Raw genomic sequence first — 114,850 nt, 5'->3', positions numbered from 1 at the left:
TGGTGGTGGCGGTGCCCGCGGCAGCGGTGACACCGATCGCGGACAGCAGGGTACGTCTACGCAGCTCCGGCATGCCTTCGCTTCCCGATCGTACGGGGCCCACAACTCGTGTAATGGGCACAAGAATTGAAGCGAAGTTACGTTCCGGTTACCCGAGGGTCAAGAGGTGTGACCTGGGGTGTCGCATCTGTATCGCGGAACGCTTGACCTCAAGATTGGTTGAGGTTCTACTCTCATCGGCATGAGCATGGAGACGACAGCCTGGACGCAGCTGCACAGCGTCATGAATGCCCAGAACGGCGGCCCGAACGGCCGCCCCTTCGCCCGCGCGACCCTCCGCAGGATCGCCGCGTTCGCCCGCCCGCACCGGCGGCGCATCGCCCAGTTCGTATTCCTCAGCATCCTGACCGCGCTGCTCGCCGTCGCGACGCCGATGCTCGCGGGCAAGGTCGTCGACGCGATCGTGGGCGGCGACGACCAGGGCCACATCATCCGCCTCGCCCTCCTCATCGCGGCGATCGCGCTCGCCGAGGCCGGATTCGGGCTCCTGGCCCGCTGGCTGTCGTCGAACCTCGGCGAGGGGCTCATCCTCGACCTGCGCACCGCCGTCTTCGACCACGTACAACGCATGCCCGTCGCCTTCTTCACCAGGACCCGGACGGGAGCCCTGGTCAGCCGCCTCAACAACGACGTGATCGGCGCGCAGCGCGCGTTCAGCAACACGCTGTCGGGGGTGGTCGGGAACGTGGTGACTCTCGTCCTCACCCTCGCGGTGATGCTCACCCTCTCCTGGCAGATCACCCTCCTCGCCCTGCTGCTCCTGCCGGTCTTCGTGCTCCCCGCCCGCCGCATGGGCTCCCGCATGGCCCGCCTCCAGCGCGAGGCCGCCGCGCACAACGCGGCGATGGGCACCCGGATGACCGAGCGGTTCTCGGCGCCCGGCGCCACGCTGATCAAGCTGTTCGGGCGGCCCGGCGACGAGTCGGCGGAGTTCGCGGAGCGCGCGAACCGGGTGCGGGACATCGGCGTACGCACCGCCATGGCGCAGTCGGCGTTCATCACGGCGCTGACACTCGTATCGGCGCTCGCCCTCGCGCTGGTCTACGGCCTCGGCGGCTACTTCGCGCTGGAAGGCACGCTGGAAGCGGGCGCGGTGGTGTCGCTCGCCCTTCTCCTCACCCGCCTGTACGCGCCGCTGACCTCGCTCGCCGGGGCCCGGGTCGAGGTCATGAGCGCGCTCGTCAGCTTCGAGCGGGTCTTCGAGGTACTCGACCTCAAGCCCCTGATCGACGAGAAGCCGGACGCGACCGAGATCCCGAACGGTCCGGTGGCGGTCGAGTTCGACGACGTCCGCTTCGGCTACCCGGCAGCGGACAAGGTGTCCCTCGCCTCCCTGGAAGAGGTCGCATCGCTGGACACACGGGGCGGCTCCGAGGTCCTGCACGGTGTCTCCTTCCGCGCGGAACCCGGCCAGACGGTGGCCCTCGTCGGCTCCTCAGGCGCCGGCAAATCAACCATCGCGTCGCTGCTTCCGCGCCTGTACGACACCGATGGCGGGGCCGTCCGCATCGGCGGCGTCGACGTGCGCGACGCGGGTGCGGCATCGCTGCGCGCCACGCTCGGCATGGTCACCCAGGACGGCCACCTCTTCCACGACACGGTCCGCGCGAACCTGCTGCTGGCGCGGCCCGAGGCGGAGGAGGCGGAGCTCTGGGACGTACTCCGCCGGGCCCGCCTCGACACACTCGTCCGCGAGCTGCCGGACGGGTTGGACACGGTCGTCGGCGAACGCGGCTACCGCCTCTCCGGCGGGGAACGTCAACGCATGACCATCGCCCGCCTGTTGCTGGCCCGGCAACGCGTCGTCATCCTCGACGAGGCCACCGCCCACCTCGACAACACCTCCGAGGTGGCGGTCCAGGAAGCGCTCGCGGAGGCCCTGGAGGGACGCACGGCGGTGGTCATCGCCCACCGCCTCTCCACGATCCGCTCCGCGGACCAGATCCTGGTCATCGAGGACGGCCGCGTGGCCGAACACGGCACCCACACCTCCCTCCTCGCCCTCGGCGGCCGCTACGCGGAGCTCTACCGCACCCAGTTCTCCGAACCGTCCCCGGTGCCGGAGGCGGCGTAACCCCCGGGGCTCCGCCCCGGACCCCGCTGCGGGGTCGCCGCAGGGGCTTGATCGGGCCAACCAAATCCAGCCCCACCGGCGGATGACCACAATCAAGCCCCGCCGGCGGATGACCACAATCAAGCCCCGCCGGCGTTTGAGGCGCGGGGTCCGGGGCGGAGCCCCGATCTTTCCAGCCTCGCCGGCGTTTGAGGCGCGGGGTCCGGGGCGGAGCCCCGAGGCGTGGGAGGAAGGTAGCCGCAACGTTCAACCCGTAAGCCCCAACGGCCAGTTGACGGCTCCCGGTGCCACGTACCCCGGGTTACCCTGACCCCATGCTGCTGGGCCGTACAGCGGAATGCGCACGACTGACCGACCTCATCGACGCCGCCCGCACCGCAGGACACAGCTCCGCCCTGGTCGTCCGCGGAGAGGCCGGCATCGGCAAGACCAGCCTGCTCGCCTACGCCGAATCCCTCGCCCGCGACCTCACCCGCCTCCGCACCCAGGGCATCGAAACGGAATCCCAACTCCCGTACGTAGGACTCGCCGACCTCTTCCGCCCCGTCACCGACCACCTCACCCGCATCCCCGACCGCCAGGCCGCCGCCCTCACCGGCGCCCTCGCCCTCGGCCCCGCCATCGCCCAGGACCGCTTCGCGGTCGCCGCGGGCACGCTCAGCCTGCTGGGCGCGATCAGCGAATCCGGCCCGGTGCTCGTCGTCGTCGACGACGCGCAGTGGCTCGACCCGTACTCCCTCGACGCCCTCGCCTTCGCCACCCGCCGCCTCGGCCGCGAAGGCATCGTCGCCCTCTTCGCCACCCGCGACACCGACGCCGCCGCCTCCCGCCTCGCCCCCGTCGAATCCCTCAGCCTGCGCGGCCTGGACGCAGGCGCGGCCCGTGAACTCGTCGCCGAGGAAGCCGACGAGCCCCTGTCGACGCACGACATCCAGTGGCTGCTCTCCGAGGCCCGCGGCAACCCCCTCGCCCTCGTCGAACTCCCCGCCCTCCTCGCCCACGGCGACCACCGCCCCGACACCGGCGCCCCGCTCCCCATCGGGGACATCCTCGCCCACACCTTCCACAGCGCCATCACCCGGCTGCCCGACCCGACCCGCGAGGCCATGCTGCTCCTCGCCGTCCTCGGCCCCCGCCCCCTCGCCGGCACCGAACGCGTCCTGCGCGCCCACCAGTTGACGTACGCCGACCTCGAACCGGCCGAGCGGGCAGGCCTGATGACCGTGGAAGAAGGCGCGTACGTCTTCCGGCATCCACTCGTCCGCTCCGGCGTCTACCACGGGGCCAGCGCCGTCCGCCGCTGGCGCGCCCACCGCACCGTCGCCCAGGCCCTCCAGGGCGCGCAGGCCCCCACCGCGCTGGAACGGTACGCCTGGCACCTCTCCGAATCCGGCGCCGACCCCGACGAACAGGTCGCGACGGCCCTGGAGAACGCGGCGTCCGGCGGCCCCGCCAGCCTCGCCTTCCCGCTCGCCGCCCGCCTGTACGCGCACGCCGCCCGCTTCACCCCCGACGACGAGGGCAAGGCCCGCCGCCTGCTCGCCGCAGCCCGCGCCGCGCAGGCCGCGGGCTCCCTCGACGAGGCCGCCGACCTCCTCGACCGCGCCCTCGGCCACGCCGCCCACGCCCGCACCCGCCTCGACCTGCGGCAACTGCGCTGCTACGTCGACATCCAGCGCGGCCGCCCGGCCCGCGCCCGCGAGCAGCTCCGCTCCGCCGTCGACGAGGCCCGCCGCGTCGACCCGGGGCTCGCAGCCGTCATGCTCGGCGGTATCACCCTCACCGAACTCGCCATCGGCGACCTCACGGCGGCCCGCGCCACCTCCGCCGAGTCCATGCAGATCGCCGACGCCTTCGGCGACGCGGCGGCGGCCCTCCCCGTACGCCTGCTGCACGCCCTCGTCGAACTCCTCGGCGGCGACGCGGAGGACGGCCGCGCCCTGCTCCGCGACCTCGAAAAACCCCTGGCGGCACCGGACTTGTCGTTCCCCTACCCGGTCTCCGGCGTCGGCGGCCTGTGCTACCTGGCCACCGAGGAACTGGACGAGGGGCACGCCCTCCTCGACCGCGCCGTGCACGCCGCCCGCTCCTCCAGCACCGTCGGCCTCCTCGCCCACCTCCTCGGCACGCTCTCCGTCGTCGAGTTCTGGCGCGGCGAGTGGAACTCCTCGCTCGCCCACGCCGACGAGTCCGCCCGCCTCGGCGAGGACACCGGACGCGTCATCGAGGTGTGCCGGGCGCTCGCCGCCCAGGCCCGCACGGAGGCCGTACTCGGCAGGGAGGCGGACTGCCGCGCCCACGAGGCGCAGTGCCGTTCCCTGGCGGCCGCCGCCGAACTCCCCATGGACGCGGCACGCGCGCGTGGCGCCCTCGGCCTCCTCGAACTCGGCCTCGGCCACTACGAAGAGGCCGCCGCACACCTCGAAGAGGTACGCGCCTTCTCCCTCGCCAACGGCCGCGGCGACGGCCTCTACCTCTCCTGGGCCGCCGACCTCGCCGAGGCGTACGTCCATCTGCACCGCACCGACGAGGCGTACGACGTACTGCGCGTCCTGGAACACGAGGCCGGGCGCGGCAGGCGCCCCATCACCGCGGCAGCGGCGGCCCGCTGCCGCGGCATGCTGGAACCGGCCTACGTCGAGCGCCACATGGACCGAGCCCTCGCCGAACTCGCCGACATCCAAGCCCCGTTCGAGCGCGGTCGCACCGACTTCGCGTGCGGGGAGCTGCTGCGCCGCCTCGGCCGCCGCAGCGAGGCCCGGCGCCGCCTGCAACGCGCCCTGACCACCTTCGACCGGCTCGGAGCGGCCGGTTGGGCGGCCCGCGCCGCCGCCGAACTGCACGCCGCCGGCGGCGACAAGGTCGACTCCGGACCCACCCCGCTGGACGGACTGACCCCGCAGGAACTGCGCGTGGCCCTCGCCGTGGGCCGCGGCGTCACCAACCACGAAGCGGCGGAAGAGCTGTTCCTCAGCGTCAAGACGGTCGAGTTCCACCTCGGCAACATCTACCGGAAGCTGGAAGGGGTGCACCGAAGGGCCCAACTGGTGCGCCTGCTCAGCGAGTCCGAGTCCACCCACTCCTCCTGAGGGCCACGCCCCGTGCGGACAACACAGTGGGGGTGCCCGTATCGGGCACCCCCAGTCCCCCGTATCCCCCGTGGGTTCCCCGTTGTCCCCCGTCGGATCCCCCGTGTCGAAAGCCCCCGTGTGCTTTCGTGTCTCCACGATGGACCCGGGCGCGCCCCTGGGCCACGGGGAAAACCCTGGGATCGGGGGCCCGTGACGTACGACGAATGGTGTAGACGCGGGAACGGCGCAGGTCAGCCGCCCACGGGCCGCGTCGCACGGGAGTTGCGGCGCCAGGGGCTGACCGGGAGACGGGTGCGGGATACCTTCCAGTCAGGGGGTGCGGCACGGGACTCACGGGGGTGGGCGGGCGATGCGGGTCTGGCCTGGAGAGGCGTATCCGCTGGGTGCGACGTACGACGGCGCGGGCACCAACTTCGCGGTCTTCTCGGAGGGCGCCGAGCGCATCGAGCTGTGCCTGCTGCACGACGACGGCTCGGAGACCGCGATCGAACTGCGGGAGGCCGACGCGTTCGTGCGCCACGCCTATGTGCCGGGCATCATGCCGGGACAGCGGTACGGCTACCGGGCGCACGGGCCGTGGGACCCCTTCGAAGGAACGCACTTCAACCCCGCGAAACTGCTCCTCGACCCCTACGCGCGGGCCATGTGCGGCCGCCTCGACTGGAACGACTCCCTGTACGACTACGCGCGCGGGTTCTCCCGCTACCGGCGCAACGACGTGGACTCCCTCCCGCACACCATGGCCTCCGTCGTGATCAACCCGTACTTCGACTGGGGCAACGACCACCCGCCGCGCCGGGACTACCACGAGTCGATGATCTACGAGGCCCATGTGAAGGGCCTGACGATGCGCCACCCCGACCTGCCCGAGGAACTGCGCGGCACGTACGCGGCGCTCGCCCATCCGGCGATCATCGGGCACCTCGCCGAACTGGGCGTCACCGCCCTTGAGTTGATGCCGGTGCACCAGTTCGTCGACGACCACCGCCTGGTCGAGCACGGCCTCACGAGCTACTGGGGCTACAACACGATCGGCTTCTTCGCGCCGCACAATCGGTACGCGTCGTGGGGCGACCGGGGCGAGCAGGTCCTGGAGTTCAAATCGGCGGTACGCGCGCTGCACGAAGTCGGCATCGAGGTCATCCTCGACGTCGTCTACAACCACGCCGCCGAAGGCGACCACCTCGGGCCGACCCTCTGCTTCCGCGGCCTCGACAACCCCTCGTACTACCGCCTCGCCGACGACCCCCGCTACTACGTGGACACCACGGGCGCCGGCAACGCCCTGCTGATGCGGTCCCCGCACGTACTCCAGATGATCATGGATTCGCTGCGCTACTGGGTCGAGGAGATGCACGTCGACGGCTTCCGCTTCAACCAGGCCGCCACGCTGGCCCGCCAGTTCCACGAGGTGGACCGGCTGTCGTCGTTCTTCGACCTGGTGCAGCAGGACCCCGTGGTCTCCCGCGTGAAGCTGATCGCGGAGCCCTGGGACATCGGCGACAACGGCTACCAGGTGGGCAACTTCCCGCCGCTGTGGACCGAGTGGAACGGAAGGTACCGCGACACCGTACGCGACCTGTGGCGGGGCCGGCCGCACACGCTCGCCGAGTTCGCGAGCCGCCTGACCGGCTCGGCCGACCTCTACCAGGACAACGGCCAACGCCCCCTGGCCTCCGTCAACTTCGTGACCTGCCACGACGGCTTCACGCTCCGCGACCTGGTGTCGTACGACGACAAGCACAACGAAGCCAACGGCGAGGACGACCGCGACGGCGAGAGCGACAACCGCTCGTGGAACTGCGGCGTCGAGGGCGAGAGCGACGACCCGGCCGTGCGCGAACTGCGGAACCGCCAAATGCGCAATTTCGTCGCTACGTTGATGCTGTCGCAGGGCGTCCCGATGCTCGGCCACGGCGACGAGTTCGGCCGCACTCAGGGCGGCAACAACAACGCCCACTGCCAGGACAACGAACTGACCTGGATGCGCTGGCCCGAGGCGGACGCACCGCGCGAACTCTTCGACTTCATATGTGCCATGGCGCGGCTGCGCCGCGACCACCCGGTGTTCCGCAGGCGGCGCTTCTTCCACGGGCAGCCCGTCGTCAGCCCGCACGAGGACCTGGCGGACATCGCCTGGTTCTCGCCCGGCGGCGCGGAGATGACGTCCGAAGCGTGGAGTTCGGCGAGGGCGTCGGCCCTGACGGTGTTCCTCAACGGCTACGCGATCTCGGAACCCGGCGCGCACGGCGAGCGCATCGTCGACGACTCGTTCCTCCTCCTCTTCAACGCCTCCGCGCAGGACCAGGAGTTCACCGTCCCCGCCGACCACGGCGAGTGGTGGCAGCCCGTCGTCGACACGAGCACGGCCCGAGGAGTGCCGCTCGACAGCGACGTCAAGGTGCGGGCGGGGAGTCGCCTGACACTGGTGCGCCGAAGCCTGCGTGTGCTGCGGCGTCCCGCGTGAGAGGGCTGGCGCCGACGTACGTCCCCCACTCGTCGTCCGTCAACGGCGGACCGGCCGCCCGGCGGGCGCACTCCGACAGCCGCCGCACGCCCAGGGGCAGCCGGGCCAGCGTGCCCGACTCCTCGAACCTCGGCTCCTGGCGCAGCAGATGCTCGCCGTCGGCGCTGAACGAGATGAGCCCCAAGGTCGTGGTCAGCAGGTGCCGGAGCTCGCCCCAAGGCAGGTCCCAGACCCTGATCCGGCTGCCGCCCGACTGCGCCGCCAGGGCCAGGCCGTCGCGGCGGAAGTCCAGGTCCTCGACGAAGCCGGGGGAGGACAGCTCCAGCAGCTCCCGCCCGCCACCCTGCGCGGACAGCACCCGGGTCACCCCGTCGTCACAGCCCGCCGCCACCATGCTCCCCGCGGCGTCGACGGCGACACACGTGGCCGGGCACGGCAGCCGCACCCGCCACATCTCCTCGACCGAGTCGGTGATCTGGTACAGGAACAGCTCCCCGACCTCCGTGCCCAGGCACAGCATCGACGCGGCGTCCGTGCAGGCCGCGAGCACAGCGGGAGCGGGCAGCGGCAGCGGCGTACGAGTGTCGGACGTGCCCCAGTGGACCTGCACCGCACCGACGTAGTCGACGAGCACGCTGATCGAGTCGTTGCCCAGCGTCCACCGGTCGAAGTCCTGAACGGAGTGCCGCCACTGCGTGCGGGGGCCCGCCGCCCACTGCCGCAGCCGCAGCCGGTTCGCGATCCGCACCAGCTCCGACGCGTGCCCCGCGGCCGGAACGTACTCGTGCGCCTCGGCCCCCGACAGACGCAGACACCTGCGCACCAAGTGGTCCGCCTCGTAGCTCTCGGAGCGCTCCAGCGCCTCCACCGCGAGCAGCAGGGCGACGCGCGGATTCCCCTCGGCCCGGACCGCGGCCTCCGTGAGGGAGCGGGCCATGGACTCCTCGAACAGGACGCGGTAGCGGCGCTCCTCACGGTCCTGGCGCTCCCGGCTCGCGGCGACGAACCGCCGTTCGGCCGCCGTGATGTCGGCCGCGCGCTCCGCGAGCCAGCGCTCCGAATCGGCCAGCAGGGCCCCGGTGAGGACCGCCGCCGGCGCACCCGCGGCCTCCGGGGGCCGCATCGCGTACGCCAGGATGCGCCGCCAATTGCGGAACGGCTCCTCCTCCTTGAGCCAGGCGGTGAGCGTCCCCCACTCGCGCAGCAGCGCCTCGTGCACGACCTCGACGGTCTCCTCGCCCTCCGCGCTGCGGGCCGTCGTCAGGAGCCGTTCGTTGGCGAGCCGCACCGCGATCGCCCACTGCGCGGGCAGCAGCTCCGAGCGGCGGGCGACGCGGCGCAGGTCGGACTGTTCCGGCGCGGTGAGATGGTTGACGAACAGCCCGCGGACCAGGGCGCGTTCCTCGTCGGCGAGCCCGGCGAGCACCCCGTCCGCGTACTCGGCCAGCGCTCCGCGCAGCTCCCCGATCTCCGCGTACGCCTCGAAGGACAGGGTGTCCTGGCCGCGCCGCAGCGTGCCCCACATCCGGTCGAGCGTGAACTCCAGCAGGGGCAGCGCGCCGGGGTGTCCCTCGACGAGCGAGGCGAGCCGGTCGGCGAGGTGCTCGTGCACGTCGAGGCCGCGCCCGCGCGCCGGTTCCAGGATCGCTTCGGAGAGCTCCTCGCGCGCCATCGCCCGCAGCGCCACAGCCGTGTCGCGCAGCACTTCCCCGAACCGCCCCGGCCGCACGAACAGTTCACCGAAGGCGTCCTCGCGCAGCGTCAGCACGGCCCGCGTGGAGGAGTGCTCCGCGTGCGCGAGATCGGCGAGCTGTTCCAGTACGCGGGCGGTGCCGGGGGAGCCGTCCAGGGCCTCTTCGAGCTGGTCGACGACGAGCAGCAGCCGCTCGCCCCCGGTCGCCGCGAGCACCAGGTCCCCGGCCCCGGCGAGACCGTCCGAGGCGATCCGGGACTGCCAGGCCTCCAGTTCGGACAGCGGTACGGGATGCGGGGCGCCGGCCGCGCGTGCGAGGCCCGCCGCGAGCGCCGCCGCCAGGGTGGGGCGCGGCCTGACCACCGCGAACCGCCACGCGGTCTGCTCGGCGGCGAGCCGTGGCAGCAGACCCGCCTGCACCAGCGAGGTCTTTCCGGCCCCCGAGGCGCCGACGACCGGTACGAGCCGCCGCCCCCGTACGGCCTCGACCAGCTCCGCGGTCATCTTCTCCCGGCCGAAGAACAGCGCACGGTCCTGCTGGTCGAACGCCTCAAGTCCCTTGTACGGAGAGGCGGGCAGCGGCGCGAAGGCCGTCGGCCAGGCGTCCACGAGCACCGACACGGGGACGGCGTACACATCGCGGTCGCCGGGCCCGTCGCCCGGGGTGTACGCGCTGGCCACCAGGATGCCGAGGACCCGCTCCGCCCGCGGATCGAGGACGGGGGTGCCGCTGTAGCGCTCCTGGACGGCGTGCTCGCCCCGGGTCTCCTGGTCGATCTGCTGCCGGTACCGCGTCACGGCGGGGCGCAGCCGTCCCGGCACCCAGCCGCCGGGCCGGCCCTCGACCGGCCCGAACAGCATCACGTCGCCCGACGTACGGTCCTCCTGCGCCAGCGGAATCGGCAGCGCGCCCACCGGACGCGCCTCGCCCACCAGCGTCAGGCCCGCCACGTCGACCCCGTCGAAGGCGGAGCCGGGCGGCCGCCAGGCGTCGACCCGGGCCCACCGCTCGGGGGCCTGCGCGTGCAACTGCGCGAGCAGCGGGAACTCCAGGCGCAGCGCCTCGCCCTCGGCGCTCGCGGTGTCCGTGAGGTCCCGGCCGAGCGCGGCGTTGACGACGTGCGCGCACGTGACGACGTGCTCCTCGTCGACGAGCGCCCCGTGCCCGACGATGTCGCCGCCGGCGTCGCGGAAGCGGACGACGGCGGCACCGGGGGTCTCCATCAGCCGGCCGGGGAACCGTTGTCGGCCGAGGGACCGTTGTCGGCCGGGGGACCGTTGTCGGGCGGGGGACCGCTGTCGGGCGGCGGCTTCGGCGACCACTCGACCTTCACGGTGAAGTGCACCTCGGCGGTCCCCTTCGCGAGGATCACCCCGGTCTCACCGCCCAGCTTGACGCCGAACTCGACGGACACCGTCTGCGGGGCCAGCACCCGCAGCGTGTCCGTGAGTCCCGACAGCGCGGGGCCGAGGCTCAGCAGGCTGGACTCCAGGGTGCGCGTCGCCTGCGCGACGGCCTGCCCGGGTTTCGGCGACGCGAGGACCACGGACTCCTTGGGGATGTTCGTCTGGTCGACCTCCGCGACCATGAACTTCCCGTCCTTCAACGGGATACGCATGAGCTGAGCCATCGACGTCCCCCCGAACTCGCGGCGGCAGAGCCGTCATCATCCCACGCGGGTCAGGGCCTTGAACTGATCGAACCAGACGTTGCGCCCCGCCGTGCCGTCCGCGTGCCGCGCGACGGTCCGGTTCGCGTACACGGGGTTGAGGATCCACGGCATCTTGTCGGGACCCCAGCCCGTGGCCATCGACTTGATCTGCACGGCGGCGTACGTCGCCACCGCCAGCTTGCCGGTGTCCCGGAACCGCTTCATCTGGTCCGTGAGGTACGTCTTGTTGTCGTCGAGCCACGGTGTCGTGGCGACGAACGCGTCCCATTTCTCCTGCGGGAAGGGGCTCTTGATGGCGTCCTCGACGACCTGCCACACCTTCCAGGCCGCGTCGACGTCTGCGTAGCGCTTGGCGAAGGCGGGGGAGACGGTGTCCTTCATGTGCAGCTGCCAGAACTGCACGAGGGAGAACTCCGTGACGAGGAACTTCTGGTCCGCCCGCAGGTGCGGGAGCACGTAGTTCACGTAACTGTCGGCCGCCTTGAGCGAGGTGACGTGCGGGTGGATGTCGACGCCGTCGAGCTCCGGCGTCCTGTGCACGAACCGCAGCCACCGCTCGGTGGCGGGCGTGCGCGCCTTCGGGTCGTCGAGGTGGTTGAGGGCGCCCATGTAGAGGCGGGTCCTCGAATCGGCGCCGCCGTGCTTGGCGCGGTAGTCGATGACGTGGCGGGCCACGTGCTCGTAGAAGACGTTGAGGCGCTTGTCGCGCTCGTCCTCCTTGGTCTCCAGGAAGGGCTCGTTGCCGATGGTGAGGATGTCGACCTTGCCGAGTACGGCGGCCAGCACCCGGTCCACGCGCTTCAGTTGCTCGGCCATCGCGGCGCTGCCCGGCTGCGGGATCGTCTGCTTCAGGTCCCTGAAGGGGAACTTGAGGGAAAGGATGCTGCTGCGGCCGTCCTGGCCCGCCTTCAGGAGCGCCGCGACGGCCCGCTGCCGCGTGACGTCGTCGCCGAGTTCGGCGGGTGTCATGGGGACGAAGCCGCGCACCCAGGTCGCGGTGAGCGCGGTCAGTTGGGCCGGGTCGAGCTCGGAGGGGTCCTCGTTGAAGTTCACGCCGAGGGCCCCGTTCGGTGCCCCGCCGGCCGCCTTCCCTCCGGCCGCGGCGGCCTTGCCCTCGACGGCGGCCGACGTCGAAGACGACGGCGACGGCGACGGCGCGGACTTCGCGCCGGACGACGAGCCGCCGGACGACGGCGAGCAGGCGGCGGTGAGGAGGGCGGAGCCGGTGACGCCCAACAGCCAGCGGCGGGAAGTGGTGTGCCGAGTCACTGCTGTTGTCCATTCTGTGGTGGGGGGATGCGTGGGGGATCGCTGTCCGGTACACCCTCACCGTAGGCACAGTGACGCGCGGAACTGTTCCGCTGTGACAGCCTCGCGACATCATCCGGACAACGTCAAAACCCCGGTCACACAGAAACCAACATGTGTGACCGGGGTCGAAGGAGGGCGGCGAATCAGGCGCGGGCCTCCACCGCCGCCGGCGAACCCGGCAGCGGACGCCGCGCGGACTCCGCCGCGAAGTAGGCGGCGACGGCGCCGATCACGCCCGCCGCCATCAGGTAGTAGCCGGGCACATTGATGTCCCCGGTCGCCTCCACCAGAAGGGCGTTGACGACGGCGGTCGTGCCACCGAACAGCGAGACCGACAGGTTGAACGCGATCGACAGGCCGCCGTACCGGATGTCCGTCGGGAACAGCGCCGGAAGCGTGGAAGGGATCGTGCTGTTGAAGCAGAGCAGCATCAGAGACATCAGCACCAGACCGGCGAAGACCGACGTCAGGGTGTTCTGCTGGATCAGGAGCACGGACGGAACGCCCAGCACGATCAGCATGCCGCAGCCGAAGTACAGCACCGGCTTGCGCCCGATACGGTCCGAGAGGCGGCCCACGAAGGTGATGAGCAGCATGCCGATGGCGAGGACCGAGATCTCCAGGAGCTGCGCCCAGGTGGGGCTCACCGACGGGGCGAACTTGTCGATGTACTCCAGCATGTACGTCGTGAGCATGTAGTTGGTGACGTTGAAGACGAGCACCAGACCCATGCAGATCAGCATCGGACGCCAGTGGTCCGTGAAGACCCGCTTGATCTCCTTGAGGGTCTGATTGCCCTCACGGCCCTGCTGCTTGGCGACGGCGGCCTTGAACGCGGGGGTGTCCTCCAGCTTGAGGCGGAGGTAGAGCCCGATGATGCCGATCGGCCCGGAGATCAGGAACGGGATGCGCCAGCCCCAGGACAGCAGGTCCTCGTGCGACATGACGCCCGGCAGCTGGATGACGAGGCCCGCGATGCCACCGAGCAGATACCCGGTCAGCGTGCCGAACTCCAGCCAGCTGCCGAGGAATCCGCGCTTCTTGTCGGGCGCGTATTCGGCGATGAACGTCATCGCGCCGCCGTACTCGCCGCCCGTGGAGAAGCCCTGCACGAGGCGGGCGAGCAGCATCAGGAGCGGGGCGGCGGGTCCCCACGTCTCGTAGCCGGGGATGAACGCGATCACGAACGTGCCGATCGCCATCATGATGACCGTGATCGACAGCACCTTGGTGCGGCCGATCCGGTCGCCGAGCGGGCCGAAGAACATGCCGCCGAGCGGGCGCACCAGGAAGGCGACCGCGAACAGGCCGAGGGTTCCGATCGTGCCGACCGTCTCGCTCGCGCCGGTGAAGAACACCGCGGTGAGCACCGGGGTCAGATTGGCGAAGACACCGAAGTCGAACCACTCGGTGACGTTTCCGATGGCTGCGGCGCCGACGGCCCTTCGGGTCACCTTGGGATCGGTGACCAGTGTCTCGTCGGCCGAGCCCGACTTCGCGTCGGGTATCTCGGAAACGCTGTGCGCGGCTGGCACGTACTACTCCTCAGAATTGCGCGGTACTGCGGGTGGGATGCCCTTGCAGATGGGTCAGGTCGATCCAGTGGACGGTCGGCCGCGGCCGGCGAACGGCGCGGCCGAACTCGAGCACGGCGCCGGTCGTCGGGAAGACGAGCAGCGCGACGGCCGAGGCCACCAGGGCCGTCGCGGTCGCCGGGGAGCTCGCGGGCGCGAGCAGCGCCGTGGCGATCACCGGCAGGCCGAGGCCCAGGTAGGAAGCGGAAGGGGTGCGCGCGCCGAAGACGGCGGCGTCGGCTCCGGCGCGGGCGAGACCGTGCCCGAAGCCGGCGAACACGGCGGCGCACAGCGTCGGCCAGGTCCGCGTTCCCGCCGCAAGGGACACCACGGAAAGGCTCACCAACAGCGCGGTGAGACCGGCGAATTGCGCGCCACGGGCGCCGAACTCCGCGGCCAGCGGCCGCGCGAGCGCCGAACTCACGACAACGGCGAGCGGAATACAGCACAGGACGGCCGGATCGCTCTGACCCGAGGCGAACAGAACAACGGGAACGACTGCCAGAAACAGGCCCGCCGTGGCCCAGGCGAGAAATCGGACGGCCGAGACCATGGCGAACAAGGCGCGCATTCCCGTCGGGATCCTCGGATTCCTTGGATTCCTCGGATTCCGGCGCAGGAAGGGACTCTTGGACAACACCCGGGAAGAGTGCCACCACCGACTCATCGACACAATTACACGATCTTGCATGTGACCGTGCAAGATGGTCGAATGATCGATCCCAAGCTCAAGGTGCTGCAGATGGTCGCGGAGCACGGCGGCGTCACCGCCGCCGCCGAGGCCATGGGCCTCAAGCCCTCCACGGTCTCGTACCAGCTGCGACAGCTCGCCGAGCAGGTCGGCGTGGTGCTGCTGGAGCCCGCGGGCCGGGGCATCAAGCTGACGGCGGCCGCTCGTACGCTGCTCCAGCACGCGGCCGTCCTGGAGGCGCAGTGGGAGCGGGCGCGCAGCGACCTCGCGGCGATGGCCGACGTGCAGACCGGCTCGTTCACGCTCTGCGGCTTCTCGACGGCGGCCACGCACCTGCTGCCGTCCACGGCGGCCACCCTGCGCGACCGGCACCCGCAGCTCGGCGTCCGCCTGGTGGAGGCGGAACCGGCGCGCTGCTTCGAGCTGCTCCTGACCGGCGAGGCCGACCTCGGCCTCGTGGTGGTGACGACGGACTCGCCGCCCCTGACCGACGAGCGCTTCGAACAGCAGCCGCTCCTCGACGACCCGCTCGACCTGGTCGTCCCGGCCGACCACCCGCTCGCCGCCCAAGAACGCGTGGTCCTCGCGGACGCGGCCCGCGAGACCTGGATCGTGGGCACGCCTGGCACCACGTACCACGACCTGCTGGTCACCGCCTGCATGGCCGCCGGGTTCACGCCCGACATGGGCCACCAGTCCGACGAGTGGGACACCGGCACGGCGATGGTGGCGCACGGCCTCGGCGTGATCCTCGTGCCGCGCCTCGCCCGCATCAACACGGAGTGGCCCGTCGCCCGCATCCACCTCTCCGGCGAACCCGCCCCCGCCCGCCGCATCCTCGCCGCGACCCGCAAGGGCGGCGCCCGGCACCCGGTGGTGGCGCAGGCCCTCGACCTGATCAAGGCGTCGGCGTCGAACCTGGTTCCGGCGGAGTAGGGGGCGAACCCCGGGGCGGCCCAGGGGAGTTCGGGGGTCGTTTCAGGGGCATCCCCGATAGGCCCGCACCGGGTGGCCGGGCCACTGTGGACTCTGTTGGCGAGCGACGACAGGAGGCCCACGATGACGGGAACCGGCACCTCTTCCGGCGGGCTGCTGCCCGCCGTCAGGCAGCTCATCGCGGGCTGGCCGTGGATACCGGCCGCGCTCGCCGCGGCCCTGGTCAATCTCGCGGTCGGCGCCTCGCGCGACTTCGACTACGGCGGCATCAACGGCTTCAGTACGACCAACTTCGGCTGGCTCGCCTTCGCCCTCGTCGGCGGCTGCGTGTTCGCCTGGCGCCCGGCCCGGCCCCCGCTGGAGAAGCGGGCCGCCCTGCGACCGGTCCTCGCGACGGCCATGGCGTACGCGCTGTGCTTCGCGGCCGTCATGGTCAGCGGCCTCGTCTTCCTGCCCGACCAGAGCCTGACCGAGACCCTCACCACCGACGCCCCGGGCCGAGCCCTCCCGGTCGCCCTCGCCGTTCTCGGCTTCGGGGTCCTCGCGACCATATTCAGGGCCGGCGCCCGCCGGCCGTTATAAAATGCCTGGACAGGCCCACGGCGAGCTCGTGCACATCGTCGGCATCGACAACGGCGCCCGGCTGGAGACGCACGTCACCGGCCCTCATGTGGTACCCGCGGGCCGAACCCGGTCGGCCGACGAGGCAGGAGAGCCCATGAGTGACATCGAGTTCCGCGACGACCGCGACAAGGGCGTCCTGAGGGCCCGCGCGGGCGGCGAAGGCGGCGAAGTCGTCGGGTACATCCAGTACTTCGTGCTCGACGAGCCCGAGCGGGCCCTCGTCCCGGTGCACGCCGTCGTGGAGCCGCGGCACGAGGGCAAGGGCATCGGGGGCTCCCTCGCCCGCGAGCTGTACGCCATCGCCGCCCGCGAGTCGGTGGCCGTGGCGCCGCTGTGCCCGTTCGTCGTCCGGTGGGCCGAGCGGCATCCGGGGGAGGCCCCGGCCGCCTCCGCCGACCTGCTGCTCGCCGCGAAGGCCGCCCTGGAGGCCGACCCCGCCAAGTGGTGAGACGGGACCGCCCGGCGGTGATCCACTTCTGTACGGTCCGTTCATGAACCTGACGCTCCTGCACACCTCGCCCGTCCACGTCCCGGTCTTCGACGCCCTGCGCGACGCCGACCACCCGGGCCTTGAACTGAGCCACGTCGTACGCGAGGAGCTGCTGGAGCGGGCCCGCGTCGAGGGGCCGGAGGCCGTCACCGGCGAGGTGCGGGCGCTCCTCGACGCGGCCGTGGCCGACGGGGCGGACGCCGTGCTGTGCACGTGTTCCACGCTGGGCGCCGTCGCGGAGGGGCTCGCCGCGAACCTCGGGGTGGCGGTGCTCCGCGTCGACCGGCCGATGGCCGCGCGGGCCGTCGCCGAGGGGCGGCAGATCGCCGTGGTCGCCACGCTGCGCAGCACCTTCGGGCCGACCCTGGACCTGATCGAGGAGGAGGCCGGGCGGGCGGGCCGCGAGGTGTCGGTGCGCACCGTGTTCGTCGACGGCGCCTGGGAGCTGTTCCTCGCCGGTGACCGGGACGGCTACCTCGCGCTCGTCGCCACCGCCATCGACGGCATCGCCGACGCCGACGTGATCGTCCTCGCCCAGGCATCCCTCGCCGACGCCGCCGCGCGGTCCCGCACCACGCTGTCCGTCCTCTCCAGCCCCCGCCCCGGACTCGGCGCCGCGGCCTCGGAATGCGCGGGAGCCAACAAGGCTTAGGTTGAAGGGACGTTGAACCCACGACAGCACACGAGTTCACGACTTCGCAGGAGGAAGTGCGCATGACTCACAGTGACGCCGACGTCGTCATCAGCCCGAGCGGCTGGGTCGCCGACCAGGCCCGCACCTACGAGGAGTCCGGCGGCACCGAGGGCACGACCATGCAGGGCGCCCCGTGCCTGCTGCTCGACTACCAGGGCCGCAAGACGGGGCAGTGGCGGCGCACCGTGCTGATCTACGGCCGCGACGGCGACGACTACCTGATCGTGGCGTCGAAGGGCGGCGCGGACGAGCACCCGCTGTGGTACCTCAACCTTCAGGCCAACCCCGAGGTCCGGCTGCGCGTCGGGACCGAGCGGTTCACGGCTCGCGCCGAGACCCTGTCGGCGCAGGACAAGGCGCGGGTGTGGGACTCGCTCGTGGAGGTGTTCGCGCCGTACGCGGACTACCAGAAGAAGACAAGCCGGGACATTCCGGTGGTGCGGCTGCGTCGCACGGACGGCTGAGAAGTCACCGCACGCGTGGACTCGGCGGGCGTGGGCACGCGAGCCGGGAGACAGTGGAAAGGTCCCCTCCGAATCGCTGGAGGAACCAACGATGACCCACCCGTTCCCCGATCCCGTCCCGCCGACCCCCACGCCGGGCCCCGGACCAGGCCCCGGCCCAGGACCGGGCCCAGGACCCGGGCCAGGGCCCGACCGGCCGGATCCCGGCCCGATGCCGGACCCGTTCCCGACGCCGGTGCCCGAGCCCGCGCCGCGGCCCTCGCCGTCCCCGACGCCACCGCTGCCGGACCCGGACCCCGATCCGCACCCGCCGGAGCCCGAGCCCTCACCGGCGTAGGTGCTACGCCTCGACCTCGGAGCGGTCCCCGCCCCACAGCGTGTGGAACGAGCCCTCCCGGTCGACCCGCCGGTACGTGTGCGCGCCGAAGAAGTCCCGCTGGCCCTGCGTGAGCGCGGCCGGCAGGCGCTCGGCGCGCAACGCGTCGTAGTAGGCGAGCGCCGCCGCGAAGCCCGGCGTGGGCACCCCCTGCGTGGTCGCCGCGACCAGCACGGAACGCCAGTCGTCCTGCGCCGCGGCGATCTCGTCGGCGAAGCCCTTGTCCGAGAGCAGCGACACCAGGCCGGGCTCGGCCTCGTACGCCGCCGTGATCCGGTCGAGGAACGCCGCGCGGATGATGCAGCCGCCGCGCCAAATGCGGGCCACCGCACCGGAGTCGATGTTCCAGTCGTACTCCTGGCTGCCCGCGGCGATCTCGTGGAAGCCCTGCGTGTACGACACGATCTTCGAGGCGTACAGCGCCTGTTCGACCTTGTCGGCGAAGGCCGCGGCCTCCGACTCGCCCAGGGCGCTCGCCGTCGGGCCCGCCAACTCCCGTGAAGCGGTGCGCAGTTCGGCGTGCCCGGACAGGGAGCGCGCGAACACCGCCTCCGCGATGCCGGACACCGGCACGCCCAGGTCGAGCGCGATCTGCACCGTCCAGCGCCCGGTGCCCTTCTGCTCGGCCTGGTCCTGGACGACGTCCACGAAGGGCTTGCCGGTCGCGGCGTCCACGTGGGAGAGGACCTCGGCCGTGATCTCGATCAGGTACGAGTCGAGGCGGCCGGTGTTCCACGTACGGAAGATGTCGGCGATCTGCGCGGGGGAGTACCCGGCGACGTCGCGCAGCAACTGGTAGGCCTCGCCGATGAGTTGCATGTCGGCGTACTCGATGCCGTTGTGCACCATCTTCACGAAGTGACCCGCCCCGTCCGGGCCGACGTGTGTCACGCACGGCGCCCCGTCCTTCGCCTTCGCGGAGATCTTCTCCAGCATCGGGCCCAGCGAGGCGTACGACTCGACGCTGCCGCCCGGCATGATGCTCGGCCCGTGCAGCGCGCCCTCCTCGCCGCCGGAGACTCCCGTGCCGACGAAGTGGATGCCCTGCTCGCGCAGCTCCTTCTCGCGGCGCCGGGTGTCCGCGAAGTGCGCGTTGCCGCCATCGATGATCATGTCGCCGGGCTCCATGAGCGGCGCGAACTCCTTGATCACCGCGTCGGTCGGCTCACCCGCCTTCACCATGATGACAAGGCGCCGCGGCCGTTCCAGGGCCGCCACGAACTCCTCGGCCGTCTCGGTCGGTACGAAGATGCCCTCCTCGCCGAACTCCTCGACCAGCGCGTGCGTACGGGACGCCGTGCGGTTGTGGAGGGCGACGGCGTACCCGTTGCGCGCGAAGTTCCGGGCGAGATTGCGCCCCATGACAGCGAGCCCCGTGACACCGATCTGGGCTGTAGTGCTCATGCCTGTCGCTCCTGTATGCGGAAGATGTCTGTGTGCGGAAGATATCTGTGTGCGGAAGATGAAAGATCTTGTTCGTTCGTGCTCGGGGACGGGTTAGGTTGGCGTCCGTCCCCCACCGTGGACTCTCTACGATTTCGGAGCCTTGCGTGCCTCATTTCGACCTGTCGCTCGACGCGTTGCGTACTTATCAGCCGGAGTTGACGGCCCCCGACGACTTCGACTCCTTCTGGGAGAAGACCCTCGCCGAGGCCAGGGAGCACGACCTGGACGCGCGCTTCGAGCCCGTCGACGTCCCGTACACGGCGGTGGACGTATTCGACGTTACGTACGCGGGCTTCGGCGGGCATCCCGTGAAGGGGTGGCTGATCCTTCCGGCGGGCGCGAACGAACCGCTTCCGGCCGTCGTCGAGTACATCGGCTACGGGGGCGGCCGCGGCCTCCCGCACACCCACCTGCGCTGGGCGGCCGCCGGGTTCGCGCACTTCGTGATGGACACCCGCGGGCAGGGCAGCGGCGGCGGTGTCGGGGACACCGCGGACCCGGTCGGCTCCACGCCCTCGTACCCCGGCTTCATGACCCGGGGCATCCAGGACCCGCACGAGTACTACTACCGGCGCGTGTACACGGACGCCGTGCGCGCCGTCGACGCCGCCCGCTCGCACCCGCTCGTCGACGCCACGCGGATCGCGGTCACCGGCGGCAGCCAGGGCGGCGGCATCACCATCGCCGTGGCCGGCCTCGTGCCGGGCCTGAAGGCGGCCGCGCCCGACGTGCCGTTCCTGTGCGACTTCCGGCGCGCGGTCACGCTCACCGAGCGTCACCCGTACCGCGAGATCGCCCTCTACCTGAAGGCCCACATCGGCGACGACGAGCGCGCCTTCCGCACGCTCTCCTACTTCGACGGCATCAACTTCGCGGCGCGCGCCACGGCGCCGACGCTGTTCTCCGCCGCCCTGGAGGACCTGACCTGCCCGCCGTCCACGGTCTTCGCGGCGTACAACCACTGGGCGGGCGCCGAGAAGTCCATGGAGGTGTACGCGTTCAACGACCACGAGGGCGGCGGACGCTTCCAGGAAGCGGTCCAACTCCGGTGGATTCCCGGTCGGTTGAGGGGCTGAATCACGCCAAGGTGGCGTACGGCACCCTTGTCCACCCCCGGAGGAGCGGCTAATTTTCCGCTCCTACGTGTGGCGGGATCGCGACTGAGCGGAACTGTGGCCGAGGGGGCATTCATGGCGTTACGCGGCCGGCATCGCCGGTACCAGCCGAGCCGGGTCAACCGGGCGTCGCTCACGGTGACCGTGGGCGGCGTGGGCATGGCCATCCCGCTCATCGGCGCGGGCGGCGCGCAGGCCGCGGACGCGCACACGTGGAACAAGGTCGCCGCGTGCGAGTCCTCCGGGAACTGGAGCATCAACACCGGAAACGGCTACTTCGGCGGCCTCCAGTTCACCCGCTCCACCTGGGCCGCGTACGGCGGCACCGCCTACGCGCCGCGCGCCGACCTCGCCACCAAGGGCGAGCAGATCGCCGTCGCCGAGAAGGTCCTCAAGGGGCAGGGGCCCGGCGCCTGGCCGGTGTGCTCGCAGCGCGCGGGCCTCAGCCGCACGGACGCGGCCCGCTCGGCACCCGACGTACGGCCACAGGCCACCCCGCAGTCCCGGGCGGGACGCGCCCAGATGTACCGCGTCGTCGGCGGGGACACCCTGTCCGGCATCGCCGACGAGCGGTCCGTGAAGGGCGGCTGGCGCGCGCTGTACGCGGCGAACCGCGCCACGATCGGCTCCGACCCGGACCTGATCACGCCGGGTCAGCGGCTCGCGATGCCGGGTGCCGGTAAGACGCGGGGCGAGCCCGCGAAGAAGGCGCAGGCCGCCCCGAAGCCCGTCGCCAAGAAGTCCGACACGGCAAAGGCCACCACGCACCACGTGGTCGCCCCCGTCGCCGCCGCCCTCGGCACCCCGTACCGCGCCGCCGGTGCCTCCTGGTCGAAGGGCTACCACACGGGCGTCGACTTCGCGGTGCCCACCGGGACCTCCGTGAAGGCCGTCACCGCGGGTCACGTCGTCTCGGCGGGCTGGGGCGGCGCGTACGGCTACGAAGTCGTGATCCGGCACGCCGACGGAAAGTACAGCCAGTACGGCCACCTGTCGGCGCTCTCCGTGAAGAGCGGGCAGCGCGTGGTGGCGGGCCAGCGCATCGCCCGCTCCGGCTCCACGGGCAACAGCACGGGCCCGCATCTGCACTTCGAGGTGCGGACGGGGCCCGGCTTCGGCAGTGACGTGGACCCGCTGGCGTACCTGCGGGCGCGCGGCGTCAGGATCTGACGACAGGCCCGGCAGGAATTCCAGCCCCGCCGGGGCGGGTCAGGACCTGACGTCCTCCGCCGTCCAGCCCCCGGTCGGCGGCTCGTGCCGGGAGTCCCGGGACTCCGGCGCGCGCGGCGGCAGCGGCACGCAGTCGAGCCCCGCCGGGCTGTCCGGCACCACGGGCGGGATCGCCGGTGACACGCCCTGTGCGACGACCGAGGCGCCGACGCGGCGGCCGCGGCCGATGCGCTCCGTCGTCAGCAGGATCAGGCCGCCCGCCGCCACGACGCCGCAGGACAGCGCGAGGATCGTGCCGATGGTGCCGTAACGGAACGATTCGCCGAACATCGTGATGCCGATGGTCGCCGCCACCACCGGGTTCACGACCGTCGCCGTCGCCAGCGGCGCCGCGAGCCCGGCGCCCCGGTAGGAGGCCTGCGACAGCAGCATCCCGGTCGCGGCGAGGCCCGCGATGGCCAGCAGCGTGGCCAGTTCCTCCAGCGGCTGCCCGGTCCAGCCCTCGGTCACCGACTTCGTGAACACCGACGCCATGCCGAAAGCGCCGCCCGCCGCGATCGCCAGCAGCACAGCGCGCACCACCGGATGCCGGTGCGCGGCCCGCGCCGACGACATCAGGACCAGCACGCCACCCGCCGTGACCAGGCCCACGACCAGCCGCTGCGAGCCGCTCAGCGACTGCTCGGTGGTGGCCCCGGTCAGCGCGAGCAGGCCACCGAGCCCGACCGTCGCCATGATCGCCCCGCGCCACGCGGTCGCCCCGGACCTACGCCCCACCAGGAGCGCCGACATCGGCAGCGCCAGCACGATCGTCAGGGCGCCCAGCGGCTGCACGACGCTGAGCGGGCCGTAGGCGAGCGCGGCCACGTGCAGCAGCGCGCCCAGGCCGTTCAGACAGCCGGCGCCCCACCACGCGGGCCTGCGCAGCGGCGCGTACGTCGCCTTGGGCGACGTAGCGGCCACCCGCTCCTGCACGATCGCCCCGCCCGCGTACGCGACGGCGGAGACGAGCGAGAGCAGCACGGAAAGCACCAGGTCGCTCATGTGGCACCCCTGGGGGCCCTAGGGGTACGGCGCCGCGCACGGTCGCTTGTCATACCCTCCACGATCGCTCTTTTCCGCCCTCCGTGTCGTCCGACCTGAGCACTCATTGGGTCCTACTGCCGTTGGAGTACGACGCCTCCTGATTCATCCCCAGGACGGGTGCCCCTGGGACTCCCGGGGGACTCCGCCCCAGTTGCCGTCCGCGCCCTTCCGTGCAAGCCCCTCCATGGGTGACCATGGGGTGCGCTTTTCGAACAGCGATCCGACCGTGATCCGACAGGGATCACGCCGCAAACCGGAGCGAGTGTCGCCGACCGACGAAAACGGGGGCCGCGCGTGCGAGTGGGACTGCTGACCAGGGAGTATCCGCCGGATGTCTATGGCGGCGCCGGCGTCCACGTCGAGTTCCTGGCGCGCGAGCTGCGCCCCCTCGTCGACCTCGAAGTGCATACGTGGGGTGAGGGCGCGGGCGACGGCGTGCGCCGGCACCGGGCCTGGCCCGCGCTCGACGGGGCGAACGACGCGCTGCGCACGCTCTCCGTGGACCTGTCGATCGCCGCCGCGCTGGAGGGCCGCGAGCTCGCCCACTCCCACACCTGGTACACGAACCTGGCCGGGCACCTCGCGGCGCTGCACCTCGGGATCCCGCACGTGATGACGGCGCACTCCCTGGAGCCGCTGCGCCCCTGGAAGGCCGAGCAGCTGGGCGGCGGCTACGCGCTGTCGGCGTGGGCGGAGCGGACGGCGATCGAGGCGGCGGACGGTGTGATCGCCGTGTCGCACGCGATGCGCAAGGACATCCTCGGCTGCTATCCGGCCCTGGAGCCCAAGAAGGTCCGCGTCGTGCACAACGGCATCGACGTCTCCCTCTACCGGGCCGACGCGGGCACGGACGTGCTGCGCCGCCACGAGATCGACCCGGACCGCCCCTACGTCGTGTTCGTCGGCCGCATCACCCGCCAGAAGGGCGTGCCCCATCTGCTGCGCGCGGCGAAGGAGTTGACGAAGGGCGTCCAGGTCGTGCTGTGCGCGGGCGCGCCCGACACGCCGGAGATCGGCCGCGAATTCCGCGAACTGGTCGAGGAGTTGAAGGCCACGCGGGACGGGGTGCGCTGGATCCCGACCATGCTGCCGCGCACCGAGGTCATCCAACTCCTCACGCACGCCAGCGCGTTCGTGTGCCCCTCCGTGTACGAGCCGCTGGGCATCGTCAACCTGGAGGCGATGGCCTGCGGCACCGCGGTGGTCGCCTCGGCGGTCGGCGGTATCCCCGAGGTCGTCGCGGACGGCGAGACCGGACTCCTCGTCCCGTACGCCGCTTCGGATCCGGCCGCCTTCGAGGCGGGCCTCGCGAACGCCCTGAACCGGGTCGTCGAGGACCCCGGGGCGGCGCGCGCGATGGGCGAGGCGGGGCGGGAGCGGGCGGCGGCGGAGTTCGGCTGGGACACGGTGGCGCGGCGCACGGTCGAGGTGTACGAGGAGATCCTCAGCGGTTCGTGAAGTGCCACGACAACCGTGACAACCGTGACAACACAGGGGGGTTGGTATGCGCGGCGGACCTTCGGTGCTCGGGATCGTACTGGCGGGAGGGGAGGGCAAGCGGCTGATGCCGCTCACCGCGGACCGGGCGAAGCCCGCGGTGACCTTCGGCGGCACCTACCGCCTGGTCGACTTCGTCCTGTCCAACCTCGTCAACGGCGACATCCTGCGCATCTGCGTCCTGACGCAGTACAAGTCGCACTCCCTCGACCGGCACGTCACCACGACGTGGCGGATGTCGAGCCTGCTCGGCAACTACGTCACCCCGGTCCCGGCCCAACAGCGCCTCGGCCCACGCTGGTTCTCGGGCAGCGCCGACGCCATCCTCCAGTCCCTCAACCTGGTCCACGACGAACAGCCCGACTACATCGCGGTGTTCGGCGCCGACCACGTGTACCGCATGGACCCGCGCCAGATGCTCGCGCAGCACATCGAGTCGGGCGCGGGCGTCACGGTCGCGGGCATCCGCGTGCCACGCAAGGAGGCATCCTCCTTCGGAGTCATCACCCCGGCCCGCGACGGCACCCGCATCGACGCCTTCCTGGAGAAGCCCAGCGATCCGCCGCCGCTGCCCGGCACCCCGAACCAGGTCTTCGCCTCGATGGGCAACTACCTCTTCACCACGAAGATCCTCGTCGACGCGCTCCAGACGGACGCCGAGGACTCCGAATCGGCCCACGACATGGGCGGCTCCATCGTCCCGATGCTCACCGAACGCGGCGTCGCCCAGCTCTACGACTTCGACGGCAACCACGTGCCGGGCGAGACGGACCGCGACCACGGCTACTGGCGCGACGTCGGCACCCTCGACGCCTACTACGAGGCCCACATGGACCTCATCTCGGACACCCCGGTCTTCAACCTCGACAACCGGCGCTGGCCCATCTACACCCACCCCGGCCAGCTGCCGCCCGCCAAGTTCTGCGCGGGCGGCATCGCCTCCGAGTCCGTCGTCAGCCCCGGCTGCGTCATCCGCGGCCAGGTCACCCGCTCCGTCCTCTCCCCGGGCGTCGTTGTCGACGACGGCGCGGTGGTCCAGGGCTCGGTGCTGCACGACAACGTCCGGGTCGGCAGGGGAGCGGTGGTCCGCGGCGCCGTCCTCGACAAAAACGTCGAGGTCCCGGCCGGCGCCACCATCGGCGTCAACCCGGCCCGCGACGCGGAGCTCTACACCGTGTCCCAGTCCGGCATCATCGCCCTCGGCAAGGGCCACCCGGTCCACTGACCCCATTCCCGATTCAAGCCCCGCCGGCGCTTGAGGCGCGGGGCCCGGGGCGGAGCCCCGTGTGCGCAATTCGGCCGACCTTTCAAGCCTCGCCGGCGTTTGAGGCGCGGGGTTCGGGGCGGCGCCCCGTGTCCGCAACTCGGTCGCCGGGCACACTCACCTTTCAAGCCTCGCCGGCGTTTGAGGCGCGGGGTTCGGGGCGGAGCCCCGTGTCCGCAACTCGGTCGCCGGGCACACTCACCTTTCAAGCCCCGCCGGCGTTTGAGGCGCGGGGTCCGGGGCAGCGCCCCGAGTCCGCAACCCCGTCGCCGGGCACACCACACCCGCACCATGACTAATCTGCACGGATGACCCCCGCCCTGACCCTCCTGCCCCGCGTCACCCACCGCGGCCAGGAGATCACCGCCCCCCGCCTGCGCGGCCTCCTCGCCCTCCTCGCGAGCACCCCCCGCACCGGATGCAGCGTGGAACGCCTGGTCACGGGCCTCTGGCCCAACGAACCACCGCAACACCCCACGAAGGCCGTACAGGTACTCGTGGCCCGGGCGCGAGCCCAACTCGGCGCCGACCTCATCGCGAGCACCCCCACCGGCTACCGCCTCACCCTCCCCGACGACCAGGTCGACAGCTCCGCACTGCTGCGCCACGCCACCGCCTGCGCGACCCACACCAGATCCGGCGACCACGCCGCCGCACTCGCCGAGGCGGAGGCCGGACTCGCACTGTGGGACGGCGGAGAGGACACCGACGCAGAGGAGGCGGTCGGCGACGACCCCGTGGCCGCGCTGCGCGCCGAACGCCGCCCCGTCCACCTCGACCTCACCCGCGCCCGCGCACTCGCCCTCGCCCGCCTCGGCCGCCACGCCGAGGCGAAGGACCCGCTCGCCGAGACCTCCGCCCGCCTGCCCCGCGACGAGGAGGTACACGCCGAACTCCTGCGCGCCGAAGCCGCCACCACAGGCCCCTCCGCCGCACTCACCCGCTACGAGACCTACCGCCGCACACTCCGCGAGGAACTCGGCACGAACCCCGGCCCCCACCTCCGCGCCGTCCACGCCGAACTGCTCCACGACGACCCACCCACCGTCCGCCACGGCGTCCCCCACGAACCGAACCAACTCCTCGGCCGCGCCACCGACATCGCCTCCGTCGAGGAACTGCTGCGCGCCTCCCGCGCCGTCACCGTCGTCGGCCCCGGCGGCCTCGGCAAGACCCGCCTCGCGTACGCCGTGGCCCGCCGCGCCGAGCAACGCCTCGTACACGTCGTGCCGTTGGCCGCGGTCGGCGCCGAAGCGGACATCGCCGCCGAGGTGGCCGCCGCGCTCGGCGTGGGGGAGGGCCGGCGGGCAGGCGTCGGCGGCCACGCCCCGGCCGACCCGGTGTCCGGCATCGCCGGCACGCTCGGCGCCGGGCCCGCCCTCCTCGTCCTCGACAACTGCGAACACGTCGTCGCCGGTGTCGCCACGCTCGTCCACGAACTCCTCGCCCGCGCCCGCGACCTGCGCGTCCTCGCCACCAGCCGATCCCCGCTCGGCCTCACATCGGAGGCCGTGTACGCGCTGCCCGAGCTGGGCCAGGCCACCTCGGCCGAACTCTTCGCCCAGCGGGCGCGGGCCGCCCGCCCCGGCGTCGACCTGCCGCCGGACGCCGTGGCCGAACTCTGCCGGCACCTCGACGGGCTGCCCCTCGCCGTCGAGCTGGCCGCCGCGCGCGTACGCGCCCTGTCCGTGCCCGACATCGCGCGCCGCCTCGGCGACCGTTTCGCCCTGCTGCGCGGCGGCGCCCGCGACGCGCCCGAACGCCACCGCACCCTGCACGCCGTCGTCGAGTGGAGCTGGAACCTCCTCTCCGAAGAGGCCCGCGCCGCCCTGCGCACCCTCTCCGTCTTCCCCGGCGGATTCTCCGGCGCCGCCGCCGAACGCGTGCTGGGCGACGACGCGTTGACCGCCCTTGAACAGCTCGCCGAGCAGTCCCTGCTGACTGTCGCGGACACCCCGGCCGGGGTCCGGTTCCGAATGCTGGAGACCGTACGGGAGTTCAGCGCGGCCCGACGTGCGGAAAGCGGCGACGAGGACCACGCCGTCAGTCAACTCCGGCTCTGGGCCCGCGAGTTCGGTGTCACACACCACGACACCCTCCTCGGCCCGCGCTCCCCCGAGACCTGGGAGCTGATCAGGGCCGAACAGGACAACCTCGTGGCCGCCCTCCGCCACGCCCTCGCCCGCGGCGACGGACCGACCACCGCCGCCGTCACCGCCGTGCTCGCCGCCCTGTGGTCCACCGACTCCGACTTCGCCCGCCTCTCCGCCCTCGCCGCCGACACCGGCGCCCCGCTCTCCCACTACCGCCCCGCACCGGCATACGTCGAAGTCGCCCGCGCCGCAGCCGTGTTGTGCGCCGCGAGCCTCATCGTCGACCACGCGCCACGCGTCGTACGCCACCTCGTCACCCTGCGCCGCCTGCCGCCCGCCCCGCCGGACACGCTGCTGCGCGCCATCGCGGTCGTGCTGAGCGCCGTACCGGAGATGCTGCCGCCCGGATACGACGTGCTGCGCGAACTGTGCGCCAGCGAGCACCGGTTGGTCGTCTCCGTCGCCGAGAGCGTCGCCACGTACGTCTGGGAGCACGAGCACGACATCGACCGCGCGCTCGCCTCGGCCCGGCGGGTCGTCGAATCGCTGGGCCCGCTCGACATCCCGCCGCTGGAAGTCATGGGCTACTCACGGCTGAGCGAACTGTGCCTGAAGACCGGCGACGGCGAGGCCGCGTACCGGTACCTCGGGGCGGCGCGCGAGGCGCTGCCGAGGATGGGCGACGAGGACGACTATGTCGGGGTGCGCTGGGGGTTCGCGCTCGCCTGCCTGCAACGCGGCGACCCCGACGAGGCCGAGTCCTGGCAGCGCCGGGCCGAGGCCGAGGGCACCGCGCAGAAGGACCCCTTCTACAGCCCCGACCTGGGCGTCCGCGCCGAGATCGCGCTGGCCCGAGGCGACACGGAGGCCGGGCTCGCCCTGTGGCGCCGCGCCGTCGACCGGCTGCCCGTCGCGGGCGCGGGGCGCGGCGACGGCCTGTGGCTCGACCCGTGGGCGCTGCAACTCCAGGCGACGGCCGTGACGGCGCACGCCTACGCGGGGCACGTGGCGCCGGTCGCCGAAACGGTCGACCGGCTGCGGTCGGTGCTCTCAGGGCCGGCCGCCGACGGCCTGGACCTGCCCGTCGTCGGCACCGTGCTCCACGCACTCGGCGCGGCCGGCCTCACAGGCCGCGCCCCCGTCGCCGTACGACAGCTCGCCCTGGCCGAACGGCTGTGGGTGCTACGGGACTTCCAGCCCACGACGGCCGCGGGCCGGGCCCGCCGGGCGGCCGAGCACGCCGACCGGGCGGCGTACACCGACGCCGTGGCCGAGTACGCCGCCCTCGCGCGCGACGAGCTACGGGACGCGGCCCGCGCGGTCGTCGCACCGGACAGCGCTACGGCGTACCGCGGGTGAACACGCCGCTACTTCGGATCGCGGTTGAACAACGCCCGCGACCACAGGAACCCGAGCACGGTCAGCGCCAGGCACCAGGCCACCGCGAGCCACCCGTTGTGGCCGATCTCCGTGCCGAGCAGCAGCCCTCGCAGTGTCTCGATGAGCGGCGTGAACGGCTGGTACTCGGCGACCGGCTGGAACCAGCCGGGCATCGCGTCGATCGGCACGAACGCGCTGGAGATGAACGGCAGGACGATCAGCGGCATCGCGTTGTTGCTGGCCGCCTCCGCGTTCGGGCTGGCGAGACCGAGGCCGACGGCCGTCCAGGACAGCGCCACGGCGACCAGCACGGTCAGTCCGAACGCCGCCAGCCACTCCAGCGGCGTCGCGTCCGTCGACCGGAAACCGACGGCCACCGCCACGGCGCCGACCACCAGCACCCCGGCGACCGCCTGCAGCACGCTGCCCACCACATGCCCGATCAGGACGGACGCGCGGTGGATGGCCATCGTACGGAAACGGGCCATGATGCCCTCCGTCATGTCCATCGTCACCGAGATCGCGGTCCCTGCCGGGGTCGCCCCGATGGTCATCAGCAGGATGCCCGGCACCAGATAACCGATGTACGCGGAACGGTCGGCGGGCCCGCCGCCGATGCCCGCGCTCATCACGTCACCGAAGACGTACACGAAGAGCAGCAGCAGAACGATGGGGGTGAGGAGGATGTTCAGGGTGAGGGAGGGGTAGCGGCGGGCGTGCAGGAGGTTGCGGCGCAGCATCGTGGACGAGTCGCGCACGGCGAGGGACAGGGCGCCGCTCATCGGAGGGCCTCCTCGGGGGCAGTGGTAGCGGCGGGCTTGTCGGCGCCGCCGGTCAGGGCGAAGAACACGTCGTCCAAGTCGGGTGTGTGCACGGTCAGTTCGGCCGCCTCGACGTCCGCGGCGTCCAGCCAGTCGAGGACCGAGCGCAGCTCGCGCGGCGTGCCGTCGCTGGGGATCCGCACCGTCAGCGCCTCGTCGTCCGTGGTGATGTCGCGCAGCGCCGCGACGGCGGACCGGTAGGCGGCCGGGTCGGTGAAGCGCAGCCGCACATGCCCGCCCGGCACCAGCCGCTTCAGCTCGTCGGCGGTGCCGGTCGCCGCGATCCGGCCCTCGCTCAACACGGCGATCCGGTCGGCGAGTTCATCGGCCTCGTCGAGGTACTGCGTCGTCAGGAAGACGGTGACACCGCCCGCGACCAGCTCCCGGACCATGCGCCACATCGTGTGCCTGCTGCGGGGGTCGAGGCCGGTCGTCGGCTCGTCGAGGAAGAGGATCCGCACCTCGCCGACCAGCGTCATCGCGATGTCGAGGCGCCGCCGCATGCCGCCCGAGTAGCCGGCGGCGGGCCTGCGCGCCGCCTCGGTCAGGTCGAAGCGGTCCAGGAGTTCGGCGGTCACCCGGCGGCCCTCGCGGCGCGGCAGATGGTGCAGGTCCGCCATGAGGAGCAGGTTCTCCTCGCCGGTGATCAGGCCGTCGACGGCGGAGAACTGCCCGGTCACCCCGATCGCCGCGCGCACGGACTGCGGCTCTGTGGCCAGGTCGTGGCCGCCGACGCGCAGCTCGCCCGCGTCGGCGCCGATCAGCGTGGAGAGGATCTTCACGGCGGTGGTCTTGCCCGCGCCGTTCGGGCCGAGCAGGGAGAAGACGGAGCCGGCCGGCACCGCGAGATCGATGCCGTCGAGGACGGTCGTGTCGCCGAAGGCCTTGCGCAGCCCCGTCGCCTCGATGGCGAGGGCGGGGGACGTGGCGGTCGGCGCCGTGGTTGGCGTAGTGGTCATGCGGCAGACCTTGCGACCGGGCGCCTTCAACGCGGTTTCAGCGTGGTTTCACCGCTCACGGCGTTCGCGGTCTTGCCGGAGGCGGCCACCCGTGCTGAGATGCCAACTGCCCCTCATCGCAACATTGTTCAACGAAGTCCGACGAACTCCAACGCAGTTGCACAGACCCGAGCGGCGAGCCGCCACTCTTCCTCAACGCAGTCCCGGCAAGGAGGATCCGTGCGCACCAGACATCTGAGACGTCATGTGAGACACCTGTCCCTGCTCCTCACCGCGGCCCTTGGCCTCGGCACGCTCACCCTGGCGGCCCCGTCCGCCACCGCGGCGGGCGACGACGAGACCGTCGTCCCGCACGGCCTGAAGGGCGAGTACTACACCCAGTCCGCCGCGGGCGCCTTCGACTTCGACCAGCTGAAGGCCACCGGCTTCGACCCGAAGATCGACTTCAACAGCCTGGAGTCCCGGCTCTCCTCCGCGACCGGGCAGGCGGACGACGCGAGCGTCCGCTGGACCGGAAAACTCGTGCCGGAGAAGACCGGTCCGACAACGTTGTCAATGATCGGTGACAACGGCTTCAGGCTCTGGGTCGACAACAAGCTCGTCATCGACCACTGGGTCGACGACTGGGACAAGGAGCAGACCTCGCAGCCGGTCGATCTGACGGCCGGCAAAGCCGTGGACATCAAGGTCGAGTACTTCGAGCACTACGGCGGCTCCAACCTCCACCTGCGCTGGACCGAGCCTGGCGAGCAGAAGCAGGCCATCCCGTCCTCCGCGTTCCGGCTCCCCGACGACTGGAAGTACGACGGCGCCATCGGCACCACCGTGCTCGGCGACGGCCGCACCCTGAAGCTCGACTTCGCGCAGAAGCTGGGTGCCGTCCCCGGTGATGTGAACGACCACCTGAAGGCCGTCATCGGCGGCGCCAAGTGGCCGCTCGGCGCGGCGCAGGCGGACCCGGACGATCCGCGCGCGCTCCTCGTGAAGCTCGACGAACCCGTGGTCGGCAACAAGGACGGAGACGCCCCCGGCCTCGCCGATGTCACCTACGACGGCAAGGGCGGTCTCGGGGGCGGCGACGGCACGGCGGTCGGCTCCTTCTGGTCCAGCGGCCCCAACCACTCGACGTACGAGCTGAGCACCAAGTGGGGCGACGACGTCACCCCTGCCAACGCCCACCGCGAGTACCCGCGCCCCCAGCTCACCCGCGACAAGTGGCGCAACCTCAACGGCAGTTGGCAGTTCGCCGGTGCCAAGGCGGGCGAGCAGCCGCCGGTCGGCAAGGACCTCGGCGAGAAGATCCTCGTGCCGTACCCGGTCGAGTCCCAGCTCTCCGGCGTCCAGCGGCACGAGGACCGCATGTGGTACCGCCGGACCTTCACCGTCCCCGCCGACTGGAAGGTGGGTGACACACAGCGTCTGAAGCTCAACTTCGGCGCCGTGGACTGGAAGTCCGAGGTGTACGTGAACGGGGTGAAGGTCGCCGATCACAAGGGCGGCTACGACAAGTTCGGCGCCGACATCACCGACGCGTTGAAGCCGGGCCGCACCCAGGAACTCATCGTCGGCGTCTACGACCCGACGGACGCGGCGGGCGCCGAGAACCCGCCCATGGGCAAGCAGCGCCTCGACCCGAGCGGCATCTGGTACACCCCGTCCTCCGGCATCTGGCAGACCGTGTGGATGGAGCCGGTGGCCGCCGACCACGTCTCGGACCTGAAGGTGACGCCGGACGTGAAGACGGGTGAAGTGGCCGTCGAGAGCAAGGGAGTTCGCGATGGTCTGCCCGTGACCGCCACGGCGTACGCGGACGGCAAGAAGGTCGCCAGCGCCACCGGAACCTCCGGCGGTCCCCTCACCCTGGAGATCGCCGACCCGCACCTGTGGTCGCCCGACGACCCCTTCCTCTACGACCTCAAGGTGAGCGTCGGCGACGACCGGGTCGGCAGCTACTTCGGGATGCGCTCGATCTCCGTGGAGAAGGTCAACGGCACGCCGCGCACCATGCTGAACGGCAAGCCGATGTTCATGATGGCCACCCTCGACCAGGGCTTCTGGCCCGACGGACTGCACACCGCGCCCAGTGACGACGCGCTCGCGTACGACCTGAGGATGCACAAGAAGATGGGCTTCAACTCGGTCCGCAAGCACATCAAGGTCGAGCCCGACCGCTGGTTCTACTGGGCCGATAAGCTGGGCCTGATGGTGTGGCAGGACATGCCGGCGATGGCTGCGGGGCGCAACCCCTCCACAGAGGCGCGCGCCGAGTACGAGCGCGAGATGAAGACGATGATCGACCAGCACGTCAACCACCCGTCGGTCGTCATGTGGGTCACCTTCAACGAGGGCTGGGGCCAGTACGACGAGGCCCGCATCGCCGACCAGGCGAAGTCCTGGGACCCGACCCGGCTGATCAACGGCCAGTCCGGGCTCAACCTCGGCCGCGACGGCGGCACCGGCGACATCATGGACGAACACGGCTACCCGAGCCCCGCCCTGCCGCCGCACCCCGACGGTGAACGGGCCCTGGTCGCGGGCGAGTACGGCGGCCTCGGCCTCGCGGTACCGGGCCACGCCTGGTCGGTCCAGCAGTCCTACGTCGACGTGGACCCGGCGACGTACACGGACGACTACCTCAAGAAGCTCGACGAGGTGCACAAGCTGGCCTGCAAGGGCGGCAACGGCGCGGTCTACACGCAGATCTCCGACGTGGAGGGCGAGTTGAACGGACTGCTCACCTACGACCGGCGCGTCGTCAAGCCGGACGTGAAGCGGGTGCACGACGCCCAGCAGGCGCTGATCCACGACGCCTCGCAGGACACCGTGGCGAACTGCTCCTGAGCCGTATCGAAAGGTGCGTGAAGGTATGAGTAAGCGTCATCATCGGTTCAGAGCGCGGGTGGTGGGTGTGCTCGCCGCCGCCGGGGCCCTGCTCGGCACGGGGATCGCGGCGCCCGCCGTCGCCTCCTCTGAAAGCGGCCAACTCACCGACCTCGTCAACCCGTTCATCGGCACCGAGAACGAGGGCAACACCTATCCGGGCGCCGCCGTCCCCTTCGGCATGGTCCAACTCTCCCCGGACACCGGCCACAACACCGGATACGACCACTCCGACACCCACATCCGCGGGTTCTCCGCCGTCCATCTGTCCGGCGTCGGCTGCGGGTTGGGCGGTGACCTGCCGGTGCTGCCGACCGTCGGTGACATCGGGAGCACGGACTACGCGAAGTACGCGGCCGAGTTCAGCCACGACGACGAGAAGGCGTCGCCCGGCTACTACAAGGTGGGCCTGAAGTCGGGCGTCGATGCCGAGCTGAGCGCGACGAAGCGGACGGGCGTGCAGAAGTACACGTTCCCGGCCACAGACAAGGCCAACGTGCTGCTCAACGCGGGGCAGTCGCTGCACAAGACGGTGCACACGGACGTCGAGATCCTCGACAACAGGACCGTGCGCACCGCCATCACCGGCAGCGGCTTCTGCCAGGACACCGAGCAGTACACCCTCTACACGATCACCAAGTTCGACCGCCCGTTCACGACGTCCGGCACCTGGAAGGGGGACACCGTCACCGAGGGCTCCAAGACCTCGGCCGCCGATGCGGAGCGCAACGGCGCGTACGTGCGCTTCGACACCAGCAAGGACCGCACCGTCGAGGCGACCACCGCGCTCTCGTACGTCGACGCGCACGGCGCCGCGCTCAACCTCCGTACGGAGGGCGGCCGTTCCTTCGACTCCGTGCGGGGCGCGGCACGGGCGGCGTGGGAGGACCGGCTCGACGACGTCCGCGCGCAGGGCGGCGACGAGACACGGCGCCGCACCTTCTACTCCTCGCTGTACCGGTCCTTCCTCGCGCCGAACATCGGCAGCGACGTCGACGGCCGCTACACCGGCTGGGACCAGAAGATCCACCGCGCGGACGGCTTCACCTACTACCAGAACTGGTCGCTCTGGGACACGTACCGCACCCAGGCCCAGCTCCTCGCGCTGCTCGCCCCGCGCGAGTCTCGGGACATGGCCCTGTCGGTGCTCCGGATCGACAAGGACAGCGGCTGGCTGCCCAAGTGGGGCTACGGGACGGTCGAGACGAACATCATGACCGGCGACCCGGTCACCCCGTTCCTCACCAACGCCTACCAGCAAGGGCTGTTGAAGGGGCACGAGGAGGAGGCGTACCGGGCGCTCAAGAAGAACGCCGACGGCGTGCCACCGGCCGACTCCGCTCCCGTGGGCCGCGAGGCCAACAAGGAGTACCTGGCCGACGGTTTCGCGCCGTACATCAAGGGCCGCGAGCACGTGAAGCCCGGCGACTCGGACTACGACCACGGGGCCTCGGCCACCCTGGAGTACGCGCTCTCCGACGCCATGCTCGGACAGATGGCGAAGGAGCTCGGGCACGAGGACGACGCGAAACGGTATGCCGAGCGGGCGCAGAACTACCGGAAGATCTACGACAGTTCGACCGGGTTCTTCCGCGCGCGGGACGCGTCGGGCGCCTTCACCGGCCCCGCCGACCCGGCGAAGAGCGAGGGCTTCCACGAGGGCACGTCCTGGCAGTACCAGTGGCTCGTGCCGCAGGATCTGCCGGGCATGGTCGGCCTGATCGGCGGAAAGGAGGCGGCGAACAAGCGGCTCGACTCGTTCTTCGCGTACGAGCAGTTGGTGAAGGACCCCGCGAAGACCGCCCGTGAGGTGTGGGTCAACGGGCCGTACGACTACTACAACGCCGACAAGTACAACCCGCAGAACGAGCCCGACCTGATCGCGCCGTACACGTATCTGTCGACCGGGCAGCCGTGGAAGACCACCGACGTGGTGCACGCCGCGCTGACGCTGTTCACCGACACTCCGACCGGCATGACCGGAAACGACGACCTCGGCACCATGTCCGCGTGGAACGTCCTGTCGTCGATCGGGATCTTCCCGGTGCAGCCCGGAACGGACACGTGGAGCCTGTCCACGCCCGTCTTCGAGCGCGTCGACATCACGCTCGACCGGCGTTACTACCCGCGGGGCGGTCTGACCGTGCGGGCGCCCGGCACCTCGGACACCGACCGGTACATCCAGTCGGCGCGGGTGGACGGCGCCGACTACGGCAAGACGTATCTGACCACGGAGGATCTGCGCGGCCTCAGGGACCTGTCCTTCACCGTCGGCAGCGAGCCGTCGGCGTGGGGGACCGGTGCCGGAGCGGCGCCGCCCGCCCTCAAGTGACCTGAGAGATACGGCACTTGAGAGTGCCACCTGAGTCACACAAGACCCGCCTCTCACAAGGAGGCGGGTCTTAACCAGTTGTTAACTCAGCGTGGCGTGATCGTACTTGACCGTAATCGACAGCTGGCGGTTGACTGCCCTCTCCCGTTGTCGACGCGAGAGCCCTCCATGACCTCTTTGAGTTCGGACCTGCTCGCTCCACTCGACCTTGCCTTCTGGAACATCGAGACGGCCGAACACCCCATGCACCTCGGGGCGTTGGGCGTCTTCGAGGCCGAAGGCCCCGGTGCCGCCCGGCACGCGTACGAGCTGCTCGCCACCCGCGCCGCGGGCGTGCCGGGCCTGCGGATGCGGATAGCCGAGGTGCTCGTCCCGGTCGGCGGCGCGGCCCGCGTGCCCGCCCCCGACTTCGACCCGCTCGACCACGTGTGGATGGCCGGGGCCGTGGACGACTTCCACGCCGTCGCGGGCGCCCTCATGGAACGGCCGCTCGACCGCGGCCGGCCCCCGTGGGAGGCGCACGTGCTGCCCGCCGCCGACGGAGCGTCCTTCGCCGTCCTTTTCAAGTTCCACCACGCCCTCGCCGACGGACTGCGCGCCCTGACCCTCGCCGCGGGCGTCATGGACCCCATGGACCTGCCCGCCGCCCGCGCCCCGAAGGACGCGCCCGCCCCGCGCCGCGGCCTGCGCCTCCCGTTCCCCGGCCTGCGCGACATCACGCTCGGCGACCTCGACCCGCGCCGCTACCCCGACCACGTACGCGCCCTCGCGGACAGCGCCACGCAGGCCGTCTCCATAGGCGGCTCCGTGGCCCGCGCCACCTGGGGCGTACGCACGTCACCCGCGCTCGCCTCGAAGCCCAGCGGCACCCGGAGCACCGCCGGTGTCCGGCTCGACCTCGACGACGTGCACCGCATCCGCAAGACGGCCGGCGGCACCGTCAACGACGTACTGATCGCCGTCGTCGCCGGAGCCGTGCGGCGCTGGCTCGACGAGCGCGGCGACGGCAGCGAGGGCGTCGAGCCCCGCGCCCTCGTCCCGGTCTCCCGCCGCAGGCCGCGCACCGCCCACCCGCAGGGCAACCGGCTCTCCGGCTATCTGGTCCGCCTCCCCGTCGGTGAGCCCGACCCCGTGGAACGGCTGCGGGTCGTGCGGGCTGCCATGGACCGGCGCAAGGACGCCGGGCCCTCCCGGGGCGCGGGCGCGGTCGCCCTGCTCGCCGACCACGTGCCGCCGCTCGGCCTGCGCCTCGGCGGCGGCCTCGTCGGCCGAGGCGCCCGCCTCCTCTTCGACCTGCTGGTCACCAGCGTCCCGCTGCCCAGCCTCGGCCTCCGCCTCGGCGGCTGCCCGCTCACCGAGGTCTACCCGCTGGCCCCGCTCGCCCAGGGACAGTCACTCGCCGTGGCGGTGTCCACGTACTGCGGGCAGGTCCACTACGGGATCGTCGCCGACGCGGACGCCGTGCCGGACCTCGACGTACTGGCGCGCGCGGTGACCGAGGAGGTGGCCGCGCTGCACGCCGTCTGCGCGCCCTGAGCGGCCCGCCCGCGCACGGCCGCACCAGGGACGGTTTGGAGACATGGCCCGCCGCTCCGTAAAATTTCGCGTTCGACAGCGGGCGCGGATCGCGCGCGACGCGCGAGACCCAAGGAAACGGCAGCGGCGATGACGGTGACAGACGACAACCAGGCCCCCTCGGCCTCCGAGGAGACGGAGGCCGAGCACGGGCCCGGCATCGACCCCGAGCGGCTCGCCGTCTGCCTCAGCGTGCTGAAGGAGCTCGACGAGATCGACGTCGACCACCCCGACGCGATCACCGTGCGCCGCGCCACCGCGAGCATCTACCGGACCGTGAAGCAGCGCCGCCGCCAGGAGCGCCGCGCCGCCAAGACCGCCCACGACAAGGCCGTCACCGAGGCCACCGCCACCGGGTCCGCGCAGCGCATCGACGACGAGACCGAAGGCATCCTGCCGTCCTCGCAGACCGAGGAGGGCAGGCTCGCGGGGATACTCCAGCGCCCGCGCTCCTGCTACACCTGCAAGACCCGGTACGTGGAAGTCGACTACTTCTACCACCAGCTCTGTCCCGACTGCGCCCGCCTGAACCGGAACAAGCGCGACGCCCGCGCCGACCTCACCGGCAAGCGCGCCCTGCTCACCGGCGGCCGCGCCAAGATCGGCATGTACATCGCGCTTCGCCTGCTCCGCGACGGCGCGCACACCACGATCACCACCCGGTTCCCCAAGGACGCCATCCGCCGCTTCAAGGCGATGGAGGACTCCGCGGACTGGATCCACCGCCTTGAGGTCGTCGGCATCGACCTGCGCGACCCGGCGCAGGCCGTGTCCCTCGCCGAGCAGCTCGCCGCCGCCGGGCCGCTCGACATCCTCATCAACAACGCGACGCAGACCGTCCGCCGGCTGCCCTCCGCGTACGCCGCCCTCGTCGACGGCGAGAGCGCCCCGCTGCCCGCGGGCGAGCTGCCGCCGCACACCGTCATCGGCGCGTTCAACTCGGGCTCCGTCGACGGCATCGCCGCGCTGCCCGTCGGCATCAGCGGCATGGACGCGCAAGCGGTCGCCGACCTCGCGCTCGTCGCGGGCAACGCGAGCGTCGAGCGGCACCACGCCGGTACCGCCATCGACGCGGGCGGCCTCGTCCCGGACGTCGTCGAGTCCAACACGTGGGTGCAGACCATCGACCAGATCTCCCCGGTCGAACTCCTGGAGACCCAGCTCTGCAACTACACGTCGCCGTTCATCCTCATCAGCGCGCTGCGCCCGGCCATGGCCGACGCCGCGAAGAAGGCGGAGAGCGGCCGCGCCTACGTCGTGAACGTCTCGGCGATGGAGGGCGTCTTCGGCCGCGGCTACAAGGGCGCGGGCCACCCCAACACCAACGCCGCCAAGGCCGCGATGAACATGGTGACCCGCACCAGCGCCCACGAGATGTTCCAGGCCGACGGCATCCTCATGACCTCCGTCGACACCGGCTGGATCACCGACGAGCGCCCGCACTACGACAAGCTGCGCCTCGCGGAGGAGGGCTTCCACGCCCCGCTCGACCTGATCGACGGCGCCGCCCGCGTCTACGACCCCGTCGTGCGCGGCGAGGCGGGCGACGACGTGTACGGCGTCTTCCTGAAGGACTACGAGCCGGGCAAGTGGTGACGCAGCCGCTGGTGGACCGGGTTCGCGGCGCCGCCCCTTGAGGTCGGCGCGCTGAGCCGCGGAGCAGCCGGCGCGGCGCGCATGCGCGTACCGTCGCGTGCCGGCGCCGCCTTTCGCGGTGACGCCGGTCTCACGCGTCCGGCGCGTGGTTGCGCAGCTGCCGCTGCACGGCGTGCGCGTCCCCGCCCGCTGAGGCGGCGCGCACCCGGGTGCCGCCGTCCACCAGCAGATCAGCGCCGGTGATCCAGGACGCCTCGTCCGACACCAGCCAGCGCACCGCCCGCGCCACGTCCTCCGGCTCCCCGATCCGCCCGGCGGGAAGGCCCGCCGCCACCGACTCCTCGGCCCGCTCCCACACGAAGCGGGCCATCTCGGTGCGCACGAGCCCGGGGGAGACGGAGTTCACGCGCACCAACGGGCCGAGCTCGCCCGCCAGTTGGGCCGTCAGGTGCAGCAGCGCCGCCTTGCTCGTGCCGTACGCGCCGACGTTCGGCCCGACGTGCCCCGCGCCCTCCGTGCACACGGTGACGACGGCGCCGCCGTGCTCGCCCATCCACGCCCGCCACGCGCACTGCACGAGCCGCAGCACGGCCTCCACGTTGACGGTGAAGGCCGTGCGCCACGCGTCCGGGTCGGCGTCCATGAGCGGTCCGTACGGCTGGTTCGTGGCGGCGTTGTTCACGACGACGTCGACGCGGCCGAACTCCGCCATCGTCCGCTCGGTCACCTCCCACAGGTGCGCCGGATCGGCGACGTCGCCGGGCACGCCCACCGCCTCGGCGCCGCGCGCCCGCAGCGCCGCGACCGTCTCCCGCACGCCGTGCGGATCCCGGGCCGTCACGCACAACAGGGCGCCACAGTCGGCCAGTTCCTCCGCGATCGCGCGCCCGATGCCACGCGAGGCACCGGTCACCACGGCCGCCCTGCCGTCGAGTGCGCGCGAGTCTTGTGTGGGGCGCGAGTTCATGCGCGTACGGTCTCATGGGCGGGCCGGGGATGACGATGTGTCAGTCGTGCATGGTTCGTGGGTCGTTTGTGGAGGCGCGCGTCTAGTGGACGTACGAGGCGTGGGCGTCCGCCACCAGCTCCACCACCGGCCGCCAGTCCTCCAGGACCCCCGCGTCCAGGCCCACCACCTTCCCCGCGTCGTCCGCCTGCCGCAGGGTCACCGCGTCCTCGGCCAGCGGATCCGCCTCGAACGCCGCGACCTCCCGAGGCGTCATCGGCCCGCCCTGCACCCCCAGCGTGAGCGCGCTCTGCGCGGAGAGGCCGCGCCCCGGTTCGGTCGCCGCCAGATACCGCTTCGCCGGAACATGCAGCCGTACGAGCCCTGCCACCCGCTCGCCAAGCAGCCCGCGCACCGCGTCCGCCGCCCGGTCCGCGTGCCCCGCGTCGTCCCCCGGGCACAGCAGATGCCCGAGGTCGTGCACGAGCCCCGCGACCTGCAACTCCTTGTCGCTGGGCCGGGAGCGGCGCAGCAGCGCCGCCGTCTGCAGCGCGTGGTCGTGCAGATCGACCGGGTCGCCGCTGCGGTCCGGGGCGTCCCAGGCACCCCGGCAGGCGTACAGCGCGGCCATCAACTCCTCGACGGTGCGCAGTTCGACGCGTTCCATGGACGACTCCTCCCGAAGACATTCCGCCGCTTGTCCGGAAGCAGACCATGGCCGGCTGAGGGGGAGCCGACCCACCGGTCAACAGGACGTGAACGCTGTCCCTCTCCGCCCATGGTGCAGAATTGCCCGCATGCGCCGCTACACCCTCCCCGCACTCCTGGTGACCCTCGTGGTCACCGTGCTGGGCACGGTGTGGGGCAGCCACCCGGGCGGCGCGCCCGCCGAGCGGGCCCCGGCCCTCGCGGCCGCACAGCACCCGCACCTCTCCGCGCCCGGCGGCGCCCCCGACTGCGACCCGGAGAGCGAGCACGCCCCCGACGGCCGGCAGGGCGTGCCCACACGCGGCACCACCGCCCACGAACTCCTCGCCCCGCTCGCGTACGAGCACGGGCACAGCGCGGCGACGCCGCTCGCCGGCATCGTGCCGCCGACCCCTGCGGGCCGCGGACCGCCGCCGAACGACCCGCCCTCACCGCTCGAACTGTCGATCCTGCGCGTGTAGATGACGCCCCGTCCCACCGTCATCAAACATCTCCACACGCACGCAAGGACGACTTCGTCATGCCCAAGAACACCACCACGACCGACACCACCGCCCGCAAGAAGCAGCGCCGCTCCGCCGCGATCGCCGCCTCCGTCGCCGTGGCGGCCATCCTGCTCGGCACCGTCTCGTACACGGCGACCAGGCCCGAAGCCCGCACCGACACGGCCGATCAACAGCAGGCGGACACCACCGAGGCCAAGGACGAGCTCACCGACAAGCTGGTGAAGCTCGCCCGCCGCGACGCCAAGGACCCGCTCGCCCAGGGCCGCGCCGACGCGCCCGTGGTCCTCATCGAGTACGCCGACTTCAAGTGCGGCTACTGCGGAAAGTTCGCCCGCGACACCGAACCCGACCTCGTGAAGAAGTACGTCGACGACGGCACGCTGCGCATCGAGTGGCGCAACTTCCCCATCTTCGGCGCCGATTCCCAGTCCGCCGCGCGCGCCGCGTGGGCGGCCGGTCAGCAGGGCCGCTTCTGGCAGTTCCACAAGGCGGCCTACGCCGAGGGCGCCAAGGAGAAGGGCTTCGGCGCCGACCGCCTCGACGCGCTCGCCCGCGAGGCCGGGGTCGACGACCTCGACAAGTTCCGCCAGGACAGTGGCGGCAAGGCCGCGCACGCCGCCGTGAAGCAGGACAGCGACGAGGCGTATGCACTGGGTGCCACCTCCACCCCCTCCTTCCTCATCAACGGGCAGCCCATCGCGGGCGCCCAGCCCGAGGCCGCGTTCGAGCAGGCCATCGAGGCCGCGAAGGCCGAGTCCGCGAAGTCGGAGTCCGCGAAGTCCGGCGGCGGTGGCAAGTGAGCGACATCGGCTACTTCGCGGCGTTCCTCGGCGGCCTGCTCGCGCTGCTCAGCCCTTGCAGCGCGCTGTTGCTGCCCGCGTTCTTCGCGTACTCCATCGACAGCCCGACCCGGCTCGTCGCCCGCACCGGCGTCTTCTATCTGGGGCTTGCCACGACGCTGGTCCCGCTCGGCGCCGCGGGCTCGTACGCCGGACGCTTCTTCTACGGCAACCGTGATCTGCTCGTCTCCATCGGCGGCTGGCTGATCATCGCGCTCGGCGTCCTCCAGATCGCGGGCCGCGGCTTCGCCTCCCGCCGCATGTCGGAACTCTCCGGCCGCATCCGTCCCACCAACGCGTTGTCGGTGTACGCGCTCGGCGCGGTCTACGGCCTCGCCGGATTCTGCGCCGGACCGATCCTCGGCAGCGTCCTCACGGTCGCGGCGCTCGGCGGGCACCCGGTGTACGGCGGGGCGCTGCTCGCGGTGTACGCGCTGGGCATGGCCGTACCGCTGTTCCTGCTCGCCCTGTTGTGGGAACGGTTCGACCTCGGCGGGAAGCGGTGGCTGCGCGGCCGGCCGGTCCGCATCGGCCGCTTCGAGACGCACTCGACATCGCTGGCCTCCGGCCTCTTCTTCCTCGCGCTCGGCACCCTGTTCCTTGTCTTCGACGGGACGACGGCGCTGCCCGGGCTCCTCGACGTCGACAACTCCTTCGCCGCCGAGCAGTGGGCGCGCGGCATCGGCGACCGCGTCCCGGACGCGCTCGTGCTCGTCGGGGCCGTCGCGCTGGTGGGCGCGGTCTTCCTCGTACGGGCCCTGCGGGGGCGTACGAGGGATGCCGCGACGGAACCCAAGTAGGGTGCGGCAGGGGCGAGTTGACGCCAATCCATGGCGTCGACCGCCCCGCCCCACGCCCCACGTCAGCCCCTTGTGGCGCGTCGCGAAGTACCGAACAGGGGGCCGAAGTGAGTGCCGCGCGAGCGAAAACCAGTTGCGCCTCCAGACACACATGGCTGAATGAACGTGAGGAAACCCCCGAAAGACCCACGGATTTCAGCCCCATCGAGCAGGCCCCCGCTCATTTGGTTAGTCTGTAGTCGGACGGCTACCGCAAGTGGGTCCGACACCTCGACCCATGGTCGCCGTCCCGGGAGAGACCGAGAACCACGGCCGACCCACCAGCGACAACCGGCGCCACCGCGCCCGAACTGGCCTTCAACACAAGCCCGATCGGGCGCCGGACCCCGCGCGACGCCGGGCCGGCCAGCCGGAGCGGGTTACCCGACACACAAGGAGTGCGCGGTGACACCAGAAAAGACGAATCGCGAACAGCGCCCGAAGGAACGGGCCGAGCGGGCCGGCCGCCGCGGGCCCAAGGAGCTCGGCAGTCTCGATGTGTGGGCGAGGTCCGCGCCGATCCGCCTGGCGGGCTACGAGGACGACCTCGCGGAGCCGCACATCTTGCCGAGCGTGGACTGACCCCCCTCAAGCCCCGCCGGACCACCTCAAGCCCCGCCGGCGATTGAGGCGCGGGGTCCGGGGCAGAGCCCCGGGCCTCAACCCCGTTGGGCGTCAACGGGGAAAGACCCGCCGCCCCCCGACGAAGGTCTGCTCGACCCCGGTCGAACCGATCTCCGTCGCGGGCCCGGCGAACGGATCCCGATCAAGCACCACGAGATCCGCGAAGCGCCCTGGCGCGATGACCCCCGCATCCGCGTCCAGATGGTTCACATACGCGCTACCGGAGGTGTACGCCGCGAGCGCGTCGCCGAGCCCGATCCGCTGCTCCGGCAGAAACACCGGAGTGTCGGGCGCCGCGTCCGCCAGCACCCGGTTCACCGCCACATGAATCCCCTGCAACGGATCCGGACTGCTCACCGGCCAGTCGCTCCCCGCCGCGAGCGTCGCCCCGGCCCGCAGCAACGCCCCGAAGGGGTACTGCCACGCCGCCCGCTCCGCGCCCAGGAACGGGATCGTCAGCTCGTCCATCTGCGGCTCGTGCGCGGCCCACAGCGGCTGCATGTTCGCCGTCGCGCCCAGGTCACGGAACCGGCCGATGTCATCGGGGTGCACGACCTGAAGATGTGCGAGGTGCGGGCGCGTATCCGTCCAACCATTGGCCCTCCGTGCCGTTTCGATGGCATCGAGTGCCTCGCGGACGGCTCGGTCGCCGAGCGCGTGGAAGTGCACCTGGAAACCGTGGGCGTCCAGCTCGGTCACGTACTTCTTCAGCGCCTCGGGCGGTACGAAACTGATCCCGCTGTTGTCCGAGCGGCAGCCGCAGCCGTCGAGATACGGGCCGAGCAGGGCGGCCGTGCCGTTCTCCGCGACGCCGTCCTGCATGATCTTCACGGTCGTCGAACGGAACCGGCCGCGGGTACCGGCCGCGCGCCGGGCCAGCAGTTCGTCGATCTGCTCGGTGCCGCGCGCCCGGTCCCACCACAGCGAGCCCACGACACGCGCGGTCAGACTGCCGTCCTCGGCGCAGGCCAGATACGCGTCCGTGGCGTCGGTGAGGTTGGCGTGCTCACCGAGGAGGGCGTCCTGCCAGGCCGTGACGCCGAGGGAGTGGAGATGGGCCTGGGCGCGGAGCAGCCCCGCGATCCGCTCCTCGCGGGTGACCGGCGGGAGCAGCCGCCCGACGAGGTTCGCGGCGCCCTCCTGGAGCATGCCGGTGGGGGAGCCGTCGGGGTCGCGCTCGATGCGGCCGTCGGCCGGGTCGGGGGTACGCGCGTCGATCCCGGCGGCTTCCAGGGCGCGGGAGTTGACCCACGCGCCGTGGTGATCGCGGTTGACCAGATACACCGGCCGGTCCGGCACCAGGGCGTCCAGCTCGGCGGCCGTCGGCAGGCCGCCGGGAAATGCCTCCATCGCCCAGCCGCCCCCGGTGATCCACTCGGCGTCCGGGTGCGCGGCGGCGTACGCGGCGATCACTTCCCGGTACTCGGCGAGCGTGGTCCCGCCGCTCAGATCGCACTGCCCCATCTCCATGCCGGCCCCGACCGGATGCGCGTGCGCGTCCTGGAACCCGGGGATCAACAGCTTCCCCGCCAGGTCCACCACTTCGGTGCGCGGGCCGATCAGCTCGCGCACCTCGTCGTGGCCGACGGCGACGACGCGCTCACCGCGGACCGCGACCGTCGTGGCGCGGGTGCGGGCCGGTGAACCGGTGTGGACGGGACCGCCGGTGAAGACGAGGTCGGCGGGTGCGGACATGGGGCAACTCCTTGTACGTATACGGGTGTTGTGACGCAGGACGCGGGTTCAGGTGGTGGCCTTCGGGCCCGCCAGTTCGACGGAGTCGGCGTCGGTGCCGCGGCCCGTCGTGAAGTAGGGGGAGCGGCGCCCGTACTTGGCGACGCCCGCCATCACCAGGCCGGAGACGACGATCGCCGCGGGCACCGCCAGCATGAACCACCCGTTGTCCGGGCTCAGTTCGAAGTGGTCGTTCATCGTCGCGTACGAGTACGCCAGATACGCCCCGATGCCGAGCAGCGCGAGCCCGCTGAGCCCCGGCACAACAACGGCGGGCACCGACGCGCGCGGCGCGGTGCGCAGCAGGGCGCGGAAGCGGACGGCGCAGGCGAGGGCGGTGAGGCCGTAGTAGAGGGCGACGGTGAGGCCGATGGAGTTCACGGCCGCGAGGATCATCTCGTTCAACTTCGGTATCGCCAGGGCCAGTAGAGCCACCACCGCCGCGATCGACATGACGACGACGGTACCGGCGGCCGGCGACCCGTACCGGGGGCTGACCCGCGTCCACAGCGGGCCCATCGTCCGGTCCCGGCCCATCGCGAGCAGTCCGCGCGCCGTCGGGATCACGCTCGCCTGCAGCGACGCCACGGCCGAGAACAGCAGCGCGAGCAGCGGCAGGCTGGCCACCGGCTCGTCCGCGAGCTTCGCGCCGAGGTACGTGAGGGCCTGCGGGCCCTGCTCGACCAGTTCGGGCAGCGACATCTCGCGCTGGAAGGCCACGGAACCGTAGAGGAACAGGCCGAGCATCGCGAACAGGGCGATGAACCCGCCGCGCCCCGCGTCCCGCACGTCCTTCGTCTCCTCGGTGACCGTGAACGCGGCGTCCCAGCCCCAGTAGAAGAACACGGCGAGCACAAGCCCCTGCGCGAAGGCCGTGCCGCTGTGGATGTCGAACGGGTTGAGCCACGACCACTGGAAGGCGTGCGAGCCGGTGACCAGGGACCAGCCGCAGAACCCGAGCAGTACCACGTACTCGAAGACGAGCAGCCACGCCTGGAGCCGGGTCGCCTTGCGGACGCCGGTGACCGCGGTGACGGTGACGGCGGTCAGCACGACGAGGCCGACCACGGTCGAGAGCGCCGTCGAGTTCGGGTCCAGGTCCAGGCCCAACAGGCTGTGCAGCTGAGCCTTGTTGGCGAACTGCAGGAACACGGAGCCCGTCACCGCGCTCGTGTACGCCATGAAGACCAGCGTGCCGACGAGCGTGACCCAGCCGGTGAGGAAACCGAGCCAGGGGCCGAGCGAACGGCCCACCCACACATAGCCGTTGCCCATGTTGGGCTCCTGGCGGTTCAGGCGCGCGTACGCCGCCGCGATGCCGAGGATCGGCACGAACGCCACGAGCAGGACGGCCGGTGCCTGGAGCCCGACCGTCGCCGCGAGGGAACCCATTCCGATGCCGATGCTGGTGGTCGCGGCGGTGGAGGACGCCGCGATGGCGATGCCGTCGACGACACCGAGGGAGCGGCGCAGGCCGGGTGGTTCGCTACTCATGAGCTGACTCCTGAGGGCAGGGAGCGGGGAGAGGACACGCGTCAGGGGGTGGCGACCGCGATCAAACCGGCCTTGTCAACGTTGCGTCAATGGTGTTGTCATAAGCGGGACGGTGACCGGGTGAGGGGAGAGCGCGGTGGGCGAGGGCCGGATACCCGCGGAGCGGCGGCGCAGGAAGCCGACGAAAACGGGGGTGCTGCTGTCCGAGGACGTGATCGTCGACTGCGCGCTGCGCCTGGTCGGGCAGCACGGGCCCGACGCGCTGAGCGTGCGCCGCCTCGGCACGGCCCTCGGCTGCGACCCGAGCGCGCTGTACCGCTACTTCCACAGCACGGACGACCTGCTGCTCGCCGTCTCCGACCGGATCATCGGCGAGGCGATGGAGGGGTTCGAGCCCGAGCGGATGGAGTGGCGCGACGGTCTGCGCGAGTTCGGCCTCCGCATCCACCGCGGCTACCGCGCCCACCCACGCGTGGCGGCACTCGCGGCCTACCGCGTGACACGCCGCGCCCACGAGTTCCGCGCCGTCGACGCCGGCATCGGCCTCCTCCGACGCGCCGGCTTCACCGACGAGGACGCGGTGCGCCACTACTCCGCGTTCGTCGACACCGTCCTCGGCCACGCGGCCCTCGACGCTGCGTATCTGGCCCTGCCCGCGCAGCGGCGGGAGGCGGACGACCGGGCGTGGACGGGCGAGTACGCGAACCCGTCCGCGCGGCAGCACCCTCAACTCGCGGCGGTGCGGAAGCACTTGCCGCTGATGGCGGGAAGCTCCTTCGAGGTGGCGCTCGACCTGCTGCTGACGGCGCTGGAGACGGCGTCCGGGGGATCCGGCGGCTAGGTTCTGTCTCTTTGACCGGCGTCGGGTCCAGACAAGGATGCCGGCGAGGTGGAGCGCGGCCTGGTGGGCGATCGCGGGTTTGTCCGTTCGCTTGGTCAGGCCGCGCAGCCCATCCGGAACCCACCCCTGTCGTTCACCGTGCGGCGCAACCTATCCACGTTCAGCGGTTCCGTCAGCGCCCCGCAGACCCTTGCGGAACACCGTCGAACTGTGCCGGACCGTCATGCCTACACGCAGGTACAGATCGAGCGCGCCCGTGTCCGAGTGCGTCCACAGGGTGCACGAACGGTGGCCCGCGTGATGGAAGGCGCGGAAGGCGTGGCGCAGCAGGAGGCGGGCGATGCCCCACCCGCGCTGGTCGCGCCGCACCGCGAGCTGCTCGATGTAGCCCTCGCCGCGCTCGGGCAGGTTCAACGACAGTGCCGCGCCCACCAGTTGTCCGTCGTGGAAGGCGAGTGGGGACAGGGCGGGCGCGAAGGTGGGCCGGTCGACGACGGTCCCGGCCCACTCCGCGTACGACTGACGCCGCTCCTGCCATTCGTCGAAAGCGTCCTGCACCAGGGCATGCGTGGCGCGCTCGTCGCCGGGACGCAGGGGCCGGACCGTGATGCCGGACGGCGGCTCGGGCACGGCCGGTTCCTCCGCCATGGGGAACTCGAGCAGCCACGCCGTGACGAGTGGCGCGTAGCCCCGGGAACGCAACAGGGCCACGGCTTCCGCGTCACCGTCGGGCACGGTCTGTACGACCCCCGTACTGCCCGCCTGTTCGGCGCGCGCCCCGACCCAGTCCAGGAGTGCCGCCCCCAGCCCCCGCCCCCGATGCTCCGGATGCACCTCGACCTCGGATCGCCGGTCCACCCAGGCCATGGCGGTGAGTCGGCCACTCCGGTCGTGCACCAGCACGGTGTCCGTCTCCGGAACGAGGCCGGGGCGGGCGAACACGGCGGCCACGCCCCCGACGTCCCCCTGCACCCGCCCGTACAACGCCCGCTCACACTCGGCGACGAGCGCGTGGATCATGCCGACGTCGTCGAGCGTCGCGGGGCGGGAACGGTAACCGGCGGGGAGTACGGGCACGAGAGAGTCGACCATTGGGCGACCGTACCCACATCGAGCCCCGCCGTCGGACGAGAGTCAGCGGGGCCCGGGGCAGAGCCCCGGGACCGCAACCCCGCCCACCCGAAACCTCAAAGGTTCGCGCCGAAGAACTCGACCAGCTTCGCGACGGCCGGCGCCACCGCCGCCTCCCGGTCGTAGAGGTCGACATGCGTCGCCCCCGCCACCGTGAACAACTCCGCCGTCGGCCCGGCCTGCTCCACCGCCCCCTGACTGAACGGCAGCGTCGCCGCCTCCGTCCCCGCGATCATCAGCAGCGGACGCGGCGCGATCTTGCGCACCTCGGCGTAGGAGTCGTACTGGTCCAACTGATCGGCGCTGCGCAGCGCATACGCCCCGATGGACCGCTCATGCCGGGCCCGCGGCGTCTTGTAGTAGTCGAAGAACTCCCGCACCGGCGCGGGCGTCGACTCGTCCACGGCATCCGGCAGCACCGGCACCAGACGCACCTCGCCGCCCGCCGCCTCCTCGGTCCGCGCCTTCCCGGCCTGCGCGACGAGTTCCGCGAAGCCTTCCGGGTCCGCGGCGCGGAAGAACGCGGGCACGTCCGCCGCGCTGACCGTGGCGACGGCCTTCATCCGGTGATCGGTCTGAGCCGCGTACGGGGCGTAGCCGCCGGAACCGCAGATGCCGAGGACGCCGATGCGCTCGGGGTCGACGTCTTCGCGGGTGGACAGGTACGTGACGGCGGACCGGAAGTCCTCCGCGCGTTGGAACGGATTCTCCAGGGCCCGCGGCAGCCCCTCGCTCTCGCCCTGGTGGGCGGCGTCGAAGGTGAGCGCGATGTAACCGGCGTCGGCGAGCCGCCGCGCGTACAGGGAAGCGGTCTGCTCCTTGACGCCCGTCGTCGGATGGCCGACCACGACGGCGGGGCGGCGCTCACCGTCGGAGCGGGCGGCGGGCGTATAGATATGGCCCGCCAATTTCATTCCGCTGCTGAGGAACGAGACATCAGCCTTCATCATTCTTCCCTCTTTCCCATAGCACAGGGGTGCTGGTTCTTCCCGTGGTGTTCATCGACACTCACACGCGCCCCGCGCCCGCACAATGGGCCTTTTCGGGCCTGGGACACCGATGTCCTGGGACAGAACTGTCCCCCTCACGCGATGCCCGACTCCTGGCACACTTCAGGTATGAGCGGCGACACGCACCCCAATGAACTGGGCGCATTCCTGAAGGCCCGCAGGGCCGAGCTGAGCCCCCGGACCGTCGGCCTGCCCGACCCGGGCGCGAAGCGCCGGGTCAAGGGGCTGCGCCGCGAGGAGGTGGCGCTGCTCGCCGCCATCAGCACCGACTACTACACCCGCCTCGAACAGGGCCGCAGGCAGGCGTCCGGCCCCGTACTCGACACCCTCGCGCAGGTCCTGCACCTCGACGACGAGGAGCGGGCCTACCTCTTCGAACTGGCCGGGAAAACGACCGCGGCCCGGCCCCGCAAACCGGCCGCGCAAAAGGCGCAGCCGCAATTGCGCCGCATCCTCGACGAACTCACCACGACACCGGCCATGGTCCTGGGAAGGCGTATGGACATTCTGGCGTGGAACCCGATGGCGGCCGCACTGCTCGTCGACTTCGCGACCGTTCCCGAAAAACGCCGCAATTACCTGTGGCTGCTGTTCACCGACCCGACGATGAAATCGGTGCACGCGGAGTGGGAGAAGACCGCGCGGTCCTGTGTCGCGATGCTGCGCAAAGAAGCGGGCCGCGATCCGCAGGACCAGCGGATGGCCCAGCTGATCGGCGAACTGTCGATGCGGGACGAGGACTTCCGCCGCTGGTGGGGCGACCACCGGGTGGCCTCGCTCGGCCGCGGCAGCAAAGTGCTCCACCACCCGGTGGCCGGCGAACTCACCCTGGACTGGGACGCCCTCACCTGCGCCACCGACCCCGACCAACAACTCGTCATCTGGACCGCCGAACCCGGCACCCCCTCCCACGACGCCCTCCGCATCCTGTCGTCCTGGTCACCCCATTCAACCGCCGCCCACTGAGCCCCGCCGTCGGACGAGAGTCAGCGGGGCCCGGGGCAGAGTCCCGAGACGTCAACCACGGTCGACCGAGCCCAACTGCCCCCGCAGCCACGACTCCACCTCACCCACATGCGCCGCCGCCGCACCCCTCGCCGCCTCCGGATCCCTCGCCTCCAACGCCCGCAAAATCCGCGCATGCTCGCGCCGTGTCCGCTCGAAGGCCCCCTCCTGCTCGTACCCGCGCCACACCCGCGCCCGGAACGTCCGCGAGGACAACCCCTCCAGGATCGCCGCCATCGTGTCGTTGCCCGCGGCAGCGGCGATCGCCCGATGGAACGCCAGGTCGTGGGCGAGGATCTCGTCGGGGTCGTCCGTCGCCTCCATGGCCGCCAAGTGGTCGGCGACCTCCGCCAGTTGCACCCGGGTGATCCGCGCCGCGGCCAGCGCCGTCGCCGTGGACTCCAGGATGCGCCGCACCTCCAGAAGCTCCACGAGCCGGGGCCCGCGCGACAGATCGGCGACCACCCCGAACGTCTCCAGCAGGTCCCCGGCCTCCAACTGCGTGACGTAGATACCGGACCCGTGCCGCGCCTCCAGTACGCCGAGCACCGTGAGCGCCCGGATCGCCTCCCGCACCGAACTGCGCGAGATGCCGAGCTGCGCCGCCAAGTCCCGCTCGGTGGGCAGCCGTTGACCCGGTTGCAGGTCACCGCTGCCGATCATCGCCTTGAGCTGCTCGATGGCCCGCTGCGTGACGGTGCCCTTCTGCGGGGCGGTCTGCTCCATGCGGCGCAGTGTAACCAGCCCAGTGGTCCGACCACTACCGAAATGGTCCGACCCACCGACGCCCTCCCGAGGCGTAAATACCCAGAAAACTTGGGTACGACGGGTGTTGGCGCGCATAAGTGGTCTGATAAATATCTCGGCGCGGTCCCCCCCAATGACTTCCGTAGCCGAGGAGCGGTCCGATGACGGACACGACAGGCACGACAGGCACACCGAACAAGAAGCACCGCAAGCGCCCGGTATGCGCGGTCGCCCTGATGGGCTGCGCCGCCCTCGCCCTCGCCGCCTGCGGCAGCACCAAGGACACCGCGGCCGGTGCCGGAGGCGGTGGCGGCGACGGCGGCACCGGCAAGGTGGGCGTCGTCCTGCCACTGCTGACCTCGCCGTTCTGGCAGTCGTACAACGACTACGTGCCGAAGATGGCGAAGTCCGAGGGCGTGGACGCGCTGAAGACCGTCAACTCCAACAGCGACCCGTCGCAGCAGATCACGGACATCAACAACCAGCTCAACCAGGGCGTGCAGGGCCTCGTCGTGGCGCCGCTCGACAGCGCCGCCATCGGCGCAGGGCTCGACCAGGCGGAACGCAAGGGCGTCCCCGTCGTCGCCGTGGACGTGGCACCCGACAAGGGGAAGGTCGCCATGGTCGTACGCGCGAACAACGTCTCGTACGGCAAGAAGGCCTGCGCCTACCTCGGCGACCACGTGAAGTCCGGAAAGGTCGTCCAGATCATGGGCGACCTGGCGTCGGTGAACGGCCGCGAGCGCTCCAAGGCGTTCCGGGACTGCGTCAAGGCCGAGTACCCGAAGCTCAAGGTCCTGGAGATCCCCGCGAAGTGGGAGTCCGACACCGCCGCCTCCAAGCTCGACACCCTCCTCAACGCCAACCCCGACATCAAGGGGATCTATATGCAGGCGGGCGGCGTGTATCTCGCGCCGACCCTCCAAACCCTCAAGTCCAAGGGCCTGTTGAAGAAGACGGGCTCCGACGGACACATCACGATCGTGTCCAACGACGGCATCCCGCAGGAGTACGCCGCCATCCGCAAGGGCCAGATCGACGCGACGGTCTCGCAGCCCGCCGACACGTACGCCAAGTACGGCATGTACTACGTCAAGGCGGCGATGCAGGGCAAGAAGTTCGAGCCGGGGCCGACCGACCACGGCTCGAAGATCGTGAAGCTGCCCAGCGGCACCCTGGAGGACCAGCTGCCCGCCCCGCTGGTCACCAAGAAGAACGTCGACGACCCCGAGCTGTGGGGAAACACGGTCAAATGACCACGGACACCCGGCAGTCGACCCCACTGGTCGAGGCCCGCGGCATCGTCAAACGCTACGGTCCCACCGTCGCCCTCGCCGACGGCCGGCTCACCGTGCACTCCGGCGAGTCCCACGCGCTCGTCGGCCGCAACGGCGCCGGCAAGTCCACCCTCGTCCAGGTCCTCACCGGGCTACAGGCCGCGGACGCGGGCACCCTCACGTTCGACGGGGAACCCGCGCCGCCGCTCGGCGACCGGGAGGCGTGGCGCGCCAAGGTCGCCTGCGTCTACCAAAAACCCACGGTCGTACCGGACTTGACCGTCGCCGAGAACCTCTTCCTGAACCGGCAGCCGGGCGCCCGCCGCGGCTTCTTCAGCTGGAAGAGGCTCGCCGCCGAGGCCCGGGAGCTGCTCGACACCTGGGACGTACGTGTCGACCCCGGCGCCAGGACCGCCGACCTCAAGGTCGAGGACCGCCAAATGGTCGAGATCGCGCGGGCGTTGAGCGGCGGCGCCCGGTTCATCGTGCTCGACGAGCCGACCGCGCAGCTCGACAACCGGGAGATCGAGCGCCTCTTCGCCCGCATGCGCGCCCTCCAGGACTCGGGCGTCACCTTCCTGTTCATCTCGCACCACCTCCAGGAGGTGTACGAGGTGTGCAAGACGGTCACCGTGCTGCGCGACGCCCGCTGGATCACCACGGCCCCGGTCGCCGAACTCCCGCGGCCCGCGCTCGTCGAGGCCATGGCGGGGGAGACCGTCGCCGAACAGGCGGCGGCGGCCGCGGAGGCGGTCGTCGAGCAGGCCGCCACCGAGGACGTCGAACCCGTCGTCCTCGACGTCGCGGGCCTCACCTCGGACACGTACGAGCACGTGGATCTGACCGTGCGGCGCGGCGAGGTCGTCGGGCTCGCCGGATCCAGCGGCAGCGGCAAGATCGCGCTCGCGGAGTCCCTGGCCGGGCTGCACACACCCACCTCCGGTACGGCCCGGCTCGACGGCAGGCCGCTGCCCTTCGGTGATGTGTCGGCCGCGCTTGCCGCCGGGGTCGGATGTGTGCCGCGCGACCGGCACGACCAGGGGCTCGTCACCGGGATGACTATCGGGGACAACTCCACGCTGTCGGTGCTCGGGCGGCTCGGTCGGCACGGGTTCATCGGGACGGACCGCCGACGGGAGTTCGCCCGTGACCTGATCGAGCGCCTCGACATCCACGCAGAGGGGCCCGACCAGCCCGTCTCCGACCTGTCCGGCGGCAACGCCCAGAAGGTGGTCATGGCCCGCGCCCTCGCCTCCGACCCGCACCTGCTCGTCCTCATCAACCCGACCGCCGGGGTCGACGTGAAGTCCAAGGAGTCGCTGCTGCGCCGCGTCGACAGCGCCCGCGACGACGGCACGGCCGTCCTCGTCGTGTCGGACGAGCTCGACGACCTGCGGCGCTGCGACCGGGTCCTCGTGCTCTTTCACGGACGGGTGGTCGCGGAGCATACGGCCGGGTGGGCCGACCACGAATTGATCGCATCCATCGAGGGGGTCGCAAGTGACGCGAGCTGACCAAGCCCCGGCCAATCAAGCCCCTGCGGCGATTGAGCAGCGGGGTCCGGGGCAGAGCCCCGAGACGTCACCGGCAGGGCGACCGAAAGAGCACGGGAGCGCACACAACGTCCTCCTACGCCGCGCCCGCGAACTCGCCCTCGTACCCGCCCTGTTGCTCCTCCTCGTCCTCGGCGCCGTCCTCAACGACTCCTTCCTCGCCGAGCGGAACATCATCTCCATCCTCGGCTCATCCGCCGCCCTCGCGATGGTGGTCCTCGCCGAGTCACTCGTCCTCATCAGCGGCAAGTTCGACCTCTCCCTCGAATCGGTCGTCGGCATCGCGCCCGCCTTCGGGGCGCTGCTCGTCCTCCCCGTCGCCCAGTCCGGCTTCGGCACCGAATTCCCGGTCGCCGTCGGCCTGTTGGCGGTGCTCGTCGCGGGTGCGTGCATCGGCGCGTTCAACGGCGTGCTCGTCGTCAAGCTGAAGCTCAACGCGTTCATCGTGACGCTCGCGATGCTGATCGTGCTGCGCGGACTGCTCGTCGGAGCCACCAAGGGCAAGACGCTGTTCGGGATGCCCGACGCGTTCTTCGCGCTCGCCACCTCCACGTTCCTGCGGATCCCGATGTCGGTGTGGTTCGCGGCGATCGCGTTCGGCGTCGCCGGGCTGTTCCTGAAGTACCACCGCGTAGGACGGGCCCTGTACGCGATCGGCGGCAACGCGGAGGCCGCGCGCGCCGCGGGCATCCGTGTCGAGCGCGTCATGCTCGGCGTGTTCGTGATCGCCGGGGTGCTCGCCTCCGTCGGAGGCATCATGCAGACCGGCTACGTGGGGGCCATCAGTGCCAACCAGGGCAACAACATGATCTTCACCGTGTTCGCCGCCGCCGTCATCGGAGGCATCAGCCTGGACGGCGGCAAGGGCACCATGTTCGGCGCGCTGACCGGCGTACTGCTGCTCGGCGTCGTACAGAACATGCTGACGCTCGCCCAGGTGCCGTCGTTCTGGATCCAGGCCATCTACGGCGGAATCATCCTGCTCGCCCTCATGGTCGCCCGCGTCACCACAGGCCGCGCCCAGGACTGACCCTCCCGTCGCCCCCGCCCGAAAGGCACCCCGTTGTCCTCAACTCCGGCCCGTGTCACCGCCGTCGACACCTACGACATCCGGTTCCCGACCTCCCGGCAGCTCGACGGCTCCGACGCCATGAACCCCGACCCCGACTATTCCGCCGCGTATGTCGTGCTGCGCACCGACGACCCCGACGGACACGAAGGGCACGGCTTCACGTTCACCATCGGGCGCGGCAACGACGTGCAGGTCGCCGCGATCCGCGCGCTGCGCCACCACGTCGTCGGCCGCCCCATCGACACGCTGTGCGCCGACCCCGGCAGCCTCAACCGCGACCTCGTCGGCGACAGTCAACTCCGCTGGCTGGGGCCCGAGAAGGGCGTGATGCACATGGCCATCGGCGCCGTCGTCAACGCCGCCTGGGACCTCGCCGCCAAACGCGCGGGCAAACCCCTGTGGCGGCTGCTCGCGGAGGCGGAGCCCGAGTGGCTGGTCCGGCAGGTCGACTTCCGGTACATCGACGACGCGCTCAGTCCCGAACGGGCCCTGGAACTCCTCCAGATGGGGCGTGACGGCGGCGCCGAGCGCACCGCCCGTCTCCTCGACCGCGGCTACCCCGGCTACACCACATCGCCCGGCTGGCTCGGCTACAGCGACGAGAAGCTCACCCGCCTCGCCCGGCAGGCCGTCGCCGACGGCTTCACGCAGATCAAGCTGAAGGTCGGCGCCGACCTCGACGACGACATCCGGCGCTGCCGCACCGCCCGCCAGGTCGTCGGACCCGGCATCCGCGTCGCCATCGACGCCAACCAGCGCTGGGGCGTGACCGAAGCCGCCCAATGGACCAACGCCCTCGCCGAGTTCGACCCGTACTGGGTGGAGGAACCCACCAGCCCCGACGACATCCTCGGCCACGCCGCCATCCGCGAGCGCGTCGCCCCGGTGAAGGTCGCCACCGGCGAACACGTACAGAACCGCGTCGTGTTCAAGCAGCTCCTCCAGGCCGGCGCCATCGACATCCTGCAGATCGACGCCGCCCGCGTCGGCGGCGTCAACGAGAACCTGGCGATCCTGCTGCTCGCCGCGCAGTTCGGCGTCCCCGTGTGCCCGCACGCGGGCGGCGTCGGCCTGTGCGAACTCGTCCAGCACCTGTCGATGTTCGACTACGTCGCGCTGTCCGGGACCACCGAGGACCGTGTCATCGAGTACGTCGACCATCTCCACGAACACTTCGCCGACCCGGCCGTCGTCCGCCACGGCCACTACGCCGCGCCGACGGCCCCCGGATTCTCCGCCACCATGCGGCCGGATTCCATCGCCGAATTCACCTACCCCGACGGGGAGTTCTGGGCGAAGGACCTCGCCACGGCACCCCGAGCGGACACCGACCCGAACGGAGCGATCGCATGACCGGGAACAGCGTTCAGGACTTCGCCGGGCTCAAGGCCCTCGTCACCGGCGGCGCCTCCGGCATCGGCCGCGCCACCGCCGAACTGCTCCACGCGCGCGGCGCCGACGTCGCCGTCCTCGACCGTGACATCACCACCGTGGAGAAGCCGCTGCGCGGATACGCCGCCGATGTCACCGACGACGCCGCCGTCCGGGCCGTCGTGGGCGCCGCCATCGGCGACCTCGGGGGCCTCGACGTCCTCGTCAACAACGCCGGCATCGGTGCCCAGGGCACCGTCGCCGACAACGACGACGCCGAATGGCACCGGGTGCTCGACGTCAATGTCATCGGCATGGTGCGGGTCGCGCGCGCCGCCCTCCCCGCGCTCCGGGACTCCGGGCACGCCGCCGTCGTCAACACCTGCTCCATAGCCGCCACGGCGGGCCTCCCGCAGCGCGCCCTGTACGCCGCGTCCAAGGGCGCCGTGTACTCCCTCACCCTCGCCATGGCCGCCGACCACATACGCGAGGGCATCCGCGTCAACTGCGTCAACCCCGGCACCGCCGACACACCATGGGTCGGCCGACTCCTCGACAGGGCCGACGACCCGGCCGCCGAACGCGCCGCCCTCGAAGCCCGCCAGCCCACCGGACGCCTCGTCTCCGCCGACGAAGTCGCGGGCGCCATCGCCCACTTGGCGAGCCCGCTCTCCGGAGCCACCACCGGCACCTCCCTCGCAGTCGACGGCGGCATGCAGGGCCTCCGGCTGCGCCCCGCCGGACAGTGACCGGCATGCGCACCAGGACACTCGGCCGCACCGACGTCCGGGTCACGACGCTCGGCTTCGGCGCCGCCGGCATCGGCAACCTCTACACACCCGTCCGCGACGACGAGGCATACGTCGCCCTGGACACCGCCTGGGACGCGGGCCTGCGCTACTTCGACACCGCGCCGCACTACGGCCTCGGCCTGTCCGAACGCCGCGTCGGCGAGTACCTGCGCACCCGGCCCACCGGCTCGTACACCCTGTCCACGAAGGTCGGAAGGCTCCTGGAACCGTACGACGGCGGGAGCGGGAGCGGGAGCGGGAGCGGGGGTGACGGCGGGGGAGACGACAGTGCCAACGGCTTCGCCGTGCCCGCCACCACGCGCCGCGTCTGGGACTTCAGCGCGTCCGGGGTGCGCCGCTCCATCGAGGACAGCCTCGGCCGCCTCGGCGTCGACCGCATCGACGTCGCCTACATCCACGACCCCGACCACCACGCGAAGGAGGCGTTCGGAGAGGCGTACCCGGAACTGGAGCGGCTGCGCGGCGAAGGACTCGTGGGCGCCATCGGCGCGGGCATGAACCAGTCCGCGATGCTCACCCGCTTCGTCCGCGACACCGACGTCGACGTGGTGCTGTGCGCGGGCCGCTACACCCTCCTCGACCAGCGGGCCCTGAAGCTGCTGCTGCCCGCCGCCGTCGAGCGTGGTGTGTCCGTCGTCCTCGGAGGTGTCTTCAACTCGGGACTGCTCGCCGACCCCAAGCAGGGCGGCACCTTCGACTACTCCCTCGCCTCGCCCGAAGTCCTGTCCCGCGCCCGGAAGTTCAAGGACCTCGCCGAACGCCACGGCACCACGCTGCGCGCCGCCGCGCTCGCCTTCCCGTTCGGACACCCCGGCGTCACCAGCGTCCTCGTCGGCACCCGCTCGGCGGCCGAAGTCACCGACGCCGTACAGCAGTCGGCGGCGAAGGTGCCGGACGGCTTCTGGCACGAGGCCCGCGCCCGCCACCTCCTGCCCGCCCACGTACCCGTACCGCGGTCGGACACACCGTCAGAACAGGAGCCGTACACGTGAGAGTCGCCCTGCACACCAAGGTCCGCGCCGACCGCGTGGCCGAGTACGAGGACGCGCACCGCGAGGTGCCTCGGGAGCTGGTCGCCGCGATCCGGGCGGCGGGCGCTCGTCAGTGGACGATCTGGCGCAGCGGAACCGACCTCTTCCACGTCATCGACTGCGAGGACTACGCCCGCATGCTCGCCGAACTCGACAAGCTCCCGGTCAATATCGCCTGGCAGGCCCGCATGGGCGAACTCCTCGACGTCGTCCACGACTACTCCGCCGAAGGCGCCGACGCCGGACTGCCCGTCGTATGGGAACTGCCATGACCGGAGTCGTCGACGCGCACCACCACGTCTGGGATCTCTCCGTACGCGACCAGGACTGGATCACCGGCCCCGAACTCGCCCCGATCCGCCGCGCGTTCACTCTCGACGAGCTGACGCCCGAGCTGCGCGCGGCGGGCGTCGACGCCACCGTCCTCGTGCAGACGGTGACCGTCGCCGAGGAGACACCCGAGTTCCTCGCCCTCGCCGAGCGCGGCGACCTCGTCGCGGGCGTCGTCGGCTGGACCGACCTCACCCGGCCCGACGTCCGCGACACCCTCGACCGGCTCCGCGAACTGCCGGGCGGACGGCACCTGGTGGGCATCCGGCACCAGGTGCAGGGCGAGCCGGACCCCGAGTGGCTGCTGCGGCCCGACGTACGGCGCGGACTCGCGGCCCTCGCCGACTCCGGGCTCGTATACGACCTCGTCGTCCTGCCGCACCAGCTGCCCGCCTGCGCCAAGGCCGCCGCCGAACACCCCGAACTCGCCTTCGTCCTCGACCACTTGGGCAAGCCGCCGATCGCGGCGCACGAACTCGAACCCTGGCGTACGCGCATCCGGGCGCTCGCCGCGCTCCCCAACACGTACTGCAAACTCTCCGGCCTGGTCACCGAGGCCGACTGGGCGCACTGGACCCTCGACGACCTCCGGCCGTACGCGGACACCGCCCTCGACGCCTTCGGCCCCGACCGCGTGATGTTCGGCTCGGACTGGCCGGTGTGCACGCTCGCGGCCACGTACGCCCAAGTCGTCGACACCGCACGCGAGTTGGTGGGCGGCAACGACCCCGATGTCTTCGACGGCACCGCCCGCCGCGTCTACCTCAGCCGCGTCGGCGGCAGGAACTCCCGTACGTAGGTCCGCTCCCACCACGCCCCCGTCTCCCGCAGCTCCCGCCACGACGTGAACCGGTAGCGGTACACCAGCGCCCTAATGTGCACGGGCGGCGCGTCCGGCGGGAACGGGGAGCGCCGCAGCAGCCGCAGCGTGTCCCGGTCACCTTCGAGCAGCCGCTCGACGAGCCCCTCGAACCAGGACCTGGCGTACGCGGGCGACAGCGCGGCGAACCACAGCATCCAGTCGAGCCGCAGATGGTACGGCGCGAACTGGCGCGGAAGGCGGCGCGGGTCGCCGGGCTTGCCCTTGAACTCGTAGGCCCGCCAGTCCGATTCGGGGCGCGGCACCTCCTCCGTCGTCCCCTCGATCACGATCTCCTGCCGGACCCGGCCGACCGAGCCGAACGCCCCGTACGTGTTCACCAGGTGCAGGGGATCGTACGAGCGGTTCATGGACTGGCGGCGCGAGAGCAGATTGCGCACCGGGTGCCGGCTCAGCGCCACCACCAGCGCCGTGACGGCGAAGACCACGATCTCGTACCAGAGGGGAGCGGCGGGCAGCGCGGGCGAGGAGTGCAGGGAGGACAGGTCGAGGGCGGACGCCGCCAGGAGGATCGTCAGCCAGTTCAGCCACGCGAAGTTCCCCGAGGCGACCAGCCACAGCTGCGTGACGACCACCAGGGCCGCCGCCCATGTGGCGACCGGCTGCGGAGCGAACAGCAGGAAGGGGACCACCAGCTGCGTGAAGTGGCTCGCGGCGACCTCCACGCGGTGCAGCGGACGCGGCAGATGATGGAAGAACCAGCTCAGCGGGTTCGGCATCGGCTGCGTCTCGTGGTGGTAGTAGAGGCACGTCAGCTTCCGCCAGCACGCGTCGCCCCGCATCTTGATCAGCCCGGCCCCGAACTCAAGGCGGAACAGCACCCACCGCAGCAGGAAGAGAACGAGGACCGGCGGCGCCACCTCGTCGTTCCCCAGGAACACCGCCAGGAAGCCGACCTCCAGGAGCAACGACTCCCAACCAAAGCCGTACCACGTCTGTCCGACCGTCACGATCGACAGATACAGCGCCCACGGCACCAGCCACAGCAGCATCGCCGCCCACAGCGGCAGCAGCCCGTCCACCCCGGCGAGCAGCCCCGCCGCCACCACCGCACCACCCCACGCGCACCCGGCGAAGAACCGGTCCGAGTAGTGCAGCCGGAACAGCGACGGCGCCAGCTTCCACGGCACGGCCGCCACGAACCGGGGGACCGGCGTCAGCCCGCGCTCCCCGAGCAGCGCCCGGAACTGGAGCGCGGCCCCCACGAACGCGAGGAGGTAGAGCGCCGCGAGGCCCCGCTGGAAGACCAGGCGGGCCGGCCAGTAGTCCGAAGCGCCGAACCAGTCCATGCCTCCAGTGTGTGCCCCGATCCGCGGCGAGGTCACGACGCACGGTCACGACGTGCGGGCGCTGGGGGCTCGGCCTAGCGTGGGGCCCATGGGCGTGGGTGACGGGGGCGGCGAGGAGCCCGGGAGCGCCCCAGGCGGGGAGAGCCCGGAGGACGAGCCGCGCGGGTTTCTGGAGGCGTACGGGCGCGGCCTGCGCATGGGCAGCTTCGACTGGGACCTCGACACCGGCCTCATGGCCATGGACGCCCAGGCCCACGACGTCTTCGACATCCTGCCGGAGGACTACGACGACCGGCCCCAGACCCTCGGCACCCGCGTACCGCCCGACGAGGGCGGCCGCCTCGACGCCCTCGTCTCCCGCGCCCTCAAGAGCGGCGACGAGACCTACGGGACGTACTTCCGCATCCGCACCCGCACGGGCGAGATGCGCTGGACCCACACCCGCGGCTACATCCGGCGCGACGAGCAGGGCCGCCCGCGCCGCATCGTCGGCATCGTGCGCGACGCCACCGACGAGCTGAACGACGCCACCGTCCAGCACGAACGCGAGGCCCGCGAGGCCGCCCGCAGACGCGAGACCAGCGTCGTCCAGCACACCACCGCCGCGCTCGCGCACGCCCGCACCGTCGAAGAGGTCATCGACGTGCTCCGCGACACCCACGGCATCGAGCACCTCGGCGCCGCCAGCTTTGTGATGGGCCTGGTCAGGGCCGGGCGCATCCATCTCGTCGCCGAAGGCCCGAAGGGCAGCTTCGTGCCCGGCACCGGCGTCACAGGACCGGACGCCCCGTACCCGATGAGCGAGGTCGTCCGCACCCTCAAGCCCCGCTTCATCGAGTCCGCAGAGGACTTCGCCGAGTCCTACCCCGCGCTGTGGCCGGAGATCACCCACCTCGGCATCAGCTCCGCCGCCTACCTCCCCCTCATCGCACAGGCCAGGCCCATCGGCGCCGTCGGCCTGCTCTACCACGACCGCGAGGGCTTCACCGAGTCCGAGCGCAACGTCCTCGTCGCGCTCGGCAGCAGCATCGCGCAGAGCCTCCAGCGCGCCATGTTCTACGAGGAGGAGAAGGACCTCGCCCAGGGACTCCAGCAGGCCATGCTGCCGCGCATCATCCCCGACGTGCCGGGCGCCGACATCGCCGTCCGCTACCGCGCCGCCTCCCTCGGCCGGGACATCGGCGGCGACTGGTACGACGTGATAGCGCTGCCCGGCGGCCGGGTCGGCGCGGTCATCGGCGACGTACAAGGGCACGACACGCACGCCGCCGCCGTCATGGGACAGCTCCGCATCGTGCTGCGCGCCTACGCCGCCGAGGGCCACAACCCCGCCACCGTCATGGCCCGCGCCTCCACCTTCCTGCACGAACTCGACACCGACCGCTTCGCGACCTGCCTGTACGCGGAGGTCGACCTGTCCACCGGCGTCGTCCAGCTCGTCCGCGCCGGACACCTCGACCCGCTGCTCCGCCTCCCCGACGGCACCTGCCGCAGGCTGCCCGTGCACGGCGGACTGCCGCTCGGCCTGTCCGCCGAGTTCGGGCGCCTCGCCTACCCGGTGACCACCGCCGAACTCGACCCCGGACAGACCCTGTTGCTGTGCACCGACGGCCTCGTCGAGCAGCCCGGCGCCGACCTCGACGACGGCCTCCAGACCCTCAGCACGCTCATCGGCACCGGACCCGACGACCTCGACCGGCTCGCGGACCGGCTCGTCGCGTCCTGCGAGGAACGCGACGCCGAGGACGACGTGGCACTCCTGCTGCTGCGCCGCCGCGGCGCGGGCGCCGTGCAGAGCGGCGGCCGGCTCACCGAACACGTGCCGCCCGGCGACCCCGAGGCGCTGCGCTCCGCCCGGCACATGATCCGGCACGCAGTCCGCGTCTGGGGAGCGAAGGAGCGCGCCGACGAGATCGAACTCGTCGCCGACGAAATGATCACCAACGCCCTCATGCACACCGAAGGCCCCGCCATCGTCACGCTCCGCGTCCTCACCGGACCCGACCGGAGACTCCGGGTCGACGTGGAGGACACCTCCAGCGCCCTGCCGCGCCGCCGCGAGGCGGGCGAGGACGGCGTCTCGGGGCGCGGCCTGCTCCTCGTCGACCAGCTCGCCGACCGCTGGGGCGTGGAGGCGCGCGGCGGCGGCAAGTGCGTGTGGTGCGAATTCGTGGTGCCCGCACGCGTGTGAGATGCGTACGTGAGATGCGTACGTGAGAGACGCACGTGAGAGACGCACGTGAGAGACGCACGTGAGAGACGCGAGTGAGAGGCTTGATCGCATGCCCGAGCTCCCCGAGGTCGAAGCACTCCGGGACTTCCTCACCGAACACCTGGTGGGACACGACATCGTGCGCGTCCTGCCGGTCGCGGTGAGCGTCCTGAAGACGTACGACCCGCCCCTCACGGCCCTGGAGGGCGGCACGGTCACGGCGGTGGCCCGCCACGGCAAATTCCTGGACGTGACGGTGGGAGACGACCTTCACCTGATCACCCACCTCGCACGCGCCGGCTGGCTGCAATGGAAGGACCGCCTCCCCGACGGCCCGCCGAAACCCGGAAAGGGACCCCTGGCCCTGCGCGTCGCCCTGGAGACCGGCGAGGGCTTCGACCTCACCGAGGCCGGCACGACGAAGAAGCTCGCGGTGTACGTCGTGCGGGACCCGGCCGACGTCCCCGGCATCTCCCGCCTCGGCCCGGACCCGCTCGCCGACACCTTCGACGAGGCGGCGTTCGTGAAACTCCTGAAGGGGGAGCGCCGCCAGATCAAGGGCGCCCTGCGCGACCAGTCCCTCATCGCCGGCATCGGCAACGCCTACAGCGACGAGATCCTGCACGCCGCCCGCATGTCCCCCTTCAAACCCACCTCCGGCCTGACCGCCGACGACGTGCACACCCTGTACGAGGCACTGCGGACGACCCTGACGGAGGCCGTGGAACGCTCGCGCGGAGTGGCTGCCGGGAAGCTCAAGTCGGAGAAGAAGAGCGGCCTGCGCGTCCACGGGCGGACCGGCGAGGCGTGCCCGGTGTGCGGGGACACGATCCGCGAGGTCAGCTTCAGCGACAGCTCGCTCCAGTACTGCCCGACCTGTCAGACGGGCGGCAAACCCCTCGCCGACCGGCGCCTGTCACGCCTGCTCAAATAGCCGGTCAGCGCATCGGGAGCGCCAACAGCGGCTCCTCGCGATCCGCGGCCCGCACCTCGAACCGCGCCAGCTCCCCGGTCCGCGCCGCCGCCCCGCCGTCCAGCTTCACGGAGTCCCCGCGTACCGCCCACGTCGCCACGGTCTGCTCCGAACCGTCCCGCCCCACCGCGACCAGCTCGCACACCCGGGGCCCGCCCGAGTCCCGGACGACGAGGCCCACTTGGGTGCCCCAGTCCCGGTCGTCCGCGGTGACGCTCGCGGCGACCCCCGTCCGTGCGTCGTGCCCGCGCAGGGTCGCGGCGTGCCCGGAACCGACGCCGCCCACGGTGAGCACGGCAACCCCCTGCCCGGCCGCCCCGAGCACGAACACCGCCGTTACGGCCGCACCCCACAGCCGACGACGCGTACGGCGGTGCAGCGTGCCGAGCCGGTCCACGGCGCGGTCGAGGAAGGCGGTGGCCGGGCGCGCGCACGCGTCGACGCACGGCGGCGTCGCTCGCGCGTACAGCGCCAACGCACCCGTCGTGGGCGCCAGTTCACCGACCAGGGCCGCACATGTACCGCACTCGGGCAGGTGGTCCTCGAAGCGGAAGCGTTCCGCGGGGTCGAGAACCCCCAGCGCGTAGGCGCCTACGTCGCGATGCCGTGTCTGGGACCACATGCCGTCCTCCCACTGTCGCCCACCGGTACGCGGGAGGCGGCTGATTCATTCAAGCGACCGCGCGATTACACTCCGCCGCATGTTGCGCGTACTGGCCGTCGACGACGAGGAACCCGCCCTCGCCGAACTCCTGTACCTCCTGCGGGCCGACCCCCGGGTACACAGCGCCGAGGGCGCCACCGACGCCAACGAGGCGCTGCGCCGCATCACCCGCGCGCTCGAAGGCGGCGAAGGGGCCATCGACGTCCTCTTCCTCGACATCCACATGGCCGGCCTCACGGGCCTCGACGTGGCACGCCTCCTCGCCGGCTTCGCGCACCCCCCACTCGTCGTCTTCGTCACGGCCCACGAGGACTTCGCGGTAAAGGCCTTCGACCTGAAGGCGGTCGACTACGTCCTGAAACCAGTACGCCGCGAACGCCTCGCCGAAGCCGTCCGCCGAGTCGCCGAACGCGCCGCGTCCGCCGCGCCACCCGCCACCGTCGCCGACCGCATCCCGGTCGAACTCGGCGGCGTGACACGCCTCGTGGCGGTCTCCGACATCGTCTACGCCGAGGCCCAGGGCGACTACGCCCGCCTCCACACCGAGGACGGCACCAGCCACCTGGTCCGCATACCGCTCACCACCCTGGAGGACCGCTGGCAGGACCTCGGCTTCGTCCGCGTCCACCGCAGCCACCTCGTCGCCCTCCACCGCATCGACGAACTCCGCCTCGACGGCGCGGGCATGACCATCCGCATCGGCACCGCCGAAATAGCGGTGAGCCGCCGCCACGCCAGCCGCGTCCGCGAACTCCTGATGCGCCATCCGTAACCCAACTCAAGCCCTCGCCGGCCGACAACCAACATCAAGCTCTCGGTGGCAGGCGACCAACATCAAGCTCTCGGCGGCAGGCGAGCCAAATCAAGCCCCTGCGGCGATTGAGCAGCGGGGTCCGGGGCAGCGCCCCGCGACCGCACCCCCGGCACCCGCCGAACCAACCCTTCCACCCCACCACCCCACCTGCCTAAACTCCCCCCGTGCCCGACCACCACCCACCCCGCGAAACCGTCACCGCCGACCCCCGCCCAACCCCCACCCCCACCCCCGCGGCAGCACTCCGCCCGCAATGGGAGATCGACGAACAAACCACCCTCGGCGCCGCCTACGTCCGCTCCCTCATGCGGAGCCAACTCCGCGCCGGACTCACCGCCTTCGCCCTCCTCGCCGCCCCCGTCGCCGCCCTCCCCCTCTTCTTCGGCGCCCTGCGCAACGCCGCCACCCAGTGGCTGGTCCTCGGCTTCGGCTGCTACCCCTTCCTCGTCCTCATCGCCTGGTGGTACGTCCGCCGCGCCGAGCGCAACGAACACGACTTCGCCGACCTCGTCCGCGGCCGCCCCACGGACCACGGCACCCCGTGAACGAGGCGTACGCGATACCCGCGGTGGCCGTCGTCGTCCTCGCCACCGTCCTCATCGGCGGCTTCGGCCTGCGCGTCTCCCGCACGACGTCGGACTTCTACGTGGCGTCCCGCACGGTCGGCCCCCGCCTCAACGCGGCCGCGATCAGCGGCGAATACCTGTCGGCCGCCTCCTTCCTCGGCATCGCGGGCCTGCTCCTCGTCCACGGCCCGGACATGCTCTGGTACCCGGTCGGCTACACGGCGGGCTACCTCGTCCTCCTGGTCTTCGTGGCCGCCCCGCTGCGCCGCTCCGGCGCGTACACCCTCCCGGACTTCGCCGAGGGCCGCCTCGAATCCCGCGAGGTTCGCCGCACGGTCAGCCTCTTCGTGGTCGGCGCGGGCTGGCTGTATCTGCTGCCCCAACTCCAGGGCGCGGGGCTCACGCTGCGGATCCTCACGGGCGCGCCCCGCTGGTTCGGCGCGACGCTCGTCGCCGCGGTCGTCGTCCTCGCGGTCGCGGCGGGCGGCATGCGCTCGATCACGTTCGTCCAGGCCTTCCAGTACTGGCTCAAGCTGACGGCGCTGCTCGTCCCGGCGTTCTTCCTCCTCCTCACCTGGCACGGCACGGGCGCCCCACCGCCCGGCACCGCGAGCTTCGACCCGCCGTCCGCGGGCGTCGGCGCGGGCCAGCCGCTCGCCACCAGCCGCGCCGACCACCCGCTCTACGCCACGTACGGCCTGATCGTCGCCACGTTCCTCGGCACGATGGGCCTGCCGCACGTCGTGGTCCGCTTCTACACCAGCCCCAACGGCCGCGCGGCCCGCCGCACCACGGTCGTCGTCCTCGCCCTGCTCGCCCTCTTCTACCTCCTGCCACCGGTGTACGGCTGGCTCGGCCGCCTCTACGCGCCCGAGCTCACCGCCACCCACGACGCCGACGCCGCCGTGCTTCTGCTGCCCGGCAGGGTCTTCGACGGGGTGGCGGGGGACCTGCTTGGAGCGCTGGTCGCGGGCGGCGCGTTCGCGGCGTTCCTGTCGACGGCGTCGGGACTGACGATGGCGGTCGCCGGAGTCGTCAGCCAGGACGTCCTCCAGGCGCGCGGCGTACGGCACTTCAGGCTCGCCGTGCTGCTCGCGATCGCGATCCCGCTCGGCGGGGCGCTCCTGGTGGACGGTGTCCCCGTGGCGGATGCGGTGGGCATGGCCTTCGCGGTCTCGGCGTCCTCCTTCTGCCCGCTGCTCATCCTGGGTATCTGGTGGCGCGGCCTCACCCCGCCGGGCGCTCTCGCGGGCCTGCTCCTCGGCGGCGGCTCGGCGTTCGTCGCGGTGGCCCTGACGGTGGCCGGGGCGGTCACGTCGGGCTGGCTGCACACCCTGCTGGCCTGGCCCGCGGTGTGGTCGGTGCCGGTCGGCTTCCTCGCGATGATCCTGGTGTCCCTGTCGACCCGGGACGCGATCCCACCGCACACGACCGCGACGATGACGCGCCTGCACCTGCCGGAGTCGCTGGGGGCGAACGGCCCCGCCCCGAAGACGGGAGGCGAGCACGTGTGAGCGGCACCGTCACCGCGCTCCTGATCGCCCTGTGCCCCCTGCTGCTCGGCGCCGGATTCCTCCTCGGGCGGCGCACCGCCCACCCCGCCGGGCGCAGCGACGTCGGCACGCCCGTGGAGCGCGCCACCTTCGAGACCCTGCACACCGCCTCGCTCGCCGCGCCCGCCCTGCGCGCGGGCCTCACCGAGGACACGGCCCGCAAGTCGGCCCGCCGCCTGCGCACCCTCCTCGGCACCGACGCCCTCGCCGTCACCAACCGCTCCACGGTCCTCGCGTGGGACGGCGCGGCCGAGCACGCCCACGTCGCGTACGTGATGGACGAGGTGGGCCCGGTCCTCGCCGGGGGCCGCAGCGCCGCGTTCGGCTGCGGCTGCCCGAACGACGACTGCGTGCTTCGGTGGGCGGTGGCGGCGCCCGTGGTCGCGGACGGCCGGGTGCTCGGCGCGGTCGTCGCCTACGCGGCGCGCGAGTCCGCGGTCCTCGCCCGTGCCACCGACGAGGTCGCCCGCTGGGTCTCGGTCCAGCTCGAACTCGCCGAACTCGACCGCTCCCGCACCCGCCTGATCGAGGCGGAGATCAAGGCGCTGCGCGCGCAGATCTCGCCGCACTTCATCTTCAACTCGCTCGCGGCGATCGCCTCGTTCGTCCGCACCGACCCCGAGCGGGCCCGCGAACTCCTCCTCGAATTCGCCGACTTCACCCGCTACTCGTTCCGCCGCCACGGCGACTTCACCACGCTCGCCGACGAACTCCACTCCATCGACCAGTACTTGGCCCTGGTCCGCGCCCGCTTCGGCGACCGGCTCTCCGTGACGCTCCAGATCGCCCCGGAGGTCCTTCCGGTCACCCTCCCCTTCCTCTGCCTGCAACCGCTCGTCGAGAACGCGGTGAAACACGGCCTGGAGGGCGCCGTCACCCGCAGCCACATCTCCATCGGCGCGACGGACGCAGGCGCCGAGGCCGAGGTCGTCATCGAGGACGACGGCGTCGGCATGAACCCCGCCGAACTCCGCTCGCTCCTGCGCGGCGAAGGCGGCCAGGGCCGCGGCATCGGCCTCTCGAACGTCGACGAACGCCTCCGCCAGGTCTTCGGCGACGCGTACGGCCTGGTGATCGAGACCGCGGAGGGCGCGGGCATGAAGATCACCATCCGTATCCCGAAGTACCGGGCGGGCGTGTACGCGCCCCGGCTCGGCCTAGAACAGTGAGATCGCCAAGTGCCCCAGCGGCAGCCCCAGTTGCCACGCCGGCGTCCACACCTGCGGGCCGTCCTCCTCGTCCGGCACCGGCACCGCGTCGAGGTCGGGGGCCAGTAACTCCGTCTCCTCCAGCCACCGCCACGCGGCCTCCGCGAGCAGCAGGTCGGGGGAGGGGCGGCGGGCTCCGGACGCAGCCTCCAGACGCTCCGCGAACCGGTCGCGTACCCACGTCTGCCACGGCTGGTCGTACGCCGTGAGCGACAGCCAGGTCTCCAGTTGGGACACGACGCGGATCCCGGAGAGTTCGTCGCCCGCGTCGGACAGGAAGATCGTCAGGGCGAGCGCGTCCCGTCCCGCCTTGAACTCGAAGGACGTGGGCGGCATCAGGTCGCCGGTCCGCAACAGCTCGTCCGCGATGTACTCCGCGTAGAGCCATGCCATGGGGACGACGAGACCGTCGCCGCCCGGTCCGCCCTCGGCGCCGGACGTACCGTCCGTGCCCTCATCGCTCCCGTACCGCATCGCCTTCCTGCCTTCCTCCGGTCCGCGTGCTGCGCCGGCCCCCGGACCACCCGTCCCAACTCACCGGGGAGGACAGCGGATTACTCAACCGAGGAAAGGGCGTGCGGAGCAAGGCGCTTTGCCAATGCTTGACTTGGCCTTCGGTTTCACCGCAGGTCGGCCGCGTATCCCGGAAGGACACGGCGCAACGCCCGCAACGCGTAGTACGCACGGGACTTCACCGTACCGGGCGGAATGCCCAGTGTGCGTGCGGCTTCCGCCACACTGGCGCCCTTGAAGTAGACCTCGAGCAGTACGGCGCGGTGCTCGGGGCTGAGCGTCGCGACGGCCTCCCGCACGTCGAGCGCGGCCGCCGAACGCTCCGCGTGGTCGGCGCACACCCGGGCGTTCTCCAGGACGGTGCCGCCCACCTCCGCCGGCCGCGAAAGGCGCGCTCTGCGGGCGTCGATGGCGAGCCGCCGCCCGACCGTGAACAGCCAGGGCCGCACCGACTCGTACGCCGAGTCCAGCGCCTCCGGATGCTGCCAGGCGCGTACGTACGTCTCCTGGACGAGGTCCTCCGCGCGCCCCGCGTCACCGTCGCACAGGCGCAGCAGGAACGAGAACAGCGGTCCGCCGTGCTCCCGTTGAACCTGCGCGAGGTCCTCCTCCGTGGTCCTGGATGTGGTGAGCGCCGTCGTCATGGCCGTATGGCAACGCAGCCCGCCCCGCCCGCCCAGGGGCCGCGCGGGGCTCTGCGGCGGGCGGGGCCGAGCCGTCGACGAGCGGTGCGGTGAGCGGGACGGGCGGCGGCGGAAGACCGTAATCGGTCGGAATCAGTCCGATGTGCGGGCCAGTTCGGACTTCTTGTACGAGTAGCCGAAGTAGATGACCAGACCGATCAGGAACCACACGGCGAACCGCACCCACGTCTGCCACTGCAGGAACGTGATCAGCCAGATCGAGAAGACGATGCCCAGGGCGGGCACGAACGGCATGGCGGGCGTGCGGAACGTGCGCGGCAGGTCCGGCTGCCGGTAGCGGAGCACGATCACCGCGACGCACACCACGACGAACGCCAACAGGATGCCGATGTTGGTGAGTTCGGCGGCCTCGCCGATCGGCAGGAACCCGGCGATGATCGCGGAGCAGACACCGACGATCCACGTCACACGCGTCGGCACGTGCCGCGTCGGGTGGGTCTTGGCGAACCACTTGGGCAGCAGCCCGTCGCGCGACATGGAGAACCACACGCGCGTGACACCGAGCATGAACGTGAACATCACGGTGAGGATGCCGATGATGGCACCGATCGCGATGACATCCGCGAGCCCGCTCAGGCCGACCGACTTGAACGCCGTCGAGAAGCCGCTCTCCGGGTCGATGTCCTTGTAGTTCTGCATCCCGGTCAGGACCAGGCAGGCGAGCACGTACAGGACCATCGAGATGGCGAGGGAGTAGATGATCGCCTTCGGCATGTGCTTCTGCGCGTCCTTCGACTCCTCGGCCGCCGTCGACATCGCGTCGTAGCCGAACACGGCGAAGAAGACGGTGGCCGCGCCGGTGAACGCGCCGCTGACGCCGAAGGGGAAGAACGGCGTGTAGTTGTCCGAGTTGATGTGGAAGACGCCGACGCCGATGACGAGCAGCACGACGAGGACCTTGAGGACGACCACGAAGGTCTCGAAGCGGGCCGCGTTCTTCATGCCCATGTTGAGCAGCCACGCGATGAGCAGACAGAGCGCGGCGGCGAACAGGTCCACCTTGTGTCCGCTGCCGGTGCCCGGCGCGCCCAGCATCCAGCTCGGCAGGTCGATGCCCATCTCCCCGAGCAGGAAGCTGAAGTAGCCGGAGATGCCGATCGCGACGACCGCGACGATCGCCGTGTACTCCAGGAGCAGGTCCCAGCCGATGAACCAGCCGACGAGCTCACCGAGCACCGCGTAGCCGTACGTGTACGCGGACCCGGCCTTCGGGATGAGCCCGGCGAACTCCGCGTACGACAGGGCGGCCGCCGCGCTCGCGACGCCCGCGATGAGGAACGAGACGAGGACCGCGGGCCCGGCCGTGCCGTTGGCGACCGTGCCCGCGAGGGTGAAGATGCCGGCGCCGATGATGCCGCCGACGCCGATCGAGGTGAGCTGCCACAGGCCGAGTGAGCGGGTGAGTTTCCCGGCGGAACCGGTCTCGGTGTCGTCGATCTGCTCGATGGGCTTGCGGCGCATCACGCCTTGCCCTCTGGAGATCTTTGGGGGGACGGTCATGGGGGACCTCACCTCTTCGCTGGTCGCGACGACGGCTGACGGCCGATCATGATGCCCCTGTGACGGCAGTGAAGGAAGACGGCGCACCAGGCGTCGCAGGTTCCCCATCAAGCCCCCGCGGCGACCCCGCAGCGGGGTCCGGGGCGGAGCCCCGTGACGTGGGCTACGGGACGACCGTCACCGGCCAACGCCCCGCCTTCACCAGACGTACGGCGACCGACCCGACGATCCGGTGACCCGCCTGCTCCGACGCGCCGACGACCACGGCGTCGGCCTGCAACTCGTCGGCGGCCGTGACCAGGCCGTTGAACGGGTCGCCGCGGAAGGTGTGGAACTCCCAGCGCACGTCGTATATGTCCTTGACCCGCGCGGCCGAGGCCCGGATCTCCTTGATGAGGCCCTCCGCGATCTCGTCGGTCGTCTCGGCCACGGGCACCCCGAGCGCGGCGCCGCCCGTCATCACGGGCTGTACGTAGACCACCGCGAGGAGGGCGCGCTGCCGCCGGGCGAGGCCACCGGCGTAGGCCGCCGCGCGGAACGAGGAATCGGAGCCGTCGACACCCACGACGATCACTTTCGGTCCGTCGGTGCCACGTTCGAACTGATGAGGCTGCTCTTCGGTCACGCGGCAGAGGTTAACCGACAGGCCGCCGATCAGGTGCTTTCCCGCGTCCCATCCGGTGGTTCCGCGCACGGCACCCGCGTGCCGTGTCACGCATTTAGCATGACAAAGCATCAGGACCCCACGGGCAGACGCGCCTTGCTGCGCGGCGTCACCGCCTTCGGCCTGGCCGCGCTCACCGGCTGCACGGCCGGGGAGCGGCCCGGCACCTCCCCGGCCCCCGCGGGCGCCGCCGCCCACCCCGCGCGCGAACCGTCCACGTACCGGCTGCGCCCCCTGGCCGGACACGGTCCGCGGCGAGCGTCCCTCACCGTCCGCGATGCGCCCATCCTGCGCCTCGACACCGACCCCGACGACCGGGCGATGGCGCTCACCTTCGACGACGGCCCCGACCCCGCGTACACCCCCGAGATCCTGCGGATCCTGCGCCGGCACGACGTACGGGCCACGTTCCTCGTGTGCGGCGGCCGGGCCCGGCAGAGCCCCGACCTGCTGCGCGAGATGGCGGACGCCGGGCACGTCATCGGCAACCACACCTGGACGCACCCGCTGCTCCTCAAGCTGGACAGGCCCCGGATCCGCGCCGAGATGGAGCGCACCGCCGAGCTGATCGAGCGCACGATCGGCGAGCCCCCGCTCTGGTTCCGGGCCCCCTACGGCGCGTGGAACCGGAACGTCTTCGAGCTGGGCACCGAACTCGGCATGGAACCCCTCGCCTGGACCGTCGACTCCCTCGACTGGGACGACCCCGGCGCCCCGACCGTGATCTCCCGGGTGGTGAAGCGAGCGGCACCCGGTGTCATCGTGCTGGGCCACGACGCGGGCGGCGACCGTTCACAGACCCTCACCGCCGTACGCGACTACCTGCCACGCCTCATCGACGCCGGATACCGCCTGACGGTGCCACGCCCCACCGGCGTCTGACATGTCATCAGCGCGTCGACACCAGCCGGGCGAACGCCACCACGTTCGCGTCGTACCCGTCCCGCTTCGAGAATCGGCCGCCGCACGTGATGAGCCGCAACTCCGGTGTCCCGTGCGAGCGGTAGACCTTCCGGCCGGGAAACCGCGACTTGGCGAACACCTCGACTCCGTACACCCGGAAGACGGCCGCCTTGCCGTCGGCGCGCCGGATCTCCACGTGCTGCCCGTTACGGAGGGTGCCCAGGCCGTAGAAGACGGCGGGGCCGCGCGCGTTGTCGACGTGGCCGACGACGACGGCGGTGCCGCGCTCGCCGGGGGAGGCCGCGCCCGTGAACCAGCCCGCCAGATTCGCCTCCTCCGACGGCGGCGCGTCCACCCGGCCCGCCGCGTCCAGACCCACCTCCGTCACCGGGGCGTCCACCCGGATCGCCGGAATCCGCACCCGCTCCACCGGCGAGAACGGCAGCGGGCGCACCCCCTTCCGGCCCGCCGGATCGGGAGCGCGCCGGTCGGCGGCGGCGGCCGACGCGGGCTGCGGCGGGCCGGAGTCGAAACCCCCGGAGCCGCTGCGGACAAGCGCGAGACCGGTGAGCAGCACCAGCGCGAGCACACCCCAGGGCGCGCGCCTCCTCGGCTGTTCCTCTTCCGCGACAGGCCAGTTGGACATGGGGGAACGCTAAGTCGGGCCGGTGCGGCGGGCGACGGGACGAGGGCGAACGGGTGGCTCCCGGGTCCACGGGCCGCGACCGTCGTGCGCCAGACGGCGCATTCCCGAAATGCGGCCGGGCACAACCCATCTGAGGGTGCGTCCGGGAGGCGCGCAGACCGGCATTCCCCGGACCGGATTCCCGGGAAGCGTCTTTTGCGGATTCAACGAATTCACCGACTTCACCGGGATCACCGGGACCACCGGAATCACCGCATTCAACCGCTCCACCGGCTCCATCGGCTTCATCGGTTCCATCGGCTTCATCGGATTCAACGGAGGAATTCCATGCGTACGACGACCCGTGCCCTCGCCGTGTCCACCGTCGCCGCGTCGGCCCTCGCGCTCGCCGCCCCCGCAGCGACCGCCTGGACCGACCCGGTGCACCTGGCGGCGACCCAGAAACTCGTGCCGCGCGGCGGCCGGGTCACCGTGACCGTCGACGGCACCAAGTGCCAGTCCGGCGCCACCGCCACCTCCGATGCCTTCGGCACCGTGCGCCTCATGAACGCCGGAGGCGAACGGGCCGGGGCGACGACCACCGTGCGCGGCGACGCCGGGCCAGGGGCGCACGACATCACCGTGCACTGCCAAGGGACGAGCCTCACCAGACCCGGGGCCTTCACCGTCGTCCACGGCGCGGTGCGCGGCGGCGCCGGCGGCGCGAGCAGCCCCGGCGCGAGCCCGACCGACATGGCGATCGGCACGGTGCTGATCGCCTGCGCGCTGCTCGGCAGCGGCGTGTTCTGGTTCCGCCGCAGATCCGACGGGGCCTCGTAGGACGGGGCCTCGTAGACGGAGCCGCGTATGCGTACTCAGGCGCCCTTGTCGGAGGTGCGGCGACGGGTGACGTAGTACGCGGCGCCGAGCGCGCCCGCGATCAGGGCGCCGCCGAGGGCGATCTCCTGTACGTCGAGCCCTCCGGCGCTGCCGCCGACGCCGGCCTTCACGCCCTGCGGGACGGGGCTGGGGGAGGCGGACTCGGGGCGGCCGCCTGCGACGGTGAGCTTGACGGTTTGGGACTGGCCGTTGCAGGTGAAGGTCACGTAGTCGACGGACCCCTGCTTGGCTTCCCAATGCACGGGGACACTGCGTGAGCCCTCGTCCTTGGCGAGGGTGAAGTCGTCGAACGTCTGGGCCTCGACCTTGGTTTCCCCTGAGCAACTGCTGGACGAAACGCTCACCTGGCCGCCCGCGGCGATCGTCGAGGGGGTGACGCGCGGCTGGAAGCCGGAGTCCTCCGCGTGCGCCGACGGCGCGGTCAGGGTCAGGCCCAGGGCAGTGAGCGGGAGCACGGCGGCGGATGCGGCACGTATCGCGTGCATGAGGGTTCCTCCGGGGTCCACGAGGAGGAGCCGCGGACCGTTTCCGCGCGTGGGGGACAGCCACCTCGCTGCCCGAAACGCTAGGGACGCCCCCGTTCGGCCGCGATCGGTGTCGGGCGAACGGGGCACGTGTGTGGGCCGGTCAGGCGACCCCCGGGCCCCGCTGACGCCCCGTAGGACCGGAGGTGTGCCAGACGTGCGGGGCCGCGCCGCGCCACTCCACGAGGTGCGGATCGTCGAGTGTCACGTCCGCCGCACCGAACCCGGCGCGGCGCAGCAGCTCGGTGAGGTCGTCGTCGCTGTGGGCCAGGCCGAGCGCCTGGCCGCGTACGGAGACATGCCGTCCACCGGCCGGGGCGGGTGGGTGGACGACGATCGGGGCATGCCATCGGGTCATGGGTCACAGACTGCTGCGCGGCGGGGCGGAGCGCAGCCCCGCGCGGTCACTGGGCTCCCGGGAACAGCATCAGGAAGGGTTCCGCCGTCGCCGCGACGCCGCGGCTGTAGGGCGCGTCGAAGTCCCAGATGAGGAAGAGCAGGAACGCGATCAGGGACGAGAAGAGCCCGGCGAGGAGCAGTTCGCGGCCCGTGCGCCTGATCTGCAGCGCGAAGATCATGCCGATGGTGACCAGGGCGCCGATGATCAGGCCGAACCAGACGACGCCCGGCATCGTGGCCCCCGCCGAGTCCGCGCGTGCGCCGCGCGCCTCGTCGGCGGCCGTGACCTGGTCGAGCAGCGGCTGGTAGGCCTGCGCCTGGAAGTCGTTCTTCGGTTCGAAGTCGGTGACGTCCTTGCGCACCTTCGCCAGGAGTTCGTCGCCCTTCGCGGTCAGTTCGCCGTGCGCGCGCATGGAGTGCCACTCGGTCGTCACGACATGGCTGACATACGTGTCGACATCCGCGCGAATCGCGTCGCGGACGTCGGGCGGGTAGACCCGGACCCGTTCGTGGATCTCGTGCAGCGCCTGGGCTTCGTTGCGCACGTGGTCCTGGGCCGCGCTGCGGGCCTCCCAGACGCCCGCGATGGCCAGACCGAGGACGATGGCGTACACCACGCCGATCATCATCGTCATGTACTCGATGACGTCCGGGGTCTCCGATGGATCGTCGTCGTCGCCGATTCTGCGCTGCTGCAGGACCTGGACGACGAGGACGACACCGCAGACCGCGAGCATCGCGAGGGCGAGAACAAGCCATTCCGACATCGACAGCTCCACAAAGATTCAACAAGTTCAACAAGTTCAACGAGGTCAGCGGTCAGCGTCAGCGGGTTCAGCGGGGGCGCAGGACGGCGACCGCGAGCACCGCGGGCGCGGTGATGAGCAGCGTGAGCGTGACCAGCGACGGGCCGCCGCGCGGCGGGGCGCGGTGGGCGGTGGGGCGGTACGCCGGGTAGTGCACGGCGGGCGACGGGGTGGGGTGCGGGCGCTTCGTGTGGGTGGGCTTCGGCTTCGGCTCGGGCTTCGGGGGCGGTTCGGGAGCGGGCGGCGGGGGCGGGGGAGTTGGAGGTGGCGGAGGTGGTGGCGGTGGCGGTGGCGGTGGTGCCGGTTCGGGCGGCGGGGGCTTCGGCGCGGGCTTCTTCGGCGGGGGAGTGCTGGGGCCCGCCCGGCAGACGACGCCGCTGCCCGACACCGCCACCGCGTCGCCCGAAGAGCCGCCGTCCACGGAGGCGTACGCGCAGTTGTCGGCCGGTACCGCCATCGGCGCCGCGGCCGCGCTCGGCGCGCCGCACAGCCAGGCGGTGGCGACGACCGCGAGGACACGGATGACCAGGGCGGAGCCCGGGCGCTCGGTTCGATGCACGCAGAGGATCCTGAGCCGCCGCGCGTCCCGGCACGCCGGGGCGGCCCCGGAATGATCCGAACGTGGGGCGCGGGAGCATTCGGGTTTGCGGTCGCACGCCCCCCTGCGGCAACCGAAGAAATCTTCCCGCGCTTTGAACACAGCCGTCACCGCCGCCCGTACCTAGGGCCATGTGCGACCCGCCCGGGATCGCGCAACACCCAAGCAATGTGCGGGAGTTGAGATGAAGACCTCCTGGCGGAGCGCCTCGCTCGTAGCGACAGCTGCGGCCCTGCTGGCGCTGACGACGGCGTGCGGTCAGGACCAGGGCGACCAGGCGGCGACGGGCCAGAACGTGGGCAGCGCGGCCGACGCGCAGGGCGGTTACGGGTCCTCCGACGGCTACGGCACGGACTCGGGCTCGGGTTCCGACGGCTACGGCTCCTCGGGCAGCGCCGACAAGAGCGCGGCCAAGACCCGGAAGGCGGGCCAACTCGCCTCCTGGGAGAGCGCGGAGCTGGGCAAGGTGCTCACCGACAGCGACGGGATGACCCTGTACCGCTTCGACAAGGACACCGCCCAGCCACCCAAGTCCAACTGCGCCGCGGCGTGCCTGAAGATGTGGCCCGCCGTCCCGGCGAGCGGCGCCAAGGCCGCACCGGGCGTGGACAAGTCCCTGCTCGGCGAGGTGACGGCGGCCGACGGCACGAAGCAGCTCACGGTCGACGGCTGGCCCATGTACCGCTACGCCGACGACAAGAAGGCCGGCGACGTCAAGGGGCAGGGCGTCGGCGGCACTTGGTGGGCCGCGGCCCCCGACGGCAAGAAGGCGAACAAGAAGGCCGAGGAGGAGGCAGGGGCCAGGCCCGCGGACCTCAAGGGCCTGTCCACGCGCAAGGATCCGAAGCTCGGTGAGGTCGTCGTCGACAAGAACGGCATGACGGTCTACCGCTTCCTCAAGGACTCGGCGTGGCCCATCAAGTCCAACTGCGTGGGCGCCTGCGCCGAGAAGTGGCCGGCCCTCGCTCCGGTTGCGAAGAACGATACGGAGAACATTCCACTGAAGGGCTACATGACCTTCACGCGGCCCGACGGCACGAAGCAGCAGACCCTCAACTGCTGGCCCGTGTACACCTTCTCGGGAGACGAAAAGCCAGGTGACACGAACGGACAGGGCGTCGGCGGAACGTGGTACGCGGCGGCTCCGGATGGAAAGCCGGTAGGGGCTCCCAAGTAACAGCGGGGGAGGGGCAAGTGCGTTCAGCGAGGGGCCCACAGTAGAGTCGTCAACGGAATTGGCTCGTTGCCGGTCCGTTCCCCGCATGGCCAGGTCAGGCCGTGCGCAGGGAACGGACCGGTTCTTTTCGTCCGGGATTCGCCGGGGAAAGAGAAGGTTTCGGGATGGTTTCGGAGCGTTGTCGTTTGGCACGTGACGGAGGCAGTGACCGGGAACGGACGGTCAATTTCCGTTTTGACTCGCTCCTTTGGCGGTGGATCAGTAGCCTCGGCTCGAACACCGGCTCACCTACGCCATGGAGAGATTGATGCAGCGACCCGCCTGGGCCCCACTGGGCATCGACATCTCGGTGCCCAGTGTGTCCCGAATCTACGACTTCTACCTGGGCGGTTCGCACAACTTCGAGGTCGACCGGGAGGCCGCCCGCAAGGCGATGGAGTTCCTGCCGGGACTCCCGAAGATCATGCAGGCGAACCGGGCGTTCATGCGCCGGGCCGTGCGGTACGCCGCCGACCTCGGCATCACACAGTTCCTCGACATCGGCTCCGGCATCCCGACGTTCGGCAATGTGCACGAGGTGGCCCAACGGGCCAGCCCCGGCGCGCGCGTCGTGTACGTCGACCACGACCCGGTCGCCGTCGCCCACAGCCGCGCGGTCCTCGCGGACGTACCCGGCACCGGCGTCGTCACAGCGGACCTGCGTAAGCCGCAGGACATCCTCCGGAGCCCCGAGGTCACCGAACTGCTCGACCTGGAGCGGCCGGTGGCGCTGCTCCTCGTCGCCGTACTGCACTTCATCGAAGAGGCCGACGACCCGTACGCGGCGGTGGCCGAACTCAGCGAGGCGCTCGCACCGGGCAGCCTGCTCATCGTGACACATGCCTCGAACGAGGGCATGACCCTAGAGACGGAGCGGGCGGACGGCATGGCCGAGGTCTATCGGAACGAAGTCCGCAATCCGCTGATCATGCGGAACCGCGACGAGATCAAACGGTTCTTCAAGGGGTACGGGATGGTCGATCCGGGCATCGTGGCGATGCCGGTGTGGCGGCCCGACAGCGCCCCTGAGGACGAGGACCCGCACATCTTCGCGGGCTATGTGGGAGTGGGGCGCAAGGCGTGACCGAAGTGCCGGGCGGACCGGAAGACAGAGTGCGCGGGTTCGCCATGATCTGGAGCCGGGCGATCTTCCCGGTCACGGCGACCTCCCTGACCCGGCACGAGTTCGAGGAGGAACTCGTGCCGCTCGTACGCAGGCTGCGCGCCGCGCTCGCCGCGCCGAGCCTGGACAGCGCGGAAGTACAGGCGGTCGGCGGCGCGCTGGTCGACGCGCACTGCACCGACCCCGAGGCGCTCACCCACACCCTCGACGTGGTCGAGGAACACCTCGTCGCGCACTGCGGTGACGCCGCGCACGACGGCGACGGAGAACCGGCCGCCGGGCGCCGCGAGGAACTGCGCTCCCGCTGCGCCCGTATCCAGCACGCGATGGCCGCCGGTTTCGCCGCCGCGCTGCGCGAGCGGACCCGCGCCGAGCAGGAGGCCATATCGAGGGCGGCGCTCAACGCCCGCAGCGCCGTCGCCGAGGCCCTGCACGCGAGCGAGGCCAAGTTCCGCGCGGTGTTCCACGGCGCCGCGATCGGCATCGGGATCGCGGACCTCGACGGCACGATCCTCGAGGTCAACGACACGATGGTGCGGATGTTCGGCGGCACAAGACACCAACTGCTCAGCCGCAAGGCCCACGACCTGACGCACCCCGACGACGACCCGCACATCTGGCGCATGTACGGCGAGCTGGTGCAGGGGCAGCGGGAGCACTACCGGGTCGAGAAGGCGTACACGCGCCCCGACGGCACCGCCCTGTGGACCAACCTGACGGTGTCACTGCTGCGGGACGCGGAGGGTGCGCCGCAGTACCAGCTCGCGCTCATGGAGGACATGACCGAGCGCCGCCTGCTGAACCTGCGGCTGCGCTACGAGGCCACCCACGACGCGCTCACCGGACTCCCCAACCGCACCCTGTTCTTCGAGCGCCTGGAGAAGGTGCTCAGCGCCGGCGAGGGCATGCGCTTCGGCCTGTGCTACCTCGACCTCGACGGCTTCAAGACCATCAATGACAGCCTCGGCCACGCGGCGGGCGACCGGCTCCTCGTCGAGGTCGCCGACCGCCTCCAGACCTGCGCCACCGCGCCGGGCGAGATGGTCGCGCGGCTCGGCGGCGACGAGTTCGTGGCCCTCACCACGGGCCGGGACACCGAGGCCGAGGTCGACGAGCTGGCGGGCCGCATCATGCACGCCCTGGCCACCCCCATCCGTATCGACGGCCGCGAACTCACCGTGCGCGGTTCGATCGGCATCGTGGAGGGCCCGGCCGCCGAGCGCAGCCCGGCGGAGGTGCTGCGCAGCGCCGACATCACGATGTACCGGGCCAAGTCGGCGGGCGGCAACCGCTACGAGCTGGCCGACCCGGAGGCCGACGCCCGCGCCATCACACGCCACGGCCTGACGACGGCGCTCCCGGCCGCCCTGGACCGCGGCGAGTTCTTCATCGAGTACCAGCCCCTCGTCCACCTCGGCGACGGCAGCGTGCGCGGCGCCGAGGCCCTGGTCCGCTGGCTGCACCCGCAGCACGGCGTCCTCGGCCCGGACCGCTTCATCCCGCTCGCCGAGCACACCGGCCTGATCGTGCCGCTCGGCCGCTGGGTCCTGGAGGAGTCCGTCCGGCAGGCCCGGGTCTGGCGGGACCGGTACGAGGACGCGGGCCCGTTCCGCATCAACGTCAACCTGTCCCCGATGCAGCTGACCCACCAGGGCCTGGTCGCGGACACCGTCGACATCCTGGAGCGCTTCGGCCTCGAACCCGACGCGCTGTGCCTGGAGGTCACGGAGTCCGCCCTCATCGGCGCCGACGACGACCTCCTCAAGCCGCTGCGGCGCCTCTCCGAGATGGGCGTCGACATCGCCCTCGACGACTTCGGCACGGGGTACTCGAACCTGGCGAACCTGCGGCGCCTGCCGGTGAACGTCCTGAAGCTGGACCGCTCCTTCACGCAGGGCATGCAGCAGTTCCCGGCGGACCCCGTCGACCTGAAGATCGTCGAAGGCATCGTCTCCCTCGCCCACAGCCTCGACCTCTCGGTCACCGTCGAGGGCGTCGAAACCGGCGCCCAGGCCGAGCAGCTGAAGCACCTGGGCTGCGACACGGCACAGGGCTGGTACTACGCGCGGCCGGGTCCTCCGGACCGCCTCCATGAGCTGGCACTGGCAGACGCGACAGGATGACCAGTTCAAGCCCGCCGGCGATTGAGGCGCGGGGTCCGGGGCAGAGCCCCGCGACCGCGCGCCGGGGGCCGCACACTAGGAGCGCCCCTCGAACAGCATCCGCTGAAGCTCCCGCGCAGCCCGTGGTGGTGCCACGTCCGACCGGTGCGCGAGCGCGATCGTGCGGCTGAGCCCCGGCTTGGCCAGGGGCGTGACCCGCAGGTCCGCCCCGGCCCGGTGCGCCACCATCCACGGCACAACGGCGACCCCGAGCCCGGCCCGCACAAACCCGAGGACCGCGTCCATCTCGCCGCCCTCCACGGCGAAGTCCGGCTCGAACCCCTCGCCCCGGCACGCCGCGACGGTCAGCTCCCGCAGGTCGTACCCGTGCCGGAACATGACGAGCCGCTCGCCCTCCAGGTCGGCGACCCGCACCGACTTCCGCCCCCGCCCCGGCGCCGCCGCGTCCTTGGACGACACCACGACGAGCTCCTCCCGCAGCAGCTCCACCGTGGTCAGGGCGGGTGCCGGCGCCGGCAGCGGGAGCACGACCAGCGCGAGGTCGAGGGCGCCGCGCGCCAGCCCCCGTACGAGGTCGTGGGAGCCGCCCTCCTCGATCATCAGCTGAATCCCGGGATACCGGTCGTGAAAGGCCCGCAGCACGTCCGGCAGCAGCCCCGTGCACAGCGAGGGAGTGGCGCCGAGCCGCACCCGCCCGCGCTTCAGCTGCGCCAGCTCCTGCACTTCGTGCCGCGCCGTGTCCGCGTCGGCGAGGATGCGCCGCGCCAGCGGCAGCAGTGCCTCCCCGGCGTCCGTCAGCGAGATGTTCCCGCGCGCCCGCAGGAACAGATCGACGCCCAGCTCCCGCTCCAGGGCCCGGATCTGCTGGGACAGCGAGGGCTGCGCGACGTGCACCAACTCGGCGGCGCGCGTGAAGTGCCGGGTCTCCGCGACCGCGACGAAGTACTGGAGCTGCTGGAACTGCATGACACCCACCCTAGCCCCTCGATAGCGAATGCCTATCGAAATGAGGTGGACCATGTCTTGGACCGATCGGGCCCTTGGGCTCTAGCGTCTTGACCCATGGCTCTGGCAACGCGGACGGACCGACGGCCGTCCATGGCACGCACCGTGTGGGACAGCTCCGTCGGCAAGAAGACAGTGATGGCGGTGAGCGGCCTCGTCATGCTGCTCTACCTGGTCGCCCACATGATCGGGAACCTCAAGATCTTCTTCGGCCCCGAGGAGATCAACCACTACGCACACTGGCTGCGCACCATGGGCTCCCCGGTGCTGCACTACGAGTGGGGCCTGTGGATCGCCCGCGTGGTGCTGGTCGTCGCAGTCGTCGCGCACGCCACCTCCGCGTACCAGCTGAGCCGTCGCGGCAACAAGGCGCGCCCCAGCAAGTACGCGCACAAGAAGCCGCGCGCCGACTACGCCACGCGCACCATGCGCTGGGGCGGCATCATCCTCGGCCTGTTCATCGTCTGGCACATCCTCGACCTGACGACCGGCACGGTGCACCCCGGCGGGTACCAGCACCTGCACCCGTACCAGAACATCATCGACACGTTCTCGACCTGGTACAGCAATGTCATCTACATCGTCGCGATGCTCGCGCTCGGCTTCCACATCCAGCACGGGTTCTGGAGCGCCGCGCAGACCCTCGGCGTCGGCAGCCGCACCCGCGACCGGGTCCTGAAGACCGTCGGCAACGTACTCGCCGTGGTGCTCACGCTCGGCTTCATCGCCGTGCCCGTGGGCGTCATGACCGGATTGGTGAGCTAACAGATGACCACGTACGCGAACTACTCCACCGGTGAACCGGTCGCTGACACCAAGGCCCCCGAAGGCCCCGTCAACGAGCGCTGGGACACCCGCCGTTTCGAGGCCAAGCTGGTCAACCCGGCCAACCGCCGCAAGCACACCGTCATCGTCGTCGGGACGGGCCTGGCCGGCGGCTCCGCCGGTGCCACGCTCGCCGAACAGGGCTACCACGTCGTCCAGTTCTGCTACCAGGACTCGCCGCGCCGCGCCCACTCCATCGCCGCGCAGGGTGGCATCAACGCGGCGAAGAACTACCGCAACGACGGCGACTCGGTGCACCGCCTCTTCTACGACACCGTGAAGGGCGGCGACTTCCGCGCCCGCGAGTCGAATGTGCACCGCCTCGCGCAGATCTCCGTCGAGATCATCGACCAGTGTGTCGCGCAGGGTGTGCCGTTCGCCCGCGAGTACGGGGGTCTGCTCGACACCCGCTCCTTCGGTGGTGTGCAGGTGTCGCGTACGTTCTACGCCCGCGGCCAGACGGGGCAGCAGCTCCTCCTCGGCGCGTACCAGGCGCTCAGCCGCCAAGTCGCCGCCGGGAACATCGAGTTGCACCCGCGCACCGAGATGCTGGACCTCGTCATCGTGGACGGCAAGGCGCGCGGCATCGTCGCCCGCGACCTGATCACCGGCAAGATCGACACGTACTTCGCAGACGCCGTCGTGCTGGCCTCCGGCGGCTACGGCAACGTCTTCTACCTGTCGACGAACGCCATGAACTCCAACGCCACGGCCGTCTGGCGCGCCCACCGGCGCGGCGCCTACTTCGCCAACCCGTGCTTCACGCAGATCCACCCGACGTGCATTCCGCGCACCGGCGACCACCAGTCGAAGCTGACGCTGATGAGTGAGTCCCTGCGCAACGACGGGCGGATCTGGGTGCCCAAGGCCAAGGGCGACGACCGCCCGGCGAACAAGATCCCCGAGGACGAGCGCGACTACTACCTGGAGCGCATCTACCCGGCGTTCGGCAACCTCGTGCCCCGCGACATCGCCTCCCGCGCCGCGAAGAACGTGTGCGACGAGGGGAGGGGCGTCGGTCCCGGCGGGCAGGGTGTGTACCTCGACTTCGGCGACGCCATCGAGCGGATGGGTCGGGGGGCCGTCGAGGCGAAGTACGGCAACCTCTTCGACATGTACCAGCGGATCACCGACGAGGACCCGTACAAGGTGCCCATGCGGATCTACCCCGCCGTGCACTACACGATGGGCGGACTGTGGGTCGACTACGACCTGTCCACCACCATCCCCGGCCTCTTCGCCATCGGCGAGGCCAACTTCTCCGACCACGGCGCCAACCGGCTGGGCGCGTCGGCGCTGATGCAGGGCCTCGCGGACGGCTACTTCGTCCTCCCCGCCACCATCAACGACTACCTCGCCAAGCACCCGCACAAGGACGAGGTGAACGCCGACCACCCCGCCACCGTCGAGGTCGTGCGGGAGACCGAGGAGCGGCTCGCGAAGCTGCTCGCCGTCGACGGGGACCGCACGCCTGACTCCTTCCACCGTGAACTCGGCGAGCTGATGTGGGAGTTCTGCGGCATGGCCCGCACCGACGCGGGCCTGCGCAAGGCGCTCGACCGGATCCCGCAGATCCGCGAGGAGTTCTGGCGCCGCATCAAGGTGCCCGGCGTCGGCGAGGAGTTCAACCAGTCGCTGGAGAAGGCCAACCGCATCATCGACTACATCGAGCTCGCCGAGCTGATGTGTCTCGACGCCCTGCACCGCGCCGAGTCCTGCGGCGGCCACTTCCGCGAGGAGTCGCAGACCCCCGACGGCGAGGCCGCCCGCCAGGACGAGGAGTTCTCCTACGCCGCCGCCTGGGAGTTCACCGGCACCGGCGCCGCTCCCGTCCTGCACAAGGAAGACCTGGTCTTCGAGTACGTCCACCCCACTCAGCGGAGCTACGCATGAAGCTCACCCTGCGCGTCTGGCGCCAGAAGAACGCCGACGCCGAAGGCGCCATGTCCACGTACGAGGTCGACGGGATCTCGACGGACATGTCCTTCCTCGAAATGCTCGACACCCTCAACGAGGAACTCATCCTCAAGGGCGAGGACCCGGTCGCCTTCGACCACGACTGCCGCGAGGGCATCTGCGGCGCCTGCTCGCTCGTCATCAACGGCGACGCGCACGGCCCGGAGCGCACCACGACCTGTCAGCTGCACATGCGGTCCTTCAAGGACGGCGACACGATCGACATCGAGCCGTGGCGCGCCTCCGCCTTCCCGGTCGTGAAGGACCTCGTCGTCGACCGGTCCGCCTTCGACCGGATCATCCAGGCCGGCGGCTACATCACGGCCCCGACCGGCGCCGCGCCCGAGGCGCACTCCACGCCGGTTCCGAAGCCGGATGCCGACTTCTCCTTCGAGCACGCCGAGTGCATCGGCTGCGGCGCGTGTGTGGCCGCGTGCCCGAACGGCGCGGCGATGCTCTTCACGTCCGCGAAGATCAACCACCTGAACGTGCTGCCGCAGGGCGCGCCCGAGCGCGAGACACGTGTGCTCGACATGGTGGGGCAGATGGACGAGGAGGGCTTCGGCGGCTGCACGCTCACCGGCGAGTGCGCGACGGCCTGCCCGAAGGGCATCCCGCTGTTCTCCATCACCAGCATGAACAAGGAGTGGCTGCGCGCGAACCGCAAGGTCGCCCGCTGATCGGGCAGGCGCGATAGGCGTCCCGCGAAGAGCGCGGGGTGGGCGGGACCGGTGTGGTGCTCAACCTCCGGTCCCGTCATCGCGTTCAGGACCCCAGGAGCCTGCGCAGATACGGCGCGGTCCGGCTCTCCTCGTCGGCGGCGACCGTCGCGGGCGTGCCGCAGGCCACGACCCGGCCACCCGCCGTCCCGCCCCCGGGCCCCATGTCGACGACCCAGTCCGCGCCCGCCACCACCGTCATGTCGTGCTCGACGACGACCACCGAGTTCCCGGCGTCGACGAGCCCGTTCAGCTGCCGCATGAGCACCTCCACGTCGGCCGGGTGCAGACCGGTCGTCGGCTCGTCGAGGAGGTACAGGGTGTGCCCGCGCCGCACCCGCTGCAACTCGCTTGCCAGCTTGATGCGTTGGGCCTCGCCGCCGGACAGCTCGGTCGCCGGCTGCCCGAGCCGCAGATAGCCGAGGCCGACGTCGAGCAGCGTGCGCAGACTGCGCAGCACGGGGCGCGCCGCGGCGGCCGTCTCGGTGGACGCCGCCTCGAAGAACTCGGCCGCCGCCTCCACCGTCAGATCGAGCACCTCGGCGATGTTCCGCCCCCGGTAGGTGACTTCGAGCGTCTCGGGGTTGTACCGCGCGCCCCCGCAGTCCGGACACGGCGTGTACGTGCTCGGCAGGAACAGCAGCTCTACGCTGACGAAACCCTCGCCCTGACATGTCTCGCAGCGCCCGCCGGTGACATTGAACGAGAAGCGGCCGACACCGTACCCGCGCGCCTTCGCCTCGTCGGTGGCCGCGAAGACCTTACGTACGACGTCGAAGAGGCCGGTGTACGTGGCCAGGTTGGAGCGGGGTGTGCGCCCGATCGGCTTCTGGTCGACGACCACGAGCCGTCCGACGCCGTCCAGTTCCTCCGTGATCTCGCCGATCAGCGTCGACTTCCCGGAGCCGGAGACACCGGTCACGGCGGTGAAGGCGCCCAGCGGGAACTCGGCGGTGACGTCGCGCAGGTTGTGCCGGGTCACCGGGCCGACCTTCAACCAGCCGGTGGGAGTGCGGACTTGGCGTTCGGGGGCCGGTTCCTCGTCGAAGAGGAAGCGGGCCGTCGCCGAGTCCGCGACCTCCCGCAAGCCGTCCACGGGCCCGCTGTGCAGCACCCGGCCGCCGTGCTCCCCGGCCTGCGGGCCCACGTCGACCAGCCAGTCGGCGTGCCGCATCACGTCGAGGTGGTGCTCGACCACGAAGACGGAGTTCCCGGCGGCCTTGAGCCGGTCCAGCACGGTCAGCAGGGACTCGGTGTCGGCGGGGTGCAGACCGGCCGACGGCTCGTCGAGGACGTACACGACACCGAAGAGGCCCGACCTCAACTGCGTGGCCAGGCGCAGGCGTTGGAGTTCACCGGCGGACAGTGTCGGTGTGGCGCGGTCGAGGCTGAGGTAGCCGAGGCCCAGCTCGGTGACGGTGTCGATGCGGGCGCGCAGGTCGCCGGTGAGCACGCGCGCCGTCTCGGTCGCCTCGGCGGTTCCGGCCTCGGTGGCGAGGAGTGCGGCGAGGTCCGCGAGCGGGACACCGGCGAGCTCGGCGATCGTACGGCCCCCGAAGGTGACGGCCAGCGCCTCCGTGCGCAGCCGGGCGCCCCCGCAGACCGGGCACGGCGTGCTCTCCAGGAACTTCTCCGCCTTCGCGCGCAGCGACTGGCTCTTCGAGTCCGAGAAGGTCTTGAGCACGTACCGGTTCGCGCTCATGTACGTGCCCTGGTACGGGCGGTGGATCCGGCCCGCGTCCCGCACCGGGTGCACGGTCACCACCGGCTGCTCGTCCGTGAACAGGATCCAGTCGCGGTCCGCCTGCGTCAACTCCCGCCACGGCCGGTCGACTTCGTAGCCCAGTGCGTCGAGGACATCGCGCAGGTTCTTGCCCTGCCAGGCGCCCGGCCACGCCGCGATGGCGCCCTCGCGGATCGTCAGGGACGGGTCCGGGACCAGCAACTCCTCTGTCGTGCGGTGCACTTGACCGAGGCCGTGGCACGAGGGGCACGCCCCGGCCGCCGTGTTCGGGGAGAACGCGTCCGAATCGAGGCGCTCGGCGCCCTCCGGATACGTACCGGCCCGGGAGAACAGCATCCGCAGCGAGTTCGACAGGGTGGTGACGGTGCCGACCGAGGAGCGGGAGGTCGGCGCCGAACGGCTCTGCTGCAACGACACCGCCGGTGGCAGACCGCTGATCTCGCCGATCTTCGGCGCGCCCACCTGGTGGATGAGGCGGCGCGCGTACGGGGCCACCGACTCGAAGTAGCGGCGCTGCGCCTCCGCGTAGATCGTCCCGAACGCGAGCGAGGACTTGCCGGAGCCCGAGACGCCCGTGAACACCGCGAGGACGTCCCTCGGGATGTCCACGTCGACGCCCTTGAGGTTGTGCTCGCGGGCGCCGCGCACCCGCACGAGGCCGTCGTGGCGGGGGTCGGGCGAGGTGGCGTGGTGCATGGGGCGGGCTCCCGGTCGGCTGCCTTGGCTGTGCGCGGCTCTGCGTTGCTGTCGTACTCCATGATCCACCCACGTTGTGGTGGGGGCGGCACGGGGAACATCCGATGAATGCCGCGCACAAGCCTTGACCCGTGGTCGTGGCCTCACGCACCGTTACGGAGGTTGTCGTCCGAGGAGTCGTCCGTGGGGGTCGTGCTGTGAGTGGCAGATGGTTCGGTACGGGTACGGCGCTGTGCGCGCTCGCCCTCGTGGGGGCTTCAGCGGTCCCGGCGTCCTCGTCCCCGCCCCCGTCCTCTTCCGTACCCTGGCACGGTCTCCCGCTCGGCGCCGCAGGCCTGACCGAGACCCGAACGACCCGGACCCTCCAGCCCGGCGTCACACTCACCCGCATCGTGCGCGGCGCCGACGCCCCGGCCATGGCGTGGACCGTGGAGGTGTCCATCCCGGGCGGCGCGGGTTCGCCCGACCCGGACGCGCCGCCGACCGCGCTGAAGGACGAGGCGAGCGCCGCCGAACTGGCCTCCGGCCTGCGGGGCAAGGGCTTCGACGCCCGCTCGGAGGAGGTCACCGCGGCGGCCACCGCCGACTACGCGGGCGGCACGCTCGGCTGGCGGGTCCGCGTCGGTACGTTCCCGACCGAGGCCGCCGCCACCGCCGAACGCACCCGGCTGCGCGCCGCCGGATACACCGGGTCCGCCTGGTACACCGGCTGGGACGGAAATGCCGGAGACCGGGGGCCCTGGCGCGTCGACGTGCTCACCGTCGACCCGAAGAAGTTCCGCGGCGGCCTCAAGGCCTCGTACGGCCCGGACCTGGAGAACCGCGAGACCACCAGCGCCCTCGCCGCCGCCGACGGCGCGACGGCCGGCGTCAACGCGGGCTTCTTCGTCCTCGACCCGAAGGCGGGCGCCCCCGGCGATCCGGCCGGCGTCGGCGTCTACGGCGGCCGTCTGCTGAGCGAGGCGGTGAACGGGCGGCCCGGCCTCGTCGTCCATGATTCGGCGCGCGGCACCAAGGTCGAGCGCTTCACCTGGCAGGGCAGCGTCGCCGCCGACGGCACCTCGCTCGCGCTCGACGGCGTCGACCGCGTCCCCGGCCTGATCCGCAACTGCGGCGGCACCGCCGACGACACCCCGACCGCCCGGCCCCTGCACGACACCACCTGCACCGACCCCGACGAACTCGTCGCGTTCACCCCGGAGTTCGGCAAGGAAACCCCCAAGGGCGAGGGCGCCGAAGCCGTCCTCGACCGGTCCGGCCGGGTTGTCGAGGTGCGCTCGCCGCGCGGCGGCGCCCTGCCCGCCGGAGCCCGCAGCGTCCAGGCCACCGGCGCGTACACGGCGCGCCTCACCGCCCTCGCGAAGGTCGGCCAACGCCTCGCGGTCCGGAGCGGGTTGAAGGACGGCGAGGGCCGCGCCTTCGCCCCGTCCCGCACCACCAGCGTCCTCAACGGCGGCCCCGAACTCGTCCGCGACGGCCGCCGCCACATCACCCCGGCCACGGACGGCATGGTGCAGCCCGGCAACCCGAGCTTCTACTACGGCTGGGTGCACAAACGGAACCCGCGCACCCTCGCGGGCACGGACGCCGCGGGCCGCACCGTGCTCGTCACCGCCGACGGCCGAAGCACCGGATCGCTCGGCCTGAGCATCGACGAGAGCGCCGCCGTCGCCCGGTCGCTCGGCCTGCGCGACGCCATGAACCTCGACGGCGGCGGCTCCACCACGATGGTCGTCGACGGCCGGGTCATCAACGACCCGTCCGACGCGGCAGGCGAACGCCCCGTCGGGGACGCCCTGTTGGTGCTTCCCGAGAAGCGCTGATGTGTGCTGATGTGTGACGTCACGCGGGCGTGAGGCGCGCGATCCGGGCCAGTCGCCGGAACGACTCCAGCAGCGCCTCGCGGTCGTACGTACTGGTCGTGACCAGCACCTCCTGCGCCCCGCTCTCCTTGATCACCGTCTCCAGCTCGTCCGTCACCTGCTGCTCCGAGCCGACGATGTGGCCGCGCAGCCCGGACTCGTAGAACTCGCGCTCCTTCGCGGTCATCTCCATGGACGCCACGCGCGAGGCGGGCGGCAGCGGCGGGAACGTGCCGTGGGTGCGCGAGTGCGCCATCGACCAGGCCTCGGGGGCGAGGATCCGGTGCGCCTCCGGTGCGCTGCCGGCGACGGCGACCGTCCCGGAGATCACGACGTACGGCTCCGGGGCCCAGGGGGAGGGGCGGAACTCGGCGCGGTAGCGGTCGATGCCGCGCAGCATCTTCTCGCGGGCGCGGAAGTCACCGATCACCATCGGCAGCCCGGCGCGGGCGGCGATCGAGGCGCCTTCGCCCATCGCGAGCACGAACGGCGGGACGGACAGTCCCTCGGAGGGGCGGGCGTGCACGCGCGTGTCCGACGTGCCGGTGAAGAAGGCGAGCAGCTCGTCGAGTTGGGCCGCGAAGTCCTCTGTGCCGGCGGCATCCTTGTCCCGGCCGAGCGCCTTGCGGACCCCGCCCGTGAACCCGACCGACCGGCCGAGGCCCATGTCGATCCGGCCGGGGAACAGCGACTCCAACACCCCGAACTGCTCCGCCACGACCAGCGGCTGGTGGTTCGGCAGCATCACGCCGCCCGTGCCCACGCGGATGCGGCGGGTGGCCGCGGCGACGGCCGCCGCGAGCACGGTCGGCGCGGAACCGGCGACGCCCGGCACTCCATGGTGCTCGGACACCCACACGCGGTGGTATCCGAGGCGCTCCAGGTCCTGGGCGAGGGAAACGGTGTCGCGCAGCGCGTCCTGGTCACAGTGGCCCTCGCGCGTGCGGGAGCGGTCCAGGACGGAGAAGCGGGTCGATTCGATCACGGTGCTCACACCTTCGTTCAACGCGTGGGAGCACCAGGCATTCCCGGCCGACCCCTACGGGACCCGCCGACGAGGCGCGGTCAGTCGTCGCCGTCCAGGCGGAAGCCGACCTTCAGGCCCACCTGGTAGTGCTCGACCTGCCCGTCCACGATCTGCCCGCGGACCTGCGTGACCTCGAACCAGTCGAGATTGCGCAGGGTCTGCGCGGCCCGCTCGACCCCATTGCGGATCGCCTGATCCACGCCTTCGTGAGACGTGCCGACGATCTCGGTGACGCGATACGTGTGGTTCGACATGCTTCCACCGTGCCCCAGGGCGGCCCGGTCCGCCATCCGTGTGACGCCCCCGCCCACCCCGGGTAGCGGGCACGGCCCGCCGGTCATGAATGCCTCGCACCAACAGTTGTCCGACAGCTGTCCGACAGCTGTCCGACCAAGGAAAGAGGCTCATCTTGACGCACCGCCGACTCACCCGTGCCGCCGTCCTGACCACCCTGACCCTGATGGCCTTCGGTGCCACGGGCGCGGCGCAGGCCGTCGCGGCGGCGAAGGCGCCCGAGCCGTGCCACCGCTACCAGGCGACCGTCAACCGGCACCAGGACACCATCGACCGGCTCGACGAGCAGATCACGCCCGTCGAGCAGCGGATCGAGGAGCTGGAGCACGACTACGACATGGCGCACGGCGCCGTGGAGTACCAGGCGACCGTCTACACCGAAGCGCGTGACTGGGTGCGGGAGCTGGAGCGCGAGGACGACTTCGACCCGAACAGTGCCGACTACCTGAAGTCCGTCAAGGACCGTGACGAGGCCGAGAAGGCGCTCACGCAGGCCCGTAACGACTCGCGTGCGGCCGCCGCGGCGCTGGACGGCGTCGAGGTCGACCCGCAGCTGCTCGCCGACCGCGCCCGCGCCAAGAAGCTTCTCGGCACCGCCGAGAAGCGCCTCGCGAGCTGCCTGGCGCGGCCCACCGCCTGATGGCCTGACGCCCCGAAGTCCCCAAGCCCCGAAGTCCCGACCGGGAGGGTCGAGCGTTACGGATGGTTCCGTAACCCTTGACCCTCCCGTTGGTCTATACCAAAATCCCTGCACACCCGTACGAGCCGTGCGCTCTTCCCCCACGTCGGGCCAATCCTCCCTGTCCGCAGGCAGAAAGCAGCCCACGTGAACTCCCGTCGCCTCGCCCTGAGTCTCGGTTCCCTCCTCACCACCGGCACGCTCCTCACGGCGTGCGGGACCCTGCCGGGCGGCGGGGACGACGAAGCCGCGGTCACCGTGTGGCTGATGCGCGGCAGTGCGTCGGAGGACTTCCTCAAACGGTTCACGAAGGACTTCGAGGCCGCACACGAGGGCGTCACCCTCGACATCCGCATCCAGGACTGGACCGGCATCGGCGCCAAGGTCACCAAGGCGCTCGACGACCGCCGCGGCAAGGAGTCGGGCGCGCCCGACGTCATCGAGGTCGGCAACACCCAGGTCCCGCAGTACGTAGAGGGTGGCGGCCTGCTCGACCTCTCCCTGGAGTCCGCGCGCGACCTCGGCATGCAGGACTGGCTGCCCGGCCTCGCCGAGCCGGGCGTCGACAACTCACGGCAGTACGGCATCCCCTGGTACGCGGCCAACCGCGTCGTCATCTACAACAAGGACCTGTTCCGGCAGGCCGGCATCGACAGGCCGCCCACCACCCGCGCCGAGTGGCTCGACATGACCCGGAAGCTGAACTCCGGCGGCACCGAGGGCATCTACCTCGCGGGCCAGGACTGGTACACGCTCTCCGGGTTCATCTGGGACGAGGGTGGCCGCCTCGCCGAGGAGTCTTCGGGTGTCTGGTCCGGCACCCTCGACTCGCCCGCGGCGCTGCGCGGCATGGCCTTCTACCGCCAACTCCAGGCGCTCGGCGGCGGACCCAGGGACGCCGACGAGGAACACCCGCCGCAGGCCGAGCAGTTCGCCCACGGCGACATCGCGCAGATCATCTCCGTGCCCGGCGCCGCCCAGCGCATCCTCCAGAAGAACCCGGAACTCAAGGGAAAGCTCGGCTACTTCCCGATCCCCGGCAAGACGAGCCGCAGGCCAGGAACCGTGTTCACCGGCGGCTCCGACCTCATCGTCCCCGCCAACACCGACGACCGGGACGGCGCCGTCGAAGTGGTGAAGGCACTCGCGGGCGACAAGTGGAACACCGCACTCGCCCGCACCATGAACTACGTACCGAACAAGACCACGCTCGCCGACGAGGTGGCCGCCGAACCGGGCGTCGCCGCGATGGCCGTCGGCGCCGCCCACGGCAAGGCGACCCCCGGCTCGCCGCTGTGGCCGAACGTGGAGGCCGGCAAGAACCCCATCAAGCAGTACATGTCGAACGTGCTCACCGGCGGCGACCCGGCGACCGAGGCGAAGCGCGCCTCCCGCGAGGTCACCCGCCGGCTCGACGAGAGCAACTAGGACCGTCGGCTGGGCACAGGCAGGGCTTGGGCAGGGCTTGGGCGGGTCCTAGAGCAGCCCGGCCGGCGCCCTGCTCAGCGACAGCGCGAACCGGCCCTCCTCATCCGTCCACCAGTGCGCCGACTCAAGCCCTACGTCGTGCAGTTCCGCCTTCACGCCCTCCTGCCGGAACTTCGCGGAGACCTCCGTACGCACCTCCTCGCCCGCCGCGAACTCGACCGCGAGGCCGAGGGCCGGGATCTTCACGGTCTGCGCCGTGGTGGCGCGCAGCCGCATCTCGATCCACTCGCACTCGGCGTTCCACAGGGCGACGTGCTCGAAGGCGTCGGGGTCGAAGTCGGCGCCGAGTTCGCGGCCCATCACGGCCAGTACGTTCTTGTTGAACGCGGCCGTGACGCCCGCCGCGTCGTCGTACGCCGCGACCAGCGTCCCCTCGTCCTTCACCAGGTCCGTGCCGAGGAGGAAGAAGTCGCCGGGCTCCAGCAGGCCACGCACCGCCGCCAGGAACGCCGCCCGCTCCCGCGGCAGCAGGTTGCCGATCGTGCCGCCGAGGAAGGCCACCAGGCGGGGCGCGGGCGTCGCGGGCAGGTCGAGCGCGGCCGTGAAGTCGGCGACCAGCGCGTGGATGTCGAGCGCCGGCCTCTCGGCGAGGAGTGTGCCGGCGGCGCCGCGCAGCGCGCTCTCGCTCACGTCCACGGGCACGTACGTCGTCAGGTCGGTGAGCGCGTCGAGGAGGTGGCGGGTCTTGTCGGACGAGCCGGAACCCAGCTCGACGAGGGTGCGGGCGCGGGTGGCCGCCGCGATGTCCGGGGCGCGCGCGATGAGGATCTCGCGTTCCGCCCGGGTCGGGTAGTACTCCGGCAACTGGGTTATCTCGTCGAAGAGTTCGCTGCCCCGGGCGTCGTAGAACCACTTGGGCGGGAGCGTCTTGGGCGAACGGGTCAGGCCGTGCAGGACGTCGGCCCGCAGGGCCGCGTCGGTGGCGTCCTCGGGCAGGGTGCGGGTCATGCGGAACGGGCTCACGCAGAGGGCTCCTTGAGCGGGGTCAACAGGACGTCGGTGCGGCTCGCCGCGAGCAGCGTGCGGTCGGGAACCTCGATCCAGCGCGGATCGTCGTCGTACGGTTCGGAGGCGACGACGACACAGCGGCCGGGCTCCGTGCGGTACCACAGGGTGTCGCCCCAGGCCGTGGCGGTGATCGTGTCGCCGTTCGTGAGGAGGAAGTTGAGGCGGGCGGTGGGCGCCGCCTCGGCGATCTCCAGGGTCGTGTCGGCGAGCGCCTGTCCCTCCTCGTCGCCCGCGCGCAGCCGGTGCAGAATCAGCGCCCACAGGAACGCCGCGTCGCAGCGCGCCTCCATCGACAGCAGGTCCGTCGGCGGCAGGGTCGGCGCGAGCGAGGTCAGGGACTGTGGCCAGCCCGGCACCGCCCCGTTGTGGCTGAACAGCCAGGGGCCCGTCGCGTACGGGGCCGCGGCCGCCTCGCCGTCCGCCCCGGCGAGCGTCGCGTCACGGACCGCCGCGAGCAGTGCTCCGGAGCGGACGACGCGGGCCAGGTCCTGGTACGCCGCGTCGCCCCAGATGGGCCCGGCGCGGCGGTAACGGGCGGGAACCGGATCCCCGTCCGCGTACCAACCCACCCCGAAACCATCGGCGTTGACCGTGCCGTGCCGCTGTCTGCGCGGCGCCCACGACTGGCGGAACAGGCTGTGCGGCGGCCGGTCGACGACCTCGCCGAGCGGCACGGGTGGCCCCAGATAGGCCAGATGACGACACATCAGGTACCCTCCCGTGGCTCGGCGTCGCGGGCCGTGCGGAACCCGGAGAAGATCTGCCGCCGAATCGGATGGTCCCAGTTGCGGAACGTGCCGCGGCACGCCACCGCGTCCACCGCGAACGAACCGCCCCGCAACACCTTGTGGGCGGGCCCGAAGAACACCTCCGAGTACTCCCGGTACGGATACGCCACGAACCCCGGGTAGGGCAGGAAGTCGCTCGACGTCCACTCCCATACGTCGCCCATCAACTGCCGTACGCCGAGCGGGGATTCGCCCGGCTCGTGGCTTCCGGCGGGGGAGGGGCGCAGGTGTCGCTGGCCGAGGTTCGCGCGCTCCGGCGTCGGGTCCGCGTCGCCCCACGGGTAGCGCATCGAACGCCCGGTGGCCGGATCGTGGCGGGCCGCCTTCTCCCACTCCTCCTCGGTGGGAAGCCGCCGCCCCGCCCACCGCGCGTAGGCGTCGGCCTCGTACCAACTCACGTGCAGCACCGGCTCGTCCGGCGGCACGGGCTCGGTCACCCCGAACCGCCTGCGCAGCCACTGCCCGCCCTCGCGGCGCCAGAACAGCGGCGCTCCGAGGTCGTGCTCGCGCGCCATCGCCCACCCGGCCGGCTCCCACCAGCGTTCCTGCCGGTAGCCGCCGTCCTCGATGAACTCCATGTACTCGGCGTTCGTCACCGGAGTCGTGTCGAGGTGGAACGGCGGTACGAGACGGGTGTGCGCGGGCCGTTCGTTGTCCAGCGCCCATGGCTCGGCCGTCGTGCCCATCGTGAACGGGCCGCCGGGGACGAGGACTTCGGCCGGACCGTCGAAGGGGCGCGGGAGTGGCTCGGGATCGGGGGCAGTGAGCGCCGCGCCGCCCTTCCGTAGCTGATGCGTGATCAGCATCGTCTCGTCGTGCTGCTGTTCATGCTGGGCGATCATCCCGAAGGCGAAGCCCGAACGCGTCAGGCGCTCGCCTCCCTGCGCGTCGAACGACGCCTTCTCCAGGACGTCGAAGGCGCGTCCGCGCACGTCCGCCGCGTAGCCGCGCGCCTCCCGCGGCGCGAGCAGCGGCAGGCTGGGCCGCTCCGAGCGCGGGTGCTCGAACGCGTCGTACAGCGGGTCGATCTCGGGCCGGATCGCCTCCTGGCCCGCGACCGCGCGCAGCAGCCACTGCTCCTCCTGGTTCCCGATGTGCGCGAGGTCCCAGACGAGCGGTGACATCAACGGCGAGTGCTGGGCGGTGAGTTCGGCCTCGTCGACCGAGCTCGTCAGCAGCGTCGTACGGCGCCGCGCGGCCTCCAGGGCGTCCGCCGCGCGGCGCCGAAGCGCTTCCGGGTCAGTGGTGACGTTCTCCTCGGCGGTCATGAGGTGACGGTCCTCCCCTGAGTCGTCTGAGTCGTCTGAGTCGTCTGGGTCGTCTGAGTCGTCGGACGGGTCCTGGCGGGTTCTCGGGCGAGCAGGTCGAGCACGTCGTCGGCCGGGCAGCGGCCGCGTACGACATAGCGGTGCGTGAAGTCCGCGACCGCCTGCCGCAGTTCCGGGTCCGCGCCCAGCCTCGGCAGCGCCTCCAGCGCCGTCGTGAAGCAGGCCGTCGCCGCCTCCCGCAGCTCCGGATCGGCGAGGCCGAGCCGGGCCGCGTCGCGCCACAGCGGATTGTGCGGGGCGGGCTCCGGGCCCGCGCGCTCCGCGAGCGGCTTCACCGCGCGGTACGCGGTCTCGGCGGCCTGCGGATCGTCGAACAGCGCGGTGGTCACGGCGAGCGGCACCAGCCACCCGTCGTCGCCCGACTGCGCGTCGATCATGCGCAGTTCGAGGTGCCCGCGCGGGCGCACGGGCGGGAAGAGGGTGGTCAGGTGGTAGTCGAGATCCGAGCGGGTCGGCGGGCGCGGGCGGCCCGTACGCGCCCACTCCCGGAAGGTGAGACCCTCCGGCACCTGCCACGGCCCGTCGTCGGTGCGCACACACATCACGGGCGCGTCCAGCACGTGCCTGGCCCAGGCCGCGCGTGGCTCGAAGTCGAAGGGCACGCCACCGGAGCGGCCCACGTCTATCCGCTCCCACAGCAGCTGCCGCGTGGACCTCCAACCCGTCGAACGCCCGCCCAGCATGGGCGAGTTGGCGAACGCGGCGACGAGCACGGCACCCAGCAGATGCGCGAGCCGCCAGCGCCTGCCGTGCCCCAACGGACCCGGCTCCTCGTGCCCCGCGTCCAGGCACACCTGCACGGAGGCGGACGAGCACATCATGGAGCGCCCGGCGGGCCCGGCCCGGTCGAGCGAGGCCTCAAGGGCGTCGTAGCGGCGCTGGTGAAGGACGCGCCGGGGCGGGTGCCACGGGTCGGTGCCGTGGCCGGAGAGGGTGAGCCCGTGGCCGCTGAGTGCGGCGCGGACGGTCGTCAGATCGGCCCGCATGGCCGAGACGCATTCGGTGAGGGAGTCGGCGGGGAGCGAACTCAGCTCCAGCTGCCCGCCGGGTTCCACGGTGAGCGCCGAGCGCAGGGGCAGGGCGCGCAGTGCGACGTACGCCGCGTCGAGTCGTTCGGGTGGTAAGGGGAGCCACGGCTTCATCGGGGGGCCGGGCTCGTGCACGATCCATTCCAGTTCGACCCCGACCCTGCGGGGCGGTCCGGTCTTGAAGCAGATGCCCCGTACCAGGGCCTCCGCCCCGGCCTCGGTGACCAGGTCACCGAGCGCCGTACAGTCTCCCTCGCTCATGGGGGGATTCCTCCTGGTTCGCACGCTCTCCATGGTCCCCGGTGGGGGCCATGCCGTCGATTCGGCCGTTGATCGACAAAACGACAAACGGCCCCTTACGGGCGACACAGGTCACCACCCAAGACGCTTACGCCGGATCGCACAAGAGCGCCTCTGGACATCTCCAGATCGGGCTCAGCGCCAGCCGTAGCGCTCCCGCAGCCGCAGCACCACGAGGTTGAACCGGCCGCGGTCCAGGGCGCACGCCTCGCGCCGCATGCCCTGTTCGTGCACGCGCAGCACCCGGTCCAGGTCCACCCACGAGTCCCGCCCCTCCCGGTCCCACGGGCCGGAACCGAGCGCCACCCACTCGCGGTCGTTGTCGTGCCGCTTGCTGGACAGCTGCACCGCGAGGAGTGTCCCGGCGGCCTCGCGCGCGACCACGAGCACCGGGCGGTCCTTGCCGCGCCCGTCGTTCTCCTCGTACGGCACCCAGGTCCACACCACTTCGCCGGGGTCCGGGTCGCCGTCGTGCGCGGGCGCGTACTCGGTGCGCACCCTGCCCACCCGGTCCGGCGCGGCCTCCGTCGTGGCCGTCGCGCCGCCGCGGCCCGGGTGCTCGTACGTGTGGTCATCAGTGTTCGCAGTCACGCGGGTCACGTTAGACGCCGACCGGCCCAATTCCCTCGGCGGGTGTGCCGCACGCGTCGCAGGCTCGCCACATGACACGACGTCACCGCACCGCCGCCCGCTGCGTCCTCGCCGCGACCCTCACCCTCACCGCCGCCGCACCCACCACCCACTCCACCGCGCCCAAGCCCCCGCGCACGGTCTCCGCCTGGCTCCCGTACTGGGACCAGGAAGCCGCCTACCGCAACGCCCTCGCCCACGCCGCGCAACTGCGCACCATCAGCCCCTTCTGGTACGAGGCGAAGTCCGCGACCCGCGTCACCGGCCACCCCGGCGCGGGCGAACGCCGCATCGTCGACGGGCTGCACGCCCGCGGCATCCAGGTCGTCCCGACCGTCATGGAACAGCAGAAGCCCGGAGCGCTGGCCTCCGTACTCACCGACGACAAGTCCCGCACCCGCCACATCGACGCCCTGCTCGCCGTCGCCCGCGCCCGCGACTACGACGGACTCGACATCGACTACGAGTCGATCGCGACGGCGCCGGACGACAAGTACCGCTCGGTGCGAGCCGGTTACACCGCCTTCGCCACCGAACTGTGCGCCCGCCTGCACGCGGCGCACAAGCAGTGCTTCCTCACCGTGAGCCCCAAGACCCGGGCGGCAGGCCGCATTTGGGACTACGGAAAGCTGGGCGCCGCCGCCGACCGGGTGCGGATCATGGCGTACAACCTGCACGACGCGTCGGGGAAACCTGGACCGCTGTCCTCGCCCCAGTGGTACGACGAGATCCTGACCCGCGCGACGGCCGAAATCCCGCGCGCCAAACTGGAGATGGGCATCCCGGCCTACGGCTGGGACTGGAAGGCCGGCGGCGAGCGGGGCGCCCGTGAACGCGCCCGGCACGTCACGTCGAAGGAGGCCGAGACGCTGCGCCGGAAGGCCGGCGCCCCGTACGCCCTCGACCCGGCCTCCCGCACGCCCCACTTCGCGTACGAGGAAGGCAAGGGGAAGAAGGCGACCCGGCGCACCGTCTGGTACCAGGACGCCGCCGGCATCGCCGCACACCTCCCCGTGCTGCGCGGACACGGCGTGCGGAACACGGTCCTGTGGGCGCTGAACTTCGAGGACCCGAAACTGTGGAAGACCTTGGCACGGGGGTAGCCGCGCGGGCCGCGCGGCGTCTGGAAGGATGCCGTACGTCATGGTGCAGATACCGAAGCAGCAGTCCGCCCAGTCGACCGTGCCCGCGCAGCCGGCCGCACCGGTCAAGTCGCCCGAGCCGGCCCGGCCCGCCGCCACCCGGCCCCTCGCCACCGGCGCCCTGCCCACGAGCGCCGATGTCGCGCGCCGCGCCGGGGTCTCGCGCGCCACCGTCAGCTACGTCCTCAACAACACCAGCGCCGTCCGCATCAGCGAGCCGACCCGGCAGCGGGTCCACGAGGCCGCCAAGGAACTCGGCTACGTCCCGCACGCCGCCGCCCGCAGCCTGCGCGCCGGACACACCCGGATCGTCCTCGTGCCGACCCCCGACGTGCCGATCGGCCCGCTCTACAGCGCCTTCCTCAACGAACTCCAGTGGGCGCTGAGCCGCCTCGACTACACCGTCGTGCAGTACGGCAGCGTCGGCCGCAGCGGCGACCGTGCCGCCCGCGCCTGGGCCGAGCTGCGCCCCGTCGCCGTGCTGGGCCCCGTCGGCATGGGCCCCGATGGCATCGCGGTGCTCCGCCGCTCCGGCGCCCGCGCCGTCATCACGCTCGGCCCTGACCGGGTCGAGGGCGCGCACGCCCTCCTCACGGACCACCGGCAGGTCGGCCGGGTCGCCGCCGAACACCTGCTCGCGCGCGGCCACCGGCGCGCAGGCGTGGTCATGCCGAAGGAACCGGGGCTGGACGTGTTCGCGGTGCCGCGCCTGGAGGGCGTACGGGAGGCGGGCGCGGAGACGGTGCGGCTGCCGCTCGCGTACGACGAGCAGGACGCGGCCCAAGTAGCGGCACAGGTGCGGGAGTTGGGCCTCGACGCCGTGTTCGCGTACAACGACGAGTACGCCATGCTGCTGATGCGCGCGCTCCAGGACGCGGGCGTCGACATCCCCGGCGACGTCGCGGTGATGGGCGCCGACGACCTGATGCTGGGCCGGCTGCTGCGGCCACGGCTGAGCACGGTGCGCCTGGACCTGCCGTCCGGGCGCGAGCTGGCGGAACTGGTGGACCGCCTGGTCAGGGAACCGGACCCGGCCCCGGAGTCGGAGCCGCGGAACGCGCTCACGGTGACCTTGGTGGCGCGCGACTCGACCTGAACCGGGAACCGCTCGCCCGCACACGCAGTGAGGCGGCCGCCCAATCGGGCGACCGCCTCACCGGCAGTTGGCGGGGGAGGGCCTCAGCCCTCCTGCCCCTCGGCCTCCTGCTGAGCCTTGGCCTGCTGCTCGGCGACCGATTTGCGGACCTCGTCCATGTCCAGCTTGCGGGCCTGGCCGATGACGTCCTCGAGCGCCTCCTTCGGAAGCGCACCCGGCTGCGCGAACACGGCCACCTGGTCACGCACGATCATCAGCGTCGGGATCGACTGGATCCCGAACGCGGCGGCCAGCTCCGGCTGAGCCTCGGTGTCGACCTTGCCGAACACCAGGTCCGGGTTGGCCTCGGCGGCCTCCTCGTAGACCGGGGCGAACTGCTTGCAAGGCCCGCACCAGTCAGCCCAGAAGTCGATCAGAACGAACTCGTTCTCCGTAACCGTCTGATCGAAGTTCTCCTTGGTCAGCTCCGTGGTGGTGCTGCTCATGGTGTTTTTCCCTCTTCCTGCTTCCGGGGTTCGGGGCGAAGCCGTAGGGGGCAAAGCCGCTGTGCACAACCGTCCGCATGACGGACGTATTCCGCGCCCTTACCCATGTGCTCGGCACGCACACATCCGACCACGCTGCGACACTGGGCCGTATGACGGAAGCCATCGAGTACGACGTCGTAGTGCTGGGAGCGGGACCCGTCGGCGAGAACGTCGCGGACCGCGCGCGGGCGGGCGGGCTCAGCGCCGCCATCGTGGAGAGCGAGCTGGTGGGCGGCGAGTGCTCGTACTGGGCGTGCATGCCCAGCAAGGCACTGCTGCGCCCCGTGATGGCCCGCGCCGACGCCCGCAAGGTCCCCGGACTGCGCCAGGCGGTACAGGGCCCGCTCGACGCCCCGGCGGTCCTCGCGCACCGCGACTCGTTCACCTCGCACTGGAAGGACGACGGTCAGGTCGGCTGGCTGGAGTCCATCGGCATCGACCTGTACCGCGGCCACGGCCGCCTCGACGGCCCGCGCCGCGTCACGGTCACGGCCGATGACGGCACGGTGACCGCCCTCACGGCGCGCCACGCGGTGGCCGTCTGCACGGGCACCCGCGCCTCCCTGCCCCCGCTCCCGGGCCTCGACGCGGTCCGGCCGTGGACCAGCCGGGAGGCAACGAGCGCGGACCATGTTCCCGGCCGCCTCATCGTGGTCGGCGGCGGCGTGGTCGCCACGGAGATGGCCACGGCCTGGCAGGCCCTCGGCTCCCGGGTCACGGTCCTGGTTCGCGGCGCGGGCCTGCTGGAACGTATGGAACCCTTCGCGGGCCGGCTGGTGGCGGGCGCACTGCGCGAGGCGGGCGCGGAGCTGCGCACCCACACCTCGGTCAAGTCGGTGACCCGCGCCCCCGACGGCACGGTCACCGCCACCCTCGACGACGGCACGACCCTCGAAGCCGACGAGATCCTCTTCGCGACGGGCCGCGCACCCCGCACGGACGACATCGGCCTGGAGACGGTGGACCTCGCCCCCGGCTCCTGGCTCGACGTCGACGACACCCTCCGCGTCACGAACAGCACCTGGCTCTACGCCGTCGGCGACGCCAACCACCGCGCCCTCCTCACCCACCAGGGCAAGTACCAGGCCCGCATCGCGGGCGCCGCGATCACCGCCCGCGCGCAGGGCGTCCCGCTCCTGGAGACCGACCGCTGGGGCGCCCACGCCGCGACCGCCGACCACGACGCCGTCCCCCAGGTCGTCTTCACCGACCCCGAAGCGGCCAGCGCGGGCCTCACCCTCGCCGAGGCACAGTCGGCCGGCCACCGCGTCCGCGCCGTTGACTACGACCTCGCGAACGTGGCGGGCGCCGGCCTCTACGCCGACGGCTACACCGGCCAGGCCCGCATGATCGTCGACCTCGACCGCGAAATCCTCCGCGGCGTCACCTTCGTCGGCCCCGGCGTCGGCGAACTCATCCACTCGGCGACGATCGCGATCGCGGGCGAGGTCCCGATCGACCGGTTGTGGCATGCGGTACCGGCGTATCCGACGGTGAGTGAGGTGTGGTTGCGGTTGCTGGAGACGTACCGGGGCTAGGCAACCACCGTTCGGCACAAGGGGGGAGGGCGTAGTCGCCGATGGTGCGGTCCAGTGCTCCGCTGAGGACAAGGTGGAGGAAGTGGATGCCGGATTCGTCGTTGGCCGCGCTGGTGTCGCGGGTGGGCGGGGCCGGGTGGAGGTAGATCGGGACCCGCGGTTCCGCGGCCGCCCGCAGGACGGGGTCGAACCGTTCGGCCGACAGGAACTCGTCGCACGTACGTCCATGGATGAGTGTGCCGACGTGGCCGAGTTCCTCGACGGCGCGCTTGAGTTCGGCGGGTGCCCGGTCAGGGGCGGACGTGGGCAGGGAGGCGAAGGCGGCGAAGCGGCGTGTGCTCCTCGATGGTGATCAGTTTCAAGGCGCGTCACGCTTCGGTTTCTGCGGAGAGCCAGGCGAAGGCCGACTCCTTGATCTCGCGTTCCAGTTCGCTGCCCTGGGTCGCGAAGGTGCGCTCGACGGGGAACCCGCTCCTGTCGAGTACGTAGGCCAACGCGGCGTACTCGCGGGGGTACTTGGCCACCACGTCGGCGTCGATGTCCCTGATGCCGGCGGGGAAGGTGAAGGTGGCGAAGTCGTACACGCTCTTGCGGTCGGCGATGCGCCAGGCACCGTCGCGGCGCTCCACCCGGTCGATGAACCGGTTGTGGCCGTTGCAGCCCAGTTCGAGGGCGCCGTTCTAGGCGACGATGACGGCGTTGGTCTCGCAGACCGCCCGGGTGCGGTCGGCCGAGAAGGTCACGCTGGGTGCCGTGATGAGGTGCTTGGTGCGCAGGCCGGTGGTGGCCATTCCCGCGGAGGCGTCGACGAAGTCCGAGGCAGGCCCCTCGAACCAGGTGATCTCGATCCGGGCGCCCGGGTGGAACAGCTCCCGGAGCCGGTCCCACTGCCCGAGGTCCCGGTGGATCCAGCCGGTCATGAGGTCGGCGATGTCCTGGCGGTCCTGAAGCGTCTGTGTTGTAGGCATGTCTAAAGTCTCCGGCCGAAGTATCGATAGGTCCAATTGATAGATCTGATCTATTGTTCGTTGAGAACGATCGGAGATGTCGCGTGGAACTTCGCCACCTGCGCTATTTCGTGGCGGTCGCCGAGGACCGCCACTTCGGACGTGCGGCCGCGCGGCTGCACGTCACCCAGTCGACGTTGAGCACCCAGGTGAAGGCGCTGGAGCGCGAGGTGGGTGGCCCGGTCTTCGTCCGCACCAGCCGCCGGGTCGAACTGACGGAGGCGGGGGAACTGCTGCTCGTCGAGGCGCGCCGCACGCTCGCGCAGGCCGACCGCGCCCTGGACGTCACCCGGAAGTCGGTCAGAGGTGAGATCGGCGCGGTGCGGATCGGCTTCTCCGGCATCGCCGTACTGGAAGGCACTCTCGCCGAGGACCTGCGCCGCTACCACCTGGCACACCCGCGGGTGGAGCTCCACGTGAGTGAACTCCCGCCCGCCGCACAGGTGCAGGGCCTGCGCGACGGCACCCTCGACATCGGGTACAGCCCCGACAACGGGCTGGGCGACGTGGCCGATCTCGTGGTGCGGCGTGGAGTGCGCACGACCCTGTCGATCGCCGCACGCCACGACCACCCGCTGGCGGACGCCGCCTCGGTGTCGTCCGCCGATCTGGCGGGCGAGAACCTCGTCGTGTACGCGGCCGACGAGGACGACGTGAGCGTGCTCGACCGGCTCGGTGCGGAGCAGCGGGCGCGCGTCCACCGGGTGACGAGCACCCTCGGCGCGCTCGTGCTGGCCTCGGCCGGTGCCGGAGTGGCCGTGGTCCCGACCGCCACGGAACGCGTCGGACTGCCGGATCTCGTCTACCGGCCCCTGCGGGACATGGCGGCCGACGTGGACGTGGTGACACTCAGCCGCCCCGACGAACTCGCCGGGGCGGTCCGCGCGTTCGTCCGGTCCTGGGGCCGTAGAGAAGACGGGTGAGCGGGCCCGCGAAGTCGGGCGGACCGCCCGGGTCACCCGGTCTTGACCGGAAGTTGCACGTACGAGGCGCGGTCCCCGCCGGTGTGGATGATGTGTCGACCGCTGTTGGCGGGCTCGTACTCGCGGTTTCCGGGCATCATCGTGCCGAGCAGTGAGCGGCCGCTGACGATGAAGCGGAGCTGTTCGCCCGGGTGGAAGGTGAGCCCGACCGGCAGCAGGTCGATCTCGATGTCGACGACCTCGCCGGGGGAGAGTTTCTCGACCCGGTCGAAGGTGTGTGCCGGGACGTCGTCCGTGGTCAGGGACTTGTCCAGGTGGCGCATCGACACGCGCAGCCGCCCGTCCGAGCCCTTGTAGCGCAGGATCGAGGCGCCCCGCTCGGTGACGTCCTGGGCCAGTGCCCCCTGGTTGAGTGCGGTGAACGCCTGCAGCGGTGTGCCGTACGTGTCGAGCTTCTGCACGAGTACGAACAGGTCCATGTCGTCCGCGCCGTCGGCCTCGACCCACAGGTGTGCCTTGGGGTAGCCGACCAGCGTGGTCTCCTCGTCGAAGCGTGTCACGAACGACACCAGGTCCGGGGTGGACTCGATGTCGTAGCCGACCGTGGTCTCGGTGGCGGGCGTCGTGGTCGCCAGGGTCCGGGTGCGGCCGTCCAGGTAGTACTTCGTCGAGGTGACGTCGGCCGGCGGGAACTGGTCCGCGGGTACGTTGACCTGGTCGCCGCCCTGGAGGTCGAGGAGGGAGTAGCGCACGCGGGGTGTCCGCTCCCAGCCGTTGTCCTCGCCCTTGAGGGTGTGGTCGAAGAAGCGGCGCAGGTCCTCGACGTTGGCCTCGTCGTAGTAGTCGGGCCATTCCTGGCTGTTGTGGACGCGCAGCCACTTGTTCTCGGACGCCATCCTCCGCCAGGCGCGGAACGTACCGGCCGTGTGCAGGGTGTTGGAGTAGCTGGCGACGACGTACGCGGGCACGGTGATGTTCTCGAACCGCGGAATCTTGTTCTCCCACAGCTCGTCCATCAGCGGGTGGTGCTCGGCCTCGGTGAGGATGTCCTCCTTGCGGGCCTTGCCGTAGTAGCTGTTGTCCTGGAGTTGGCGGGCGAAGCCGGTGTCGGGCATGCCGCCGCGCATGACCAGGTCGCGGTAGACGTCGCTGACGCCCTCCCATGGGTTGATCGCCGCCAGGTGCGGCGGCTGCTCGGCCGCGGTGAACCACTGGGAGACCGCGAGGTAGGAGGTGCCGCTCATCGCGACCTTGCCGGTGCACCAGTCCTGGACGCCCAGCCACTCGATCAAGTCGTAGCAGTCCCGGCCCTCCTGGCGGTCCCAAAGGACGCTGTCGCCCCCGGAGTTGGCCACGCCGCGGATGTCCGGGTTGCAGATCGCATAGCCGTGCGCGCACCAGTAGGCGGGGTCGGGGCCCTCGAACTTCTCCAGGCCCGACACGATGGCGTTGTCCAGGCCCACCATGCCGAAGATGCCCATCACGCTTGCGGACGTGCCCTGGCCCTTGCCGTACGGGCTCCACGCCACGATGACCGGGACCCGCTCCGCACCGGCGGGGCGGAAGACGTCGACGTGGATCGTGACGCCGTCGCGGAGCGTCACCGGTACGTCCTTGTCGAGCACGATGTCGACGGGCAGCGGCTTGAACGGCGGCGCGATCCGGAAACCCGCCTCCAGTGTGCGAGTGCCGGGATCGAAGTCGCTCAGGACCCCGTACCTGGCACCCGGCTCCAGCGGGTGGGAGGGCATGAATACCTTCTGGCCGTCACTCATGGTGCGCTCCTCGCGTCTTCCTGCCGGCGACGGACTCTGCCGACAGTCCGAACGTAGATCCGCGAGGAGAAAAACTCAACAGCGTTGAGTTTATGGCGTGAGGGTAATTTTGGGCCATGAGTGCCCACACGAGTCCCGCCCCGGCCCCCCGTCGTGGACGCCGTCCGGGAGCGAACACGACCCGACAGGCGATCCTCACCGCGGCCCGCGCCCGCTTCGCGGCCGACGGCTTCACCAAGACCACGATCCGGCGGGTGGCGGCCGACGCCGGGGTGGACGCGTCCCTGGTGATGCAGTTCTTCCGCTCGAAGGGCGAGCTGTTCGCCGCGGTCATGGCCGTTCCCGCGGAGGCGCTGGCGCGCTTCAGCGCCGCCTTCGAGGGGGCGGACGACGGCCTCGGCGAGCGGGTCGTCCGCGCCTTCCTCGACGTGTGGGAGGTGGACGCCCGGACGTCGGAGCCGCTCATGGCGATGCTCCGGGGCGCCATCGTCAACGATCAGGTGAACGAGCAGCTGCGCGAGTTCCTCCAGGATCGGCTGCTCGTCGCCGCGGTCGCCTCGCGCGACGCCGACACCCACGACGCGATGCTCCGCGCGGGGGTCGTGTCGTCGATGCTCGTCGGCCTGGTGGTGGGGCGGGGCGTCGTCGGTGTCCCTACGCTCGTCGGGGCGGAGCGCGAGAAGCTCATCATGCTCGTCGGGCCTGCCGTGCAGAGCGTGCTGGTCCCTACCCGTCCTGCCGTCGACGGCTAGGGCCCTTCTGACGGATCCGGCTGGATGCGGGAGGCCGCAATGTTCGGCTCCGCGAGCGGGGTCTGGTGCGTGCAGCTGCAAGGCGGAGGAGGGAGGCGACGCGGAGCGTCGTGGACCGACGACAACGCCGCAGATGTGCGTGCCAGGGCCCGCGACTCCGGCAAGGTCCGTCAGAAGGGCCCTAGGTGTGCTGTTCGGGCACGTTGGTGACGGCAGGGTGGTCTTGCATGGGTGAGGGCCTTCTGGTTTCGGTGGGGATTGCGACATCTACCGCCGAGTCCAGGAGGCCCTCGTGTGCCACCGTAACGCTCCACTGCCCCCGACGGGCAGGCTCCGTCTGGCCGTGTGCATCGTCGAGGACGGTCGGCCGCTGCGCCGGGCCGCCGAGCGTTTCCAGGTCAGCCACACCACCGCCAAACGCTGGGCCGACCGCTACCGCCGGTCCGGCTGGAGGTGACTCGAGCGCTCAGGTGCGGGCGGTGTCCCGGTGGTCGGGCGTGCGGAGATAGGCGACAGCCATGTCGCTGAGGTCGTGCGCGTATCGGCGCATCGCCGTGGCGCCTGTCGCCGGGTCCGGGCGGACGGAATTGTGGAAGCAGGCGCCGAGGACGGCGCGGGCCGCGGTGTCCAGTCCCGCCTGTGGGTCGGAGCGGCGGATCTCGTCCGTATAGGGAGCTGCCGCGTCGAGCAGGAGCCGGTGGACCGTGGTGATGGTACGGGCGCCGCGTTCCGAAAGCTTGGCTCCTCGTGCGCGCAGCAGCTCGGGGAAGAGGGGGTTGCTGTCGCTGAACGACTGCAACAGGGCGTGCGCGTAGGCGTCCATGACGCCGGAAAGCGACGGCTCGGCCGCGCGCAGCTGCTCGGCCAGGAACTTTTCGCGCCGGTCCAGCATCCGCTCGGTGAGGGCGCTCACCAGTTGCTCCTTGTCATCGAAGCGGCGGTAGATCGTGCCGACCGAGACACCGGCCCGCTCCGCGACACCCGTGATCGTCAGCTCCTCCAGCCCGGCCGACGCGGCGATCTCCTCGGCCGCGCTCAGTACGCGGGCGAGTGTCGCGGCGCTGCGCGCCTGTTGGGGCTCCTTGTACGGCGCCGGGCTGTCGTGCTGGTCGGTCATGCTCCGCATCGTATCGGCGGGGCTGCGGCGGGAGAGGGTTGACAAGTGACGGGACGCCCTGCTTAGTCTCGTCATGCGAATGTGAATTCACGTTCGCATGACGACGGAGGTTCGACCATGACAGACCAGCGGGTTTCCCCGGCTGTGACCGTGACGCTCGAGTCGGGGCCCGGCGGCTCCGGCAGCATCGACGACTTCGAGCTGTTCTATGCGCGCCGTGCCCTGGACCGCTTCAGGGAGCGACTGGGCCGCCAGGGCCTGCTCGATCTGCTGGCCGCGGACATCGAGGAGGGCAATGCCTTCCTGCGGGAGTGCGCGCGCACCTCCGACGGCGAGTTCCGCGGCGGCACCACGGTCCTCCAGGCGCGTGGTCTGACGTCGGGTGAGTTCCTCGCGTGGATGGACGGGGCCTTCGCGGGTGATGACTCACGCCCGCTTCTGGCCGCGCACCCCGAGCACTACGTGATGGGCACCGACGACATCGGCGCGCGTGTGGTGGAGAACATCGGCCCCCACGTCTGCTCCTTCTACATGGGCGGCTGGGGCACGGACGCGATGGCCTGGGCCGAGGACGCTGCCGAACTCCTTCCCGAGTCGGAGTTTCCGCGGAAGATGTCCTCGAACCTCTTCCTGGACGACGGCACCGTCGTCGGGCGGGCGCTGATCCAGTTCGGTGACACCGCGCACGGGTTCACCGCGAACCTGACGGTCTACTTCCCCACGTCCTGCCCGAAGGACGTCCTGGATCACCATCTTCGGCACTACGCCGTCGAGTTCAGGAACTGGATCGTCGCCGCGGCGGAAGCCCGCGTCTGAGGGCGCGTGACCGAGGCCTGCTGCCTTGCGTCACGGAGGTCGGGCCGGGCTCCGCCCGGCGCGCGCTGCCCGGCATCGCCGCGACCGTCCTCGACAGCGTGGCGAACGAAGGCCCCGACGGCGGCGACCGCGAAGGCGTGCGCGACCACGGCGCCGAGGCGGCTGTGTTCCCTGGCCGCCACCCGTAACGAACTGCGGCGCAATGCCATGGATGTCCGGCGCTTCCGCGACGTCAAGATCCCCCTCAGTGACGGCTCGCACCTCTACGCCGACGTGTTCCGCCGGGCGGAGGACGGCGAGTACTTCCACGACAACGCCGACGGGCTCCCCTGGGAGAACCCCGAGACGGTCAACACCGCGGTGTGGGTCCCCAACGGCTACCCGGTCATCCGGACCGACGGCCCCGGCAGCGGCAAGAGTCCCGGCACGCCGGCTCCCTGGGGTATCGCCACCGCGGAGGCCCACAAGGAACCCATCGAGTGGGCCGGTCAACAGCCCTGGTCCAACGGCAGCGTCGGCCTGTGGGGCACGAGCAGGTCGCCTACAACGGCGGCATCCTCAACGAGGAGTTCTTCCCGCACTGGCCCTACGACGGCCGGGGCACGGCACGCACCACGCACCACGCACCACGCGTACGAACCGAGTTGCCACACTGCCGCGACCAACAGCCTCCACACCGGCGCCGAACGCGTCGGATACGTACAACTGCCGCTAGTCCCACGCCAAGTGCGGCGGTGAGGGGCGGTCAACCGCCCCACGGATCTGCGGGCCCCTCCCTTCGCGCACCTCAACGAGGAGACGTGGCGCGGTCGTTGTCCTGAAGGCTGGTGTTGTGATCGTGGATCAGCCGCAGTGCCTCCGCCCGATCCCGTCGGTCCAGCGCTTCGACCAGGTCGCGGTGCAGCTCATGCCGGTGCGCGATGTATTCGGGCAGGGGGTGATCGCTGGTGGGCAGCACCGTCAGGGTGTGGCTCTCGATCAGGTCGAGGAGGTGGGTGTAGAGCGAGCTGAGCAGGACGTTCGGGCTGATGGCGGCGATGGCCGCGTGCAGGCGCCAGTTGGCGTGGACGAAGGCGACGGGGTCGGCCGCGCCCACGGCGTCCTCCATGGCGGTGATGTGGCAACGCAGCCCCGCGACATCAGCGGGTGAGGCGTGCCAGAGGGCGTCCTCGATCAGCAGCGGGTCGAGGGCGTCGCGAATGCGCACGGCGTCGGCGACGTCGTTGGCCTGTGTGTCCAGCGCGAGGACGGAGTTGCCGAGGCGGACCATGGGGGACTGCTCGGCGCTGAACAGCCCGCCACCCGGCCCCGGCTTCACGGTGACCAGGCCGCGCGCCTGCAGGAGGCGCAGCGCCTCGTTGAACGTACCCACGGACACCCCGCACCGCGTGCGCAGCTCCTCCTTGGTGCCGAGGCGGGAGCCGGGCGGGACGCCTGCGATCAGCTCCGCGACCGTTCCCGCGGCATGCTCGGCGCGCCCGGACGTCCCCTGGCGGGGAGCGACGTCGGTGGCGCTCCGTGCGGGTCGATCGGGGGTGGGGCTCACGTCGTCTCCTCAGGCTCCGTATTCATCATGTTGATTTTATCGGCGACTCTTGACGCTGTGACGCGCCGGACGCAATATCGATGTAATCATCATGCTGAATTGCTGATGAGGGGGCAAGGCTCCGTTGTCGCCGGCGGAGCGGGCCCGTTCCTCGGCAGTCGAGCGGTCCTCACGTCGTCGCGGTGGTGGCCGTTCCCCTCGATTCAGGCCAGGAGACACTCAGCCCAGGAGTCACCTCGTGCGTATCGCCAACCTGTCCGGCCGCTCCCCCCCCCGGACCCGCAGTCCGTGTACGAGCGGTGGGGGCCGACGGCCCCGATCGGGCCGTGGCTGGTCACGCCGGACGAGTTCGACGATCCCGATGACCTGGAACCGCGCTGCACGGTCAACGGGGAGGAGGCCCAGAAGGGCCGGCCCCGGGACCTCATCCACTCCGTACCGGCGGTGATCTCGGGCCTTTCCGCGGTGCTGCCACTGCTCCCGGGGGCGTGATCTTTACGGGCACCCCCGCCGGTGTCGGCGTCGGACGCGAACCGCAGCGCTTCTTGGAAGGAGTCCCTCATGGCACTGCACCGTCTGACCTCCATCACCATGGCCGTCCCCGGTGTCGCGGAGACGGCCGCGTACTACAGCGACTTCGGCCTCGCCCCGGACGGCGACGGCTGGTTCACCACCCTGGACGGCGGACGCCAGCTCCGTATCGTGTACGCGCCCACCCGTCGGCTGGTGGAAGTGCGCATAGGCGTCGACTCGCCCGATGACCTGGCCGCGGCCGCATCCCGGTTGAAGCGGCTCCGTACCGAGAGCACCCTCGACGCCGGGACGCTGACCGCGTACGACAAGGCCACCGCCGTGCGCGCCGTCCTCGAGGTCGTACCCCGCCTGACGCAGGACCCCGTCCCGGCCACCGGCTACAACGGCCCCGGCCGCGCGGAGCGCACCGGTCGCCGGGCACCCGGCATCCTGCGCACGGACCGCGTCCGGCCCCGCAAGCTCGGCCACGCCGTCGTGGGCAGCACGGACTTCGACGCCACCGCCGCGTTCTTCCGCGACGGGCTCGGCTTCAAGGCGTCCGACTACATCAAGGACCACGGGGCGTTTCTGCGCTGTTCCACCGACCACCACAACATCCTGGTCCTGGCGGCTCCGGTGACCTTCCTGCACCACTCCTCCTGGCAGGTCGACGACATCGACGAGGTCGGCCGCGGCGCCACCGCGATGCTGGAGGACCATCCCGAGCGGCACATCTGGGGCCTGGGCCGCCACCACGCCGGTTCCAACTTCTTCTGGTACTTGAAGGACCCGGCCGGGAACTTCAGCGAGTACTACTCCGACATGGACTGCATCGTGGACGACCAGTTGTGGAAGCCGGAAGTCCTGGAAGGCGCCAAGGGCCTGTTCAACTGGGGCCCGCCGCCCCCGCCCTCCTTCCTCGCCCCCGACGATCTCGCCGCCCTGATGACCGGAACCCACAGCGAGCCGAGGTAGAGCCGTGAGCGCGAGTCCCTCGAAGATCCACGATGTCGCGGTCGTCGGCTTCGGCCCCGTCGGCCAGATGCTGGCGCTGCTCCTGGGCCGAGCCGGGCGCGACGTCGTCGCCCTGGAGCGCTGGCCCCACCCCTACCCGCTGCCCCGCGCCGCCCACTTCGACCACGAGATCGGCCGTATCTTCCAGGCCGGGGGAGTGGGCGAGAAGATGCGCGCCGTCACCGACCCGGTGCCCGACCACTACGAGTGGCGCAACGCCGCGGGGCAGGCGCTCGTGCGCATGGACTGGTCCGGCGACGGCCCCTCCGGCTGGCCCACCGCCAACTTCTTCAGCCAGCCCGAACTGGAGTCCGTCCTCGCCGAGGCCGCGGAGGACCTGCCCACCGTGTCGGCGCGCCGCGGGTGTGAGGTCACCGGCCTGCAACTCGACGACGATTACGTCCAGTTGACCACGCACGGCCCCGACGGGTCCGGTGCGGTCCGCGCCCGGTACGTCATCGGAGCCGACGGCGCCAACAGCTTCGTCCGCTCCGCCATGGCCACCACCGTCACCGACCTCGGCTTCTTCTACGAATGGCTGATCGTCGACACGCTCCCGCACGAGCAGGCCGAATGGTCCCCGATGAACTGGCAGTTGTGCGACCCGAAGCGGCCCACCACGATCGTCTCCGGTGGACCGGGCCGACGCCGCTGGGAGTTCATGCGACTGCCGCACGAAGACATCGACGAGCTGAAGACCCCGGAAGCGGCCTGGAAACTGCTGGAACCCTGGGGACGCACACCGGGAAACACCACGATCGAGCGGCACACCGTCTACACCTTCCAGGCCCGCTGGGTCGACCGCTGGCGCGAGGGGCGCCTCGTCCTCGCCGGGGACGCGGCCCACCAGATGCCCCCGTTCGCCGGACAGGGCATGTGCTCCGGGCTGCGCGACGCCGTCAACCTGGCCTGGAAACTGGACCTGGTCCTCGACGGCCGGGCGGACGCCGGCCTGCTGGACACCTACACCTCTGAGCGCAGCGACCACGTCCAGCACGCCATCGGCATGTCCATGGCCCTGGGGCAGGTGATCTGCGTCCTCGATCCCGAGGAGGCCGCCACCCGCGACGCCCGCATGATCGCCGCCGGCGCCGATCCGGAACGCGCGCTGCCGCCCACCCCGCCACCGATCCTGGGCGACGGCGTCCTCCAGCGCGCCCCCGACGGCAGCCGGGCCCCGAACGTCGGCCATCTGACCCCGCAATACCGGGTCACCCACCAGGGCCGCACCGCTCTGCTCGACGACCTCACCGGCGGCGGCTTCACGATCCTCACCGACGGCACGGGCCCGCTCGACGCCCTGCACGCCACGGACCACGACTTCCTCACCCGCATCGGCGCGGCCCTCGTCCCCCTCCACACCGACAACGCGTCACCCGACGGCTACCTCGACACACCCGGTGGCTACCTACCCCACCTGCGCGAACAGGGACATGTGGCAGCCGTGATCCGGCCCGACTTCTACCTGTTCGGAGCCGCGGCCGACGCCCCGGAGCTACGAGAGCTGATCGGCCAACTGCGCGAGCAACTGCGCAGCCCCGCCCCCATGCCCACCCCCACGGAGCGGGCCCCGGAGCCCGGACCGTTCGCGGCCGCGGTCGAACCGTAGCCTCCGCGCGCCACCCCGGCCGGAGTGGCGCTTTCAGC

Annotated in this window: 100 protein-coding genes and 3 pseudogenes (1 of these 103 cut by a window edge); 59 read left to right on the top strand and 44 right to left on the bottom strand. The window is 71.5% G+C overall.

Annotated features, from left to right (window positions below; all coding sequences use genetic code 11):
* A protein-coding gene (locus RBJ65_RS31130) for a glycoside hydrolase family 3 N-terminal domain-containing protein (RefSeq protein ID WP_306319950.1) crosses the window boundary here: on the bottom strand, positions 1-73 show its start. Its footprint begins 2,213 nt before the window's first position; the window shows 73 of its 2,286 coding nt (coding positions 1-73); the start codon lies at positions 71-73; its stop codon lies beyond the left edge, outside the window.
* A 168-nt stretch (positions 74-241) separates the two neighbouring features.
* Here RBJ65_RS31130 and RBJ65_RS31125 point away from each other — a divergent pair, with 168 nt between their 5' ends.
* From RBJ65_RS31125 to glgX, 3 genes are all read left to right on the top strand, one after another.
* Positions 242-2,134 carry an ABC transporter ATP-binding protein gene (locus RBJ65_RS31125; RefSeq protein WP_306319949.1) on the top strand — a complete coding sequence of 631 codons (1,893 nt, stop codon included), beginning with the start codon at positions 242-244 and terminating at the stop codon, positions 2,132-2,134.
* Positions 2,135-2,448: 314 nt separating this feature from the next.
* On the top strand, positions 2,449-5,223 hold the full coding sequence (locus tag RBJ65_RS31120) for a LuxR family transcriptional regulator (protein ID WP_306319948.1): 2,775 nt from the start codon (positions 2,449-2,451) through the stop codon (positions 5,221-5,223).
* A gap of 352 nt (positions 5,224-5,575) precedes the next feature.
* Positions 5,576-7,693 (top strand): glycogen debranching protein GlgX, encoded by a 2,118-nt coding sequence (gene glgX / locus RBJ65_RS31115; RefSeq protein ID WP_306319947.1) that lies wholly within the window; start codon positions 5,576-5,578, stop codon positions 7,691-7,693.
* Here glgX and RBJ65_RS31110 read toward each other — a convergent pair.
* The 5 genes from RBJ65_RS31110 to RBJ65_RS31090 form a co-directional block, all read right to left on the bottom strand.
* Positions 7,623-10,610, bottom strand: coding sequence for an AAA family ATPase (locus RBJ65_RS31110; protein ID WP_306319946.1), 2,988 nt, complete (start codon positions 10,608-10,610; stop codon positions 7,623-7,625). The genes glgX and RBJ65_RS31110 overlap by 71 nt on opposite strands.
* A complete protein-coding gene (locus tag RBJ65_RS31105) occupies positions 10,610-11,017 on the bottom strand; it encodes a CU044_2847 family protein (protein ID WP_306319945.1) in 408 nt (135 codons plus the stop codon). Before RBJ65_RS31105 ends, RBJ65_RS31110 begins: the two co-directional genes overlap by 1 nt.
* Positions 11,018-11,053: 36 nt before the next feature.
* Positions 11,054-12,328 carry a hypothetical protein gene (locus tag RBJ65_RS31100; RefSeq protein WP_306319944.1) on the bottom strand — a complete coding sequence of 425 codons (1,275 nt, stop codon included), beginning with the start codon at positions 12,326-12,328 and terminating at the stop codon, positions 11,054-11,056.
* Positions 12,329-12,513: 185 nt separating this feature from the next.
* Positions 12,514-13,905 carry an MFS transporter gene (locus RBJ65_RS31095; RefSeq protein WP_306319943.1) on the bottom strand — a complete coding sequence of 464 codons (1,392 nt, stop codon included), beginning with the start codon at positions 13,903-13,905 and terminating at the stop codon, positions 12,514-12,516.
* Positions 13,906-13,915: 10 nt separating this feature from the next.
* Positions 13,916-14,515, bottom strand: a complete 600-nt coding sequence (locus RBJ65_RS31090; protein ID WP_306319942.1) for a hypothetical protein — start codon at positions 14,513-14,515, stop codon at positions 13,916-13,918.
* A gap of 141 nt (positions 14,516-14,656) precedes the next feature.
* Here RBJ65_RS31090 and RBJ65_RS31085 point away from each other — a divergent pair, with 141 nt between their 5' ends.
* The 5 genes from RBJ65_RS31085 to RBJ65_RS31065 all read left to right on the top strand — a co-directional run bounded on the left by RBJ65_RS31085 (position 14,657) and on the right by RBJ65_RS31065 (position 17,843).
* Entirely contained in the window at positions 14,657-15,571 is a 915-nt protein-coding gene (locus RBJ65_RS31085) for a LysR family transcriptional regulator (protein WP_306319941.1), read from the top strand.
* 123 nt (positions 15,572-15,694) lie between these two features.
* On the top strand, positions 15,695-16,153 hold the full coding sequence (locus RBJ65_RS31080; RefSeq protein WP_306319940.1) for a hypothetical protein: 459 nt from the start codon (positions 15,695-15,697) through the stop codon (positions 16,151-16,153).
* 136 nt (positions 16,154-16,289) lie between these two features.
* Positions 16,290-16,643 carry a GNAT family N-acetyltransferase gene (locus RBJ65_RS31075; RefSeq protein WP_306320139.1) on the top strand — a complete coding sequence of 118 codons (354 nt, stop codon included), beginning with the start codon at positions 16,290-16,292 and terminating at the stop codon, positions 16,641-16,643.
* Between the two features lie 43 nt (positions 16,644-16,686).
* The gene (locus RBJ65_RS31070; RefSeq protein WP_306319939.1) at positions 16,687-17,337 is read left to right on the top strand and encodes an aspartate/glutamate racemase family protein; all 651 of its coding nucleotides are present in this window, start codon (positions 16,687-16,689) and stop codon (positions 17,335-17,337) included.
* A 62-nt stretch (positions 17,338-17,399) separates the two neighbouring features.
* Positions 17,400-17,843, top strand: coding sequence for a nitroreductase family deazaflavin-dependent oxidoreductase (locus tag RBJ65_RS31065; RefSeq protein ID WP_306319938.1), 444 nt, complete (start codon positions 17,400-17,402; stop codon positions 17,841-17,843).
* A gap of 340 nt (positions 17,844-18,183) precedes the next feature.
* On the opposite strand, the gene gndA is transcribed toward RBJ65_RS31065, so the two are convergent.
* A complete protein-coding gene (gene gndA / locus RBJ65_RS31060) occupies positions 18,184-19,623 on the bottom strand; it encodes an NADP-dependent phosphogluconate dehydrogenase (protein WP_306319937.1) in 1,440 nt (479 codons plus the stop codon).
* Positions 19,624-19,769: 146 nt separating this feature from the next.
* Between gndA and RBJ65_RS31055 the strand changes: the two genes are divergently transcribed.
* The gene (locus RBJ65_RS31055; protein WP_306319936.1) at positions 19,770-20,741 is read left to right on the top strand and encodes an acetylxylan esterase; all 972 of its coding nucleotides are present in this window, start codon (positions 19,770-19,772) and stop codon (positions 20,739-20,741) included.
* Positions 20,742-20,855: 114 nt separating this feature from the next.
* The gene (locus tag RBJ65_RS31050) at positions 20,856-21,950 is read left to right on the top strand and encodes a transglycosylase family protein (RefSeq protein ID WP_306319935.1); all 1,095 of its coding nucleotides are present in this window, start codon (positions 20,856-20,858) and stop codon (positions 21,948-21,950) included.
* A 39-nt stretch (positions 21,951-21,989) separates the two neighbouring features.
* On the opposite strand, the gene RBJ65_RS31045 is transcribed toward RBJ65_RS31050, so the two are convergent.
* A complete protein-coding gene (locus RBJ65_RS31045; protein WP_306319934.1) occupies positions 21,990-22,994 on the bottom strand; it encodes a DMT family transporter in 1,005 nt (334 codons plus the stop codon).
* 342 nt (positions 22,995-23,336) lie between these two features.
* Here RBJ65_RS31045 and glgA point away from each other — a divergent pair, with 342 nt between their 5' ends.
* From glgA to RBJ65_RS31030, 3 genes are all read left to right on the top strand, one after another.
* Positions 23,337-24,494, top strand: coding sequence for a glycogen synthase (gene glgA, locus RBJ65_RS31040; protein WP_306320138.1), 1,158 nt, complete (start codon positions 23,337-23,339; stop codon positions 24,492-24,494).
* Positions 24,495-24,540: 46 nt separating this feature from the next.
* On the top strand, positions 24,541-25,758 hold the full coding sequence (gene glgC / locus RBJ65_RS31035) for a glucose-1-phosphate adenylyltransferase (RefSeq protein ID WP_306319933.1): 1,218 nt from the start codon (positions 24,541-24,543) through the stop codon (positions 25,756-25,758).
* A 347-nt stretch (positions 25,759-26,105) separates the two neighbouring features.
* A complete protein-coding gene (locus RBJ65_RS31030; protein ID WP_306319932.1) occupies positions 26,106-29,249 on the top strand; it encodes a BTAD domain-containing putative transcriptional regulator in 3,144 nt (1,047 codons plus the stop codon).
* 8 nt (positions 29,250-29,257) lie between these two features.
* On the opposite strand, the gene RBJ65_RS31025 is transcribed toward RBJ65_RS31030, so the two are convergent.
* Complete coding sequence (locus RBJ65_RS31025) at positions 29,258-30,052, bottom strand: ABC transporter permease (RefSeq protein ID WP_306319931.1); 795 nt, start codon at positions 30,050-30,052, stop codon at positions 29,258-29,260.
* Positions 30,049-31,050: an ATP-binding cassette domain-containing protein gene (locus RBJ65_RS31020; protein WP_306319930.1), complete on the bottom strand. Its 1,002-nt coding sequence runs from the start codon at positions 31,048-31,050 to the stop codon at positions 30,049-30,051. Before RBJ65_RS31020 ends, RBJ65_RS31025 begins: the two co-directional genes overlap by 4 nt.
* Positions 31,051-31,269: 219 nt before the next feature.
* Between RBJ65_RS31020 and RBJ65_RS31015 the strand changes: the two genes are divergently transcribed.
* The 4 genes from RBJ65_RS31015 to RBJ65_RS31000 all read left to right on the top strand — a co-directional run bounded on the left by RBJ65_RS31015 (position 31,270) and on the right by RBJ65_RS31000 (position 39,433).
* The gene (locus tag RBJ65_RS31015; RefSeq protein ID WP_306319929.1) at positions 31,270-33,891 is read left to right on the top strand and encodes a PA14 domain-containing protein; all 2,622 of its coding nucleotides are present in this window, start codon (positions 31,270-31,272) and stop codon (positions 33,889-33,891) included.
* A gap of 25 nt (positions 33,892-33,916) precedes the next feature.
* Positions 33,917-36,262, top strand: coding sequence for a GH92 family glycosyl hydrolase (locus tag RBJ65_RS31010; RefSeq protein WP_306319928.1), 2,346 nt, complete (start codon positions 33,917-33,919; stop codon positions 36,260-36,262).
* Positions 36,263-36,439: 177 nt separating this feature from the next.
* Positions 36,440-37,798, top strand: coding sequence for a wax ester/triacylglycerol synthase family O-acyltransferase (locus tag RBJ65_RS31005; RefSeq protein WP_306320137.1), 1,359 nt, complete (start codon positions 36,440-36,442; stop codon positions 37,796-37,798).
* Positions 37,799-37,927: 129 nt separating this feature from the next.
* Positions 37,928-39,433, top strand: coding sequence for an SDR family NAD(P)-dependent oxidoreductase (locus tag RBJ65_RS31000; RefSeq protein ID WP_306319927.1), 1,506 nt, complete (start codon positions 37,928-37,930; stop codon positions 39,431-39,433).
* Positions 39,434-39,563: 130 nt separating this feature from the next.
* Here the strand turns inward: RBJ65_RS31000 and RBJ65_RS30995 are convergent, their stop codons facing one another.
* Complete coding sequence (locus RBJ65_RS30995; protein ID WP_306319926.1) at positions 39,564-40,400, bottom strand: SDR family oxidoreductase; 837 nt, start codon at positions 40,398-40,400, stop codon at positions 39,564-39,566.
* Positions 40,401-40,482: 82 nt separating this feature from the next.
* Positions 40,483-41,046: an HD domain-containing protein gene (locus tag RBJ65_RS30990; RefSeq protein ID WP_306319925.1), complete on the bottom strand. Its 564-nt coding sequence runs from the start codon at positions 41,044-41,046 to the stop codon at positions 40,483-40,485.
* A 130-nt stretch (positions 41,047-41,176) separates the two neighbouring features.
* On the opposite strand from RBJ65_RS30990, the gene RBJ65_RS30985 reads away from it, so the two are divergent.
* From RBJ65_RS30985 to RBJ65_RS30970, 4 genes are all read left to right on the top strand, one after another.
* Positions 41,177-41,548 carry a hypothetical protein gene (locus RBJ65_RS30985; RefSeq protein ID WP_306319924.1) on the top strand — a complete coding sequence of 124 codons (372 nt, stop codon included), beginning with the start codon at positions 41,177-41,179 and terminating at the stop codon, positions 41,546-41,548.
* 59 nt (positions 41,549-41,607) lie between these two features.
* Positions 41,608-42,393, top strand: coding sequence for a DsbA family protein (locus tag RBJ65_RS30980; RefSeq protein ID WP_306319923.1), 786 nt, complete (start codon positions 41,608-41,610; stop codon positions 42,391-42,393).
* Positions 42,390-43,232 carry a cytochrome c biogenesis CcdA family protein gene (locus RBJ65_RS30975; protein WP_306319922.1) on the top strand — a complete coding sequence of 281 codons (843 nt, stop codon included), beginning with the start codon at positions 42,390-42,392 and terminating at the stop codon, positions 43,230-43,232. The genes RBJ65_RS30980 and RBJ65_RS30975 overlap by 4 nt, the downstream gene beginning before the upstream one ends.
* A gap of 444 nt (positions 43,233-43,676) precedes the next feature.
* The gene (locus tag RBJ65_RS30970) at positions 43,677-43,853 is read left to right on the top strand and encodes a hypothetical protein (protein ID WP_306319921.1); all 177 of its coding nucleotides are present in this window, start codon (positions 43,677-43,679) and stop codon (positions 43,851-43,853) included.
* Positions 43,854-43,946: 93 nt separating this feature from the next.
* Here RBJ65_RS30970 and RBJ65_RS30965 read toward each other — a convergent pair whose 3' ends face one another.
* Positions 43,947-45,590 (bottom strand): amidohydrolase, encoded by a 1,644-nt coding sequence (locus tag RBJ65_RS30965; protein ID WP_306319920.1) that lies wholly within the window; start codon positions 45,588-45,590, stop codon positions 43,947-43,949.
* A 48-nt stretch (positions 45,591-45,638) separates the two neighbouring features.
* Positions 45,639-47,123, bottom strand: a complete 1,485-nt coding sequence (locus tag RBJ65_RS30960) for an APC family permease (RefSeq protein ID WP_306319919.1) — start codon at positions 47,121-47,123, stop codon at positions 45,639-45,641.
* 136 nt (positions 47,124-47,259) lie between these two features.
* On the opposite strand from RBJ65_RS30960, the gene RBJ65_RS30955 reads away from it, so the two are divergent.
* The gene (locus tag RBJ65_RS30955) at positions 47,260-47,964 is read left to right on the top strand and encodes a TetR/AcrR family transcriptional regulator (protein WP_306319918.1); all 705 of its coding nucleotides are present in this window, start codon (positions 47,260-47,262) and stop codon (positions 47,962-47,964) included.
* 150 nt (positions 47,965-48,114) lie between these two features.
* Here RBJ65_RS30955 and RBJ65_RS30945 read toward each other — a convergent pair whose 3' ends face one another.
* Both RBJ65_RS30945 and RBJ65_RS30940 read right to left on the bottom strand, forming a co-directional pair.
* The gene (locus RBJ65_RS30945) at positions 48,115-49,056 is read right to left on the bottom strand and encodes a GNAT family N-acetyltransferase (protein ID WP_306319917.1); all 942 of its coding nucleotides are present in this window, start codon (positions 49,054-49,056) and stop codon (positions 48,115-48,117) included.
* 95 nt (positions 49,057-49,151) lie between these two features.
* The gene (locus RBJ65_RS30940; RefSeq protein WP_306319916.1) at positions 49,152-50,045 is read right to left on the bottom strand and encodes an alpha/beta hydrolase; all 894 of its coding nucleotides are present in this window, start codon (positions 50,043-50,045) and stop codon (positions 49,152-49,154) included.
* 168 nt (positions 50,046-50,213) lie between these two features.
* On the opposite strand from RBJ65_RS30940, the gene RBJ65_RS30935 reads away from it, so the two are divergent.
* Positions 50,214-51,071 (top strand): helix-turn-helix domain-containing protein, encoded by an 858-nt coding sequence (locus RBJ65_RS30935; protein WP_306319915.1) that lies wholly within the window; start codon positions 50,214-50,216, stop codon positions 51,069-51,071.
* Positions 51,072-51,122: 51 nt separating this feature from the next.
* Here the strand turns inward: RBJ65_RS30935 and RBJ65_RS30930 are convergent, their stop codons facing one another.
* On the bottom strand, positions 51,123-51,836 hold the full coding sequence (locus RBJ65_RS30930) for a FadR/GntR family transcriptional regulator (RefSeq protein WP_306319914.1): 714 nt from the start codon (positions 51,834-51,836) through the stop codon (positions 51,123-51,125).
* 182 nt (positions 51,837-52,018) lie between these two features.
* Here RBJ65_RS30930 and RBJ65_RS30925 point away from each other — a divergent pair, with 182 nt between their 5' ends.
* Genes RBJ65_RS30925 through RBJ65_RS30890 form a run of 8 tightly spaced genes read left to right on the top strand, consistent with a single transcriptional unit; the run spans position 52,019 to position 60,102 of the window.
* On the top strand, positions 52,019-53,113 hold the full coding sequence (locus RBJ65_RS30925; RefSeq protein WP_306319913.1) for a sugar ABC transporter substrate-binding protein: 1,095 nt from the start codon (positions 52,019-52,021) through the stop codon (positions 53,111-53,113).
* The gene (locus RBJ65_RS30920) at positions 53,110-54,648 is read left to right on the top strand and encodes a sugar ABC transporter ATP-binding protein (protein ID WP_306319912.1); all 1,539 of its coding nucleotides are present in this window, start codon (positions 53,110-53,112) and stop codon (positions 54,646-54,648) included. Before RBJ65_RS30925 ends, RBJ65_RS30920 begins: the two co-directional genes overlap by 4 nt.
* A gap of 31 nt (positions 54,649-54,679) precedes the next feature.
* Positions 54,680-55,717 carry an ABC transporter permease gene (locus RBJ65_RS30915; protein WP_372341309.1) on the top strand — a complete coding sequence of 346 codons (1,038 nt, stop codon included), beginning with the start codon at positions 54,680-54,682 and terminating at the stop codon, positions 55,715-55,717.
* A 33-nt stretch (positions 55,718-55,750) separates the two neighbouring features.
* Positions 55,751-57,112 carry an L-fuconate dehydratase gene (locus tag RBJ65_RS30910; protein WP_306319910.1) on the top strand — a complete coding sequence of 454 codons (1,362 nt, stop codon included), beginning with the start codon at positions 55,751-55,753 and terminating at the stop codon, positions 57,110-57,112.
* Complete coding sequence (locus tag RBJ65_RS30905; RefSeq protein ID WP_306319909.1) at positions 57,109-57,879, top strand: SDR family NAD(P)-dependent oxidoreductase; 771 nt, start codon at positions 57,109-57,111, stop codon at positions 57,877-57,879. Before RBJ65_RS30910 ends, RBJ65_RS30905 begins: the two co-directional genes overlap by 4 nt.
* 5 nt (positions 57,880-57,884) lie before the next feature.
* Positions 57,885-58,934, top strand: a complete 1,050-nt coding sequence (locus RBJ65_RS30900; protein WP_306319908.1) for an aldo/keto reductase — start codon at positions 57,885-57,887, stop codon at positions 58,932-58,934.
* On the top strand, positions 58,931-59,245 hold the full coding sequence (locus tag RBJ65_RS30895; protein ID WP_306319907.1) for an L-rhamnose mutarotase: 315 nt from the start codon (positions 58,931-58,933) through the stop codon (positions 59,243-59,245). Before RBJ65_RS30900 ends, RBJ65_RS30895 begins: the two co-directional genes overlap by 4 nt.
* Entirely contained in the window at positions 59,242-60,102 is an 861-nt protein-coding gene (locus RBJ65_RS30890) for an amidohydrolase (RefSeq protein WP_306319906.1), read from the top strand. The genes RBJ65_RS30895 and RBJ65_RS30890 overlap by 4 nt, the downstream gene beginning before the upstream one ends.
* On the opposite strand, the gene RBJ65_RS30885 is transcribed toward RBJ65_RS30890, so the two are convergent.
* Complete coding sequence (locus RBJ65_RS30885) at positions 60,063-61,472, bottom strand: lipase maturation factor family protein (protein WP_306319905.1); 1,410 nt, start codon at positions 61,470-61,472, stop codon at positions 60,063-60,065. The two genes, RBJ65_RS30890 and RBJ65_RS30885, sit on opposite strands and share 40 nt — an antisense overlap.
* Positions 61,473-61,560: 88 nt before the next feature.
* Here RBJ65_RS30885 and RBJ65_RS30880 point away from each other — a divergent pair, with 88 nt between their 5' ends.
* The gene (locus RBJ65_RS30880) at positions 61,561-63,663 is read left to right on the top strand and encodes a SpoIIE family protein phosphatase (RefSeq protein WP_306319904.1); all 2,103 of its coding nucleotides are present in this window, start codon (positions 61,561-61,563) and stop codon (positions 63,661-63,663) included.
* A 91-nt stretch (positions 63,664-63,754) separates the two neighbouring features.
* A complete protein-coding gene (locus RBJ65_RS30875; RefSeq protein ID WP_306319903.1) occupies positions 63,755-64,618 on the top strand; it encodes an Fpg/Nei family DNA glycosylase in 864 nt (287 codons plus the stop codon).
* Positions 64,619-64,622: 4 nt separating this feature from the next.
* On the opposite strand, the gene RBJ65_RS30870 is transcribed toward RBJ65_RS30875, so the two are convergent.
* Positions 64,623-65,279, bottom strand: a complete 657-nt coding sequence (locus tag RBJ65_RS30870) for a zf-HC2 domain-containing protein (RefSeq protein WP_306319902.1) — start codon at positions 65,277-65,279, stop codon at positions 64,623-64,625.
* Positions 65,280-65,358: 79 nt separating this feature from the next.
* On the opposite strand from RBJ65_RS30870, the gene RBJ65_RS30865 reads away from it, so the two are divergent.
* From RBJ65_RS30865 to RBJ65_RS30850, 4 genes are all read left to right on the top strand, one after another.
* Positions 65,359-66,093: a LytTR family DNA-binding domain-containing protein gene (locus RBJ65_RS30865; protein WP_306319901.1), complete on the top strand. Its 735-nt coding sequence runs from the start codon at positions 65,359-65,361 to the stop codon at positions 66,091-66,093.
* A 206-nt stretch (positions 66,094-66,299) separates the two neighbouring features.
* Positions 66,300-66,680 (top strand): hypothetical protein, encoded by a 381-nt coding sequence (locus RBJ65_RS30860; protein WP_372342335.1) that lies wholly within the window; start codon positions 66,300-66,302, stop codon positions 66,678-66,680.
* Positions 66,677-68,215 carry a cation acetate symporter gene (locus RBJ65_RS30855; RefSeq protein ID WP_306322853.1) on the top strand — a complete coding sequence of 513 codons (1,539 nt, stop codon included), beginning with the start codon at positions 66,677-66,679 and terminating at the stop codon, positions 68,213-68,215. Before RBJ65_RS30860 ends, RBJ65_RS30855 begins: the two co-directional genes overlap by 4 nt.
* The gene (locus tag RBJ65_RS30850) at positions 68,212-69,423 is read left to right on the top strand and encodes a sensor histidine kinase (protein WP_306322852.1); all 1,212 of its coding nucleotides are present in this window, start codon (positions 68,212-68,214) and stop codon (positions 69,421-69,423) included. The genes RBJ65_RS30855 and RBJ65_RS30850 overlap by 4 nt, the downstream gene beginning before the upstream one ends.
* On the opposite strand, the gene RBJ65_RS30845 is transcribed toward RBJ65_RS30850, so the two are convergent.
* The 4 genes and pseudogenes from RBJ65_RS30845 to RBJ65_RS30830 form a co-directional block, all read right to left on the bottom strand.
* Positions 69,412-69,936 (bottom strand): hypothetical protein, encoded by a 525-nt coding sequence (locus tag RBJ65_RS30845; RefSeq protein WP_306322851.1) that lies wholly within the window; start codon positions 69,934-69,936, stop codon positions 69,412-69,414. The genes RBJ65_RS30850 and RBJ65_RS30845 overlap by 12 nt on opposite strands.
* A 146-nt stretch (positions 69,937-70,082) precedes the next feature.
* A pseudogene (locus RBJ65_RS30840) lies at positions 70,083-70,752 on the bottom strand (sigma-70 family RNA polymerase sigma factor).
* A complete protein-coding gene (locus RBJ65_RS30835) occupies positions 70,752-72,179 on the bottom strand; it encodes an amino acid permease (protein ID WP_306322849.1) in 1,428 nt (475 codons plus the stop codon). Before RBJ65_RS30835 ends, RBJ65_RS30840 begins: the two are co-directional and overlap by 1 nt.
* 163 nt (positions 72,180-72,342) lie before the next feature.
* Positions 72,343-72,804, bottom strand: coding sequence for a universal stress protein (locus RBJ65_RS30830; RefSeq protein ID WP_306322848.1), 462 nt, complete (start codon positions 72,802-72,804; stop codon positions 72,343-72,345).
* A gap of 99 nt (positions 72,805-72,903) precedes the next feature.
* Here RBJ65_RS30830 and RBJ65_RS30825 point away from each other — a divergent pair, with 99 nt between their 5' ends.
* Entirely contained in the window at positions 72,904-73,725 is an 822-nt protein-coding gene (locus tag RBJ65_RS30825; protein ID WP_306322847.1) for a polysaccharide deacetylase family protein, read from the top strand.
* A gap of 7 nt (positions 73,726-73,732) precedes the next feature.
* Here the strand turns inward: RBJ65_RS30825 and RBJ65_RS30820 are convergent, their stop codons facing one another.
* On the bottom strand, positions 73,733-74,392 hold the full coding sequence (locus tag RBJ65_RS30820) for a class F sortase (protein WP_306322846.1): 660 nt from the start codon (positions 74,390-74,392) through the stop codon (positions 73,733-73,735).
* 327 nt (positions 74,393-74,719) lie between these two features.
* Between RBJ65_RS30820 and RBJ65_RS30815 the strand changes: the two genes are divergently transcribed.
* Positions 74,720-75,211: a hypothetical protein gene (locus tag RBJ65_RS30815; RefSeq protein WP_306322845.1), complete on the top strand. Its 492-nt coding sequence runs from the start codon at positions 74,720-74,722 to the stop codon at positions 75,209-75,211.
* 35 nt (positions 75,212-75,246) lie between these two features.
* Here the strand turns inward: RBJ65_RS30815 and RBJ65_RS30810 are convergent, their stop codons facing one another.
* The 4 genes from RBJ65_RS30810 to RBJ65_RS30795 form a co-directional block, all read right to left on the bottom strand.
* Positions 75,247-75,756: a hypothetical protein gene (locus tag RBJ65_RS30810; RefSeq protein ID WP_306322844.1), complete on the bottom strand. Its 510-nt coding sequence runs from the start codon at positions 75,754-75,756 to the stop codon at positions 75,247-75,249.
* 142 nt (positions 75,757-75,898) lie between these two features.
* On the bottom strand, positions 75,899-76,153 hold the full coding sequence (locus RBJ65_RS30805; protein ID WP_306322843.1) for a hypothetical protein: 255 nt from the start codon (positions 76,151-76,153) through the stop codon (positions 75,899-75,901).
* Positions 76,154-76,199: 46 nt separating this feature from the next.
* Positions 76,200-76,961 carry a DUF4239 domain-containing protein gene (locus RBJ65_RS30800; protein WP_306322842.1) on the bottom strand — a complete coding sequence of 254 codons (762 nt, stop codon included), beginning with the start codon at positions 76,959-76,961 and terminating at the stop codon, positions 76,200-76,202.
* 67 nt (positions 76,962-77,028) lie between these two features.
* The gene (locus RBJ65_RS30795) at positions 77,029-77,559 is read right to left on the bottom strand and encodes a hypothetical protein (protein WP_306322841.1); all 531 of its coding nucleotides are present in this window, start codon (positions 77,557-77,559) and stop codon (positions 77,029-77,031) included.
* A gap of 223 nt (positions 77,560-77,782) precedes the next feature.
* On the opposite strand from RBJ65_RS30795, the gene RBJ65_RS30790 reads away from it, so the two are divergent.
* The 3 genes from RBJ65_RS30790 to RBJ65_RS30780 all read left to right on the top strand — a co-directional run bounded on the left by RBJ65_RS30790 (position 77,783) and on the right by RBJ65_RS30780 (position 82,060).
* Complete coding sequence (locus RBJ65_RS30790; RefSeq protein WP_306322840.1) at positions 77,783-78,775, top strand: SCO0930 family lipoprotein; 993 nt, start codon at positions 77,783-77,785, stop codon at positions 78,773-78,775.
* A gap of 307 nt (positions 78,776-79,082) precedes the next feature.
* A complete protein-coding gene (locus tag RBJ65_RS30785; protein ID WP_306322839.1) occupies positions 79,083-79,898 on the top strand; it encodes an SAM-dependent methyltransferase in 816 nt (271 codons plus the stop codon).
* A gap of 44 nt (positions 79,899-79,942) precedes the next feature.
* Complete coding sequence (locus RBJ65_RS30780) at positions 79,943-82,060, top strand: putative bifunctional diguanylate cyclase/phosphodiesterase (RefSeq protein ID WP_372341420.1); 2,118 nt, start codon at positions 79,943-79,945, stop codon at positions 82,058-82,060.
* Between the two features lie 75 nt (positions 82,061-82,135).
* On the opposite strand, the gene RBJ65_RS30775 is transcribed toward RBJ65_RS30780, so the two are convergent.
* On the bottom strand, positions 82,136-83,026 hold the full coding sequence (locus RBJ65_RS30775) for a LysR family transcriptional regulator (RefSeq protein ID WP_306322837.1): 891 nt from the start codon (positions 83,024-83,026) through the stop codon (positions 82,136-82,138).
* 132 nt (positions 83,027-83,158) lie between these two features.
* Here RBJ65_RS30775 and RBJ65_RS30770 point away from each other — a divergent pair, with 132 nt between their 5' ends.
* From RBJ65_RS30770 to RBJ65_RS30760, 3 genes are read left to right on the top strand one after another with little or no spacing between them, the layout of a single operon-like run.
* Positions 83,159-83,830, top strand: a complete 672-nt coding sequence (locus tag RBJ65_RS30770; RefSeq protein ID WP_306322836.1) for a succinate dehydrogenase — start codon at positions 83,159-83,161, stop codon at positions 83,828-83,830.
* 3 nt (positions 83,831-83,833) lie between these two features.
* Positions 83,834-85,783, top strand: a complete 1,950-nt coding sequence (locus RBJ65_RS30765) for a fumarate reductase/succinate dehydrogenase flavoprotein subunit (protein ID WP_306322835.1) — start codon at positions 83,834-83,836, stop codon at positions 85,781-85,783.
* The gene (locus RBJ65_RS30760) at positions 85,780-86,526 is read left to right on the top strand and encodes a succinate dehydrogenase/fumarate reductase iron-sulfur subunit (protein WP_306322834.1); all 747 of its coding nucleotides are present in this window, start codon (positions 85,780-85,782) and stop codon (positions 86,524-86,526) included. The genes RBJ65_RS30765 and RBJ65_RS30760 overlap by 4 nt, the downstream gene beginning before the upstream one ends.
* Before the next feature lie 85 nt (positions 86,527-86,611).
* Here the strand turns inward: RBJ65_RS30760 and RBJ65_RS30755 are convergent, their stop codons facing one another.
* The gene (locus tag RBJ65_RS30755; RefSeq protein ID WP_306322833.1) at positions 86,612-89,005 is read right to left on the bottom strand and encodes an excinuclease ABC subunit UvrA; all 2,394 of its coding nucleotides are present in this window, start codon (positions 89,003-89,005) and stop codon (positions 86,612-86,614) included.
* Between the two features lie 197 nt (positions 89,006-89,202).
* On the opposite strand from RBJ65_RS30755, the gene RBJ65_RS30750 reads away from it, so the two are divergent.
* Positions 89,203-90,828: a phosphodiester glycosidase family protein gene (locus RBJ65_RS30750; RefSeq protein WP_306322832.1), complete on the top strand. Its 1,626-nt coding sequence runs from the start codon at positions 89,203-89,205 to the stop codon at positions 90,826-90,828.
* Positions 90,829-90,847: 19 nt separating this feature from the next.
* On the opposite strand, the gene RBJ65_RS30745 is transcribed toward RBJ65_RS30750, so the two are convergent.
* Both RBJ65_RS30745 and RBJ65_RS30740 read right to left on the bottom strand, forming a co-directional pair.
* Complete coding sequence (locus tag RBJ65_RS30745; protein WP_306322831.1) at positions 90,848-91,861, bottom strand: LLM class flavin-dependent oxidoreductase; 1,014 nt, start codon at positions 91,859-91,861, stop codon at positions 90,848-90,850.
* A 71-nt stretch (positions 91,862-91,932) separates the two neighbouring features.
* Positions 91,933-92,148, bottom strand: coding sequence for a dodecin (locus RBJ65_RS30740; RefSeq protein WP_306322830.1), 216 nt, complete (start codon positions 92,146-92,148; stop codon positions 91,933-91,935).
* Positions 92,149-92,303: 155 nt separating this feature from the next.
* On the opposite strand from RBJ65_RS30740, the gene RBJ65_RS30735 reads away from it, so the two are divergent.
* Together RBJ65_RS30735 and RBJ65_RS30730 are read left to right on the top strand one after the other, a co-directional pair.
* The gene (locus tag RBJ65_RS30735; RefSeq protein ID WP_306322829.1) at positions 92,304-92,828 is read left to right on the top strand and encodes a hypothetical protein; all 525 of its coding nucleotides are present in this window, start codon (positions 92,304-92,306) and stop codon (positions 92,826-92,828) included.
* Positions 92,829-93,014: 186 nt separating this feature from the next.
* The gene (locus RBJ65_RS30730) at positions 93,015-94,295 is read left to right on the top strand and encodes an extracellular solute-binding protein (protein ID WP_306322828.1); all 1,281 of its coding nucleotides are present in this window, start codon (positions 93,015-93,017) and stop codon (positions 94,293-94,295) included.
* 48 nt (positions 94,296-94,343) lie between these two features.
* On the opposite strand, the gene egtD is transcribed toward RBJ65_RS30730, so the two are convergent.
* From egtD to RBJ65_RS30705, 5 genes are all read right to left on the bottom strand, one after another.
* Positions 94,344-95,318 (bottom strand): L-histidine N(alpha)-methyltransferase, encoded by a 975-nt coding sequence (egtD, locus tag RBJ65_RS30725; protein WP_306322827.1) that lies wholly within the window; start codon positions 95,316-95,318, stop codon positions 94,344-94,346.
* Positions 95,315-96,070, bottom strand: a complete 756-nt coding sequence (egtC, locus tag RBJ65_RS30720) for an ergothioneine biosynthesis protein EgtC (RefSeq protein WP_306322826.1) — start codon at positions 96,068-96,070, stop codon at positions 95,315-95,317. Before egtC ends, egtD begins: the two co-directional genes overlap by 4 nt.
* A complete protein-coding gene (gene egtB / locus RBJ65_RS30715; RefSeq protein ID WP_306322825.1) occupies positions 96,070-97,419 on the bottom strand; it encodes an ergothioneine biosynthesis protein EgtB in 1,350 nt (449 codons plus the stop codon). Before egtB ends, egtC begins: the two co-directional genes overlap by 1 nt.
* The gene (gene egtA / locus RBJ65_RS30710; RefSeq protein WP_306322824.1) at positions 97,416-98,768 is read right to left on the bottom strand and encodes an ergothioneine biosynthesis glutamate--cysteine ligase EgtA; all 1,353 of its coding nucleotides are present in this window, start codon (positions 98,766-98,768) and stop codon (positions 97,416-97,418) included. The genes egtB and egtA overlap by 4 nt, the downstream gene beginning before the upstream one ends.
* Before the next feature lie 174 nt (positions 98,769-98,942).
* The gene (locus tag RBJ65_RS30705) at positions 98,943-99,398 is read right to left on the bottom strand and encodes a type II toxin-antitoxin system PemK/MazF family toxin (RefSeq protein ID WP_306322823.1); all 456 of its coding nucleotides are present in this window, start codon (positions 99,396-99,398) and stop codon (positions 98,943-98,945) included.
* Positions 99,399-99,469: 71 nt separating this feature from the next.
* Between RBJ65_RS30705 and RBJ65_RS30700 the strand changes: the two genes are divergently transcribed.
* Both RBJ65_RS30700 and RBJ65_RS30695 read left to right on the top strand, forming a co-directional pair.
* Entirely contained in the window at positions 99,470-100,540 is a 1,071-nt protein-coding gene (locus RBJ65_RS30700) for a glycosyl hydrolase family 18 protein (RefSeq protein ID WP_306322822.1), read from the top strand.
* Between the two features lie 28 nt (positions 100,541-100,568).
* Entirely contained in the window at positions 100,569-101,675 is a 1,107-nt protein-coding gene (locus RBJ65_RS30695) for a LacI family DNA-binding transcriptional regulator (RefSeq protein ID WP_372341419.1), read from the top strand.
* Between the two features lie 83 nt (positions 101,676-101,758).
* Here the strand turns inward: RBJ65_RS30695 and trxA are convergent, their stop codons facing one another.
* The gene (gene trxA / locus RBJ65_RS30690; protein WP_306322820.1) at positions 101,759-102,160 is read right to left on the bottom strand and encodes a thioredoxin; all 402 of its coding nucleotides are present in this window, start codon (positions 102,158-102,160) and stop codon (positions 101,759-101,761) included.
* Between the two features lie 152 nt (positions 102,161-102,312).
* Here trxA and RBJ65_RS30685 point away from each other — a divergent pair, with 152 nt between their 5' ends.
* A complete protein-coding gene (locus RBJ65_RS30685) occupies positions 102,313-103,740 on the top strand; it encodes an NAD(P)/FAD-dependent oxidoreductase (RefSeq protein ID WP_306322819.1) in 1,428 nt (475 codons plus the stop codon).
* A 61-nt stretch (positions 103,741-103,801) separates the two neighbouring features.
* Here RBJ65_RS30685 and RBJ65_RS30680 read toward each other — a convergent pair.
* From RBJ65_RS30680 to RBJ65_RS30670, 3 genes and pseudogenes are all read right to left on the bottom strand, one after another.
* Positions 103,802-104,062 (bottom strand): annotated as a pseudogene (locus RBJ65_RS30680) (amidohydrolase family protein); the annotation flags it as partial.
* A gap of 46 nt (positions 104,063-104,108) precedes the next feature.
* Positions 104,109-104,369 (bottom strand): hypothetical protein, encoded by a 261-nt coding sequence (locus RBJ65_RS30675; protein WP_306322818.1) that lies wholly within the window; start codon positions 104,367-104,369, stop codon positions 104,109-104,111.
* Between the two features lie 51 nt (positions 104,370-104,420).
* A complete protein-coding gene (locus RBJ65_RS30670) occupies positions 104,421-104,708 on the bottom strand; it encodes a nuclear transport factor 2 family protein (RefSeq protein ID WP_306322817.1) in 288 nt (95 codons plus the stop codon).
* 83 nt (positions 104,709-104,791) lie between these two features.
* Here RBJ65_RS30670 and RBJ65_RS30665 point away from each other — a divergent pair, with 83 nt between their 5' ends.
* Positions 104,792-105,670: a LysR substrate-binding domain-containing protein gene (locus RBJ65_RS30665; RefSeq protein ID WP_306322816.1), complete on the top strand. Its 879-nt coding sequence runs from the start codon at positions 104,792-104,794 to the stop codon at positions 105,668-105,670.
* Positions 105,671-105,702: 32 nt separating this feature from the next.
* Here RBJ65_RS30665 and RBJ65_RS30660 read toward each other — a convergent pair whose 3' ends face one another.
* Complete coding sequence (locus RBJ65_RS30660) at positions 105,703-107,445, bottom strand: CocE/NonD family hydrolase (protein ID WP_306322815.1); 1,743 nt, start codon at positions 107,443-107,445, stop codon at positions 105,703-105,705.
* Positions 107,446-107,561: 116 nt separating this feature from the next.
* Between RBJ65_RS30660 and RBJ65_RS30655 the strand changes: the two genes are divergently transcribed.
* Together RBJ65_RS30655 and RBJ65_RS30650 are read left to right on the top strand one after the other, a co-directional pair.
* Positions 107,562-108,197 carry a TetR/AcrR family transcriptional regulator gene (locus tag RBJ65_RS30655; RefSeq protein ID WP_306322814.1) on the top strand — a complete coding sequence of 212 codons (636 nt, stop codon included), beginning with the start codon at positions 107,562-107,564 and terminating at the stop codon, positions 108,195-108,197.
* Between the two features lie 292 nt (positions 108,198-108,489).
* Positions 108,490-108,645 (top strand): annotated as a pseudogene (locus RBJ65_RS30650) (helix-turn-helix domain-containing protein); the annotation flags it as partial.
* 18 nt (positions 108,646-108,663) lie between these two features.
* Here the strand turns inward: RBJ65_RS30650 and RBJ65_RS30645 are convergent.
* Positions 108,664-109,314 carry a TetR/AcrR family transcriptional regulator gene (locus RBJ65_RS30645; RefSeq protein ID WP_306322813.1) on the bottom strand — a complete coding sequence of 217 codons (651 nt, stop codon included), beginning with the start codon at positions 109,312-109,314 and terminating at the stop codon, positions 108,664-108,666.
* Between the two features lie 117 nt (positions 109,315-109,431).
* On the opposite strand from RBJ65_RS30645, the gene RBJ65_RS30640 reads away from it, so the two are divergent.
* Both RBJ65_RS30640 and RBJ65_RS30635 read left to right on the top strand, forming a co-directional pair.
* Entirely contained in the window at positions 109,432-110,130 is a 699-nt protein-coding gene (locus RBJ65_RS30640) for a hypothetical protein (RefSeq protein WP_306322812.1), read from the top strand.
* A gap of 207 nt (positions 110,131-110,337) precedes the next feature.
* On the top strand, positions 110,338-110,868 hold the full coding sequence (locus RBJ65_RS30635) for a CocE/NonD family hydrolase (RefSeq protein WP_306322811.1): 531 nt from the start codon (positions 110,338-110,340) through the stop codon (positions 110,866-110,868).
* A gap of 49 nt (positions 110,869-110,917) precedes the next feature.
* Here the strand turns inward: RBJ65_RS30635 and RBJ65_RS30630 are convergent, their stop codons facing one another.
* Positions 110,918-111,676, bottom strand: a complete 759-nt coding sequence (locus tag RBJ65_RS30630; RefSeq protein ID WP_306322810.1) for a FadR/GntR family transcriptional regulator — start codon at positions 111,674-111,676, stop codon at positions 110,918-110,920.
* Between the two features lie 288 nt (positions 111,677-111,964).
* On the opposite strand from RBJ65_RS30630, the gene RBJ65_RS30625 reads away from it, so the two are divergent.
* The 3 genes from RBJ65_RS30625 to RBJ65_RS30615 all read left to right on the top strand — a co-directional run bounded on the left by RBJ65_RS30625 (position 111,965) and on the right by RBJ65_RS30615 (position 114,812).
* Positions 111,965-112,168 (top strand): fumarylacetoacetate hydrolase family protein, encoded by a 204-nt coding sequence (locus RBJ65_RS30625; protein ID WP_306322809.1) that lies wholly within the window; start codon positions 111,965-111,967, stop codon positions 112,166-112,168.
* Positions 112,169-112,237: 69 nt separating this feature from the next.
* Positions 112,238-113,164 carry a VOC family protein gene (locus RBJ65_RS30620; protein ID WP_306322808.1) on the top strand — a complete coding sequence of 309 codons (927 nt, stop codon included), beginning with the start codon at positions 112,238-112,240 and terminating at the stop codon, positions 113,162-113,164.
* A gap of 4 nt (positions 113,165-113,168) precedes the next feature.
* A complete protein-coding gene (locus tag RBJ65_RS30615) occupies positions 113,169-114,812 on the top strand; it encodes a bifunctional 3-(3-hydroxy-phenyl)propionate/3-hydroxycinnamic acid hydroxylase (RefSeq protein ID WP_306322807.1) in 1,644 nt (547 codons plus the stop codon).
* Positions 114,813-114,850: the final 38 nt, after the last annotated feature.

The sequence above is a fragment of the Streptomyces sp. KL109B genome (assembly GCF_030766935.1).
In the GTDB taxonomy this organism is placed as follows: domain Bacteria; phylum Actinomycetota; class Actinomycetes; order Streptomycetales; family Streptomycetaceae; genus Streptomyces.
Note: the sequence above shows the minus strand (reverse complement) of the source record. Positions and strands in the feature narration are given on the sequence as shown.

Coding starts and splice junctions, on each gene's coding strand:
- RBJ65_RS30635 (WP_306322811.1), top strand. CDS start 110,338: ATGGATGTCCGGCGCTTCCGCGACGTCAAGATCCCCCTCAGTGACGGC.
- RBJ65_RS31045 (WP_306319934.1), bottom strand. CDS start 22,994: ATGAGCGACCTGGTGCTTTCCGTGCTGCTCTCGCTCGTCTCCGCCGTC.
- RBJ65_RS30805 (WP_306322843.1), bottom strand. CDS start 76,153: ATGACCCGATGGCATGCCCCGATCGTCGTCCACCCACCCGCCCCGGCC.
- RBJ65_RS31025 (WP_306319931.1), bottom strand. CDS start 30,052: ATGAGCGGCGCCCTGTCCCTCGCCGTGCGCGACTCGTCCACGATGCTG.
- RBJ65_RS30695 (WP_372341419.1), top strand. CDS start 100,569: ATGCCGTACGTCATGGTGCAGATACCGAAGCAGCAGTCCGCCCAGTCG.
- RBJ65_RS30990 (WP_306319925.1), bottom strand. CDS start 41,046: ATGGAACGCGTCGAACTGCGCACCGTCGAGGAGTTGATGGCCGCGCTG.
- RBJ65_RS31075 (WP_306320139.1), top strand. CDS start 16,290: ATGAGTGACATCGAGTTCCGCGACGACCGCGACAAGGGCGTCCTGAGG.
- glgC (WP_306319933.1), top strand. CDS start 24,541: ATGCGCGGCGGACCTTCGGTGCTCGGGATCGTACTGGCGGGAGGGGAG.
- RBJ65_RS30835 (WP_306322849.1), bottom strand. CDS start 72,179: ATGACCGTCCCCCCAAAGATCTCCAGAGGGCAAGGCGTGATGCGCCGC.
- gndA (WP_306319937.1), bottom strand. CDS start 19,623: ATGAGCACTACAGCCCAGATCGGTGTCACGGGGCTCGCTGTCATGGGG.
- RBJ65_RS30810 (WP_306322844.1), bottom strand. CDS start 75,756: ATGCACGCGATACGTGCCGCATCCGCCGCCGTGCTCCCGCTCACTGCC.
- RBJ65_RS30620 (WP_306322808.1), top strand. CDS start 112,238: ATGGCACTGCACCGTCTGACCTCCATCACCATGGCCGTCCCCGGTGTC.
- RBJ65_RS30870 (WP_306319902.1), bottom strand. CDS start 65,279: ATGTGGTCCCAGACACGGCATCGCGACGTAGGCGCCTACGCGCTGGGG.
- RBJ65_RS30980 (WP_306319923.1), top strand. CDS start 41,608: ATGCCCAAGAACACCACCACGACCGACACCACCGCCCGCAAGAAGCAG.
- RBJ65_RS30760 (WP_306322834.1), top strand. CDS start 85,780: ATGAAGCTCACCCTGCGCGTCTGGCGCCAGAAGAACGCCGACGCCGAA.
- glgX (WP_306319947.1), top strand. CDS start 5,576: ATGCGGGTCTGGCCTGGAGAGGCGTATCCGCTGGGTGCGACGTACGAC.
- RBJ65_RS30700 (WP_306322822.1), top strand. CDS start 99,470: ATGACACGACGTCACCGCACCGCCGCCCGCTGCGTCCTCGCCGCGACC.
- RBJ65_RS30960 (WP_306319919.1), bottom strand. CDS start 47,123: ATGAGTAGCGAACCACCCGGCCTGCGCCGCTCCCTCGGTGTCGTCGAC.
- RBJ65_RS30740 (WP_306322830.1), bottom strand. CDS start 92,148: ATGTCGAACCACACGTATCGCGTCACCGAGATCGTCGGCACGTCTCAC.
- RBJ65_RS31030 (WP_306319932.1), top strand. CDS start 26,106: ATGACCCCCGCCCTGACCCTCCTGCCCCGCGTCACCCACCGCGGCCAG.
- RBJ65_RS30775 (WP_306322837.1), bottom strand. CDS start 83,026: ATGCAGTTCCAGCAGCTCCAGTACTTCGTCGCGGTCGCGGAGACCCGG.
- RBJ65_RS31120 (WP_306319948.1), top strand. CDS start 2,449: ATGCTGCTGGGCCGTACAGCGGAATGCGCACGACTGACCGACCTCATC.
- RBJ65_RS30985 (WP_306319924.1), top strand. CDS start 41,177: ATGCGCCGCTACACCCTCCCCGCACTCCTGGTGACCCTCGTGGTCACC.
- RBJ65_RS30930 (WP_306319914.1), bottom strand. CDS start 51,836: ATGGAGCAGACCGCCCCGCAGAAGGGCACCGTCACGCAGCGGGCCATC.
- RBJ65_RS30800 (WP_306322842.1), bottom strand. CDS start 76,961: ATGTCGGAATGGCTTGTTCTCGCCCTCGCGATGCTCGCGGTCTGCGGT.
- RBJ65_RS31010 (WP_306319928.1), top strand. CDS start 33,917: ATGAGTAAGCGTCATCATCGGTTCAGAGCGCGGGTGGTGGGTGTGCTC.
- RBJ65_RS31000 (WP_306319927.1), top strand. CDS start 37,928: ATGACGGTGACAGACGACAACCAGGCCCCCTCGGCCTCCGAGGAGACG.
- egtB (WP_306322825.1), bottom strand. CDS start 97,419: ATGACCGCCGAGGAGAACGTCACCACTGACCCGGAAGCGCTTCGGCGC.
- RBJ65_RS31020 (WP_306319930.1), bottom strand. CDS start 31,050: ATGACCACTACGCCAACCACGGCGCCGACCGCCACGTCCCCCGCCCTC.
- RBJ65_RS31105 (WP_306319945.1), bottom strand. CDS start 11,017: ATGGCTCAGCTCATGCGTATCCCGTTGAAGGACGGGAAGTTCATGGTC.
- RBJ65_RS31070 (WP_306319939.1), top strand. CDS start 16,687: ATGAACCTGACGCTCCTGCACACCTCGCCCGTCCACGTCCCGGTCTTC.
- RBJ65_RS30640 (WP_306322812.1), top strand. CDS start 109,432: ATGACAGACCAGCGGGTTTCCCCGGCTGTGACCGTGACGCTCGAGTCG.
- trxA (WP_306322820.1), bottom strand. CDS start 102,160: ATGAGCAGCACCACCACGGAGCTGACCAAGGAGAACTTCGATCAGACG.
- RBJ65_RS30905 (WP_306319909.1), top strand. CDS start 57,109: ATGACCGGGAACAGCGTTCAGGACTTCGCCGGGCTCAAGGCCCTCGTC.
- RBJ65_RS30845 (WP_306322851.1), bottom strand. CDS start 69,936: ATGCGGTACGGGAGCGATGAGGGCACGGACGGTACGTCCGGCGCCGAG.
- RBJ65_RS31065 (WP_306319938.1), top strand. CDS start 17,400: ATGACTCACAGTGACGCCGACGTCGTCATCAGCCCGAGCGGCTGGGTC.
- egtA (WP_306322824.1), bottom strand. CDS start 98,768: ATGAGCGAGGGAGACTGTACGGCGCTCGGTGACCTGGTCACCGAGGCC.
- RBJ65_RS30670 (WP_306322817.1), bottom strand. CDS start 104,708: ATGCCTACAACACAGACGCTTCAGGACCGCCAGGACATCGCCGACCTC.
- RBJ65_RS30655 (WP_306322814.1), top strand. CDS start 107,562: ATGAGTGCCCACACGAGTCCCGCCCCGGCCCCCCGTCGTGGACGCCGT.
- RBJ65_RS30900 (WP_306319908.1), top strand. CDS start 57,885: ATGCGCACCAGGACACTCGGCCGCACCGACGTCCGGGTCACGACGCTC.
- RBJ65_RS30765 (WP_306322835.1), top strand. CDS start 83,834: ATGACCACGTACGCGAACTACTCCACCGGTGAACCGGTCGCTGACACC.
- RBJ65_RS30790 (WP_306322840.1), top strand. CDS start 77,783: ATGAAGACCTCCTGGCGGAGCGCCTCGCTCGTAGCGACAGCTGCGGCC.
- RBJ65_RS30685 (WP_306322819.1), top strand. CDS start 102,313: ATGACGGAAGCCATCGAGTACGACGTCGTAGTGCTGGGAGCGGGACCC.
- RBJ65_RS30815 (WP_306322845.1), top strand. CDS start 74,720: ATGCGTACGACGACCCGTGCCCTCGCCGTGTCCACCGTCGCCGCGTCG.
- RBJ65_RS30660 (WP_306322815.1), bottom strand. CDS start 107,445: ATGAGTGACGGCCAGAAGGTATTCATGCCCTCCCACCCGCTGGAGCCG.
- RBJ65_RS30755 (WP_306322833.1), bottom strand. CDS start 89,005: ATGCACCACGCCACCTCGCCCGACCCCCGCCACGACGGCCTCGTGCGG.
- RBJ65_RS31090 (WP_306319942.1), bottom strand. CDS start 14,515: ATGCGCGCCTTGTTCGCCATGGTCTCGGCCGTCCGATTTCTCGCCTGG.
- RBJ65_RS30785 (WP_306322839.1), top strand. CDS start 79,083: ATGCAGCGACCCGCCTGGGCCCCACTGGGCATCGACATCTCGGTGCCC.
- RBJ65_RS30995 (WP_306319926.1), bottom strand. CDS start 40,400: ATGAACTCGCGCCCCACACAAGACTCGCGCGCACTCGACGGCAGGGCG.
- RBJ65_RS30920 (WP_306319912.1), top strand. CDS start 53,110: ATGACCACGGACACCCGGCAGTCGACCCCACTGGTCGAGGCCCGCGGC.
- RBJ65_RS30820 (WP_306322846.1), bottom strand. CDS start 74,392: ATGTCCAACTGGCCTGTCGCGGAAGAGGAACAGCCGAGGAGGCGCGCG.
- RBJ65_RS30825 (WP_306322847.1), top strand. CDS start 72,904: ATGACAAAGCATCAGGACCCCACGGGCAGACGCGCCTTGCTGCGCGGC.
- RBJ65_RS30890 (WP_306319906.1), top strand. CDS start 59,242: ATGACCGGAGTCGTCGACGCGCACCACCACGTCTGGGATCTCTCCGTA.
- RBJ65_RS30880 (WP_306319904.1), top strand. CDS start 61,561: ATGGGCGTGGGTGACGGGGGCGGCGAGGAGCCCGGGAGCGCCCCAGGC.
- egtC (WP_306322826.1), bottom strand. CDS start 96,070: ATGTGTCGTCATCTGGCCTATCTGGGGCCACCCGTGCCGCTCGGCGAG.
- RBJ65_RS31125 (WP_306319949.1), top strand. CDS start 242: ATGAGCATGGAGACGACAGCCTGGACGCAGCTGCACAGCGTCATGAAT.
- RBJ65_RS31110 (WP_306319946.1), bottom strand. CDS start 10,610: ATGGAGACCCCCGGTGCCGCCGTCGTCCGCTTCCGCGACGCCGGCGGC.
- RBJ65_RS30780 (WP_372341420.1), top strand. CDS start 79,943: ATGATCTGGAGCCGGGCGATCTTCCCGGTCACGGCGACCTCCCTGACC.
- RBJ65_RS30945 (WP_306319917.1), bottom strand. CDS start 49,056: ATGGTCGACTCTCTCGTGCCCGTACTCCCCGCCGGTTACCGTTCCCGC.
- RBJ65_RS30925 (WP_306319913.1), top strand. CDS start 52,019: ATGACGGACACGACAGGCACGACAGGCACACCGAACAAGAAGCACCGC.
- RBJ65_RS30940 (WP_306319916.1), bottom strand. CDS start 50,045: ATGATGAAGGCTGATGTCTCGTTCCTCAGCAGCGGAATGAAATTGGCG.
- RBJ65_RS30865 (WP_306319901.1), top strand. CDS start 65,359: ATGTTGCGCGTACTGGCCGTCGACGACGAGGAACCCGCCCTCGCCGAA.
- RBJ65_RS30645 (WP_306322813.1), bottom strand. CDS start 109,314: ATGACCGACCAGCACGACAGCCCGGCGCCGTACAAGGAGCCCCAACAG.
- RBJ65_RS30965 (WP_306319920.1), bottom strand. CDS start 45,590: ATGTCCGCACCCGCCGACCTCGTCTTCACCGGCGGTCCCGTCCACACC.
- RBJ65_RS30875 (WP_306319903.1), top strand. CDS start 63,755: ATGCCCGAGCTCCCCGAGGTCGAAGCACTCCGGGACTTCCTCACCGAA.
- RBJ65_RS30935 (WP_306319915.1), top strand. CDS start 50,214: ATGAGCGGCGACACGCACCCCAATGAACTGGGCGCATTCCTGAAGGCC.
- RBJ65_RS31080 (WP_306319940.1), top strand. CDS start 15,695: ATGACGGGAACCGGCACCTCTTCCGGCGGGCTGCTGCCCGCCGTCAGG.
- RBJ65_RS31085 (WP_306319941.1), top strand. CDS start 14,657: ATGATCGATCCCAAGCTCAAGGTGCTGCAGATGGTCGCGGAGCACGGC.
- RBJ65_RS30885 (WP_306319905.1), bottom strand. CDS start 61,472: ATGGACTGGTTCGGCGCTTCGGACTACTGGCCGGCCCGCCTGGTCTTC.
- RBJ65_RS31050 (WP_306319935.1), top strand. CDS start 20,856: ATGGCGTTACGCGGCCGGCATCGCCGGTACCAGCCGAGCCGGGTCAAC.
- RBJ65_RS30770 (WP_306322836.1), top strand. CDS start 83,159: ATGGCACGCACCGTGTGGGACAGCTCCGTCGGCAAGAAGACAGTGATG.